Origin of the sequence: Cellulomonas sp. KH9 (genome assembly GCF_900114185.1) — a bacterium.
GTDB lineage: Bacteria > Actinomycetota > Actinomycetes > Actinomycetales > Cellulomonadaceae > Cellulomonas.
In genome coordinates this window covers 335,749-449,750 of sequence record NZ_FOSE01000001.1, presented here as the reverse complement: position 1 = coordinate 449,750, position 114,002 = coordinate 335,749, and the positions used below count along the sequence as shown (strand labels likewise).

The following is a 114,002-nucleotide window of genomic DNA, read 5'->3' as shown; positions in this document are numbered from 1 at the left end:
CGGTCGCGCCGTAGGGACGGAAGGGGTGCGCCGGGGTCGCGGCGTTGTACTCCAGGTCCGGCGTCCACGACGCGTCGAAGTGCTCGGGGATCCGCCACCGGTTGCCGCGTGCGAAGCCGTGGACGACCCGCTCGACCATGCGCAGCGCCCGGTCCAGCCACCGTCGGTCCCCCGTGACGTCGGCCGCCGCGAGGTACGCCTCGACGGTGTGCATCGTCGCGTTGACACCCCGGTACGGGTCGAGGCGCGTGAACGTGCGGTCCCACTCCTCGACGACCATGCCCGCCTGCTCGTCCCAGAACCAGCGGTCCTGCGCCGCGAGCGCGTCGGCGAGCAGGGCGTCCGCCCCGGGCCGGCCGGCGGCGCTCGCACTGGCGGCGGCGAGCACGACGAACGCGTGCGGGTAGGCCGCCTTCGTCGTCACCCGTGGGGCCCCGTCGGGCTCCACCTCGGCGAACCAGCCGCCGTGCGCGTCGTCGTGGAAGACCCCCGTCAGGGCGGCCAGCCCGTGGTCGACGAGGGCCGCGGCACCCGGGCGCCCCATGAGGTGGGCCAGCGCGTACACGTGCGTCGTGCGGCACGTGATCCACAGCTCGAGCGGGCCGGGCAGCGGGCGTCCGGCGTCGTCGAGCCGGACGAAGCCGCCGTGGGCGGCACGCGACGCGCGGCCGAACTCCCACAGCCGGTCGGTCTCGGCCTCGAGCCAACGGTGGTGCGCCGGGGAGCTGAGCCACGCCATGGGGGCAGCCTAGCCAGGGCGCCCGTCCCCACGGCTGCGTACCGGACCGGACGGGGCGATGATGGCGAAATGGACACCGGTGAGCACCGCGAGGACCAGACGCCCGCCCAGCAGCGCACCGACGCGGCGGGGGACCGCCCGCACGTCGTGGTGGTGCCGCCCCAGGACCGGGACCGCCCGGACGGCCGGAGCGAGGAGGATCCCGACGGCCGGCGGGACGAGGACCTGGCCGGCATGGTCGAGCAGCCCGCCAAGGTCATGCGGATCGGGACCATGATCAAGCAGCTGCTCGACGAGGTGCGCTCGGCGCCGCTCGACGACGCGGCCCGCGCCCGCCTGGCCGAGATCCACGACCGGTCGGTGCACGAGCTCGAGGAGGGCCTGTCCCCCGAGCTGCTGGACGAGCTGCACCGCATCACGCTGCCGTTCACGGAGGACCAGGCGCCCTCGGACGCCGAGCTGCGGATCGCGCAGGCGCAGCTGGTCGGGTGGCTCGAGGGCCTGTTCCACGGGATCCAGACCGCCCTGGTCGCGCAGCAGATGGCCGCGCAGGCGCAGCTCACGCAGATCCGGCGCGGGCTGCCCCCGGGCCAGGTGCCCGGACCGGGTGGACTGATCGTCCCCGTCGCCCGGGACGAGCGCCCCGACGACCTGCGCCCGCCGACGGGGCAGTACCTCTAGCTGTACTGACCAAGACCGTTGTTGACGTAGCGAGTCGGGCCCGCCGGGTCAGGCCTCGCCCGCCGTACCGTCTGGCACGGTCCTGTCGGGCATGGTCCTGTCGGGTGCGGTCCTGTCGGGCATGGTCCTGTCGGGTGCGGTCCTCTCCGGCGTGGTCCTGTCCGGCGCACCGTCGTCGCGCGCCGTGAGCGCGATGGCTCCCGAGACGAGCACGAGGCCGACGAGCTCGAGACCGTGCGGCCACTGGCGCAGGACGACCGCGCCCACGACGGCCGCCGTCGCCGGCAGCAGGGACAGCAGGATGGCGAACGTCGCCGCGCTGACGCGCCGCAGCACGACCTGCTCCATCACGTACGGCACGAGCGACGAGCACACGGCGATGGCGACGACGACCAGTGCGAGGCGGGCGTCGTGCAGGACCGGGCCGGACCCGCCCGCGAGGAACGGCGCCAGGACGAGCGCACCGGCGGCCATCGCGATCGCGAGCCCGCTCGGACCGGGCCCGCTGGATCGCGCCACGCGTCGTCCCAGCACGATGTAGGCACCCCAGCACGCGGCCGCCACGCCGATCGCGACCAGCCCGGTCACGGCGGTCGGCCCGGCCTCGAGGCTCACGCCGGCCAGCAGCACGACGCCCACCGCGGCCACCGCGATCGCGGCGCGGTCGCGCCAGCCGGACCCCGTGACCGCGGCCACCACCACGGGCCCCAGGAACTCCAGGGACACCGCGGTCCCCAGCGGCAGGTGCTCGATCGCGATGTAGAAGGTGACGTTCATCGTCGCCAGCACCACCCCGAACAGGGCGGTGACGCCCAGCCGGCGCGGCTCCCACAGCTCCCGTATCCGCCACGGCCTGCGCCAGGCCGCGAGCAGCACCGCCGCGACCGCGACCCGCAGCCAGGCGACCGTGCCCGCGGGCACCACGGCGAAGAGCCCGACGGCCAGCGCCGCGCCCAGGTACTGCGTCAGGCCCGAGACGACGAACAGCAGGGGCGCGGGCACGGCGCCAGGCTACGACGTGCGTGCGGACGTCGTCGCCCGGCGGTCAGCCCTTGACGGACCCGGCCAGCAGGCCGCGCACGAAGTACCGCTGCAGCGCGAGGAACACGATCGCGGGAACGATGATCGACACGAACGCACCGGCGGACAGCAGGAACCACTGCGAGCCGCGCGTGCCGGTCAGGTTGAACAGCGCCACCGTCATCGGTGCGACCTGGTTGGACGACCCGGCGAAGGTCAGCGCGACCAGCAGGTCGTTCCACACCCACAGGAACTGGTAGATGCCGAATGCCGCGAGCGCGGGCTTGAGCAGCGGCAGCATGAGCCGGAAGAACACCGTGACGTGGGCCGCGCCGTCGACGCGCGCCGCCTCGACCAGCTCCCCGGGGATCTCCCGCATGAAGTTGTGCAGCAGGAACACCGCGAGCGGCAGGCCGAACATGGTGTGCGAGATCCACACCGCCCAGAACGTGCCGGCCACGCCGATGTCGGCGTACAGCGACAGCAGCGGGATGAGCGTGACCTGGATGGGCACGACCTGCAGCGCGAACACCGCGACGAACAGCGCGTCGCGACCCCGGAACTGCATCCACGCGAACGAGTACGCCGCCAGCGTCGCCAGGAAGATCGGCAGCACCACCGACGGGACGGCGATGACGACCGAGTTGATGACGAACGGCAGCAGCGACTGCGAGGAGTCGGTCGCCAGGACGGTCCGGTAGTTCTCGAGCGTGAAGTTCGGGTTGGTCAGGACCGTCCACCAGCCGGTGGAGTTGATGTCGGCCGCGGGTCGGAAGGACGTGACGAGCAGGCCGAACGTCGGGATCGTCCACACGGTCGCCAGCACGATGGCGGCGACGGTGGCCCAGGGCGACGTCAGCCGGCGCTTGGTGGCGCGCACCGTGGCCGCGACGTCGCCCTCGGAACGCCCGGCGGGCAGCACGACCTGGACGGGGGGCGGGGTGGTGGTCATCGTGCCTCCGCCTGTCGCAGCTGCCGGACGTTGTAGACGATGATCGGGATCACCAGGACGAAGAGCAGGACCGCGAGCGCGGCGCCCAGCCCCTGGTTCCCGGCCGTGAAGCTCTGCGTGTAGAACTCGTTGGCCACGACGCTGGTGCCGTACAGGCCGCCGGTCATGGTCCGGACGATGTCGAAGACCTTGAGGCAGCCGATGGCGATCGTGGTGAGCACCACGACGAGCGTCGGGCGGATGGCCGGCACCGTGACGAAGCGGAACAGCTGCGAGGCGGACACGCCGTCGAGCCGCGCGGCCTCGGTGATCTCCGCCGGGATGGCCTTGATGGCCGCCGACAGGATCGTCATGGCGAACCCGGCCTGGATCCAGATCATCACGACGATGAGGAACAGGTTGTTCCACGGCTGGTTGAGCAGGAACTGCTGGGGCTGCATCCCCAGCCACACCAGCACCTGGTTGAGCAGCCCGATCTGCTCGGGGTTGACCCGCACGTCGGGGTCGTAGAAGCGGTACTCGTAGACGAACTTCCAGATGATCGAGGCACCGACGAACGAGATCGCCATCGGCAGGAAGATCAGCGCCTTGGCGGCGGACTCCCCGCGGGCCCCGTTGACCCAGATCGCGTACAGCAGACCGACCAGCGTCGCGACGAACGGCGTCACCAGGACCCACAGCACGGTGTTGCGCAGCACGACCAGCTGGTCGGGGGAGCTGAAGATCGCCGTGTAGTTGGCGATGCCGATGAAGGACGAGCCGGCCGCGTCGAACAGCGAGCGCACGACCGTGCGGCCCGCCGGGTACAGCAGGCCGACGATCAGCAGCAGCACCGTCGGGCCGACGAAGAACCACGCGACGCGGCGCGCGCCGCGACGCTCCAGCAACGAGACGACGAACAGGATCAGACCGATCACGACGGCGAACGCCGCCAGCGCCAGCACCATCGCGACCAGCTTGTCCGCGACGTTCATCGCACCTCCCGGGCACCTACGAGGGTCAGGACGGGCCGAGCCCGGCAACGCGGACCGGACCGCTCCCCCGCCCCGCGTGCGGGGTCGCCCGGAGGCGGGGGAGCAGCCCGGTCAGGTCACCGATCAGGGCCAGGCGGCCTCGATCTTCGACAGGGTGTCCGCGGTCGACTGCCCGGTGATCCAGTTGGTCGACTCCTTCCAGAAGGCACCGGAGCCGACGGCCGCGGGCATCTGGTCGGAGCCGTCGAACCGGAACTCGGACGCCGGGTCCAGCAGGATCTCGGCCGAGAGCAGGTCGATCGGGTTCACCAGGTTGTCGGTGTCCAGACCGCTGTTCGCGGTGATCCAGCCGCCGCCGGTCTCCTCGGACGACGCGGCCGCCTTGAGGTTGGCCCACGTGTCGGTCGACCAGAACTCGAGCAGCGCCTGCACCTCGGGGCGGTCGGAGAACGCGGTGACGAACTCACCGGCGCCGAGCACCGGCTTGGTGGAGCTGTCCTCCGACGGCAGGTAGAACGCGAAGACGTCGCCGTCGTCCGCGACGTCGGTGCCCTCGGGGAAGTTCGCCGCGTAGAACGACGCCATCCGGTGCAGCGAGCACTGCCCGTCGAGGATCGGCAGGCCGGCGTCCTGGAAGGCGGTCGTGGCGATCGTCGACACGTCGCCGATGCCGCCGTTCACGTAGTCCGGGTTCTTCAGGTACTCGCCCACGGCGTCGAGCGCCTGGGTCGGGACCTCGGAGTCGAACGCGATCTCGTGCGAGACCCACTGGTCGTAGACGTCGGGGCCACCGACGCGCAGGACCATGTCCTCCATCCAGTCGGTCAGCGGCCACCCGGTCGCCTCGCCCGACGCGATGCCGGCGCACCACGGCTTGTTGTTGCCGTCGGCCGCGATCTGCTCGGTGAGCGCCATCAGGTCGTCGAGCGTCTCGGGAACCTCGTACCCGTTCTCCTCGAACTGCGTCGGCGAGTACCAGACGAGCGACTTGACGCTCGCGCCCGACGGGGCGGCGTAGAACGTGCCGTCGACCGTGCCGAGGTCCTTCCACGACTCGCCCCAGAACTCGTCCACGTTGGCCGCGACGCCCTCGGGGGCCGGGACGACCGTGCCGGTCGCCACGAGCTGGGCCAGCAGGCCCGGCTGCGGGACGATCGCGATGTCCGGCGTGTTGCCCGCCTGGGCACGCACGAGGATCTGCTGCTCGAACTGCTTGTCGGCCTGGTAGTCGACGGTCGCGCCCGTGCACTCCTCGAAGGGCTCGAACGACGTCATGTAGGGCGTGTCCTCCGGCGCGACGATCCCCGCGTAGATGGTGACCGTCTTGCCGCTCAGGTCCCCGTACTGCTCGAAGTCGGCGCAGTCCACCTCGACCGCGTCGACCGTGGCGTCCGTGCTGTCCCCGGGCGTCTCACCGTCGCCCGTGCTGCAGGCTGTCAGCGCGAGCGCTGCCACGGCGCCTGCCGCCAGCACGCCAGCGCTCTTGCGCATGTGCCTCATCAATCCCCCAACGTCCTCGTCTCGGATAAACCGGCTCAACGACCCAACGCCGTCCTGGACGGCGTTGCAAGACGAATCACCCGACGAAACGGTCACGATTGGGTCACATCGAGAAGGTTGGGCGGGTTTTCTCACCCGTCCGGGCGGGACGGCCGCCGGGGCGCGTCTAGACGAGCACACGACGCAGGACCGCGACGGCCCCGTCGTCGTCGATCGTGCCCGTGACCTCGTCGGCCGCCGCGCGCACCGCGTCCTCGGCGTGGCCCATCGCCACCCCGCAGGCCGCCCAGCGCAGCATCTCGACGTCGTTGTCGCCGTCCCCGATCGCCAGCGTCTCGTGCGGCTCGACACCGAGCGCGCGCCGCACCTCCTCGAGCGCCGACGCCTTCGAGACGCCGCCGGGCGTCAGGTCCAGCCAGGCGGACCAGCCCACCGCGTAGGTGACCTGGTGCAGGCCGACGCGCTCGACCAGCGCCCGGAACTCCTCGGGCGTGCTGCGCGGCGCGCGGATGACGACGCGCGTGGCGGGCGCGGCCGCCAGCTCCTCCAGCGTCACGACCCGGTGCTCGCCCGACAGCTCCCCGGGCGGGAACGGCGCCGACACCAGGAAGCCCACGCCGAGGTCCTCGACCGCGTACAGCGCGTCGGGCAGCTCGAGGGCGATCGCCCGCAGCGCCGGCCCGGGGTCGAAGGTCACCGACCGCACGACCGTCCACCCGGCGGGCTCGTCGGGCTCCAGCCGCGCGGTGACCGCCCCGTTGGAGCACACCACCCAGCCGTCGGTCAGGCCGAGGTCGCGCGCGACCTCCGTCGCCGAGTGCGCCGCGCGCCCGGTGGACAGCACCACGTGCACGCCGTGCTCGACGAGTGCGGTCACGGCCGCCCGCACGTCCTCGCTGATGACCCCGTCGTAGGACATCAGGGTGCCGTCGACGTCCAGGGCGACGAGCCGGGTGCGGCTCACCGGACCGGCTCCAGGACCTCGAGGCCGCCCAGGTAGGGGCGCAGGCCCTCCGGGACGCGGACCGAGCCGTCGGCCTGCTGGTGGTTCTCCAGCAGCGCGACGATCCAGCGCGTCGTGGCCAGCGTGCCGTTGAGGGTGGCGACGGTCCGCATGCCGTCGGCCGTGCGCTCGCGCACCCCCAGGCGACGGGCCTGGAACGTCGTGCAGTTGGAGGTCGACGTCAGCTCCAGCCAGCGCTGCTGGCTCGGCAGCCACGCCTCGCAGTCGAACTTGCGCGCGGCGCTCGAGCCCAGGTCGCCCGCGGCGGTGTCGATGACGCGGTACGGCAGCTCGGCCAGCGCCAGCATCTCCTTCTCCCACGCCAGGATCCGGCGGTGCTCGGCGGCCGCGTCCTCGGGTCGCGTCCAGACGAACGCCTCGACCTTGTGGAACTGGTGCACCCGGATGATGCCGCGGGTGTCCTTGCCGTACGAGCCGGCCTCGCGGCGGTAGCACGCGCTCCAGCCGGCGTACCGCAGCGGACCGTCCGACAGGTCGAGGATCTCGCCCTTGTGGAACCCCGCGAGCGCGACCTCGCTGGTCCCCACGAGGTACAGGTCGTCGGCCTCGAGCCGGTAGATCTCGTCGGCGTGCGCGCCGAGGAACCCGGTCCCCGCCATGATCTCCGGCTTGACCAGGGTCGGGGTGATCGTGGGCACGAAGCCGTTGCGGAGCGCCAGGTCCATCGCGGCGTTGAGCAGCGCGAGCTCGAGGCGGGCGCCGACGCCGGTGAGGAAGTAGAAGCGCGCCCCGGAGACCTTGGCGCCGCGCTCGGTGTCGATCGCGCGCAGCCCCTCCCCCAGGTCCAGGTGGTCCCTGACGACGAAGTCCGGCCCGTACTCGGCCGCCAGGTCGCGCGGCGTCCCCACGTGCTCGAGCACGACGTAGTCGTCCTCGCCGCCGGTGGGCACGCCGTCCTCGACGACGTTGCCGATGCGGCGCGCGAGCTCGGTGGCGTGCGCCTCGGCGGCCTCCGCGTCGGCCTGCAGGGCCTTGACGCGCGCCGCGAGCTCCTTGGTGTGCGCGAGCAGCGCCTGCTTCTCGTCGCCCGCCGCCTGCGCCACCTTCTTGCCGAGGGACTTCTGCTCGGCACGCAGCGACTCGTACTCCGTCAGCGCGGAGCGACGGCGGGCGTCGGCGTCGAGCACCTCGTCGACGAGGTGCGGGTCCTCGCCGCGCGCCACCTGGCTGGCTCGCACGACGTCGGGGTCCTGGCGCAGGAGCTGCAGATCGATCACCCCCCGACACTACCGACCCCGCACACCGCATTCCCCCCGGGCGGTCCGCCGGGCGCACCTCCCCGCCCCGGGACCGCCCCGGGGCCGCCCCGACCTGCGGTGCGGCCCGCGCACCCGTAGATTGCCCGCCATGTCATGGGTCGCGTGGGTCGCGGTGGTCGCCGGTGCGCTGGCGCTCGTCGCCGTCGGGCTGGGTCTGTGGGTCTGGCGGCAGCAGAAGCGGCTGCGCACCCAGCTCGGGGTGGCACCCGCCGCGGAGTCGTCGGCCACGACGCCCACCACCCCCGGACAGCTCGTGGCGTTCGTCGCCAACCCGTCCAAGCCGGACGTGGCGGACCTGCGGGCCGCGGTCCGCAAGGCCGCCTCCGAGCAGTACCTGCCCGAGCCGCTGTGGCTGGAGACGACCGTCGAGGACCCGGGGGTCGGGCAGGCGCGCGAGGCCGTGGCCGCGGGCGCGGACCTCGTGGTCGCCGTCGGCGGCGACGGCACCGTGCGCGCGGTCGCCGAGGCACTGGTCGGCACGGGCGTGCCGATGGGGCTCATGCCCCTGGGCACCGGCAACCTGCTGGCCCGCAACCTCGACGTGCCGCTGAACGACCCGCTCGCGGCGATGCAGCTGGCGCTCGACGGTGTCGACAAGCCCATCGACGTCGGGTGGCTGCGCGTGCAGGCGTGGGAGTCGCAGATGGACGACGACATCGCCGAGGCCGCCGACGACCTGCCCGACGACACCGACGTGCCGCGCGACCACATCTTCCTCGTCATCGCCGGTCTCGGGTTCGACGCCGCGATGGTCGCCGACACGGACGACGACCTCAAGGCCAAGGTCGGCTGGATCGCCTACTTCATGGCCGGGGTGCGCCACCTGCACGGCCGGCGGCTGCGGATCCGCCTCACGCTGGACGAGAACCCGGCCCGCCAGCTGCGCGCCCGCAGCGTCCTCATCGGCAACTGCGGCAAGCTGCCCGGCGGCATCACGCTGCTGCCCGACGCGGTCCTCGACGACGGCGTGCTCGACATCGCGTCGATCGACACCCGCGCGGGCGTGGCGGGTTGGGCGCAGCTCTTCGGCGAGGTCGTGTTGCAGGGCGTCGGGGTGCGCAACGAGCTGCCCGCCAAGATGGGCCGCATCGACCACGAGCGGGCCCGGACCGTGCGGATCGACGTGACCGGCGGGGAGCACGTGCAGGTCGACGGCGACATCGTGGGCCGCGCGAGCCGGATCACCGCGCGCGTCGACCCGGGTGCGCTCGTCGTGCGGGTGGCCGGCTGACGCGAGCCGGCGGGGCTCGGCAGCCCGCGGCCCCGTCGGCCCGGGTCGCCCCGTCAGCCCGGGTCGCCCCCGCGCAGCCGCTCGAGCCACGCGCGCGCCTCGACGAAGTCCGCGTCCGCGGTACCGACCTGCACCTGCGGCGCGACGGCGTCCGCCCGCGGGTACGACCCGAGGAACCGCACGTAGGGGCACCGCCGGTGCAGCCCCATGAGCACCTCCCCCATCCGCTCGTCCGTGACGTGCCCCTCGGCGTCGATCGAGAAGGAGTACCGGCCCAGCGCGTCCCCGATCGGCCGCGACTCGATGCGTGACAGGTTGACCCCGCGCACCGCGAACTGCTCGAGCATGGCGAGCAGCGCACCCGCCTCGTTGTCCGGCAGGTGCACGACGAGCGTCGTCTTGTCGGCACCCGTGGGGGGCGGCACGGGGCCGGGCGGCCCGACCACGACGAACCGGGTCAGCGCCGACGGGTTGTCCGCGACACGCTCGGCCAGCGGCACCAGCGCGTACGTGCCCACCGCGGCGGGCGGCACGAGCGCCGCGTCGAACGTCGAGGACCGCAGGGCGGCCGGGTCGGCGGCGGCCTCCGCGAGCAGCGCGGCGGGCGCGGTGTTGCTCGTCGCCGGCACGTGCACCGCCCCCGGCAGGTGCGCCGCGAGCCAGCGCCGGCACTGCACCCAGGCGTGCGGGTGCGCCGCGACGCGCCGCACGTCGGCCAGCCGCGTCCCGGGTGGCCCCACCAGCGTGAACTGCACCGGCACCAGCACCTCGCGCAGCAGCACCAGCGGGGAGCCCGTCGCCAGGGAGTCCAGGGTCGCGGTGACGCCGCCCTCGGCGGTCGACTCGATCGCGACGACCGCACGGTCGGCCCCGCCGGCACGCACCGCGGCGATCGCGGACCCGACGTCCGTCTGCGGCAGGTACACGGCCTCGTCCGGCGACGCGACCTGGCGCAGTGCCTCCTCCGTGAACGTGCCCGCAGGCCCGAGGTACGCGTAGCGCAGCACGGCGATGACCCTCCCCACCCGATGGGCCCGGCGGCCCGGCGGCTCGAGCGCGCCGGCACCGGGTGCCGCGCGCGGCCGCACCCGCGGCCCCGCCGAGCCTAGTGGGCGCCCGTACGCTGGGACCGTGCCCCGGTCCCTGCGCGCGCTCGCTGCTGCCCTCCTCGCCGCGTTCGCGGTGCTGCTCGGTGCGCCCGCGCAGGCGGCCCCCGCGCCGGAGCCCGTGCCCGGACCGGTCGTGCTGGTCGGCGTCACCGGCCTGCGCTGGGACGACCTGGGCTCGCTGACCACGCCGGCGCTGTGGGGGCTGTCCCACGAGGGCTCGATCGGCCTGGTCGCGACCCGGTCCGTGCACAAGCGCGGGTGCCCCGTCGACGGGTGGCTCGCCGTGTCCGCGGGCAACCGCGCCGCCGACCTGCCCTCCGAGGACGGCACGTGCCGCACGCTGCGGGACCCCGGCGAGTCCGGCGAGGTGCCCGGGTGGGACGACTACGTGGCCGCCGCCCGCGGCGAGTCGTACGGCGCACGGCCCGGCATGCTCGGGGACCTGCTGACGCGCACCGGCACCCCCGCGACCGGCATCGGCGCCGGCGCCGCGGTGGCCCTGGCCACGTCCGACGGCGTGCCCGCCGGCACCCACCAGCGGCTGCCGGCCCAGCCGCGGGCGCTCACGCAGGCGGTGGCCTCCGCCGCGGCGGACTCGCAGCTCGTCGTCGTCGACGCGGGCGTGATCCGCGACCCCGGCTACGGGACCGTGCCGCGCACGCCGTCCGCGACCCCGGGCACGGCACCCGAGACCGACGAGCTGCCCGGCCTGGAGCAGGGCGAGGCGGACCTGCCGGGATCGGGGTCCATCACCGAGCCCACCCGCGCGCAGCAGGCCGTCGACGTGGACGAACGTGTCGCGGCCGTGCTCGACGGCCTGGCGGACCACGACGCGACGGTGCTGCTCGTCTCGCTCGCCGACTCCGGGCGCGCCGCGCTCCAGGTCGCGGTGGCGCAGGGCCCGCGCCCGGTCGGCGACCCGTACGAGGCGAGCCTGCTCACCTCCGGGTCCACCCGCCAGCCGGGCGTCGTCCAGGTCACCGACGTGACGCCGACCCTGCTCTCGCTGCTGCAGCTGGACGACGACGCCCCCGCGCTGCCCGGCGCGCAGATGGTCCCGACACCCGGGCCCGCCACCGGCAGCGCGCGCGTCGCCCGGCTGATCGACGTCCAGCTGGAGGCGTCCGCGATCACCAAGGTGTCCGGCCTGTTCTCGGCGCGCCTCGTGATGGGTCAGGCGGTGCTGTTCGTCGCCGCGGCGATCCTGCTGGTGCTGCGGGTCCGCACGGACCGCGGACCGCTGCGCCCGGCGCTGCGCGTCCTGCTGGTCGGTGCGCTGGCGCTCGGCTCGGCACCGGTCGCCTCGTTCCTCACGGGACTCGTGCCGTGGTGGCGCGCCGACCGGCAGGGACCGGCCTTCTGGACCGTCCTGCTGGGCTGGATCGCCGTCATCACGGTCACCGCCCTGGTCGGACCCTGGCGCCGGCACGTGCTCGGCCCGGCGGGCGTCGTCGCCGCGGTGACGGTGGTGACCCTCGCGGTCGACGCCGTCACGGGGTCGACCCTCGTCGTCGACTCCCCCATGGGCGCCCACCGCATCCTCGCCGCGCGGTTCTACGGCATGAGCAACCAGGCCTTCGCCCTCATCACCGCGGGGGGTGTGCTGGTCGCGCTGGTGGTCGCCGACCGGCTGGTGCGCCAGGGGCGGCGCACCGCGGCCGTCGCCGCCGTCGTCGTCATCGGCGTGGTCCTCATGGTCGTCGACGGCGCTCCCGCGTGGGGCGCCGACTTCGGCGGCCCGCCCGCCCTGATCCTCGCGTTCGCGATGTTCGCGGTCGCGGTCAGCGGGCGACGGGTCTCGTGGCGGCTCGTGCTGGGGGTCGCGGCCGTCGGTGCCGTGGTCGTGATCGGTTTCGCGGCGCTCGACTGGATGCGGCCGGCCACCGAGCGCACCCACCTGGGCCGGTTCCTCGACACCGTCCTCGACGGCGGGCTGTGGGACGTCGTGTGGCGCAAGGTGTCCGCCAACCTGCGGGTCCTCGGCTCGTGGCGCTACCTGGTGCCCGCCGTGGGCGGCGTCGCCCTGACGTGGCTGGTGCTGGCCGGGCCCCGCGCACGGCGCGGCGGTCTGCTCGGCGCCGGCTCACCGCTGGCCGGTCTGCAGCGCGAGGTGCCGCTGCTGCGGCCCGCCGTCGCCGCCACCGGCGCCGCGCTCGCCCTGGGGTTCCTCATGAACGACTCGGGGATCGTGGTGCCCGCCACGGGCATCGCGCTGGCCGTGCCGTGCCTGGTCGCCGCAGCCGCGCAGTGGCGGCTCGACGCCCGCCCGGAGGACGTGGACGAGGTCCACGGCACCCGGACGGTCAACGACCCGGGCGCTGCTCCCGCGGGGACAGCGTCCGCCTGACGCCGGACGCCGCCGCCCGTGCGCGGCGGGTGCTGACGGCGAGCTGCACGTCGCGGTACTGCGCCGCCCGGTGCAGCTGCCCCTTGAGGTCGGTGCCCGACGGGCGGTGCCGCAGCTCGCACGGCACCTCGAGGACGCGGAAGCCCAGGCGCAGCAGGTCGATCGTCATGCCCGCCTCGACGCCCCACCCGCGCGCCAGCGGCGTCGCCGCCTCGAACGCCTCACGCGTCAGGCAGCGCATGCCGGACAGCGGCTGCGTCGGCGTCCACCCGGTCATCGACGCGATGGCGCGCCGCGCCGCGCCGACGACCAGGCCGCGACCACCGGCGCCGGGCTGCGGCGGCAGCAGCGCGATGGTCAGGTCGGCGATCCCCTCGAGCACGGGCGGCACGAGGGGGGCGGTGTTCACGGCCGTGTCGGCCAGGTCGCCGTCGATGAACAGCAGGTGGCGCGGCGGACGGTCCGGCGCGTCGCGCATGGCGACGACGGCGGCACCCGTCTCCATCGCCGCGGCCTTGCCGCGGTTGTGCGAGTGCCGCACCACCACGGCACCGGCCTCACGCGCCACGTGCTGGGTGTTGTCCTCCGAGCCGTCGTCGACGACGAGCACGAGGTCGACGTACGGGATCGCCCGGGCGGACCGGACGGTCGCGGCGATCCGCCGCGACTCGTCCTTGGCCGGGATCACCACCGCGACGCGCTGGCGCTGCTTGTGGCCGCGCGACGCACGGGCCACCCTGTCCGCGGTCGCGGCGGACGGGGTGCCAGGCGTCACGTCGGCCTCCGGTCGGACGGCCTCGCTCCCCGTGCGTGTCACGGTGCCCACCCTATCGACCACGGGGGGCAGGTCGCCTCACGGGCGCGGTGTGGGACGGCCGCGTCCGTGCTGCGGGACGACCCGTCCGCGGTGCGGGCTCAGCGCAGCGTGACCTGGCGGGCGACCAGGCCGGCGCGGGCACGGCGGGCGTTCGCGTCGAGCGGCGTGGTGTCGGCCATCGCCGCCTCCAGGCGCGGGGCGAAGTCCGCGACGGGCTTCTCGACGTCCTCGGCCTCCGAGCCGCGCGCGAGCTCCCACACCGGCACGACGATGCCGGCGGCGCGGAAGTAGCCGATGAACTTGCCGTCGTCGAAGCCCGACTCACGGCGGGCGTGCAGGCGCGCCAGGCCGTCGAGGACGACCTGCTCGTCCGCCGGCTGCGCCCAGCGCAGGTACTCGCGGGCGCCCATGCGGCACCAGTACGCGGACTCCACGGACGTCAGGCGGCGGGTGTCGACGATGCCGGCGTCCGCCTCCTCCATCGCGGCCTGCAGGTCGGGCGTCACCTCGGTGCTCGGGTCCAGCCAGTAGGAGAAGCTCTCCTGCACCGTGACCTCGAACGGCACGGACAGGTCCAGCACGTCCTGCAGGCGGGGGCCGGCGGTGGGCAGGCCGATGTTCTCGATCGCGCTGCCGGGCTCGGCGTCGAGCGCCAGGAGCAGCGCGGTGGCGACGTCGCGGCTCGCGTCACCGGAGCTGGTGCCGGTCTGCAGCGCGACGAGCACGACGCCGTCGGCGCGGTGCAGCGCGGCCCAGCTGTTGGGCAGGACCGTGGTGACCACGACGTCGCGGGCGCCGTGCTCGGCGGTGGTGCGGGCGGTCGCGGTCGCGGCGGGCACGAGCTCGCGCAGCGCGACCCAGTCCGGCTCGCCGGGCAGCCCCTCGAACGGACGCAGCACGAAGGAGGGCGTGTTCTTGGCCATGCCCGCACCCTACCGACCGGGACGGTGCACGGCCGGACGGGCGGCTCGCCGGGTGCGCGGGCCGGCGCGGGGTACGCGGGGGTGTGAGAAGGATCCGGACGGACCGGGTGCGCGCGGGGGGCCCGCTGCGGGAGGATCACCCGTATGGATCCGCGCGCCGGCAGCCTCGCCCAGCCCTCCGACCTCATCGACGTCGACGCCCTGCTCACGGCGTACCACGACCGCGAGCCCGACCTGGACGACCCGTCGCAGCGCGTCGCGTTCGGCACCTCCGGCCACCGGGGGTCGTCCCTCGACGGCGCGTTCAACGAGGCGCACATCGTCGCCATCACCGCCGCGATCGTGGAGTACCGCCGCGGGCAGGGCACCGACGGCCCGCTGTTCATCGGCCGCGACACCCACGGCCTGTCCGGGCCCGCCTGGACCACCGCGCTGGAGGTGCTCGCGGCGGCCGGCGTCGAGGTGCACGTGGACGCCCGCGACTCGTGGACGCCGACGCCCGCCGTGTCGCTCGCGATCCTGCGGCACAACGGTGCGGGCACCGGCGAGGGCGTGCGGACGCGTGGCCCGGGCCTGGCGGACGGCATCGTCGTCACGCCGTCGCACAACCCGCCGCGGGACGGCGGCTTCAAGTACAACCCGCCGCACGGCGGCCCCGCCGGGTCCGACGCCACCGGGTGGATCGCCGACCGCGCCAACGAGATCCTGCGCAGCGGCTGGCGCTCCGTGCCGCGGGTGAGCGTCCAGCAGGCCCTGGCGGCCGACACCACACGCAAGCACGACTACCTGTCCTCGTACGTCGACGACCTCGCGAACGTCGTCGACCTGGAGGCGATCCGCACCGCGGGCGTGCGCATCGGGGCCGACCCGCTGGGCGGCGCGTCCGTCGAGTACTGGGGCGCCATCGGCGAGCGCTACGGGCTGGACCTCACGGTGGTGAACCCCGAGGTCGACCCGCGCTGGTCCTTCATGACGCTCGACTGGGACGGCAAGATCCGCATGGACTGCTCGTCGCCGTACGCGATGGCCTCGCTGCTGGAGCGCATGCAGCCCGGACCGGACGGGCGCGCGCCGTTCGACATCGCGACGGGGAACGACGCCGACGCGGACCGCCACGGCATCGTCACGCCCGACGCGGGCCTGATGAACCCCAACCACTACCTGGCCGTCGCCATCGCCTACCTGTACGGCGGGGCGCGCCCCGGCTGGCCGGCCGGCACCGCGATCGGCAAGACGCTGGTGTCGTCCTCGCTGATCGACCGCGTGGCCGCGTCGCTGGACCGGCGCCTGCTCGAGGTGCCGGTCGGCTTCAAGTGGTTCGTGCCCGGTCTCATCGACGGGTCGGTGGGCTTCGGCGGCGAGGAGTCGGCGGGCGCGTCGTTCCTGCGCACCGACGGCACCGTGTGGACGACCGACAAGGACGGCATCCTGCCGGCCCTGCTGGCCTCGGAGATCCTCGCGACCACCGGCAAGAGCCCGTCGCAGCACCACGCCGACCTGGTCGACCGGTTCGGCGGGTCCTGGTACGCGCGCGTCGACGCCGCCGCGACCCGGGAGCAGAAGGCCACGCTCGCCGCGCTGTCGCCCGAGCAGGTCGCCGCGACCGAGCTGGCGGGCGAGCCGATCACCGCGAAGCTCACCCGCGCACCCGGCAACGACGCGGCGGTCGGCGGGCTGAAGGTCACCACGCAGAACGCGTGGTTCGCGGCACGCCCGTCCGGCACCGAGGACGTCTACAAGATCTACGCCGAGTCGTTCGTCTCCCCCGAGCACCTGGCGCAGGTGCAGGAGGCGGCCAAGGACGTGGTCGCCCAGGCGCTGGGCGCCTGAGCCCGGGCAGCACGAAGCCGGGCCGGCCTCCCTGCGGGGGGTGGGAGGCCGACCCGGCGACCGGGGGTGCGGGCGTCAGGCCGCGAGACGACCCAGGCCCGCGAACTCCCAGCCGGCGGCACGCCACTGCGCGGCCGGGAGCTTGCCGCGCGCGTCGATGACGCGCGGGGTGGCGGTCAGGGCGGCCAGGCGCTGCGGGTCGGCGGCGACGAAGTCGTCCCACTCCGTCAGCACCAGCAGCACGTCGGACGCCTCGACGGCCTCCTCCACGCTGGTGCCGTAGCCCAGCGTCGGGAAGGCGCGGCGGGCGGTGTCGCCCGCCTCGGGGTCGTACACGGTGACCTGCGCGCCGCGCAGGTGCAGCGCCGCCGCCACGTTGAGCGCCGGGGAGTCGCGCACGTCGTCCGTCAGCGGCTTGAACGCCGCCCCCAGGACGCCGACGCGCTTGTTGAGCACGGACCCGCCGCACGCGGCGAGGGCCATGTCGATGACCCGCTCGCGCTGGCCCATGTTGATCTCGTCGACGTGCTGCAGCAGGCCCGCGGCGCGGTGCGCACCGAGCTCGTTGGCGCGGTGCATCAGCGCCCGGATGTCCTTGGGCAGGCACCCCCCGCCGAAGCCGAGACCGGCGTCGAGGAACTGCCGCCCGATCCGCACGTCGTGGCCGAGCGCGTCGGCCAGCACCGTGACGTCCGCACCCGCGGCCTCGCAGACGCCGGCGATCGCGTTGATGAACGAGATCTTGGTCGCGAGGAACGCGTTCGCGCCGACCTTCACCAGCTCGGCCGTCGGCAGGTCCGTCACGACGACGGGCGAGCCCTCGGCGATGGGCGTGGCGTAGACCGTGCGCATGACCGCCTCGGACCGCGCGGAGACCCCGCCCAGGACGATGCGGTCCGGGTGCAGCGTGTCGTGCACGGCCTTGCCCTCGCGCAGGAACTCGGGGTTCCACAGCAGCTCGACGTCGACGCCGGCCGGCGCCTCGCGGGCCACCAGCTCGCGCAGGCTCGCCGCCGTGCCCACGGGCACGGTGGACTTGCCGACGATGACGGCGTCCTTGGTCAGGTGCCGGGCGATCGCTGTCGTCGCGGCCTCGACGTACGCCAGGTTGGCCGCGTGCGACGTGCGCTGCTGCGGGGTGCCGACGCACACGAAGTGCACGTCACCCTGCGACACCGCCGACGCCACGTCCGTCGTGAACCGCAGCCGGCCCGTGGCCAGGTTCTTCTCCAGCAGCTCGGGCAGCCCGGGCTCGTAGAACGGCACCTTGCCCGCCTGCAGGGCGTCGACCTTGGCCTGGTCGGTGTCGACGCCGGTGACGTCGAAGCCGAGCTCGGCCATCGCGACGGCGTGGGTGGCCCCGAGGTAGCCGGTGCCGAGGACGGTGAGACGGGGGGCGTCGGCGACGGTGCTCGCCGGCTGCGTCTTCGATGTGGTGCTGCGGGTCATGTCGGTGCTCCGGGGGCTCATCGGGCGGGGGTGGGGGTCGGCGACGGCGTCGGCTGCGGCAGGGTCCTGCCCGCCGGGACGGGTGCCGTCGGCTGCGGCGCGGGGGCCGGCGTGGGTGCCGGGCTCGGTGCCGGGCTCGGTGCCGGGGTGGGCACCGGCTGCGGTGCGGGGGTCGGGCCGGGCTGCGGGCCGGGCGCCGGCTCGTCCGCCGGGGCCGCGGTGCGTGCCGTGGCGGCCCCGGTCGTCCCGGCGTCGGGCGTCCCGGCGGCGAACGGCGCGTCGGCCGGCGCGTCGAACGGTGAGGACGCCGCGCCGAAGGCCGCCGCCCCGCCGGGCACGAAGCCCGCTGCCGGGTCGTGGATGCCCTCGCGGAACGCCGCCAGGGCGTCCGGACGTGACGTGATCCGCCAGTCGTTGGTGGTGCGCTCACCCTCGACGTACGTGGTCACGGCGTGGTGGAACCACGCCAGCCCGATGACGTCGGCGTTGTGCGGCTCGGCCAGCGCGTCGAACAGGTCGGTGATCCACGCGGCCTTGCGGCCACCCGTCTCCGACGCGCCGATCTCGGCCAGCATGATCGGCTTGCCGGTGATCGCGCGCAGCTGGTCGAGCGAGCGGTCGAACGTGTAGGAGAACGTCGCGGTCTGGTCCGGGTCGTACGGCGGCCGGAAGTAGCCCGACAGGCCGACCCAGTCGACGTACTCGTCGCCCGGGTACAGGCTGCGCGTGTACTCCAGCGTCCGGTTGGTCGCGGGCAGCCGGTTGACGATGTTCGGCGACCAGACCCAGATCACGTTCGCGTTGGCACCCTCGGCCTCGAAGATCGCGTGGACGTGGTGCCACATCCGCACGAAGTCGCCCGGGCGGTTGCCGTTCACCGGTGCGGCGTTGCTGGTCTGCTCGGACCACGGGTACCAGCCGCTGTTCATCTCGTGGTTGAGACGGATCGCGACGGGCAGGTCGAGCTCGGCCACCGCGCGGGCGTACTCGCGCAGGTAGTCGTCGTGCGCGCCCTCGATGATCCGCGGCAGCGAGTACTCGGGCTCGTCCACCTGGTCGTTGGCGGCCGCGAGCGGCCGCGACTCCCACGTGATCATCGGGAGCATCCCCTTGCGCCACGACCGGACGACCGCGTCGGGGCGGAAGGCCGTGTCCCAGCCCTGGAAGTAGCCGGCCACGCCCGGCGTGACGCCCACCTGGTCGGCGACCTGGTCGAGCTCGGACCAGCTGAACGGCGACTGCGGCGTGTACAGGCCGAGGTAGCGCTGGTCGGGGACCATGAGGCTCGCCAGCGAGGGCGCCGTCGGCTTGGCCGCGGCCGCCGCTGCGGCGGCGGCACGGGCGGCCGCGGCCGCGGCTGCGGCGTCGGCCTGCTGCCGGGCGACCTGCTCGCGGATCGTCGAGCCCTGCAGCGCGCCGCGGGCCTGGGCCAGCTGACGCTCGAGGGCCGCCTTCTGCTGCGCGCGGGCAGCGGCTGCCGCCCGCTCGCTCGCGGCCTTCTGCTTGCCGCGCTGCGCGGCGGCGGCACGCTCGGACTCCGCCTTCTGCTGCGCGGCAGCCTTCTGCTCGGCCGAGTCCTGCTCGCCCGCGGCCGCGGCCGCCGCCTTCTCGGCGGCCGCCTTCTGCTTGCCGCGCTCGACGCCGGCGGCACGCTCGGCGGCCGCCTTGTCCTGCGACCGCCGCAGGTTCGCGATCTCCTCGTCGCGGTCCGCCAGGATCGCCGCGAGGTCGGCGTTCTCCTGGGCGAGCTCGCGCTCGGTCGCGGTCCGCAGCGGACCCGGCACGGTGCCGGACGGCGAGAGCCAGACGACGCCGGTGACGGCACCCAGCGCGAGGGCGAGGGTGACGGCACAGATCCTGCCGACGATCCCGAGGCGACCCGAGAGGGTCCACCAGTGCTGACCGGTGCGCTCAGACATACACCACCGCCATGAGGCCGAACATGAGGAACCCGATCAGGTAGGGGACGAGGACGAGAGGGTTGCGTCGGCGGCGCGACGCGGCGGCCGGGGCGGCCTGGGTCGTGGCGACCCGCGCCTCGGCAGGGGCAGCCTGGGCCTGCGTGCGGGCCTGGGCCCGTGTCGCGAGCCGACCGGCGGTCGCCACGTGCGGCAGCGTCGAGGTGTGCGGGCCCGACGGCCCGGACTGCGTCGGCACGGCCGGGCGGTCGACGACGTCGACGGGCGCGTCGACGTCCTGCGCCTGCTCGAGCTCGGCGATCAGGTCGTCGCCGGCGTCCCGCTGGCCCGCCGTGTACGCCCCGGCCCGGGTGCCCCAGCCGGCGACGTGCGCCATGCGGAAGAACCCGATGAGGCGGATCGGCATGAGGAACAGCGTCGAGACGATGATGAAGACCGGGAGCCGGAAGAAGTCCGACGGCTTCTCCTGCAGGTGGCGGATCTGGCGGATCGCCATCGACAGCACCGAGGAGACCACCATGAGGCCGACCACCCAGGCCACGCCCTGCACACCGGTCGTGGTCTGCAGGATCGCCTCGTACAGGTTGATGCCCGTGCCCGAGACCGCGCGGTAGACCCAGCCGGCGATCGTCCCGAAGAGCAGGAACGGCAGGATGATGTCGACCAGGAAGAAGATGGCCAGGACCGGGGCGTGCCCGAGCATCCAGGGCAGCATCCGCAGGGTGTTGTACTGGCTGCCGCGCGACCAGCGCAGCTGCTGCTTGTAGAGCTTGCGCAGCTCCAGCGGGGCGTCGGTGTAGACCAGGCTGGTGTGCTGGTAGACCGTGCGGTACCCGGCCTTGAGCGTGAGGTTGGTCAGGGTCCGGTCGTCGGACACCTCGAGGAACACGCCGAGGAACTTCTCGGTCATGAACTTGTCCATGACCTGCATGAGGATGTGCCGCCGGAACGCGATGGTGCGCCCGGGCAGGCAGCCCACCTGCCCGAGGACCGACTGCGCCGGCATGGAGTACAGGGCGCGCGTGTTCTCGAGCCAGTCCGCCCAGCGGGTGATCCACGAGCGCGTGGGCTCGAGGATCCGCTGACGGGTGGTGACGCCGCCGACCTTCGGGTCGGCGAAGGGCTTGACGAGCTCCGCGAGGGTGCCGTCGGTCCACACGGTGTCGGAGTCGACGAGGACGGTGACGTCCCCGTGCGACATCTGCGTGCCGATCTTCACGGCGTTGCGCTTGCCGGGGATGGGCGTGTGGACGCGCTGCACCAGGGGGGCGAACTCGTCGCACACGGCCTCGAGGCCGGGGTTGGGCGCGCCGTTGATGACGACGATGACCTCGTCGGGCTGCTGCTCGACGATGCGGCGCAGCACGTCGCGGAAGAGGTCGAGCGGCTCGTCGACGACGGGGACGACGACGCTGGTGCTGATCTGGTGCGGAGCGGCGACGGGACGGTAGCGCCGCGAGAGCACGACCTTGAGGATCCAGAGAGCCCAGACGATGGTCGAGAAGACCGCGAACAGGTAGATCTCGTTCTGGCCCTCGAACATGTGCCGCAGCTGCAGGATGAAGATGAACATGGGTCTCCTGTGCAACCTGACGTGGGGACGAGCTGACCGACGCCATCGGCGATGCAGCAGGGACGTCCGGGCATGGCCCGGAAGGGACGGCGGGGGCCGCGGGAGCCGAGGGGAGCGGTGGCGCGGGGACGGTCGCGAACCGTCCTCGTCGTGCGCCGGTGCTGAGCGCCGCCGGTCTGCGGCGCGTCATCGGTGGAACAACTGTGCAGGTCGGAAGGGTGAAAGAAAAGATGCTTCGGATGAACAGGACTGAAACGACTCATCGGACATTCGTCCAGGTCGCGCGCGACAAATCGGGTCAACGCCCAGGTCAGCCGACCGAGGCGGAGCAGCAGGTCAGCGCGTCGCCACAGTCGCGAATGTGACGAGCGTCTCACCCGTGCGGAGCAATGTGCACCTCACCCGGCGCGCCCCATTTCCGCGGTATTGATCGCAATGGTGACGACCTTCCCGTCGCACCACCTGCTGCACCGTTTCGACACGCCTCGTCCCCCACCTGCACGCGTGGGCGCCCCGGGCGGCGCCGACGACGGACCCCGCCCGCGGGCGCAGGCCGCACCACGGTCGGAGCGTGTCGGCCGCGGGTGCGACAGTGGGGGCATGCTCCAGACCTACCGGGACGTCCTCGCGCGCCCCGGCGCGTTCGCGTTCTCGGCCACCGGCATCGTCGCGCGCCTGCCCATGTCCATGGTCGGCATCGGCATCGTCCTCATGGTGTCCGCGCTGTACGGCTCCTACGGGCTCGCCGGGCGGGTCTCCGCCGCCGTCGTCATCGCCCAGGCGATCGGCGGGCCGCAGCTGGCACGGCTCGTCGACCGGCACGGTCAGGCCCGGGTCATGCGCCCGGCGATCCTGGTGTCGGCGACCAGCATCGTGGCGCTCGTCGTCGCCGCGTCGATGCGCGCGCCGTCCGCCTGGCTGTACGTCACCGCCGTGCTCGCCGGCGCCACCATCGGGTCGTTCGGCTCGCTGGTCCGCGCCCGCTGGAACCACCTGCTCGGCGACGACCCGCGCCGCGTGCACACCGCGTACTCGCTGGAGTCGGCCCTCGACGAGCTCGTCTTCGTCGTCGGCCCCGTCGCCGCGACGGCCCTGGCCACCAGCGTCTCCCCCGTCGCGGGCCTCGTGGTGCCGGTCGTCGCGATGGTCGTCGGAGGCCTGGCGTTCCTGTCCCTGCGCGGCACCGAGCCGCCCACCGCCCCCGCGCACGAGCCGCGGGTGCGCGGCAGCGTGCTGCAGCGCCCCGGTGTGGTCGTCATCGTGCTCGTGTTCGTCGCGATCGGGTCGATCTTCGGGGCCACCGACGTGGCCACGGTCGCGTTCGCCGAGGAGTCGGGCCGCAAGAGTCTCGCGGGCGTGATCCTCGCGGTGTTCGCGCTCGGTTCGCTCATCTCCGGGCTGCTGTACGGCGCGCGCCACTGGGTGTCCCCGCTGTACCGCCGGTTCGCCATCGGGGTCGTCGCGCTCGCCGTGGGCGTGTGCGCCTTCTTCCTCGCCGAGTCGCTGTGGGTGCTCGCCGCGGTCATGTTCGTCACCGGGTTCGCCATCGCGCCGTCGATCATCAACGGCAACGCGCTGGTCGCGGCGCTCGTCCCCCCGGGCCGGCTCACCGAGGGCCTGACCTGGGTCGGCACCGGCCTGAGCATCGGCGTGTCCGTGGGGTCGTCCGTCGCGGGCAGCCGCATCGACGCCGGCGGGTCGCACGCCGGGTTCCTGGTCGTCGTGGTGTCGGGCGCCGCGGCGCTGGTCGCCACGCTCGTCGCGCTGCCGTCGCTGCGCCGGCACGCGGCCGCCACCCGGCAGCGTGACGCCGACCCGGAGGGGGCCGCGCACGCCCGGCAGACGGCCGCCGCCGAGAGCGAGCCGGCCAGCGCCACCGCCGGCGCGACCATCGCGGCCTGCGACCTCGCCGCCGAGCACCGGGAGGACGCCGAGGACCGGGAGGACGCCGAGCACGACCTCGACGCCGGCGGCGGGCGCCCACCCGGCGCACCGGCCTGAGGGCGCCCCGACCCCGGCCGGGCGTCGCGGCAGGCGTCAGGGCGTCGGGTGGCGGGCGTCGTAGTCCCAGAACGTGCGCTGCGCGCGCACCAGCACCCACAGCAGCACCACGCACGCGACGCCGCCGACCACGGGTGCCCACGCCTCACCCACGCGCGTCGACAACGCACCCAGGGCGAGCTCGCCCAGGCGCGGACCGCCTGCCACCACGACCACGAACACGCCCTGCAGGCGACCGCGCATGTGGTCCGGCGTCGCGGTCTGCAGGATCGTCTGCCGGAACACCGACGACACGGCGTCGGACGCTCCCGCCAGCGCGAGCGTCACCACCGCGAGGGCCAGCGCGACGGGCAGCACGCCCTCGGGTGACGTCGGCCCGGCCGCGACCAGCACCAGACCGAACGCGACGATCGACAGACCCCACGCCGTGATGGCCACCGCGATGATGCGACCCTGCCAGCGCACGCGCGCCAGCCCGCCGGAGAAGAGCCCGGCGAGGATCCCGCCGGCGGCGATCGCCGCCGTGAGCACGCCGGTGGTCGTCTCGCCCCCGCCCAGGTAGAGCACCCCGACCGCGGGGAACAGGACCCGCGGCATCGCCGTGACCATCGCGACGAGGTCCACCAGGAACGTCATGCGGACGTTCGGCTGCGTCCCGAGGTACCGCAGGCCGTCGACGACCGAGCCGAGGCCGAGCCGCGCACGACCCTCCGCCGACGGCTCCGGGGGCACCGGCGGCAGCCGCACCAGCGCGGTCAGCGCGAACGTGAACAGCACCGCGTCGACCGCGTACGCCCACACGTACCCGATGCCCGCCACCAGCACCGCCCCGGTCAGCGGCCCCAGCGTGAGGGCGACGTTCCACCCCATCGTCTGCAGCGCGTTGGCCGCGGGCATCAGCCGGGGCTCCAGGAGCCGCGGGACGATCGCCGAGCGCGCCGGCGAGTTCACCGCACCGGCGGCCGACTGCACGGCGACCAGCCCGTACAGCAGCCCGACGTGCTCGTTGCCCAGCGCCGCCTGCGCGACGAGCACCAGCACCGCCACCCACGAGACGACCGACGCGACCACGGCGACCGTGCGCCGGTCGTAGTGGTCGACGAGCGCGCCGCCGTACAGCCCGAAGACGACGAGCGGCACGAGCGCGCAGATGCCGAGCACGCCGACCGCGAGCGTCGAGCCGGTGAGCGCGTAGACCTGGAGCCCGACCGCCACGACCGTGAGCTGGGAACCGAGGTTCGCGACCGACAGCCCCAGCCAGAGACGCCGGAACGCCGGGCTCGTCCGCACCGGGGTCAGGTCGACGAGCAGCGAACGCACCGGAGCACCCTATGTGCCGCACGCGGCGCGGCCGGCGCGGCGGACCGCTCCCCCGCCGCGCGGGTCAGGCGTGGGGCGTCAGGGCCCTGATCGCGGCGTCGACGACGCCCTCCGGCGGGCCCTCGACCGGCAGGACCACACCGTCCTCGTCCGGCTGCAGCGGCTCCAGCGTGGCGAGCTGCGACTCCAGCAGGCTCGGGGGCATCCAGTGCCCGGTGCGGTGCACGATGCGGTCGCGCAGCACACCCGCCGGGACGTCGAGCAGCACGAACCGCACGTCACCCTGCGCCTCGCGCAGCAGGTCGCGGTACACGCGCCGCAGGGCCGAGCACGCGACGACCGTCGACGTCCCGGCTGCCGTGCGCTCCGTCATCTCGTCGCGCACGATGCGCAGCCACGGCCACCGGTCGTCGTCGTCCAGCGGCTCGCCCGCGCTCATCTTGGCGACGTTCGCCGCCGGGTGCAGCGCGTCGCCCTCGAGGAACGGCCGCCCCAGCCGGTCGGCCAGCGCCTGACCCACCGTCGACTTCCCCGTGCCGGAGACCCCCATGACCACCAGATGCTCGACTCCCACGCCCCCACCCTGCCATCCCTCGGCGGGGACCCGGCCCACCGTCCGACGCCACGCGGGGCGCATCCGTCGGATGCGCCCCGCGTGCGCGGCGTCGGGCACCGCCCCGGCCGGGGACGTGCGACCCGGGATCAGTGGCGCGGGCCGTCCGGGTTGGCGTCGTCGGCGTCCACGAGCGGACCGTCCGACGGCCCCCAGGTGCTGGTCTCGTCGGTCGACGTGGCGTCGTCCTTCTCGCTGGAGAACGTGCCCTTGGCCTTGTCCTTCAGCGCACCGCCCTGCGTCTTGGCGAACTCGGTGGCGGCCTGCTCCGCGTCGTGCACGTAGCCCTGGACGCGGGGGTCGTTCCAGGTGTCCGACGCCCAGCCCTTGATCTTCTCGAACTGCTGACGACCCGCCCGGGTCCCCAGCAGGTAGCCGACCCCGGCGCCGACGACGAACGCGAGCTTGCCCTTCATGGGTGTCCTCCTTCGCGCCGGCCGCGAGAGACCGGCGGTCGTGTGGTCGTGTGGTCGTGCGGGAGCGTGCGTGGCGGCCGGTGCGACCCGCGGCGAGCGACGCGCACCGGGCCACGTCGCCGGAGTCACCGAGCGTAGGTCCGCGGCGCCCCACCCGCCCGTCGAGCAGCACGCCGCCGGCTCGACGGGCGGTCGCCCACGTGCGGCGCGACACTGGCGGCAGTCCCGGCCGACCGGCCGGCGGACCCCGGAGGTCGCCATGGTCGCCACCTCGTCCGGCACGACGTCCACGCCGCAGCTCAAGCGCAGCGTCGGTCGGCGGATGCTGCTGGTCTTCGTCGTCGGGGACATCCTCGGCGCGGGGATCTACGCCCTCACGGGCAAGGTCGCGGCCGAGGTGGGTGGGGCGGTCTGGGTCCCGTTCCTGCTCGCGTTCGGCCTGGCCGCGCTCACCGCGACGGCGTACGCCGAGCTGGTCACCCGGTACCCGCGCGCGGCGGGCGCGGCCGTGTACGCGCAGCGCGCGTTCGGGCGGCCGTTCGTGACGTTCCTCGTGGCGTTCGCCGTGCTCATGAGCGGCATCACGAGCGCGAGCGCGGCGGCACGGGCGTTCGGCGGCGACTACCTGGCCGAGCTCGTCACCGTCCCCACGCTCGTCGCCGCGTGGGCGTTCGTGCTGCTCATCGCCGTCGTCAACGCGGTCGGCGTCTCGGAGTCGGTGCGGGTCAACCTCGTGCTCACGGCCGTGGAGGTCACCGGGCTGCTCGTGATCCTGGTGATCGGTGCCCGCGCGTTCCTCGCGGGCGAGGGCGACCCCGGCCGGGCGATGACGCTGAGCACCGACGGCCCGGTGTGGATGGCGGTGCTCGGCGGCACGGCGCTCGCCTTCTACGCCCTGCTCGGGTTCGAGGACTCCGTCAACCTCGCCGAGGAGTGCCGCCACCCCCGCAGCGACTTCCCCCGCGCGCTGTTCGGCGGCATCGTCATCGCGGGCGTCATCTACCTCGCGGTCGCGTTCACCACCTCGATGCTCGTGGACACCGCGACGCTCGCGGAGTCCACCGGCCCGCTGCTGGAGGTGGTCCGCGTCGCGGGCCTCGTCTTCCCGCCGTGGCTGTTCGCGCTCATCGCGCTCGTCGCGGTCTCCAACACGGCGCTCATCAACATGATCATGGCGTCGCGGGTGGTCTACGGGATGTCGCGCGAGGGCATCGTGCCCCGGTGGCTGGGGCTGGTGGACCGGCGCCGGCAGACGCCCTGGGTGGCGATCGCCTTCACGACCGCCATCGCGCTGACCCTGGTCAGCACGGGCGACCTCTCCGGTCTGGCCGACACCACCGTGCTGCTCCTGCTGCTCGTCTTCGCGGTGGTCAACGTGTCGGTGCTGGTGCTCCGCCGGCGGCCGGACGACCGCGACGGAACGGTCGAGGGCGACGCGCACCGCGGCTTCCGCGCCCCCACGTGGGCGCCGGTGCTCGGCGCCGTCGTGTCGCTCGTCCTCGCCTCCCCGCTGACCGGTCGGTCCGCCGACGTGTACGCGCGGGCCGGCCTGCTGCTCGGCATCGGCGTCGTGCTCTACGTGCTGAACCGCGTGCTGGGCGGCACCCACCGCCCCGCCCCCGCGAGCACCGACCCGGTCGGCGGCTGAGCCCGGCCCGAACCGGCCGTCGCGGGCGGGCAGGAGCCGTACGGTGGCCGGGTCGTCGTCCGCCGCCGCAGCCACTCCCCGTCGACCCGAGGTGATGCGTGGACCTGCTCGCCGCCCTCGTCCTGGCCGTCCTCGTCATCGTCACGATCACGACCGTCGCGCCGCGTGCCGGGGTCGCCGCGCCGCTGCTGCTCGTGCTCGTCGGGGCGGGCGTGAGCTTCCTGCCGTTCGTGCCCGAGATCGAGGTGCCGCCCGAGTGGATCCTCGGGATCGTGCTGCCGCCGCTGCTGTACTCGTCGGCCACGACCGTGCCGACCATGGACTTCCGCCGCGACCTGCGCACCATCTCCGCGCTCTCGGTGGTGCTCGTCCTCGTGTCCGCGGTGGCCGTCGGGTTCACGCTGTCGGCGCTGGTACCGGACATCGGCCTGGCCACGGGCATCGCGCTGGGCGCCGTGGTCAGCCCGACGGACGCCGTCGCCACCTCGATCGTCCGGCGGGCCGGGGTGTCGCCGCGCGTCGTCACCGTGCTCGAGGGCGAGTCGATGCTCAACGACGCGTCCGCCCTGGTGCTGCTGCGCTCGGCGATCGTCGCCGCGGCCGGCACCGTCTCGCTGCTGGAGGTCGCGGGCGACTTCGTGTTCGCGGTCGCCGTCGCCGTGGTCGTCGGCTACGTCGTCGGCCGGCTGCACGTGTGGGCGCGCGGGCACATCACGCTGACGACGTCGAACGTCGCGATCTCGTTCGTCGTCCCGTTCGTCGCGTACCTGCCGGCGGAGCGCCTCGGGGCGTCGGGGCTGGTCGCCGCCGTGGTGGCGGGCCTGGTGACGGGGCACGCCGCACCGGGCGCGCTGCGGGCGCGCGACCGGGTCACCGAGATCGCGGTGTGGCGGACGCTGGAGCTGCTGCTCGAGGGATCGGTGTTCCTGCTCATGGGCCTCGAGGTGTTCGGGCTCGTGGAGGACGTCCTCGACGTGCACGGCAGCCTGTGGGTCGCGCTCGGCCTGGGTGCCCTCACCGGCACGCTCGTGCTCACCGTGCGGTCCCTCTTCGTCGCCTGGTCGGTGTGGGAGCTCGCGCGGCGCACCGACCGCACCCCACCCGTGCGCGACTGGCTCACGCACGCCCAGGCCCGGCTCGACGACGGTGAGCTGCCGCCGCCGCCCGCCGGACGCGGCCGGGAGCGCCGCCGGGCACGGCGGAGCACGGCCGCGGCACGGGACGGTCGGGCCGAGGCGGTCGGGCGCCGCGTGCGACGCAGGATCGCCGACATCGACTACCTGGTCGCCGAGCGCTTCGGACCGCGCGAGGGCGTGGTGCTCGTGTGGGCGGGCCTGCGCGGAGCGGTCACCCTGGCGGCGGCCCAGTCGCTGCCGTCCGGCACGCCGCAGCGGTCGCTGCTCGTCCTCGTCGCGTTCGTGGTCGCCGCCGGGACCCTCCTCGTCCAGGGCGCGACGCTGCCCTGGGTGGTGCGACGGCTCGGCACGGCGGGGCGGGAGGAGCGCGACGAGGCGGCCCTGGTCGCGCTGCGGGACGACCTGCGGCGGGCGGCGCTGCGCCGGCTGGAGGACCCCGACCTCACCCAGCCGGACGGCACGCCCTACCCGGCGCCGGTCGTCGAGCGCACCCGCCAGCGGTTCGCGGTGATGGACGCGCAGGTCGCGGCCGACGACGGCCAGCGCGAGCTGGACCGCGCGGCCGGGCAGCACCTGCTCATCGCGCTGCTGACCGCACAGCGCACCGAGCTGCTGCACGTGCGCGACCTGGGCACGTACCCGTCGGCGGTGCTGACCCAGGCGCTGGCGGAGCTGGACGCGCTGCAGATCGGCGTCGAGCTGCGGTCGTGACGGCGTGGCGCGTCAGGCCCCGACGTACGCCGCCAGGTGCTGCCCCGTGAGCGTCGAGCGGTCCGCGACGAGGTCGGCCGGCGTCCCCTCGAACACCACCCGCCCGCCGTCGTGCCCGGCCCCCGGCCCGAGGTCGACGACCCAGTCCGCGTGGGCCATCACGGCCTGGTGGTGCTCGATGACGACCACGGACTTGCCCGCGTCGACCAGCCGGTCGAGCAGGCCGAGCAGGTTCTCCACGTCGGCCAGGTGCAGGCCGGTCGTGGGCTCGTCCAGGACGAGCACCCCGCCCTTGTCGCCCAGGTGCGTCGCGAGCTTGAGGCGCTGGCGCTCACCGCCGGAGAGCGTCGTCAGCGGCTGCCCCAGGGTCACGTACCCCAGGCCCACGTCGACGAGCCGCTGCAGGACGGCGTGGGCGGCGGGGATGCGCGCCTCGCCCGCGGCGAAGAACTGCTCGGCCTGCGTGGCCGGCATCGCGAGCACCTCGCTGATGTCCTTGCCGCCGAGCGTGTACTCGAGCACCGCGGCCTGGAACCGGCGGCCCTCGCACACCTCGCAGGTGGTGGCGACCCCGGCCATCAGCCCCAGGTCGGTGTAGACGACGCCCGCGCCGTTGCAGACCGGGCACGCGCCCTCGGAGTTGGCGCTGAAGAGTGCGGGCTTGACGCCGTTGGCCTTGGCGAACGCCTTGCGGATCGGCTCGAGCAGGCCGGTGTAGGTCGCGGGGTTGGACCGGCGCGAGCCCTTGATGGCGCCCTGGTCGACCGTGACCACACCGTCGAGCGGCGCGAGCGAGCCGTGGATCAGGGAGCTCTTGCCGGACCCGGCGACGCCCGTGACCACGACGAGCACACCGAGGGGCACGTCGACGTCGACGTGGCGCAGGTTGTGCGCGGTCGCGCCGCGGATCTCGATCGCGCCGGTCGGCGTGCGGACCTCGGGCTTGAGCGTGGCTCGGTCGTCGAGGTGGCGGCCCGTCAGGGTGCCGCTGGTCCGCAGCGCCTCGACCGTGCCCTCGAACACGACCTGGCCGCCTGCCGTGCCGGCCCCGGGGCCGAGGTCGACGACGTGGTCCGCGATCGCGATGGCCTCCGGCTTGTGCTCGACCACGAGCACGGTGTTGCCCTTGTCCCGCAGTCGCAGCAGCAGGTCGTTCATGCGTGCGATGTCGTGCGGGTGCAGGCCGACCGTCGGCTCGTCGAAGACGTAGGTGACGTCCGTGAGGGACGACCCGAGGTGCCGGATCATCTTGGTGCGCTGCGCCTCGCCGCCCGACAGGGTGCCCGACGGCCGGTCGAGCGACAGGTAGCCCAGCCCGATCTCGACGAACGAGTCGAGCGTGTCGCGCAGCGCCGCGAGCAGTGGTGCCACCGAGGGCTCGTCGAGCCCGCGCACCCAGTCGGCCAGGTCGGTGATCTGCATCGCGCAGACGTCGGCGATGTTCAGCCCGCCGATCCGCGACGCCCGCGCCCCCTCGTTGAGGCGCGTGCCGCCGCACTCGGGGCACGTCTGGAAGGTGATCGCCCGCTCGACGAACGCCCGGATGTGGGGCTGCATCGCGTCGACGTCCTTGGCCAGGAACGACTTCTGGATCTTGGGGATCAGCCCCTCGTACGTGACGTTGATGCCCTCGACCTTGATCTTCATCGGGTCCTGGTAGAGCAGGCCGTGCAGCTGCTTCTGGGTGAACTCCCGGATCGGGCGGTCGGGCGGGAACAGGCCGCTGGAGCGGAAGATGCGGCCGTACCAGCCGTCCATCGTGTAGCCGGGGACGGTGAGCGCGCCCTCCTCGAGCGACTTGCTGTCGTCGTAGAGCGCGGTGAGGTCGAAGTCGGTGACCTTGCCCATGCCCTCGCAGCGCGGGCACATGCCGCCGATCTGCTCGAACGACACCGTCTGCGCGCGCTTGTGCCCCTGCTCCACCGCGATCGCGCCGCTGGCGCGCACGGTCGGCACGTTGAACGAGTAGGCCTGCGGCGAGCCGATGTGCGGCTCACCCCGCCGGCTGAACAGGATCCGCAGCATCGCGTTGGCGTCGGTGGCGGTGCCGACCGTCGAGCGCGAGTTGGCGCCCATCCGCTCCTGGTCGACGATGATCGCGGTGGTCAGGCCCTCGAGGACGTCGACGTCCGGGCGCGCGAGCGTGGGCATGAAGCCCTGCACGAAGGCGCTGTACGTCTCGTTGATGAGGCGCTGGGACTCCGCGGCGATCGTGCCGAACACCAGCGAGCTCTTGCCCGAGCCGGAGACGCCCGTGAACACCGTCAGCCGCCGCTTGGGCAGCTCGATGCTCACGTCCTGCAGGTTGTTCTCGCGCGCGCCGTGCACGCGGATGCGGTCGTGGGTGTCGGCACGGGCGGCGGGCGCGGGCGTGGCCATCGGTCCTCCAGGCGCGAGCGGGGTGCCCAGACTAGGGCGAGGCGCCGACAACGACGCCGGCTCGCCTCGCCGCGACGCGACGCGCGTGGCACGCTCCGGGGACGGATGTCGGCGGCGAGGAGCGCACGTGCACGGATCGACGGACGGGACGGACGTGCGCCCGGGCGCCGACGCGCAGGCCGCGCACCGCTCGCTGCTCGACTCCGCCGCGCAGGCGGCGCGCCTCTCGCTGCTCGACTCCGCGGCGCAGGCGGCCGGCCTGGGGACGTTCGAGTGGGACCTGGCGACGGGTGCGCTGCACTGGGACCCGTCCCTGCTGGAGGTCTTCGGGTACGACGCCGGGACGTTCAGCGGCCTGATCGAGGCGTTCGACGCCCGGCTGCACCCGGCCGACGCGAGCAGCGTCGCGGCCGCGATCGACAGTGCCGTCACCTCGTGCGGGGTGTACGAGGCCGAGTTCCGCGTGCTGCGTCCCGACGGGACAGTGCGCTGGCTGAACGCCCGCGGCCGGGCGCTGGCCGGCCCGTCGGGTCGCGCCGAGCGCCTCATCGGCGTCGCCACGGACACCACCGCGCTGCGGGAGCGGGACCTGCAGGTCCAGCAGATCCTCGAGGACATGTCGACCGGCTACTTCTGGCTCGACGAGCAGTGGCGGTTCGGCTACGTCAACGCCGAGGCCGAGGTCGTCCTGGAACGCACCCGTGCCGAGCTGCTGGGCGCGGTGATCTGGGACCTCTTCCCCGCGGCCGTGGGCACCCCGTTCGAGCAGCACTACCGCGCGGCGCCCCGCACGGGTGCGCCGCAGGTGTTCGACGCGTACTACCCGGCGCCGCTGGACGCCTGGTACGAGGTCCGCGCCATCCCCGAGCGCGGCGGCGTCGCCGTGTACTTCACGGACGTGACGGAGCGCCGGCAGGCGCTGGAGCTCGCCGAGCAGGGCCGCGCCCGCTCGGACCTGCTCGCCCGGGTCGCGGGGGTCCTCGCGGATGCCGTCGACCCCGTGCAGGCCCTGACGGCGGTGCTGCCCCACCTGGTGCCGGACGTCGCCGACTTCGCCATCGCGAGCCTGCTGGACGACGGCACGGGCCCGTGGCGCAGCCGCCTGCGCGACGTCGCGGCACGGCACGCCGACCCCACCCTGCAGCCGCTGCTGGAGGAGTACCGGTCGCTGCGCGTCCCGGCGCTGTCGAGCACCTCCCTGGTGGCCGAGGCGCTCACGACCTCACGGCCCGTGATGCGCTACGGCGCGCCGTCGCTCGAGGACATCGTCGCGGCGGGCCCCGTGCGGGAGCTGCTGCGGCGGCTGGCACCCGAGACGCTCATGGTCCTGCCGCTGCGGGGTCGGGGCCGCACCCGGGGCATCGTGACGCTCGCGCGGCGCGCCGCCCGGGACGGGTTCACGGCGAGCGACGTCACGGCCCTGCGGGACGTGACCGCGCAGACGGGCCTCGCGCTGGACAACGCCCACCTGCACGCCGCGCGTCGTGACCTGACCGAGGAGCTGCAGCGCAGCCTGCTGACCGACCTGCCGGAGGCGGAGGACCTGCAGCTCGCCGCCCGGTACGTACCGGCGTCGACGGGCGCGCAGATCGGCGGGGACTGGTACGACGCGTTCGTGCTGCGCGACGGGTGCACGTGCCTGGTGATCGGTGACGTCACGGGCCACGACCTGCAGGCGGCCGTGCGGATGGCGCAGATCCGCAACGTGCTGCGCGGTGGCGCGCACGCGGTGGTCCGGCCGCCCGCGGCGATCCTCTCCGCGTTCGACTGGGCGGCGCAGGACCTGGGGATCGGCGCCCTGAGCACCGCGGTCCTCGCACGCGTCGAGGACCCGCCCGACGCGACGGGGCGCGGCGTGCGGCTGCTGCGCTGGTCGAACGCCGGCCACCTGCCCCCGCTGCTGCTGCACCCCGACGGGCGCGGCGAGCTGCTCACGCGCCCCAACGACCTGCTGCTGGGCCTGCAGCGGCACACGGTCCGGCGGGACCACACGCAGGAGATCGCACCCGGCGCGACGGTGCTGCTGTACACGGACGGGCTCGTCGAGCGCCGCGGGGAGCGGCTGCAGGCCGGTCTGGAGCGGCTCCGCGCGCATGCGGAGCGGATGGCGCACCTGGGTCTGGAGGACCTGTGCGACGCGCTCGTCGAGGAGATCGCGCCGGCCGGTGACGACGACGTGGCCCTGCTGGCCGTGCGGGCCCTCCCGCACGGCACGCCGCCGCCACGGCGGGTGGACCCGGAGCCCCGCGCGCAGCGCCGGTCGGCCTGACGCCGCGCCGCGGGGTCGTCGCGTCGGTGAGGTGGACGGGCGCCGCCGCGCGGTCGCACGCCCGCCACTCGGTTGACGGTTGAACTTTGCGGGCCTAGCATCAGTTGTCCCCACAACTGTTGCACCGGAGCTGACGATGCCGACCACCACACCGCAGGACCCCACCGACGAGCGCGTCCTCGCGCCCGCCACGTCGATGGACGCGGTGACGCTGCACGTCGGCGACCTCGAGACCATGTCCACGTACTACGCCGACGCGATCGCGCTGGAACCCCTCGAGGAGCGCAGCCGCGGCCGCCAGGTGCACCGCGTGCTGGGCCGGGGCACCACGCCGATGCTGCGCCTCGTCCACACCCCCGACCTGCCCGCCGTCGACCCGCGGCAGGCCGGCCTGTTCCACACCGCCTTCCTCTTCGACGACGCGACGAGCCTGGCCGCGACCGTGTACCGCGCCGCGCAGGACCACCGCAGCCGGTTCGTCGGCTCCAGCGACCACCTCGTCTCGGAGGCCTTCTACTTCACGGACCCCGAGGGCAACGGCATCGAGCTGTACACCGACCGCGACCGCGACCTGTGGCTCCACCGCGACGGCAACCTCGTCATGGGCACCGAGCACCTCGACCCGAACGCGTACCTGCGCACCCACCTCACGCAGGAGGCCGTCGACGCCGGGCCCGCACTGGCGGGCCGCGTGGGCCACGTGCACCTGCAGGTCGGGGACATCCCCGCCGCCGAGACCTTCTACCTCGACGCCCTCGGCTTCGAGGCGACCGTGCGCGGCTACCCCGGCGCGCTGTTCGCGTCCGCGGGCGGGTACCACCACCACGTCGCGATGAACACGTGGAACAGCCGCGGCGCCGGGCCGCGCGCCTCGACGCTCGGGCTGGGCGACGTCGCCGTGACGGTGCCGGGGCGTGCGGACCTCGACGCGCTGACCGCCCGGCTGCGGGCGCGCGACCTGCCGTTCGCCGACGACGGCCGGTCCGTCGCGGTGCGCGACCCGTGGGGCACCCTCGTGACCGTCAGCGTGCCGGGCACCACGACCGAGGACCTGCTCGCACGCTGAGGCGCGGGCGGCAGCGGGCGACGGGTCAGCGCACCCGCACGAGCTCGTCGACGGCGTCGCGCAGCGTCGCACGGGCGACCTGCGGGTCGTCGAGGTAGCCGGCCACCATGGCGCCGTCGCGCAGCGCCATCCAGCGCCGGCCGCCCTCCTGCGGGTCGGGGTGGCCGGCGCGGCGCAGCGCCTGCGTCGCCACACCCTGGAGCCAGTCGCGGTGCGCGCGGACCGCGCGCCGCACGGGGCTGGCCGGGTCGGGGAACTCGGCCGCGGCGTTGATGAACGGGCAGCCGCGGAAGCCGGGGCGGCACAGCTGGTCGGCCACGTGCAGCGTCATGCCGGTGAGCCAGCCGCCGGCCGCGCCGGGGTCCGGCGGGACGTCGCCCACGGCGGCGCGCACGGCCCGGTCGGCGGCCTCGAGGTAGGCGACGACGAGCGCCTCCTTGCCGGGGAAGTGCCGGTAGAACGTGGCGCGCGTGATCCCGGCCTCGGTGATGACGCGGTCGACGCCGACCGCGTGGACGCCGTCGGCGTAGAAGAGGTCGGAGGCGGTGCGCAGCAGCCGGGCGCGCGCCGCGGACGGCCCGCGCGGGCCGGTCGGACTCTCGTCCCGGACCTGGGCCGGGAGCTGGGCCGGGAGCCCGGGCGGGACCTCGACCGCCCCCCGGGGCGCGTCGGCTGCGGTTGACATCCGTGCCTCCAGGGGGTGAGGTGGGCCACGTTGGTAGAACGAACGTTCTTTCTAGGAGGCTACCCCATGGCTGTCATCTACACCGCGGTCGCCACGGCCACCGGCGAGGGCCGGGAGGGCCACACCCGCAGCTCCGACGGTCTCGTCGACGTCGACCTGGCCGTCCCGCGCGAGATGGGCGGCCCGGGCGGGGCGACCAACCCCGAGCAGCTGTTCGCCGCCGGGTACGCCGCCTGCTTCCACAGCGCGCTCAAGGCCGTGGCCCGCCGCGGCACCGTGACCTTCACCGACTCCGCCGTCACGGCCGAGGTCGGCATCGGCCCCGACGACGCCGGCGGGTTCGGGCTCGAGATCACGCTGCACGTCGAGCTGGGCGGCGTCGACCAGGCCACCGCGGAGCAGCTCGTCGAGGCCGCGCACCAGGTCTGCCCGTACTCGAACGCGACCCGCGGCAACGTCCCCGTCACGCTCGAGGTCGTCACCGCCTGACACGGGACGCCCCGGCACGGGTGCGCCCGGGTGCTCAGCGCCCGGGTGCTCCCCCGCCCGGCTCCCCCGGCCCGCCCGCGGGCGCGGCGCACGCCGCGCACAGCCCCGAGAGCGCGACGTGCGTGGGCTCGACCGTGAACCCGGCGCGGTGCCCGACGGCCTCGACGACGTCGTCGAGCAGGTCGGCCGGCAGGTCCTGCACGGCACCGCAGCCGCGGCACTCCGCGTGCAGGTGCTCCCGCCCGCCGTGCGCGAGGTGGTAGGCGGTCCCGGTGCGCCGCACGTGCACGTGCTGCACGACACCGAGGTCCGCGAGCGCGTCGAGCGTCCGGTAGACGGTCGCCCGGTGGACGCTCGGGTCCAGCACGGTGGCGCGCCCCAGGATCTCCTCCGCACCGAGGTGCCCGCCGTCGCGCGCGAGGACGGTCAGGACGGCGCGCCGGGCCCGCGTCATGCGCGCACCGCGCGACCGCAGCAGGGTGCCGACCTCCTCGATGGTGGCCTCGCTCGTCATCGCCCAGACCCCTCACGACCGCCGTCACGACCCGGGCGGCCGCCGTCCGGTTCGTGGTGGTCCCACTCTAGGACGCCCGGTACGCCCGCTGCGGCCCCTTCTGGTGCAGTCACGACCATGTCGCAGTAGCGTGAACGACGGCGCGAGCACCCGATGCCCTCGGGTGCCACGTATCCGGGGGGAGCGCCATGGCAACCACGTCGAGCACGCGTGCAGAGGTCGGCCGGGGCCGGGGTCGCGGCCGCCTGAGTCGCGGCGAGTGGGTGTCGATCTCCGTGATGGCGTCGGTCGTGCTCGCGCTGACCGCCGTCGGCTGGGGCGTCCTCGTGCTCGTCGTCGCACCGGCGCGCTTCCAGGTGGACTCGACGACCGTGTTCGGCGTCGGCCTGGGGCTCACCGCGTACACGCTGGGCATGCGCCACGCCTTCGACGCCGACCACATCGCCGCCATCGACAACACCACGCGCAAGCTCATGACGGACGGACAACGTCCCGTGTCCGTGGGGTTCTGGTTCTCGCTCGGCCACTCCACGGTGGTGTTCGTGCTGTGCGTGCTGCTCGCGTTCGGGGTCCGGGCGCTGGCCGGGCAGGTCGAGGACGAGTCGTCGACGCTGCAGCAGACCACCGGGATGATCGGCATCTCCGTGTCCGCGGTGTTCCTGCTGATCATCGGCATCCTCAACCTCGTCGTGCTGCGCCAGATCCTGCGCGTCTTCAAGGACATGCGCAGCGGGCGGTACGACGAGGCGACGCTCGAGCACCACCTGAACAACCGCGGGCTGCTCAACCGCGTCCTCGGGCCCGCGACGCGGGCGGTGCGCAAGCCGTGGCACATGTACCCCGTGGGGCTGCTCTTCGGCCTGGGCTTCGACACCGCGACCGAGGTGTCGCTGCTCGTGCTGGCGGGCGGCGCCGCGGCGTTCCAGCTGCCCTGGTACGCGATCCTCACGCTGCCCGTGCTCTTCGCGGCCGGTATGACGCTGCTCGACTCCATCGACGGCTGCTTCATGAACTTCGCCTACGGCTGGGCGTTCTCCAAGCCGGTCCGCAAGGTCTACTACAACATCACCATCACGGGGCTGTCGGTGGCCGTCGCGCTGCTCATCGGCGGCATCGAGGTGCTGTCGATCGTCTCCGAGCGGCTGGGCCTGGAGTCGGGACCGATCGCGTGGGTCGGCGGGCTCGACCTCGGGCACGTCGGGTTCGTCATCGTCGGGCTGTTCGTCGTCACGTGGGTCGTGGCGCTCGCGGTGTGGCGCTTCGGCCGCGTCGAGGAGCGGTGGACCGCCGACCTGACCCGCGCTCAGGCGCCCGACGTGGACGGTGCCACGGCGCCGCCGTCGGGGTCGAACCGGTAGCCCATGCCCGCCTCCGTCAGCAGGTGCCGGGGCCGCGCCGGCTCGGGCTCGAGCTTCTTGCGCAGCTGGGCGACGTACAGCCGCAGGTAGCCGGTGTCGGTGACGTGCTGCGAGCCCCAGATCTCGGTGAGCAGGGTCTGGCGCGTCACGAGCCGGCCGGGGTTGCGCACCAGCCGCTCCAGCACCTGCCACTCCGTGGGCGTCAGCCGCACGGGCGCCTCGACGCCGGCCGCGCCGCGCAGCACCGTGCGGGCCGACAGGTCGACCGTCACGTCGCCGAACCGCACCACCGGGGCGGCGTCGACGCCCGGCACGACGCGCCGCGTCAGCGCCCGGATGCGCGCCAGCAGCTCCTCGATCGAGAACGGCTTGGTGACGTAGTCGTCGGCGCCCGCGTCGAGCGCGTCGACCTTGTCGGCGGCGCCGGTGCGCCCGGACACGACGAGGATCGGCGACTGCGACCAGCCGCGCACCGCGTGGATGACGTCGACACCGTCCAGGCCGGGCATGCCGAGGTCGAGCATGAGGACGTCCGGCCGGTGGTCGATCGCCTGCGTGATCGCCTGCGGGCCGGACGTCGCGGTGACGATGTCGTAGCCCTGCGCGGTGAGCGTGATGCGCAGCGCCCGCAGGATCTGCGGGTCGTCGTCCGCGATGAGGATCCTCATGCCGTGGCCTCCCTCGTCGCGGCGGCACGGTCGTCCGCGGCACGGTCGTCGTCGGTACGGTCGTCCGCGGGACGGTCGTCGTCGGCACGGTCGTCCGCGGCACGGTCGTCGTCGGTACGGTCGTCCGTGCCGGCCGCCGGCAGCGCCACCACCATCGTCAGCCCGCCGCCGGGGGTGTCCTCGGGGGTGAGCGCGCCGCCCATCCCGGTGACGAACCCCTTGGACAGCGCCAGGCCCAGGCCGAGGCCGGTGGAGTTGTCGGTGTCCCCGAGCCGCTGGAACGGCACGAAGACGTCGTCGCGGCGCTCGCGCGGGATGCCCGGTCCGTGGTCGACGACCCGGATCTGCACGGCCCCCGCGAAGGTGCTCGTCGCCACGCGGACCCGCGTGCCGGGCGGGGCGTGCCGCGTGGCGTTGGCCAGCAGGTTCACCACCACGCGCTGCAGCAGCACGGGGTCGGCCAGGACCGGCGGCACAGCCAGGTCGAGGTCGAGCTCGACCTGGTCGGGGCCCAGACCCAGCTCGTCGAGTGCGGGGAGCACGACGTCGGCGGTGTCGACGTGGGTGCGGGCGAACGCCAGCACGCCCGCGTCGAGCCGGCTGACGTCCAGCAGGTCGGTCATGAGCGTCGCCAGGGCGCGCAGGCTCTCGTCGGCGGTGTCGAGCAGCTCGGCGCGGTCGGCCGGGCTGAGGCGCGCACCGGCCGTCCGCAGGCCGCCGACGGCCGCCGTCGCGGCACTCAGGGGCCGGCGCAGGTCGTGGCTGAGGGCCGACAGCAGCGCGCTGCGCACACGGTCCGACGCGGTGAGGTGGTCGACCTCGCTGGCCACCGACGCGAGGTCGCTGCGCTCGAGGGCCGCGCGCAGCTGCACGGCGATGACGTTGAGCAGCCGCCGCTCGGACGCCGCGACGTCCGGCCCGTAGAGCTCGAGCACGGCGCGTTCGTCGACGGGCACGGTCGTGCCGGGCTCGCCGGGCGGCACCTCACCGTCCGACGCCATCACCGTGCCACCCGGGTCGCCGCCGGCCGCGCCGTGCGGGGGCACACCCACCACGAGCCGCGCCGCCGTCATGCCGAACGCCTCGCGCGCCCGGCCGACGAGCGCCGCGACGGCGTCCTGCCCCCGCAGCACGCTGCCGGCGACCGTGGCCAGCAGCTCGGCCTCCGCGGCCGCGCGGTGGGCGGCGCGCGTGGTACGGGCGGCACGGTCGACCACCACGCTGACCAGCACGGCGATGACGACGTACAGCGCGAGCGCGAGGGCGTGCGACGGCTCGGAGACCGTGACCGTGTGCAGCGGGTCGACGAACAGGAAGTCGATGGTGAGCCCCGACAGCACCGCCGCGTACACGGCCGGCCACAGCCCGCCCACGAGCGCCGTCACCACCACCAGCAGCTGGTACGCCAGGACGTCGGCGACGAACGCGTCGGTGCTGCGCGTCGCCACCAGCAGCCACGTCAGCAGCGGCCCGCCGACGAGCGCGAGCAGGAAGCCGGCGGCGCGCCGCCGCCGGGTGAGCGCGCCGCCGACGCGCGGCAGCCGCGCCCGTCCGCCTGCCGCGGCGTGGTTGACGACGTGCACGTCGATCTTCCCGGCCTCGCGGGTCACGGTCGCGCCGATGCCGGGACCGCTGAGCGCCGTGGCGAGCCACCCGCGCCGCGACACCCCGATGACGAGCTGCGTCGCGTCCACCGCGGTGGCGAAGTCGACGAGCGCGCGCGGCACGTCGTCACCGACGACCTGGTGGTAGGTGCCGCCGAGCTGCTCGACGAGCGCCCGCTGGTGGGCCAGCGCCCCGGGCGCGGCCCCGCGCAGCCCGTCCTGGCGGGTGACGTGCACGGCCAGCAGCTGCCCGCCGGCCGAGCGCGCGGCGATGCGCGCGCCGCGCCGGATCAGCGTCTCCCCCTCCGGGCCGCCGGTGAGCGTGACGACGACCCGCTCGCGCGCCTCCCACGGGCTGTCGATGCCGTGCTCGGTGCGGTACAGGCGCAGCGCGGCGTCGACCTCGTCGGCCAGCCACAGCAGGGCGAGCTCGCGCAGCGCCGTGAGGTTGCCCAGCCGGAAGTAGTTCGACAGCGCGGCGTCGACACGCTCGGCCGGGTACACGTACCCACCGGCGAGGCGGTCGCGCAGCGCCTGCGGTGCGAGGTCCACGACCTCGACCTGGTCGGCGGCGCGCAGCACCGCGTCCGGGACGGTCTCGCGCTGGACGACACCGGTGATCTTCTCCACCACGTCGTTGAGGGACTCGATGTGCTGGATGTTCACCGTCGAGAGCACGTCGATCCCGGCGTCGAGCAGCGCGTCGACGTCCTGCCAGCGCTTGGTGTGCGCCAGGCCGGGCGCGTTGGTGTGCGCGAGCTCGTCGACCAGCGCGACGTCCGGGCGGCGGGCCAGCACGGCGTCGAGGTCGAGCTCGGCGAGCGCGACGTCCCGGTGCCGCACCGTGCGGCGCGGCACCACCTCGAGGCCCTCGACCATCGCGGCCGTGTGCGGGCGCCCGTGGGTCTCGACGACCGCGACCACGACGTCACGCCCCTCGTCGCGCAGGCGGTGGCCCTCCTCGAGCATCGCGGAGGTCTTGCCCACGCCCGGTGCCGCCCCGAGGAGGACGCGGAGCCGCCCACGCGCCATGCTCAGCCCTCCGAGTCGTCGAGGGCGAGGTTGAGCCGCAGCACGTTCACGGTCGGCTCGCCCACGAACCCCAGGCCGCGTCCCCCAGTGTGCCGCGCCACGAGGTCCGCGACGTCCCGCTCCGACATCCCGCGCGCCGCGGCGACGCGCGGCACCTGCAGCGCGGCGTACGCGGGGCTGACGTGCGGGTCCAGGCCGGACGCGGACGCGGTGACGGCGTCGGGCGGCACGTCGGCCGGCTCGACCCCCTCGAGCGCCGCGACCTGCGCCCGGCGCTCCTCGATCGCGGCGACCAGGTCCGGGTTCTCCGGCCCCAGGTTGGAGCCGGACGACGCCCCCGCGTCGTACCCGTCGCCCGCGGCCGACGGCCGGGGCTGGAAGTACGCCACGAGCGGCTCACCGCCGGCGTCGGTGAACGACTGCCCGATCAGCGCGGACCCGACCACGGTGCCGTCGGGGCCGGTGAGGAGCGAGCCGCGCGCCTGCGCGGGGGCGACCAGCTGCGCGACGCCCGTGACGACGGCGGTGTAGCCGACGCCGAGCAGGAGGGTGAGGACGACCATGGCGCGCAGGGCGACACCCAGGGTGCGGGCGGCGGTGCGGGTCGACTGGGGCATGCGGGTTCTCCTCGTGCGGGACGGGACGGGACGGGACGGGTCGGGCGGAGGGGCGTCAGTAGCCGGGCAGGAGGCGGACGACGAGGTCGATGAGCCAGATGCCCACGAACGGTGCGACGACGCCCCCGAGCCCGTAGACCAGGAGGTTGCGGCCGAGGACCGCCGAGGCGTCGAGGGGCCGGTAGCGCACGCCGCGCAGCGCGAGCGGGATGAGCGCGACGATGACCAGGGCGTTGAACACGACCGCGGACAGCACCGCCGAGGACGGCGAGTGCAGGCCCATGACGTTCAGCGCGGCGAGCCCCGGGAACACGCCCATGAACATGGCCGGGATGATCGCGAAGTACTTGGCGACGTCGTTGGCGACGGAGAACGTCGTCAGGGCACCGCGCGTGATGAGCAGCTGCTTGCCGATGCGCACGACGTCGATGAGCTTGGTCGGGTCCGAGTCGAGGTCGACCATGTTGCCGGCCTCCTTCGCGGCCGACGTGCCCGTGTTCATCGCCATCCCGACGTCCGCCTGCGCGAGGGCCGGGGCGTCGTTCGTGCCGTCGCCCGTCATCGCGACGAGGTGGCCGCCGGCCTGCTCCGCGCGGATCAGCGCGAGCTTGTCCTCCGGCGTGGCCTCGGCGAGGACGTCGTCGACACCCGCCTCGGCCGCGATGGCGTGGGCGGTCACGGGGTTGTCGCCCGTGACCATGACGGTGCGGATGCCCATGGCGCGCAGCTCGGCGAACCGCTGGGCCAGGCCCTCCTTGACGACGTCCTTGAGGTGCACGACGCCGAGCACGCGGCCCGCGCGGCCGGGTGCCGCGACCGCGACGACCAGCGGCGTGCCGCCGGACCGCGCGACCTCCTCGACGGCCGCGTCCAGCTCCGCCCGGACGTCGGGCGCCACCGGCGTCCCCTCCGCCTGGAGCCACGCGACGACCGCGGAGCCGGCGCCCTTGCGGATCCGCGTGCCGTCGGGCTCGTCGAGCCCGGACATGCGGGTCTGCGCGGTGAACGGCACGACGTCCCCGGGCACGTCCGTGCCCACGTCGGCGCCGCTGCGGCGGGCCAGGTCGACGACCGACGTGCCCTCGGGCGTCGGGTCCGCGAGCGACGCGAGGGCCGCGGCCCGCACCAGCTCGGCCTGCCGGACGCCGCCCAGCGCGACGAACGCGACCGCCTGCCGGTTGCCGTAGGTGATCGTGCCGGTCTTGTCGAGCAGCAGCGTCGTCACGTCGCCCGCGGCCTCGACGGCGCGCCCCGACATGGCGAGCACGTTGCGCTGCACCAAGCGGTCCATACCGGCGATGCCGATGGCGGACAGCAGCGCGCCGATCGTCGTCGGGATGAGGCAGACGAGCAGCGCGACGAGGACGGCGACGCTCACCGGCTCGGCCGCGTACGACGCGATCGGGTTCAGCGTGAGGGCCACGACGACGAACACGACCGACAACGCCGCCAGCAGGATCGACAGCGCGATCTCGTTGGGGGTCTTCTGCCGGCTCGCGCCCTCGACCAGCGCGATCATCCGGTCGACGAACGTCTCCCCCGGCTTCGAGGTGATCCGCACGACGACCCGGTCGGACAGCACGCGCGTCCCGCCCGTGACGGCCGAGCGGTCGCCGCCGGACTCGCGGACGACCGGCGCGGACTCCCCGGTGATCGCCGACTCGTCGACCGACGCGATGCCGTGGACGATCTCGCCGTCCCCGGGCACGAGCTCCCCCGCGCTGACGACGACCACGTCACCGAGCCGCAGGTCCGCCGACGACACCTCGACCACCCGGGCGCGCGTCGCGCCCGGGTCGCCGCCCTCGTCGTAGGCGACGACCCGGTGGGCCGCCGTCGCGGTGCGGGTGCGCCGCAGCGAGTCCGCCTGCGCCTTGCCGCGCCCCTCGGCCACGGACTCCGCGAGGTTGGCGAACAGGGCCGTGACCCACAGGACCACCGCGACGACGGCCGTGAACGACGCGGGCACGGGGGTGCCGCCGGACTCCGCGGGCCCGCCGAGGGCGGGCTCGGCGACGGCCAGCACGGTGGTGAGCGCCGCACCGACCCAGACCACGAGCATCACGGGGTTGCGCCACATGTGCCGCGGGTCGAGCTTGCGGACGGCACCGGGCAGGGCGTCGCGGACCTGCGCCCACGTGAAGGCGCCGGCGGGGGTGGGTGCCGGGGCGGGCGCGGGCCGGGCCTCGGTGCGTTCGAGCGTGGTGGACATCAGATCAGCCCTTCCGCCAGGGGACCCAGCGCGAGAACGGGGAAGTACGTGAGGGCGGTGAGGACGACGACCACACCGGCGAGCAGCCCGGCGAACTGCGGGCGGTGGGTCGGCAGGGTGCCGACCGTCGCGGGGACCGCGCCCTGCGCGGCCAGGGACCCGGCCAGCGCCAGGACCAGCACGATCGGCACGAACCGGCCGAGCAGGATCGCGACGCCGAGGGCCGTGTTCAGCCACGGCGTGTTGGCGGTGAGGCCCGCGAACGCCGAGCCGTTGTTGTTGGCGGCCGACGTGAACGCGTACAGCACCTCGGACATGCCGTGCACGCCGGGGTTCCAGATGGACGTCCCGGCGACGCTGTCGCGCAGCGCCGGCACCCCGAGGCTCAGGGCCGTGCCCGCGAGCACGAGGGTCGGCGTCACGAGGATGTACAGGCTCGCGAGCTTGATCTCGCGCGGGCCGATCTTCTTGCCCAGGTACTCCGGCGTGCGGCCCACCAGCAGGCCGGCGACGAACACCGCGACGACCGCGAGCACGAGCATCCCGTACAGGCCGGACCCGACGCCGCCGGGCGCGACCTCGCCGAGCATCATGTTGAGCATCGGCAGCATGCCGCCGAGCGCGGTGTACGAGTCGTGCATCGAGCTCACGGCGCCCGTCGAGGTGCCCGTGCTCGTCGTCGCGAACAGCGCCGACCAGACGATCCCGAAGCGCACCTCCTTGCCCTCGGTCGCGGCGCCCGCGAGCGCCGGGGCGGTGCCGCGGGCGGCGGACTCCAGCGCGACGAGCACGAGGAACGACGCCGAGAACAGCGTCGCCATGACCCCGGCGATCGCGTACCCCTGCCGGTGGTCGCCGACCATGCGGCCGAAGGTGCGCGGCAGGCTGAACGGGATGACGAGCATGAGGAGGACCTCGAGCAGGGTGGTCCACTGCGTGGGGTTCTCGAAGGGGTGCGCCGAGTTCGCGTTGTAGAACCCGCCGCCGTTGGTGCCGAGCAGCTTGATCGCCTCCTGCGAGGCGACGGGCCCGCCGGGGACCGACTGCGTCGCGCCGGCCAGCGTCGTGACGTCGGTGAACCCGGCGAGGTTCTGCACGACCCCGCCGAGGACCAGCAGCACGGCCGCGACCAGTGCGCCGGGCAGCAGGATGCGCAGGCAGCCGCGCAGCAGGTCCACCCAGAAGTTGCCGATCGTCGCCGAGCGGCGCGCCGCGAACCCCCGCACGAGTGCGACGGCGACCGCCATGCCGACGGCCGCGGACACGAAGTTCTGCACCACCAGACCGGTGGCCTGCACGGTGTGCCCGAGCGTGAGCTCCGGGGAGTACGACTGCCAGTTGGTGTTGCCGACGAAGGACGCCGCGGTGTTGAACGCCAGGTGCTCCGACGGCGCGCCGAGCCCCAGCGACAGCGGCAGCCACTGCTGCGTGCGCTGCAGCGCGTAGACGAGGACCAGGCCGACGACCGAGAAGGCCAGCACGCTGCGCAGGTAGACGGGCCACGTCTGCTGCGAACGCGGGTCGACGCCCAGCACGCGGTACACGGCACGCTCGACGCGCCAGTCCGTGCCGGTGGTGTAGACGTGCGCCATGTAGTCGCCGAGCGGGCGGTACGCGGCCGCGAGGAGCAGCAGGACCGCGACGAGGGTGAGGACGGCCAGCAGGCCGGTCATCAGAAGCGCTCCGGTCGGACGAGCGCCACGAGCAGGTAGACGACCGCGGCGACGCCGAGCACCGCGGCGAGCAGCTCGAGGACGATCACAGCCGCTCCACCGCCTTGCCGAGGCAGGCGGTCAGCGCGAGCACGGCGGCCGCGGTGAGCAGGTAGACGATGTCGAGCACGTGGGTCTCCACGGTCCGGGGGACGGCCCCGTCGTGGCGGGTGCCGGGCGCCCGTCGGGGGCACCGGCGACGATGCAACACCCGTGGCGGGCGCCGGGAGCCGGTCCTCACGGAACCCATACGGCCCGCCGCCACCCCCTGACGGGTCCCTGACGCCCGGGGCGGGCGGGGGCCGCGGAGGGCACGCCACCGCTCCCGCTGCGCGGACGTGCCGGGGTCAGGCGGGCTCGGGCTCCGCCGCCGCCAGCCGGCGCGCGAGGATCGCGCACACCACGATCTGCAGCTGGTGGAACGCGATCACCGGCAGCGCGACGCTCGCCGCGACGGCGGGCGCGAACAGCACCGCCGCCATCGGCAGCCCGGTCGCCGCCGACTTCTTCGAGCCGCACATCAGCAGCGCGATCCGGTCGCCGCGGTCCAGCCCCAGCGCGCGTCCGCCGAACCACGTCGCCGAGAGCATGACGGCCAGCACGACCGCGCACACCACCAGCAGCACCAGCAGCGCCCACACCGTCAGGTCGTCCCACGCGCCGGACGTCTGCGCCTCGCTGACGGACGTGAACACCACCAGCAGGATCGTCGAGCGGTCGGTCACCCTCAGCAGGCCGCCGTGCCGGCGCAGCCACGCCCCGATCCACGGCTGCACCAGCTGCCCCACGACGAACGGCAGCAGCAGCTGCAGCAGGATCCCGCTCACCGCACCGCCGTCGAGGCCGGCGCCCGTGGCGCCGAGCAGCGCCGCCACCAGCAGCGGGGTCAGCAGGACGCCCAGGACGTTCGAGATCGTCGCGCCCGTGATCGCACCCGCGACGTTGCCGCGGGCGATCGACGTCATCACCACCGACGACTGCACGGTCGAGGGCAGCACCGCCAGGTAGAGCAGGCCCCGGCGCAGGTCCGGGTCCAGCACGGAGTCGGGCAGCAGCTGGACGGCCAGGCCCACCAGCGGGAACAGCACGTACGTCGCCGCCAGCATCGAGCCCTGCAGCCGGAAGCGCTTGAGGCCGTCCAGGACCTCGCCGGTGGGCATCCGCGCGCCGTACAGGAAGAACAGCAGCACGATCGCGCCCGTGCGGACCGTGTCGAGCGCCGCACCGACCGCCTCGGGCACCGGCACCAGCAGCCCCAGCACGAGGACGGCCAGGATCATCGCGGTCAGCGGGTCGAGCCACCGCAGCCAGGCGGGTCGCGTCATGCCGTGCGGGTGCGAGCGTCGGGGATCACGGGGACATCCTGACCCATGGCGGGGTCCGTCCGCCGATGCGCCCGGGCTGGACGACGGCCGGTCCCGCTGCGGGGGCCGGCCGTCGCGCAAGGACCTCAGCGGCGGTGCAGCGCCCGCCCCAGGCGTCGGCGGAGGCCGCCCGTCGGGAGGGTCCCGGAGGCGCGGGCCGCGTGGGCCCGGCGGCGCTCCGCGGCGATCTCGATGGCGCGTTCACGGTTGCGGTAGTCGATGAGGCAGAGCTCGGGATGCATCGTGGGTTCTCCACTTCCTGGTGGTACGGGGGTTGCCGGGGTCGCCGGCGTCCCTCGCGGTGTGTCGCGCCGGGTTCCGGCGCTGTCACCAGCATCGACACCCCGCAGCAGGAAGGGAAGGGTGAGTCCGGGCACACCGTCCGTTCGGGTGACGAGGGCGGCGCGGACGAGCGAGGCGCAGCGGGTCGCCGGGCGCCTACCCTGGGAGCGCGCACGCGAGAAAGGACCCGGGCGGCACCGCCCCGCCCGACCCCCATGACGAAGACCCTCCTGGCCGTCGACGGCAACTCCCTGCTCCACCGCTCGTTCCACGCGCTGGCGGGCTCGCAGCTGCGCACCCGTGACGGGCAGGCCACGTGGGCGGTCAAGGGCGCGCTCTCGCAGATCCTCGGGGCCGTGGACCGGGTCGCGGCCGACGCGGTCGTCATCGGGTTCGACGACGCCGCCGGGAACGCCCGCAAGGCGGCGCACCCGCACTACAAGGCGCACCGTACCGAGAAGCCCGCGGACCTGGTCACCCAGCTGTCGCTCGCGGTCGACGTGTTCTGGTCCGCCGGCCTGCACGTCGTCATCCCGGACGGGCTGGAGGCCGACGACGTCCTGGCGTCGGCCGCCGCGACCGCGACGGCGGCCGGCTGGCACACCGTGGTCTGCACGTCCGACCGGGACGCGTTCGCCCTGGTGAACGAGACGACGTCGGTGCTGCGGATCATCAACGGCGGCGTCGAGGCGTCCCCCGTGCTGACGCCCGAGCGGCTGCGGATCCTGCTCGGCATCGACGCCGGGCAGTACCGCCAGTACGCCGCCATGCGGGGGGACGCGTCGGACAACCTCACGGGCATCCGCGGGATCGGCGAGAAGACCGGTGTGGCCCTGCTCAACGCCTTCGGGACCGTCGAGGCCGCGTTCCAGGACGTCGACACGAACGGCGGCGCGCGGGTCGCCGAGGTGCTGGGCAAGGCGTGCGTGAAGAAGCTGGCGGACCCCGACGGGCGCGCGGCGTTCTGGGAGAACGTCGAGCTGATGACGATGCGCACCGACCTGGACCTGGAGATGGACCTCGTCGCGGGGTCCGGACCCGGCGTGCTGCCGGTCGACCCGCAGGGGCTGCACGACGCGCTGGCCCGCGTCGAGCTCCACTCGCTGCAGTGGCTCGCCGCCCGCGTGCTGGCCGGCGCGGCGCAGGCGCCGGCCGAGGCACCCGGCGCGGTCGTGGCACGTGCCCCGGAACCGGCGCGCGCACCGGTTCCGGTCACGGCCGCCACGGTGGACGTCGAGGACGAGGCCGCGGACGACCTGACGCTCTTCTGACGTCCCGGTCTGACGTCCCGGCCGGTCAGGGGGCCCGTGGCGGGAGCTGCTGCACCGCCCACCGGTTGCCGTCGGGGTCGGTGAACCCCGTGAACCGCCCCCACGCGAGGTCCTCGACGGGTGGGGCGTCCACCCCCTGCAGCCGTGCCGCCGACCCGACGCCGGCGACGGTCCGGCCATCGTCCCGCCGCCCACCGACACCGACGGGCGGCGGGGACGTGCAGGCCGCGCCGCGACCCGCGTCGCGCAGCCCCGGGGGGAGAGCATCGGACGCGAGGACCCGGCCGCGACGTGGCGGTGCCCGGGTCGTGGCCGACGACGACCTCGATGGAGGATGCAGCATGAAGACCTTCACCCTGCCGGGGACCGACGTCCTCGCCCCCAACGTCGTGCTCGGGCTCATGCGGATCGCCGAGAAGTCGGACGACGAGATCCGTGAGCTCGTGCGCACCGCCCGCGACGCGGGCATCGACTTCCTCGACCACGCGGACGTGTACGGCCGCGAGATGCACGAGTGCGAGCGCCGGTTCGCCGAGGCGATGGCGCTCACGCCGTCGCAGCGCGACGAGATCACCATCCAGACCAAGTGCGGGATCGTGCGCGAGGGGCCGTACTTCGACTTCTCGTACGAGCACATCATGACGTCGGTCGAGGCCTCCCTGCAGGCCCTGGGCACGGACCGCATCGACGTCCTGCTGCTGCACCGCCCCGACGCGCTCGTCGAGCCGGACGAGGTCGCGCGGGCCTTCGACGAGCTCGAGGCCGCGGGCAAGGTGCGGGCGTTCGGCGTCTCCAACCACACGCCGCGGCAGATCGACCTGCTCAAGCGGTCCGTGCGCCAGCCGCTGGTCGCCAACCAGGTGCAGCTGTCGATCACCCACGCGGCACTGGTCGCCCAGGGCGTCGCCGGGAACATGGTGGCCGAGGACCAGTCCGTCACCCGCGACGGCGGCGGGCTGCTCGACTACTGCCGGCTGAACGACATCACCGTGCAGGCGTGGTCGCCGTTCCAGGCCGGGTTCTTCACCGGCACCTTCCTCGGCTCCCCCGACCACGCCGAGCTCAACGCCGTGATCGACCGGCTCGCCGCGCAGTACGACGTGCCCCCGATCGCGATCGCCACGGCGTGGATCACGCGGCACCCCGCGCAGATGCAGGTCGTCCTCGGCACCACGACGCCCGAGCGCGTCGCGGGGGCCGCGCTCGGGTCGGACCTGCCGCTCACCCGGGCCGAGTGGTACGAGCTGTTCCGCGCCGCGGGGCACATCGTCCCCTGACCCACAGGCGTTCCGGAGCCCGGTCCGCATGCGTGCGGGCCGGGCTCCGTCGTGCTCAGCCGGGCACCGACCGTGCGGATGATGCGGTGATACCGTGATGCGCATGAGGACGACGCTGGAGATCGACGACCGGGTGCTGGCCGCCGCGCGTGCGATCGCCGAGCAGCAGAACGTGTCGATCGGGCGCGCGATCTCCGACCTCGCCGAGCGAGCGCTCGAGGGCACCGCGCCCGCGTCGACCGTCCGTGGGTTCCCGGTGTTCCACGGCCCGGGGGGCCACGTGATCACCGACGAGATGGTCGCCGAGCACCGTGACGGCTGAGCCCTGCTACCTGCTCGACGTGAACGTCCTGTTGGCGCTCGCCGCCGACGCGCACGTGCACCACCGCGCCGCGCACCGGTGGTTCGCCGACGTCACGGCGTGGGCGACGACGCCGACGACCGAGTCGGCGTTCGTGCGCCTGCTGTCCACGCCTGCCGTCGCCGGGCGGGCGGTCCTCCCGGTCGAGGCCGTCGCGGCGCTGCGCCAGATGCGGACGGTCCCCGGCCACCGCTTCCTCCCGGACGACGCCTCGTTCGCGGACGCCGCGATCGACCTGACGCGCATGGTCGGCCCGCGTCAGGTCACGGACTTCCACCTCGTCGAGCTCGCGAGGCGCACCGGCAGCACGCTCGCGACGCTCGATGCCAAGCTCCTCCGCTCGCTCCACCCGGCGGACTCCCACCTGGTGAGCGTCGTCCCGGCCGCCTGAGAGCGACCGCGCGCCTCGCTCGACCGGCCGGCTCGGCACGGTCCTACCCGTCGGCAGCGCCCGTGAAGTGGTCGACCAGCCCGGACCGCACCTGCAGGTAGAGCGACCGGACCGGCACGGTCTCGCCCCGCTCGGCGCGGCGTGCCCACTCGTCGTACGCCAGGCGCACGGCGGTGCCGATCGCGGTGACGACGGTGCGGGCGCGCAGCTCGTCGACGTCGGGGTGGTCGCTGGCGTGCAGCACGATCGTGGTGAGCACCTGCACCTGCTCGGCGTCGCGGGCCAGGGCGCGGGCCAGCAGGTCCGCGTCGGCGAGGACGAGCCGGCGGACGCGCAGGACGCGCGCGTGGCTCGCCGCGGGCTCGGCGTCGAAGGCGTCGACCTGCGTCAGGAACGCCTGCTCGATCGCGCGGACCACGGTGGGACCGCGCTGGTCGACGCCGCGCACGCACGTGATGAGCCGTTCCATCGAGTCGTCGTCGACGAACAGCGCGTTCTCCTTCGTCCCCGCGTGGCGGTAGAAGGTGCGCGGGGCGATGCCCGCGGCCTCGGCGATCGCCTCGACGCTCGTGGCCGCCACCCCCTGACGCTCGAAGAGGTCGAGCGCGGCGTCGGTGATGGCGCGGCGCGTCTCGCGACGGCGGTGCTCGCGCAGGCCGCAGTCGACGTCCGGGCCGTCGTCGACGACGTGCGGGCCGCGCTGCCGGTCGTCCGCGTCGAGCATCCGCCCATCCTCCCACCCCGCGGCGATTGTGGCAGTCACTGCCATAGACTCGTCGACCGGACGTCGCTGTTCCCCAGGAACGCCGTCCGCCCCCACCCGCTGACAGAGAGACCTCATGACGCTCGAGAACGACCTCCGGCCCGTCCCGTCCGGCGCCCCGGACGGGTCCCCCGCGATCCGCACCGGCCCCGTGATCGCGCTGCTCGTGGCCTCGGCGTTCGTCGTCATCCTCAACGAGACGATCATGGGCGTCGCCCTGCCCCGGCTCATGGTCGACCTCGACGTCACCGCCGCGACCGCGCAGTGGCTGACCACCGGCTTCCTGCTGACCATGGCGATCGTCATCCCGTGCACCGGCTACCTGCTGGCCCGGTTCCCGGTGCGGGGCCTGTTCTTCACGGCGATGTCGCTGTTCTCCGCCGGCACCCTCCTCGCGGCGCTCGCCCCCGGGTTCGAGGTGCTGCTCGCCGGGCGCGTCGTCCAGGCGTCGGGCACCGCGATCATGCTGCCGCTGCTGTTCACCACCGTGCTCAACGTCGTCCCCGCCACCCACCGCGGCCGCATGATGGGCGTCATCTCCATCGTCATCGCCGTCGCCCCGGCGATCGGCCCGACGGCGTCCGGCGCCATCCTGTCCTCGCTGGACTGGCGCTGGATGTTCTGGATCGTGCTGCCCATCGCGCTGCTCGCCCTCGCGCTCGGCGCCGTGTGGGTCCGCAACGTCACCGAGACGTCGCACGCGACGTTCGACCCGCCCTCCGCGCTGCTCGCCGCGGTCGGGTTCGGCGGCCTGATCTACGGCCTCAGCCTCGTCGGGGAGTCGGCGTCGGGGCACGCGCCCGTGGCGCCCGGGATCCCGGTCGCGGTCGGCGCAGTCGCGCTCATCGTGTTCGTGCTGCGTCAGCTGACCCTGCAGCGGACGGACTCCGCCTTCCTCGACCTGCGGACGTTCACCTCGCGGTCCTTCAGCCTCGCCGTCGTGCTCGTCGTCGTCGTGATGTCCGCACTGTTCGGCTCGCTCATCCTGCTGCCGCTGTTCCTGCAGCAGGCGCTCGCGCTCGACACCCTGACCGTCGGGCTGATGATGCTGCCCGGCGGCGTCCTCATGGGCGTCATCGCACCCGTGGTCGGGGCGCTGTTCGACCGCCACGGGCCGCGGCCGCTGGTCCTGCCCGGCATGGTCGTCGCCGCAGCCGCGCTCTGGGGCATGACGACGTTCGGCATGGACACGCAGATCGGGTGGATCGTGGCGGTGCACATGACCCTCAACCTGGGGCTCGGCTTCGTCTTCACCCCGCTGCTGACCTCGGCGCTCGGGTCGCTGCCGCGCTCCCTGTACTCCCACGGCAGCGCGATCACCAGCACGCTGCAGCAGGTCGCCGGGGCTGCCGGCACGGCCCTGTTCGTCACGCTGATGTCGGTCGGGGCTGCCGGTGCGGCCGCCACGGGCGCCGCACCCGCCGAGGCGATGGCGGCGGGCGTGCACCGCGCGTTCGTCGTCGGGGCCGTCATCGCCAGCGTGGCCGTCGTGCTCACGCTGTTCGTGCGCAAGCCTGCGGAGGTGGAGGCGGAGTCACCGGTGCTCGTCGGGCACTAGCCGACCGGTCGGCAACCGCCGGGTCAGGCAGCCGCACGCGCCCACCTGTGCGGGCGGTGCCCGCCGGCCGCGTCAGCCGAGCGCGTCAGCCGACCGCGTCAGCCGAACGTCTCGGTGAGCTGTGCACTCTCCGCGGGGGTCAGATTGGTGGACACGAGCGTCCAGTGCAGGCCGTGGAAGCGTTCGCCCAGCCGGTCCAGGTCGGCACCCTCGGTGACGGCGAAGAGCGCCGAGGTCCCCGGCGTGACCTCCCGCCCGATGGTCTCGAGCTGCTCCTTCGTGATGCCGACGGCGGCGACGGCGCGGGCGATCGCCCCGAGCGCGGCCCCGGCGGCAGCCCCCAGCAGGGGGAGGAAGAACAGGCCGCCCACGATCAGCCCCCACAGCGCGCCCCACGCCGTGCCCCGCCGCTCGTCGTTGCGCGCGTGGTGCATCGTCGGCCGTGCCGCGCCCTCGGGCCACGACAGGACGGCACGGTCGACCACGTGCACGAGGCCGTCACCCTCGGCCTCCGCGAGGATCCGCGCCGCGTCCTGGGCGCGCTCCGGGCCGTCGAACTTCCACACGCTGAACGTCGTCATCGTCCCGCCCTCTCGTCGTCGCCCGCGCGGCCGGCACCCAGGAGGCCGACCGCGCTCCACGCTGGCGCGGGCAGCGGCGTGTGCGCCTCCCCCGGTGCGGGCGAGTCGGGCCATGGCGGGTGCACCCCGGGGCGCCGACAGGGCGCCGACAGGGCGCGCAGGATCGCGTCCCCCGTGAGGAGCCGTCGACGCGATCAGAAGAACCGGTGCCGGCAGGAGACCGTCAGTTGGTCTCGGACTTCCCCTGCCGCCAGTACCCCATGAACGCCACGGCCTTGCGGTCGACGCCGCACTCGCGCACCAGGTGGCGGCGCAGGGTCTTGATGACGCCGGCCTCGCCCGCGAGCCACGCGTACAGGTGGGCCTCGGCGGTCAGCGGGGCGCCGGTCGCATAGTCGATCGGCACCTCCCACAGCATGTCGTGGTCGACGTCGACGTCCTCCAGGACGGTGTCCGGGGTCGGCGCCTGGCCGGGCAGCAGACGCGCGCACGCGGCCTGGACGGCCGGGACGAGCAGGTCGCCGTGGGCGCGGCCGTCGCGGCCGAGCCAGTGGATGCGCACACCCGCCGGGGCGTCGAGCGCGAGGCGGTCGTCGGACCACGGCATCTCGACGAGCACCTCGCCGCGGGCGTCGCGCGGCAGCCGCTCGACGATGCCGGCGATGGCGGGCAGCGCGGTCTCGTCGCCCGCGATGAGCAGCCGGTCGGTGCGCGCGGGCGGGACGAAGTCGACGCCGCCGTGCGGGCCGACGTGGTCGGCGTTGGGGCCCATGACGACCAGCTCGTCGCCGACGCGGGCGGTCGTCGCCCAGCGCGACGCGGGCCCGGTGTCGCCGTGCAGCACGATGTCGACGTCCAGCTCACGCGGGTGCGGACGCACACCGCGGGCCGTGTAGGTGCGCATGGGGTGACGGCGGTCCTCGGGCAGGGCGCGCCACGTGCCGTACCAGTCGCCCGTGCGGCCGAGGTCCATGAGGTCCGCGTACGGAGCGCCGGCGACCGGCAGGAAGAACTTGATCCGCTGGTCGAACCCGTTGTCCGCGAAGCGGTCGAGGTCGTCGCCCGTGAACGTCACGCGCAGCAGGCTGGGGCACAGCCGCTGCATCGCGGCGACGCGCACGTGGAACATCCGGAAAGGGGACGCCGGGGGTGCGGTCGTCTCGACAGTCGTCACTGCGGCCTCGGTCACACGAGCAGCATAAGGTGAGGCTTACCTGAAAAGGCAAGAGCGTCCGCCGCCAGATCGTCCGGGGCCGCGTGTGCCGGGCGTCACACCGCCGACGTGCCGAACAGCAGACCCAGCGCGTACGTGACGGCGGCGGCGCCGTACCCGATGGCCAGCTGGCGCAGCGCGCGCCGCACCGGGGACGCCCCGGACAGCAGCCCCACCACCGAGCCGGTCCCCAGCAGCGCGACGCCCACGAGCCCGGCCGACCACAGCACGGCCGTCGTCCCCGACGCCCCCAGCAGGTACGGCACGACCGGGATCAGCGCACCGGACGCGAAGAAGCAGAAGCTCGCCATGGCGGCACCCCAGGCGGTGCCGACGGACTCGTGCTCGTCCCGCTCGGGCGTCGCCGGACGCGCCGGAGCCCCGCCGGGTGCGACCGGGACACCGGCCCCGGACGTCGGCAGCGTCGTCGACGTCCGCAGCAGGGACGCGTCGACGGCCTGCTGCGCGTCGTACTGGGCCAGCGACGCCAGCACGACGTCCGCACGGGCCTGCGCGTCCGAGGCGCTCATGCCGCGCGCCCGGTAGACCAGCGCGAGCTCGTTGGCCGCGACGTCGAGGTGCGCGAGGGCATCCGCCGCGCCCGCGGCAGGCCGGGACGCCTCCAGCAGCTCACGCTGCGAGCGCACCGACACGTACTCCCCCGCGGCCATCGACAGGGCCCCCGCGAGCAGGCCCGCCAGGCCCGTGAGCAGCACGGTGCCGGTCGCGACGCCGCTGGCACCGATGCCCAGGACCAGCGCGAGGTTCGACACCAGCCCGTCGTTCGCGCCGAACACGGCCGCGCGGAAGGTCCCGGAGATCTGCTGCCGCCCCCGCATCGCCAGCCCGCGCACGACCTCCTCGTGGATCTGCTCGTCGGCGGCCATGCGGGCGGTCGCCTCGGAGTCCTGCCCGTACGTCGAGCGGGCCTCGGCGCGCTGCGCCAGCGCGTACACCCACACCGACCCGAACCGCCGGGCCAGCACGCTGAGGACGCGGGTACGCCAGTCGCCACGGACCGGACGCCCGACGTCGCCACCGAGCAGGTCGAGCCAGTGGGCCTCGTGCCGGCGCTCCGCCTCGGCGAGCGCGAGCAGGATCTCGCGCTCCTCGCCCGTGCGTCGCGACGCGAGGTCGCGGTAGACGGCCGCCTCGGCGCGCTCGTCGGCGAGGTTGCGCCGCCACCGGCGCAGCTGGGCGGGCGTGGGCCGGTGCTCGCCCGGCGGGGCAGGGGTGGTCATCGGTCTCCGGGCGTCGTCGCAACAAGGTGCCGACTGCACCGTAGGCCGCGCCGCGGGGTTGCGATAACGGGCGGCGCCGGAGTGCCGAGGCCCCGCGCGACGGGTTTCGGTGCGCCGAACGACGCGTGTCTGCAGGCGCGCGTCGGACGCGAGCCGGATACTGAGGAGGATGACGACCGAAGGGGGTCCGTCCGGCGGGACCGGGCGGGGCAGGGGGACGGTCGGGACGCCGGCGTGGGCGTCGCGGCAGCTGCCCGTGAGCGCAGTGGCTCGATCGCGCCTGCTCGACCGCCTCGACCGCCTGGATCCCGTCGCCGTGGTGCGTGCGGTGCACGGGTTCGGCCGGACCGTCCTGGCGGAGCAGTGGGCCGCCCGGCAGCGGTCCACCGGCCGGCCGGTCGCCTGGACGTCGGGACCGTGGCCGTCGGACGGGCACCGGGGCCCGTGGACGGCGGTGCGCGACGCGCTGACGGCTGCGCTGCGCGCGGCGGGCAGCGACGTCCCTGACGCGCCGGACCCGGCGCAGCTGGCGGCTGCCGTGGACGCGGCCGGGTCGCCCGTGGTGCTCGTGATCGACGACGCCGACCAGCTCGACGCCCCCGCCGACCTGCAGGCCGTCGCGGACCTGCTCACCGCGTCCCACGGGCTGCGCCTGCTGCTGGTGACCGGCGCGCGGTACCCGCTGCGGCCGAGCGGGGCGTGGCACCCGGTCCTCGAAGCGACACGTCGGCCGCTGTCGGTCGTCACGCTCACCGCGCGGGACCTGGCGTTCACCCCGGACGAGCTGCGCGCCGCCGCGGCCACCTGGGGCCACGTCGTCGACGACACCCGGCTGCGGCAGGTCGTCGACCTGGTGCAGGGGTGGCCCACGCTGGCCCGCGCCGTGCTGGACGACACCGGCCCGGGCGACGCCCGGCCGGCGACGTCGGCGGCGTTCGCGTACGCCCGCGACGTCATGCTCCCCGACGTCGGGGACACCGTGCTGCTGCGCGCCGCCATGCTCGTGGCCGCCGCGGGGGACCCGACGCCCGCGACCACCCGTCTCGTGCTCGACGCCGCGGGCCGGAGCCGGTCCGCCGACGACGAGCTGGACGTCCTGCTGCGGCTGGAGGCCGTCGGGATGGTCGTCCGGCGCCGCACGGACGCGGGCCCCAGCCGGTGGCACGTGCCCGGCCTGCTGCGCGAGGTGCTCGTGCGCGAGCTGGAGCGCCGCGACCCCGAGCTGTCCGCCCGGGTGCACCGCGTCCTGGCCGTCGCGGCGCTCACCACGCACCCGCCGGACCCGGGCGCGGCCGTCGAGCACGCCGCGCGGGCGCACGACTGGACGCTGCTCGAGACCTGCTGGGTCGACTTCGGCACCTACCTGGTGGCCACGGCGGGCGCGGCCGTCGACGCGGCGTACGCCCCGCTGCCCGACGCGGTCACGGAGACCTCGACGGTCCTCGCCCTGGCGCGGGCGGTCGCCCGCCGCGGCGAGGACGAGCGCGACGACCCGCGGGCCCTCGTCCTGCGGCTGATGACCGAGCTCGGGACGCTGGCGCTCGACGGCTCGTGGCGCAGCCGCACACCCGCCGGCCGCTGGACCGGGGCCGCGTCCGCGCTGGTCGCCGCCCGGTCCCGCGGGGACATCCCGCGCGCCATGGTCGTGGTGCGGGACACGGAGATCGCCGCGGCGCGCGCCGGCGTCGCGGGCGGCACGTCCACCCGCGCGTACTGGTGGTTCCTGCTGCAGGGCGGCCGCACGGCGCTGCTGGACGGCGACCTGGGCACCGCGCTGGAGCTGCCGATGCGGGCCTACGAGCTCGCGGACCCGTCGCGGGCGCCCGACGTGCGCGCCGCGGCTGCCGGCCACGTGGCGCTGGTCCACGCGCTCGACGGGGTGCTGAGCGACGCCGAACGCTGGCTCGTCCGGCACGCCGAGGCGCTCGACCCCGCCTGGGAGATCCGGTTGCGGGACAGCGCCGGCGACGTCGCCGAGGCCATGGTCGCCACCGACCACCTCGACCTGCCGGCTGCCGACGCCGCCCTGTCCCGGCTCACGCTCGCCGTGCACGCACCGGACGTGACCTGGCCGTTCGTCATGCGCGCCCGGGTGCGCCGCGCCGTGCTGTTCGGCGAGCCGGAGACCGGTCTGGCGGAGCTGGAGCAGATCGAGCGCACCCACCACGTGTGGCTGGCGCAGGCGGGCCTGGTGCACCGGATCGTGGCGCGGCTGCGCGCCGAGCTGCTGCTGGCCCTCGGGGAGTACCACCGGGTCGGGGACCTGCTGGTCGGGCAGGACCCCACCGGGCTGTGGAGCGACGTGCCGCGCGCCCGGTGGCACCTGCTGACCGGCGACCCGCACGCCGCGCTGCGGTCCGCCGTGCTGGGCGGCCGGCGCCGCCGGGTGAACCTGGCGGACCGCACCGACCTGCTGGTCCTGGAGTCGTGGGCGGCGCTCGAGTCGGGGCAGACGTCGCTGGCGGTGCGGGCGTTCCGCGCGGCCCGCCGGGTGGCCGGCGAGCAGGGCGCCCTGCGCAGCTTCGCGCACCTGCCCGGGGCCGTGCGCGACGCCCTGGTGCTGGAGTCCGGCGTGCCGTTCGACGACCATGAGCTGGCGCGCCTGGCCACCACGGGCCAGGTCGTCCCCGCCGCGGGTCGCCTGGTGCCCCTGACGCCGCGGGAGCGCACCGTCCTCACGCTGCTCGACGAGCACGGCACCACGCGCGAGGTCGCCGACGCCCTGACGGTGTCGGTGAACACCGTGCGCAAGCAGGTGCTGAGCATCTACGCCAAGCTCGGCGTGCACGACCGGGAGGCCGCGCTGCGCCGCGCGCACGAGCTGGGCGTGCTGGGGCCGCAGGGTCCCGGGCACTGAGCCCGGCGTCCCCGGGACCCCGGGTCGGCTCAGTCCTCCCAGGGCGGGGTCTCGTCGAGCCTCGCGTAGTACGTGGCCAGGTGGGAACGGACCCGGTCCCGGTCCTCGGCGGGCAGGTCGACGCCCCCGCGCGACCCCTGCATGACGGCGGCGGCGGCGAACACCCCGCGCGGCACCGCCACCAGCGTCCCGTCGACGACGTCCGCCACCAGCAGCTTGTACGCGGTGAAGTTGTCCTTCTTCTCCGCGTCGTACCAGACGTGCGCGTCGCGGTACCGCGCGGTGGGCCCGTCCTGCGCCCCGGCCCACTCGCGGACCCGGCGCTCGGCGGCGGCGCCGTCCCACTCGCGGTCCCGGTCGGCCAGCGGCAGGTCCTGGAAAGCGGTCACGGCCATCGGTGGTCCTCCGTCCTCCTCGGTCGTTCGTGGCGGTCCGGGTCGTGCCCCGCGTCCCGGCGGCGCGGACGGCCGCCGGGCGCGGGCGCGTCAGTGGGCCGGTGCCGCGGCACGCAGCCGCTCGAGCAGCGGCCCGGCCGCCTCGTCGAGGAACCGCTGCTGCAGCGCGTCGCCTACCTGCACCAGGGCGACGTCGGTGAAGCCGGCCTCCCAGTAGGCGCTCACGGCCTCGACGATCGCGTCGAGGTCGGGCCCGCACGGGATCGACTCCGCGACGTCCTCGGGGCGGACGAACTGGCTCGCGGCCTCGAACGCCTCGGTGGTCGGCAGGTCGGCGTTGACCTTCCACCCGCCGCCGAACCAGCGGAACTGGTCGTGCGCCCGGGCGACGGCCTCGTCGCGGTCCGGCCCCCACGAGATCGGGATCTGCCCGATCTTGCGCGACGGACCGAGCCCGGCACGGGCCTCCTCCCAGCGGGTCACGAGGTCGGCGTCCGGCTCGACGGCCACCAGGTGGTCCGCGAGCGCGGAGAACCGCGACACCGACTGGGCGCCCGACACCGCGACACCGATCGGCACCCGCTGCTCGGGCAGGTCCCACAGCCGGGCGGAGTCGACGCGGAAGTGCGCGCCCTCGTACGTGACGCGCTCGCCGTCCAGCAGGTCGCCGATGATGACGAGCGCCTCCTCGAGCATGTCGTGCCGCTCCCCCACGGCCGGCCACCGCTGGCCGACGACGTGCTCGTTGAGGTTCTCGCCCGCGCCGACGTTGAGCGTGAAGCGCCCGCCGGACAGCACCCCGAGGGTCGCCGCCTTCTGCGCGACGACCGCCGGGTGGTACCGGACGATCGGACAGGTCACGTACGTCATGAGCTCGAGGCGCTCGGTGGCCTGCGCGACTGCGCCGAGCACGGTCCAGGCGTACGGCGCGTGTCCCTGGGAGTCGAGCCAGGGGAAGGAGTGGTCGGACGACACGGCGAAGTCGAAGCCCAGCCGGTCGGCGTCCTGGGCGTACCGCACGAGCTCGCGCGGGCCGGACTGCTCGGTCATGAGGGTGTACCCGAAGCGTGTCACGGCACGAGGATGTCGCGGTCCCGGCCGGTCGGCATCCGGAACGCACGACCCCGGGGGGAGGTCCCGGTCCGGCGCGGCTAGGGTCGGGCGCGAGGACGAGGAGGTCCGTGTGACGCAGCAGCAGCCGATCCGGTTCGGGGTCGTGGGGTCCGGGTGGCGGGCCGAGTTCTTCGTGCGCGTGGCGCGCCTGGTGCCGGACCGGTTCCGGTGCGTCGGGGTCGTCACCCGCACCGCCGAGCGCGGTGCGCAGGTCGAGGCCGGGTGGGGCGTGCCGACGGTCCGCACCATCGAGGAGCTGGTCACGGGCGCTGTGCCGGGTGCGGGCCCCGCACCCGACCGTCCCGAGCTGATCGTGACCGCGACGCCCTGGCCGGTCACGCCGGACGCGGTGCGCGAGATCGTCGACGCCTCCGTCCCCGTGCTCGCCGAGACCCCGCCCGCGCCCGACGTCGCGGGTCTGCGCGCGCTGTGGGCGGACGTCGGCACGACCGGGCTCGTGCAGGTCGCCGAGCACTCGCCGGCCATGCCCGCCCACCAGGCACGACGCGCCGTCGTGGCGTCCGGGGCCATCGGCACGCCGACGAGCGTGCAGATCTCCTCGACGCACCTGTACCACGCGGTCGGGCTGGCCCGGCACCTGCTGGGCGCCGGGCGCGGCCCGGTCACGGTCCGCGCGCAGACGGCCACGGCACCGCTGCTGGACCCCGTCGGGCGGCACGGCTGGACGGACGCCACCGAGGCCGCACCGACCCGCTCGATCCTCGCGACGCTCGACCTGGGCGACGGTCGCACCGTGCTCTACGACTTCACCGACAACCAGTGGTACAACCCGCTGCGCGCCAACCGGGTCGTCGTGCGGGGGTCCCACGGCGAGATCGTCGACGACACCGTGACCCGGTGGGTGGACGGCCGGACCGTCGTCACGTCGCGCATCGAACGCCGGCAGTCCGGCGTCGAGCAGAACCTCGAGGGCTTCGACCTGCAGCACCTGTCGATGGACGGCCGGGTGCTGTACCGCAACCCGTTCGAGGGTGCCCGGCTCGCCGACGACGACCTCGCGGTCGCCCACCTGCTGGCGGACACCGGCGCGTGGGTGCGCGGTGACGGCCCCGCGCCGTACCCGCTGGCCGACGGCTGCCAGGACCACCTGCTGGGCCTGGCGATCGAGGAGGCGGCGCGCACGGGCGAGCCGGTGACGACGGCGGCGGAGCCCTGGGCCGACGCCCTGTGAGGGCCTGCCCCGCCACTCCGCCGCTCTCCTGACCAGCACCCCTGACCGCGCCCGCGTCCCGTCGGCCTCCCCGTCCCGTCGGCCTCCCCGCCGTCCGCGTCCCGGGACGCCCGGCGCGGGCGTCAGGGAGTGGTGCCGGTGGGGTGGTCGGCCGGCGTGGCCGGTGCGTCGTCCGGGGCCGGGTCGTCGCCCTCGGCGGAGTCGGCGAACACCTGCCACACCGGCCCGGCGACGAACCAGATGCCCATCACGAGCGTCGCGCGCCCGGCCCACCCGAGCAGGACCTCCCGCTGGGTGGCGTCGTCGGCGATGAGCAGCAGGACGCCGAGGATCGCGACGGAGACGACCCACGCCAGCAGCACCCGCAGCCACAGCCGCCACTCGTGGACGACCTTGGCCCGTCCGCCCGACGGCACGCGCGGCGGGCGGGGCCCGTCGAAGAACCGCCACGCCACCCAGCCGTCGACCTTGCGCACCGTGTAGCGGCCGAACGCCACGGTGAACCCGAGGTAGAGCGCCGCGAGCCCGTGCGTCCACGTCGCCTCGGCGCCGCGCAGCAGGTCGGTGACCGTGGCGACCAGCAGGACGACCTCGATGAGCGGCTCGCACAGCAGCAGCACGGTCGACAGCCGCCGGCGGCGGAACAGGTAGCGCGCGACGACGGCCGCGGCGAGGAACACCCAGAACGCGACCTCGCACGCGATGACCAGCGCGGCGACGGGGTGGTCGCGGACCCACTCGACGATCTCCATGCCTCGACGGTGCCGCGCGGACCCGCACGGGCGCGTCCGGCGTTCGGACCGACCCGCGGGCGCCGTCTCGTCCGTTCGGACGAGAACCCCAGATCACGGACGTGCTGGGATGGGTGCATGACCTCCCGCCTCGCCGCCCTCGCGCGGTGGGTGCGCACGCCGCCGCGCGGGCCGGCTGCCGACCGCGCCTACGCGGTGGCGCTGCTCGTCGTGGGGCTGGTGCTGCTCGTGCTCGACGTGCGCATGATCGGCGTGGACGAGCCGGTCGCCGACCTGCCCGGCGGCACGCTCCCGTGGCAGGTGGGCGTGCTGCTGCTGGCGACGACCGCGCTGCTGCACAAGCGGCGGCACCCGGTGCCGGTCCTCGCGGTGGTCACGGTGCTGCTCGCCGTGGACGTGGCGCTGGGCGGCAGCCTGGGTATGTACCTGGTGCTGTTCGACGCGCTGTTCACGGTCGCCCGGGACGCGGCCCCGCGCGCTCGGGCGGTCGTGCTCGGGGTGCTGGTCACGCTCGTGCTCGGGGTGCTCGTGGCGACCGTCGTCGTGGGGGCGTCCGCGCGGGACGTCGTGCAGCTGACGCTCGTCGCCGGGTCGCTGCTGCTGCCGCCGTGGTGGTGGGGCTCCGACGTGCGTCGCTCGCAGGAGCTGACGGCCGAGCAGTCGCGTCGCGCCGACGCCGAGCGCGCCCGCGCCGACCTGGCCCGCGCCCACGCCGAGGACGTCGCGCGCATCGCCGCGCTCGACCGCGACCGCGCCGTGCAGGACGAGCGCGCGCGCATGGCACGGGACCTGCACGACGTGGTCGCCGGGCACCTGTCGGCCGTGGCGATCCACGCCGAGGCGGCCCTCGCCGCCCCGCCCGACGAGGCGCGGGACCGCGCGGCGCTGGCAGCCGCACGGGCCGGGTCGCTCGACGCGCTGGCGGAGATGCGGTCGATGATCCTGGTGCTGCGCGCGGGTGCGGACGCCGACGCGGCCACCGCACCGGCCGGTCTGGCGCGCGTCGCGGACCTCGACGTGGACGTCGTCGGCGGCGTGCCGGCGCACCTGCCCGCCGCCGTCGACCACGCGGCGTTCCGCATCCTGCAGGAGGCGGCGACCAACGCCCGCAAGCACGGGACCGGGCGCGCGACGGTGCGGTTCACGGCCGGCGGCGACGACCTGGAGATGGTCGTCGAGAACGCGCTGCGGACCGACGCCCTGCCCGTCGACCCGGCGCTGACGTCGTCCACGGGCCTGCAGACCATGCGCGAGCGCGCGACCGCCCTGGGCGGGACCCTGACGGCGGCACCCACCGGGACGGTGTGGCGTGTGCACGCCCGCCTCCCCCGGCGACCGGGAGACGAGCGGTGAGCGACCCGACGACGACCACGACCCCCCGGGCCCCGGTCACCGTGCTGCTGGCCGACGACCACGCGGCGATCCGCGCCGGGCTCCGGATCATGCTCGAGCAGTCCGGGCGGGTGCAGGTCGTGGGCGAGGCCACCGACGGGGACGTCGCGGTGCGCCAGACGCGCGCGCTGCGCCCCGACGTCGTGCTCATGGACGTGCGGATGCCGGGCACCGACGGGATCACCGCGACGGCCGCGATCGTCGGCGAGCGGCTGGCCGAGGTCGTGGCGCTGACGACGTTCGACCTCGACGAGTACGTGCTCGGCATGGTCCGGGCGGGGGCGGCCGGGTTCCTGCTGAAGACCGTGGGTGCGGGCGAGCTGGTCGACGCGGTGTGCCGGGTGGCCGCCGGGGAGGGCGTCCTCGCGCCTGAGGTCACGCGCCGGCTGCTCGACGCGGTCGCGTCCCACGTCCGCGCCGCCGCGCCCGCCGCGACCCCCGCCGACGACCGCGTCGCGAGCCTCACCGCCCGCGAGCGCGACGTCCTCGACGCCCTGGGCGACGGGCTGTCGAACGCGGACATCGCCGCACGGCTCGTGGTCTCGGAGACGACCGTGAAGTCCCACGTCAGCCACGTGCTGGCCAAGCTGGGCGTGCGCACGCGGCTGCAGGCGGGCGTGCTGGCGCGGGACCTGCGCGGCTCCGGGTGACGGGTGGCCGGTGACCGCAGGGCGTCAGCGGTCCGGCACGGACGGCCGTGCCGGCCACCCGCAGGGGGACGGCGGCCCGCGGTCGTCGCCGGACCGCGCTCGGCCGGCGCCGGCGCCGGCTCAGGCGCCGAGCACGAACGTGCGGATCGCGATGACCGCCGCGCCGCGCGCCCACTGCGTGAACGACGGGGACTGCAGGGCGAGGCGAGGTGGGACCGCCGCGGGGTCGCGGTCGACCGCCATGCCCCGCGCGACCGCGTCGCGCGCCACCTCCGCCAGACGCACCCCCTCGCCGCCGAGCACGACGAGCGGCGCGGACGTGAACCCTGCCGCGGCCGTGACGAGCCGCCCGAGCCCGACACCCGCGTCGTCGACGACGCGGTGCGCGGCGGGGTCGCCGGCCTGCGCGAGGTCGAGCACCTCGTCGTAGGACACCTCCCGCCGGTGCGCGACCGACACCTGCGCGGTGAGGGAGCCGATCGTCAGCAGGGACGTCGCGCAGCCGCGGTGCCCCCGGTCGCAGACCGGGCCGGTCGCGGACAGCGGGTGGTGCCCGATGCGCCCGGTCCCCGTGCCGTCGCCCGCGACGAGCCGGTCGTGCGCGACCAGACCGAACCCCACACCCGCCCCGACGGTGACGAGGGCGAAGGTCGGGGCTCCGCGTCCCTCGCCGAACCAGTGCGTCGAGGCGGTGAGCGCGGTGACGTCGTTCGCGACCACGACCGGCAGCCCGGTGCGCTCGTGCACGAGCCCGCCCAGCGGCACCGGCGCGTCGTGCCAGTGCAGGAACGGCGCGCGGACGACGTCCGTGGCGCGCGCGACGTCGCCGCCGAGGCTCACGCCGACCGCCGTCACCGGCCGCCCACCGGTGCCCACGAGCTCGGCGACCACCTCGGCCACGACGTCCGCGACGGCGTCCGGCGCGTGGTCGGTCAGCGGACGCCCCGCGGTGGCGACCACCTCGGCGCGCAGCGTGGCGAGGACCCCGTGGGCGTGGTCGCCGGTGAGCTTGACGCCGACGAAGTGGTGCGCGGCCGCGACGACGTCGAGGGGCTGCGAGGGCCGTCCGAGGCGGGAGCCGGTGGGCGCGACCTCGGTCGCCACCAGGAGCCCGTGGTCGACCAGGGGCTTGGTGAGGCGGGTCAGGCTGCCGGCCGACAGGTCGACGCGACGCGCGAGCTCGGCGCGGGACAGCGGTCCGTGCAGCAGCACCTCGACGGCGATCCGGTGCGCGGCACCGGCCAACGGCACCCAGGTGGTGGCGGACACTGCGCCAGTCTGCCCGAGGGAGGGTGCCGTCACCGCGCCTCGATCCTTCCTTGCCGAAAGGAAATGACCCTAAGCGTGCAGCGAGCACCGCGGGCCGATTCGACCGGTCCGGGTGTTGCGTCCGAAATAGGTTCTGTCATAGAACTTATGGCCTCCGACGAAGAGGTCCTCTCCGATGACGCAGACGTCCCCTGTCGCCGCCCCCCTGGCGGACCGTCCCGTGCCCTCCCCGCTGCACCTGAGCGCCGCCGGCGTCAGCCTCGTGCTCGACGTCTCCGAGGGGATGCTCCCGCGGGTCCTGCACTGGGGCGCCCACCTCGGCGACCCCGGTCCCGCCGAGCTCGAGCAGCTGCGCGCCACGGCCGTGCCGCCCGTCAGCTCGGCCACGGTCGACCACCCGGTCCCCCTCGCGCTCCTGCCGGAGCAGTCGGCGGGGTGGCTGGGCACGCCGGGCGTCACCGGTCACCGCGACGGCGCCGACTTCTCCACGGCGTTCGCCGTCGACGACGTCACGGTCACCCACGACGTCGAGCGCGACGGGGCCCCCGTCGCGCACCGCGTCGTCGTCACCGCGTCCGACGAGGTGGCCCGCCTCGCCCTGCGGCTCGAGCTCGAGCTGCTGCCGGACGGTGCGCTGCGCACGCGCGCCGGGCTGACGAGCACCGGCGACGGCGTGTTCACCCTCGGCGGGATCGACCTCGCCCTGCCGGTGCCGCGCGAGGCCGACGAGATCCTCGACTTCACGGGGCGGCACCTGCGCGAGCGCAGCCCGCAGCGGCACCCCTTCGTCGCGGGCACGCACCTGCGCGAGTCCCGGCGGGCCCGAGCCCACGACGGCACGCTCCTGCTGCTCGCCGGCCGGCACGGCTTCGGCCACCGCAGCGGCGAGGTCTGGGGCGTGCACGTCGCCTGGTCCGGCAACACCCGTGCGTTCGCCGAGCAGGTCATGCCGTCCGGGACACGCGTGCTGGGCGGCGGCGAGCTGCTGCTCGCCGGGGAGGTGCGGCTCGCGGAGGGCGAGACCTACACCAGCCCCTGGCTGTACGGGTCGTACGGGGACGGGCTCGACGCGCTCTCGCACCGGTTCCACGCGTACCTGCGCTCGCGCCCGCGGCACCCGCGCACCCCCCGCAAGGCGCTGATCAACGTGTGGGAGGCCGTCTACTTCGACCACGACCTGACGCGGCTGACGGCACTGGCCGACGCCGCCGCGGCGGCCGGGATCGAGCGCTACGTGCTCGACGACGGCTGGTTCCGCGGCCGGCGCGACGACACCGCCGGGCTCGGCGACTGGGTCGTCGACCCCGACGTCTGGCCGGACGGTCTGCACCCCCTGGTCGACCACGTCACCGCCGCCGGCATGGAGTTCGGCCTGTGGTTCGAGCCGGAGATGGTCAACCCCGACTCCGACCTGGCCCGCCGGCACCCCGAGTGGATCCTGCAGACGGGCGGGCGCATGCCGCCGCCCTCCCGTCACCAGCAGGTCCTCGACCTCGCGCACCCGGGGGCGTGGGACCACGTCTTCGGCCAGATGGACGCGATCCTCACCGAGTACGCGATCGGCTACGTCAAGTGGGACCACAACCGCGACCTCGTCGACGCGGGCCACACGCCCACCGGCGCTGCCGGGGTGCACGCGCAGACGCTCGCGGCGTACCGGCTGCTGGACGCGCTCCGCGCCCGGCACCCGCAGGTCGAGTTCGAGTCGTGCTCCGGGGGCGGCGGGCGCGTCGACCTGGGGATCCTCGAGCGCACCGACCGGGTCTGGACGTCGGACACGATCGACGCGCTCGAACGGCAGACCATCGAGGCCGGCACGGGCCTGCTGGTGCCGCCGGAGATGCTGGGCTCGCACATCGGCTCCCCCGCGTCGCACACCACGGGCCGCCACCACGACCTGTCCTTCCGGGGTGCGACGGCGCTGTTCGGCCACCTGGGGGTGGAGTGGGACCTCACGGCCGCCACCCCCGCCGAACGTGCGGAGGTCGCCCGCTGGGTGGCGACCTACCAGGAGCACCGGGACCTGCTGCACCACGGGCGCACCCTGCGCACGGACGACCCGGACCCGGCCCTGCGGGTGCACGGCGTCGTCGCCCTCGACGGCCGGGAGGCGGTCGTCGCGGTCGTGCAGGTCGCCGCCGGGGTGTGGGCGCCGCCCGGCCGGCTGCGCATCCCGGGCCTGGACCCGGGCACGACGTACGACGTGCGCCCGCTGGCCCCGGCGGACCACATCGCGCCCCACCACCGGGGCGGGCTGCCCCGCTGGTGGGGGCACGGCACGCGCCTGAGCGGACGCTCGCTGGCGACCGTGGGCGTGCAGCTGCCGCAGCAGCACCCCGAGCGCACCGTCCTGCTGCACCTGACCGCCGCCTGACGCGACACCCCACCGCACCGCCCGCCCCCCCACCCTCGCAACGGCGCGAGAGGAGCACCGAGATGACTGTCGCGACCCCACCCGCACCGCCCGGCACCGACCGGCGGCGCCCGCCCCCGCGGCCCCGCCGGCGCGGGGACCTCGGCGCCGCCGTGCTGTTCCTCGTCCCCGCGACGATCGGCTTCGTCGTCTTCTACCTCGTGCCGGCGGTGCGGGGGGCGTGGTTCAGCCTCACCGACTACGCGGTGCTCGCGCCGGGCTCGTTCGTCGGGCTCGAGAACTACCGGCGCCTGGCGGCCGACCCGCAGTTCTGGAACGCGATGGGCGTCACCGCGTACTACGTGGTGATCAACATCGTCGTGCAGACGCTGCTGGCCATCGCGCTGGCGGTGCTGCTGCAGCGCATGACCCGCTCGATCCTCGTGCGCGGCATCGCGCTGCTGCCCTACTTCGTCGCGAACGTGGTCGTCGCGCTCGTCTGGTACTTCATGCTCGACTACCAGATCGGCGTGGTGAACGTGCTGCTCGGGTACGTCGGCGTGGACGCGCAGGCCTTCTTCGGCGACCCCGCCCTGGCGATCCCGACCATCGCCCTGATCAACGTGTGGCGGCACCTGGGCTACACCGCGCTGCTGCTGTTCGCCGGCCTGCAGACGATCTCGCCGCAGGTGTACGAGGCCGCGGCGATCGACGGGGCGTCGGCGTGGCGCCAGTTCCGCTCGATCACGCTGCCGCTGCTGCGGCCCGTGCTCGCCCTCGTGCTGGTCGTGACGGTCACGGGCTCGTTCCAGGTCTTCGACACGGTCGCCGTGACCACCGGCGGCGGTCCGGTGGACGCCACCCGCGTCGTCTACCTCTACATCTACGACCTCGCGTTCGCCCAGCTCGACTTCGGGTACGCGTCCGCGATCTCGGTCGTCCTGTTCGTCGTCCTGCTCGTCGTCGCGATCGTGCAGCTGCGGCTGCTGCGCGCGAACGAGTCGGACAACGCCTGAGGAGGCACCGTGTCGACGACGACCCCCCGCACCCTCGCCGAGCCGGCACCACCCGAGGCCTCGGAGCACCGCCCCCCGCGCCGACGCCCGCCCGTGCGGTGGCAGCGCGTGCTCGGCTGGGCCGCCCTGGTGGTGATCCTGCTGATCACGCTGTTCCCGTTCTACTGGATGCTGCGCACCGCGTTCTCCGACAACCGCGCGCTGGCCGCGCAGGCGGACAACCTGCTGCCGGCCGACTTCACCCTCGACGCCTTCCGCCGCGTGTTCGGGCTGACCACGCTCGAGGAGTCGCTCGCGCAGGGCGGTGCCGGTGGCCGGATCGACTTCTGGCTGTACCTGCGCAACTCCGTCGTGGTCGCCACGTCGATCACGGTCGGGCAGGTGTTCTTCTCCGCGATGGCGGCCTTCGCCTTCGCGCGGCTGCACTGGCGCGGCCGGGACACCGTCTTCGCCGTCTTCCTCTCGGCGCTGATGGTCCCGGGCATCTTCACGGCGATCCCCAACTTCGTGCTGATGAAGGAGCTGGGGCTGCTCAACACGTTCCCGGCGCTCGTGCTGCCGACGTTCTTCATGACGCCGTTCGCCGTCTTCTTCGTCCGGCAGTTCCTGCTGGGCGTGCCGCGCGAGCTGGAGGAGGCCGCGATGCTCGACGGCGCCGGGCACGCCCGGGTGTTCCTGCGGATCATGCTGCCGATGGCGAGCGCGCCGATCACGACGCTGGCGGTCCTCACCTACATCGCCGCGTGGAACGAGTACTTCTGGCCCCTGCTGGTGGGGCAGAGCGAGGACGTGCGCGTCCTGACCGTGGCACTGGGGATCTTCCGCTCCCAGACGCCGCAGGGCAGTCCCGACTGGTCCGGGCTCATGGCCGCGACGCTCGTGGCGGCCCTGCCCATCGTCCTGCTGTTCGTCGCGCTCGGGAAGCGCATCGTCAGCTCCATCGGCTTCACCGGGATCAAGTGAGGTGCGCGCCATGACGCAGACGGACGACCGCCGCAGGCACCGTCCCACCCGTGCCGCAGCGCTCGTCGCGGCCGCGGCGCTCGCGCTGGGCGGGTGCGCCGCCGCCGGCGAGGGCGACGGGCCGGTGACGCTGACCTACTGGATGTGGGACGCCAACCAGCTGCCGGCCTACCAGGAGTGCGCGAGCGCGTTCGAGGCCGCGAACCCCGACGTCCGGGTCAACATCGAGCAGTACGGCTGGGAGGACTACTGGACCCAGCTGACCGCGCGGATGGTCGCCGAGAGCGCCCCCGACGTCTTCGTCGACCACACCCAGCAGTTCGGCAAGTACGCGGGCTTCGGGCAGATCCTCGACCTGGAGGACCGCGTCGAGGAGTCGGGGATCGACCTCGACCAGTACCAGCCCGGGCTCGTCGACCTGTGGCGCGGGGCGGACGGCGGCCTGTACGGCATGCCGAAGGACTGGGACACGGTCGGGCTCTACTACAACGCCGACCTGCTCGCCGAGGCCGGCATCGACCCCGCGGAGATGTGGCGGCTGGAGTGGAACCCGCAGGACGGCGGGTCGTTCGAGCGGCTGCTCGCCCGCCTGACCGTGGACCGCAACGGCGTGCGCGGGGACGAGCCCGGCTTCGACAGCGAGCGGGTCGCGGTCTACGGCATGGGCTACGGCGAGGCGGGCGGCGGCTTCGGGCAGGCCCAGTGGGCGTCGTTCGCGCTGAGCACCGGCTGGACCTACGCCGACCGGAACCCCTGGCCCACCCGGCTGGCGTACGACGACCCGGCGTTCATCGAGACCATCGGCTGGTACCGCTCACTCATCGAGAAGGGCTACATGCCCCCGCTGGCGGCGGCGACCTCCGGCATCGGGGTGATCGAGTCCATGGGGTCGGGTGCGTACGCCACGCTCGTGGAGGGCGCCTGGAACGCGCGCGCCATGTCGGAGCTGCAGGGCGTGGACATCCGGGTCGCCCCGACCCCCGTCGGGCCCAGCGGGCAGCGCGCGAGCGTGTTCAACGGGGTGTCCGACGCCGTCTACGCCGGCACGCCCCACCCGGACGAGGCGTGGCGCTGGGTCGAGTACCTCGCCGGCCGGGACTGCCAGGACGCGGTCGCCACGCACGCCCGCGTGTTCCCGGCGATCGCGGAGTCGTCGACGATCGCCGTCGCCGCCTTCGAGGAGCTCGGTGTCGACGCCCAGGCGTTCGCCGTCCACGTCGAGGACGGCACCGGCGTGCAGGCACCCGTCACGGGCAGCTGGGCGCGCATCCAGTCCGTGATGGCACCGGCGATGGACGCCGTCCTCGCGCTGCAGCGGGACCCGTCGTCCCTGGCGGCGGCGAACGACCGGGTGAACGCCGTGCTGGCCGACGACTCCTGAGCCGGTCCGCCGGCCAGGACGAGCAGGCCACCCGGCCACCGCTCGTCGAACGGTGCGCGCCGGCGCCCCGTTCGACGGACGGAGGTCAGGCGGGCGCGTACGCCGCGCGCGTCCACCACGCGGGCGCCGGGGCGGATGCGCCGTCGCCGCTCGCGTACATCCCCAGGTAGACGCCCGTGAACCCGCCGGCGACCTCCGTGCTGACGTACCGGCTGGAGGTCGTGCCGAGCTCGAGGACGCCGTCGGCGTGCCGGACGCTGAACCGGTAGGACTCCGGCTCGGCGTCCACGCGCAGCTCCAGCACACCGTCCGGCACCTCGCCCGACGCGAGCACCGCACGGACGGGCCCGACGCGCTGCCGCAGCTCCACGACGCGCCCCCCGCCCGCGGCGCGGACGGCCAGGTCCACGTGGTGCGCCTCGTCGGCGCGGACCACGAGCCCGGCCTCGTCCCCGTCACCGGGTGCGAACTCGAGCGTCGCCGCGAAGGTGCAGGCGTGGTGCTGCTGGCGGCGCAGCAGCGCCACGAGCAGCGGGTCGTCGGTGGTGTGCGGGCCGCCCACCAGGCGCAGCGCACCCGGCCGGGCGGTCAGGTCCGCGGCCTCGGGGGGCAGCGGGCGCCGCAGCGTGTTCCAGTACGGCGCGAGCGCGGGTCCGTCGAAGACGTCGAGCGTGACGGGGTCGTCCGCCGGCGACGGCGGCAGCGCGGGCGCCTGCGCCACGTCGGGCATGCGCCCGTCCGCGCCGACCACCGGCCAGCCGTCCTCGTCCCACACCACCGGCGCGAGGAACGTCTCGCGTCCGAGCGTGTGGTACCCGCCGCCCACGGTCCGGACGCCCAGCGCGACCAGCCACCACGTCCCGTCCGCGAGCTCCACGAGGTCCGCGTGCCCGACCGACTGCACACGCGACGGCGCCGACCGGTGGGTGAGCACGGGGTTGCGCGGGCACGGCTCCCACGGGCCCCAGGGCGACGACGAGCGCGCCACGGTCACCATGTGCCCGTGCGCGGTGCCGCCTTCCGCGAGGACGAGGTAGTACAGGTCACCGCGGCGGAACAGGTGCGGCGCCTCGGGGTACTGGCCGCCGGTGCCCGCCCACAGGAACCGCGTGGCGGTGAGCCGCTCACCGCTCACGGGGTCGATCTCGCACTGCTGCGCGCCGCGCACGAAGTCGACCTCGAGCGGGTGCGGCGGGGCCGGGTCGGGCTCCACCGTGGACGTGAAGTAGCAGCGGCCCTCGTCGAAGAACAACGACGGGTCGATGCCGTCCTGGTCGACGACCACCGGGTCGGACCACGGACCTTGCGGGTCGTCCGCCCACACGAGGAGGTGCCCGCCGGCGTCCACGTTGGTCACCGTGACGTAGAAGCGTCCGTCGTGGTGCCGGATCGTCGGGGCGAACAGCCCGCCCGACGCGGGTGCTCCCAGCAGGTCGAGCTGGGACGGGCGCGTGAGCACGTGACCGAGCTGCCGCCAGTGCACGAGGTCCGTCGAGTGGAACAGCGGCACCCCGGGGAAGTACTCGAAGCTGCTGGTCACCAGGTAGAAGTCGCCCCCCACGCGGCAGATGCTCGGGTCGGGGTGGAACCCGGTGAGGACCGGGTTGGTGTAGGTCGGCATGATGGCTCTCCGGGCAGGGTCGGACCGCCCGGCGTGCGGGCGGGAGGGCGGGAGGCGGCGGGTCCGGGCGCTCAGCGCGCGGTCGACGCGCGCCGGACGAGCTCGACGGGCAGCGTGGACGTGGAGACGTGCGTCGGGTCCTCGATGAGGTCGACGAGCATGTCGAGCGCCGCGACCGCGATGCCCTCGATGGGCTGCCGGACCGTCGTCAGCGGCGGGTCGTGCTCGGCAGCCAGCGGCAGGTCGTCGTAGCCCACGACCGCCACGTCCTGCGGGACGCGCAGCCCGCGGGCGCGCAGCCCGCGGACGGCACCGACGGCCATGGCGTCGGACGCGACGAACAGGCCGTCCACGTCGTCGAGCTCGGCGACGAGCGCCTCACCGCTGGCCTCGGTGAAGTCCCCGTGCCGCACCCGGCCGTCCGGCAGCGCGACGCCCGCCTCGGCGAGCACCTCACGGAAGCCCTGGGTGCGCTCGGCACCCGACTGCGTGTCCTGGGGCCCGCCGACGAGCCCGGGGCGCGTGCAGCCGATCTCGAGGAGGTGCCGGGCCGCGATGCGCCCGCCCTCGACGTTGTCGACCATGACCGAGCCGAACACGTCGGGCCACGCGGTGGGGCCCATCGTGACGGTGGGCACGTCGTACGTCGCCAGCCGGTCCAGCAGCTCGTCCTGCGTGTGGTACGCGCTCATGACGAGGCCGTCGATGCGGCGCGGGCCGATGACCCGGTCGACCAGTCCGTCCTGGTCGCTCTCGTCGTCGAACAGGAAGAGCGCGACGGCCAGCCCGCGACGTGTCGCGCCTCGGCTGAGCCCCTGCAGCAGGGCGACGAAGTACGGGTCCTGCACGAGCGCGGCCGTGCGCAGCGGCACGACGAACCCGACGAGCCCCGTGCGGTTGGAGACCAACGACCTGGCCGACGCCAGCGGGGTGTAGCCCGTGTCCGCGATGACGGCCTCGACGCGGGCCCGGACCTCGGGACGCACCTCGCCGCGGCCGTTGAGGACGCGTGACGCGGTGGTGCGCGACACCCCGGCCATGCGGGCGATGTCCTTGAGGGTGAGCCGGCCGCGCACCTCGGGGTCCCGGGCGCGGACCACCGTGTCGGGCTGCGTGCCCGAGCGGTCGTTCCGGTCCATGCCGCTCACCCCTTGACCGCGCCGGCCGCGAGGCCCTGGACGATCCGTCGCTCGGCCACCGCGTAGACGAGGATCGTCGGCAGCATCGCCAGGATCGTATAGGCAAGGATCTTCGCGGTGTCGAAGAGGTAGGACCCGGCGAACTGGCTGAGCCCGAGCGGCAGCGTCCAGCTCTCCTGCGACGGCAGGATCAGCAGCGGCAGCAGGAAGCTGTTCCAGCTGGTCACGAGCGCGAGGATCGACACGGTGATGAGCGGCGGCACCGACATCGGCAGCACGATCCGCACGAAGAACCGCAGGTGGCCGGCGCCGTCGAGCTGCGCTGCCTCCTCCATCTCCCGGGGGATGGCCGCGAAGAACGGGCGGAGCACGACGATCGTCACGGGCAGGGCGAACGCGGCCTGCGGCAGCGCGACCCCGAGCGGGGTGTTCATGAGCCCGAGCTGCCGGACCATGAGGTAGAGCGGCAGGATCGCGACGGCGGCCGGGAACAGCAGGCCGAGCGTGAAGAACGAGTAGACGGACTCGCGACCGCGGAACCGCAGGCGTGACACGGCGTAGGCGGCGGTGGTGCCGGCGACGAGCACCAGCACGAGCGTGAGCGCGGCGATGACGACCGAGTTCAGCAGCGTCTGCCAGAACAGCCCACCACCGAGGACGTCGGTGTAGTTGCTCCACACCGGGTCGGTGGGCAGGCCCCAGGGGTCCGCGCCGATCTCGCCCGACGTGCGCAGCGAGTTGACGACGCCGGACAGGAACGGGAAGAGCGTGAGCAGGCCCGCCACGACGAGGACGGCGTAGCCGAGGGGCCCTCGACCGTCACCCGCCAACCGGGCCGAGCGGCGGCGCGCGGGGACGTGGGCCGCGTGCCGCGCGGCGGAACGGGCCGGGGTGTCGGTGGCGCTCATCGGTTCCCCTCGGAGGAGTCGGCGTTGTCACGGGCGAGGACGAAGCGCTGGTAGAGCATCGCGACGACGAACGACAGGCCGGCGACCACGACGGCCACGGCGCTGGCGTAGCCGAACTCGTAGCTGCGCATGCCGCTGGCGACCATGTAGGTGACCATCGTCGACGACGCGCCGACGGGGCCGCCGGCGGTCATGACCCACACGAGGTCGAAGAGCTGCAGCGAGCCGACGATCGACAGGAACCCGGCGATGCGCGCGGTCGGCCCGATCGCGGGGAACGTGATGTAGCGGAAGATCTGCGCGCGGCTGGCGCCGTCCATGCGCCCTGCCTCGAGGTGCTCGCCCGGGACGGACTGCAGCGCGGTGAGGAACAGCAGCGTGTAGAAGCCGAAGAACTTCCACGTCACCACGACGAGCACGGCGCCCATGACGAGCGACGGCTCGGCGAGCCACGACCGGGTCCACGACTCCAGGCCGACGGCGTCGAGCGCCCCGTTGAGCTGGCCCGCCGGGGCGAGGATCAGCTTCCACAGGATGGCCGCGACGACCTCGGCGATGACGTAGGGCACGAAGAACACGACGCGGAACACCCCGCGCCCCCGGAACTGCCCGTTGAGCAGGGTGGCGATCCACAGCGCCATCGGCAGCTGGACCGCCAGGGAGACGCCGATCACCGACACGTTGTTGAGCAGCGCACGGTGGAACGACGCGTCCCCGAGGAGGCGGCGGTAGTTGTCGGCCCCGACGAGGTCGGTCAGCGGCTCCATGCCGTTCCACCGGAACAGCGAGTAGACGATCGCCTGGGCGAGCGGTGCGATGACGAACAGGGCGTACAGCGCGAGGCCGGGCGCCAGGAACAGCAGGACGGTACGCAGCGGGCGTCGGCGGCGTGGGGCGGGCGGGGCGTCGACGGCGGCGGGCCGCTCGCCGGCGGTGGTCGTGGTCGTGGCAGTCATGGGCAGGTCCTCGGTCCGGGGGCGGGGACCGGCGCCGGGTGGGGGTGACCCGGCGCCGGCCGGTCGGGGTCGGTGCCGCGTCAGCGGCGCGCGACCTCGGCGATCGCCTCGGCGGCCTGCTGGGGCGTCGACGTCTTGGCGAAGATCGCCTGGACGTTGTCGTTGATCGCCGTCGCCACGGCGGGCGCGTACGCCTGGTCGAGGTAGATCTGCACGCCGGACAGCGTGCGGAACGTGTCGAGGATGGCGCGCTGGTGGGGGTTCTCGACCGAGTCCTCGGCGCCGTCGGCGACGGGCAGCAGCTGGCCGCCGGCACCCATCTTCGACTGCACCTCGACGCTCGTGAGGTGCTCGAGGAGGTCGACCGTCTCCGCGGGGGCGTCCTTGCCGACGGCGAACGCGTTGACGCCACCGAAGGCGACGTCCTTGGCGCCGCCGTCACCGCCGAGCGTCGGGAACGGGAACCACGAGAGCTTGTCGCCCAGGCCCTCGCCGTTGGTGGCGACGGACGCCTGGGTGCCGGGGCCCCAGGAGCCCTGCAGCTCCATGGCGGCCTGGCCGTTGGCGACCATGCTGGCCGCGCCGGCGGCGTCGGCGTAGTTCATGCCGAGGAAGCCCTCCTGGAAGGCGCCCATGTCGACGAGCTCGACGATGCGCTCGCCGGCCTCGACGAACGGCTCGGCGTCGAACGCCCCGGTCGCCCCGGCCTCGTCGAGCGGGTCCGTGCCGCCCGCGGCGAGCGCGAGCTCGGCCCACCAGAACATCGCCGGCCACTTGTCGCCCGCACCGACGGCGGCGGGCGTGATGCCGGCGGCCTTCAGCTTGGCAACGACGTCGACGTAGTCGTCCCAGGTCTCGGGGGCCTCGGTGACGCCGACCTCCGCGAAGAGCTCGGTGTTGTACCAGAAGCCGACGAGCCCGGCGTCGAACGGCACCGCGTACTGCTTGTCGTCGATCTTCATGGCGTCGACGGCTGCGGGCGCGAGGTTGTCGATCCACCCGGAGACGTCGGACGAGAGGTCCTTGACCATGCCGGCGTCGACCTGGGCCTGCAGCACGCCGCCGCCCCAGCTCTGGAACAGGTCCGGCGGGTCGTTGGCCTGCAGGCGGGCGTCGAGCGCGGTCTTGAAGTCGGGGTCGTTGGCGACCGTGATCTCGACCCGGACCCCCGGGTTCGCCTCCTCGAAGGCGGCGGCGGCGTCGGCCCAGACACTGCGCGTGGGCTCCTGCGTCTGGATGTGCCACCACTCGATGACGACCTCGTCGGCCCCGGCCGTCTCGCCGGCGCCGCTGCTGCAGGCGGCGAGCGTCAGCGCGAGCGCGGCGGCAGCCGCAGCTCCCTTGATGCGCATGGGTTCACTCCTTTGTGACGGAATCGCTTCCGGTACCGATTCCGGAACCGGTCCCGGAAGCGTCTCGGGACGTCGCGACGGTGTCAACGGGGCAGGCGTGCCGGCTCGGGCGAAGCCCGTGAAACCGCCACAGGACGCACGTCACGGGGTTGCGCATCGCAGGACCCACGCGTCCCCGCAGGACGGTGCCGCAGGCCCGTGCGGCCCGCGGACCGCGCTGCGAGCCGGGGTCCTGGCGCGGGCCCCTGCGGGGGTCGGACCGCCCCTGAGGCTCCACCCTTCGTCGTCGCCGTCCAGGGGCGGGACGACGACGACGCCCGCACCGACGTCTCCCGAGCAGGCCCACGACAGACCGCGATCCCGTCCGTCGAACGCCTGCGGAGCGCACCGCCCGACTGGCAGGCTGTCACCACTCCACGGCTGCCGACCCTGGGGTGCCGTGCGCCCACCGGCGATCCATCCGACCCCCGGCCCGCCACCAGCGAGGACCTCCGTGAACCGTCGCCCTCTCGTGCTCAGCACCGTCGTCGCGCTGACGGCTGCCGTCGTGGTCCCCGCCGCGGGAGCGGCAGCGGTGCCGCAGCCGGCCGACCGCGTGTCCGCCCTCACCGCCACGTACCGCTCCTACGGGCGGCCGGCGTCCCACACGCCGCCGACCGCCCCGATCGTGGGGACGCTGCTGCCCGGGCCGGCGGACGCCCTGCGCCTGACGACCACGGCGATCGGCGGCACGGTGAGGAGCCTCGACGTCCAGGCGCCCGAGGCCGCACCCCGGCTCGCGGTGGGCAGCCACGCGGTCGGGACCACCGCGTCCACCGTGCAGCTGTCGCTCACCGCCGACGACGGCTGCACGGCGACGAGCGGCGAGCTGGACGTCCTGGACGTCGAGCACGACGCGGACCGGCTGACCTCCCTGGCCGCGGACTACGTCGTCGGGTGCGGGGACGGCAGGGAGCGTTCGGGCTCGGTGCGGTGGAACAGCGCCGTGCCGTACGCGTTCACCTCGACCCCCGGCAAGGTCGCCCCCACCCCGCTGCCCCCGGGGCGGACGGTGCGCGCCTCGGTCGTGCTCACGAACGCGGGGACGGCACCGCAGACCTACGGCCCGTCGTCGTTCCCGCGCGTCGAGGAGCTCGACGCGCCCCACGGCATCGCGCAGGACGGCTGCGACGGCGTGACCGTCGCACCCGGCGGGACCTGCCGCATCGACCTCACGTTCGACCCGGAGCCGCTGCGCGGCGGGTTCATCGCCCACCTCGAGACGCCCGACGGGTCACCCGGCGGCACGGCCTACACCTGGGTCCAGCTCGACTGGTGGGAGCTGCCGCAGCCGACCTTCACGGCGACCCCCGTGCGTGGCGGGGTACGGCTGACCACCACCTCGGAGGCCGCGACCTTCGACGTGATGCGCGACAGCACCCTGGTCGCCGCCGACGTGACGATGCCCTGGACGGACCCCTCGGCCGTGGCGGGCGCGGACCATGCGTACCGCATCGGCGCCCACTGGGACGGCGCGACGTTCTGGTCCGCGCGGACGGTGACCCGGGGGGCGCTCCCGGTGCCCCGGGGGTCCGAGGGCGAGTTCGTGGCGCTGCCGCCCACGCGCGTGCTCGACACGCGCACCGGGACCGGCGTCCGGGCCGGGGCGGTCGGACCGAGCACCTCGGTGAGGTTCGACCCGCTCGCCGGCACCGAGGTCCCGCGCGACGCCGTGCTCGCGGTGCTGCTCAACGTGACCGGCACGGAGGCGAGCACCGCGACGCACGTGCGTGCCTGGCCCTCGGGCTCGGAGCTGCCGACGACCTCGTCGCTCAACCTGGTGCCCGGCCGCAGCCGCCCGAACCAGGTCATCCTCCCGCTGGGCGAGCACGACCAGGTCGCCCTGTTCAACGACAGCGGGACCACCCACCTCCTCGCGGACGTCCAGGGCTACTTCCTCTCGTCGAGCAGCACGAGCACCGACGGCGGCGGGTACCACCCGATCGACCCCGTGCGGGCCCTGGACACCCGCACCGCCCGGGGCACCGGCCCGGCCGCGGCCCTGCGCGCCGACGAGGTCGTCTGGGTCCCGGTGACCCTGCCGGACGGCACCGGCACCGTCAGCGCCGTCGACGTCAACCTCACCGTGACCGAGCCCGGCACCGAGGGGCACCTCATCGCCTGGTCGGGCGCGGGTGCCGCCCCGGGGGTCTCCAACGCGAACTTCGTCGCGGGGCAGACCATCGCCAACCACTCCACGGTCCCGGTCTCCTACCGCGCGGGACGCCCCGGGATCGCGGTGCGCAACGTCGCCCGCGGCACCACGCACGTCATCGTCGACGTCCAGGGCTGGTACGACGACGGCAGCCGCACCGACGGTCTGCGCTTCCGGCCCGTCACGACCACGCGGATCCACGACACCCGTGAGGGCGTGGGCCGACCGCCCGTGGGCTGGGAGATCCCGGTGACCGCCCGGCCGGACGCGGTCGCCCACGTCGTCAACATCACCGCGACGCAGGGCGTGGGCTTCGGCCACGTCATCGCCTGGGGCGGCGGTGACCCCCGGCCGAGCACGTCGGTCCTCAACTACGCGCCCGGCGAGGACGCACCGAACCTGGCCGTCGTCACCAGCCCGCTCTCGCGGCAGCTCGCGGTGACGACGATGACCTCGCACGCGCACGTCGTCGTCGACCACCTCGGCTACTACTACTGATCGGGCACCGCTACTGATCGGGCACCGCTGCTGATCGGGCACCGCTGCTGACCGGGTACCGCTGAGCCGGACCGGGCCGGGCGCCGCTGCCGGGAGCGTCCGGCGTGCGCGGGTACGCCCCTTCACCGAGCGGGACAAGCGTCCAGCCGGTAGGAAGGTGGCCCATGGTGCGCGTCGGATTCCACAACTCACACGAGCAGGTCCACCCGTCCGCCCTGCTGGCGGCCACGCAGCTGGCGGAGCAGCGGGGCTTCGACGCCGCGATGTGCTCCGACCACTGGGCACCGTGGCAGTCCACGCAGGGGCACTCCGGGTTCGCGTGGACGTGGCTGGGCTCGGCCCTGGCGACGACCCGGCTGCCGTTCGGCGTCGTCAACGCCCCCGGGCAGCGGTACCACCCGGCGATCATCGCGCAGGCGGCGGCCACGCTCGCCGCCATGTACCCCGGCCGGTTCTGGGTGGCGCTCGGCTCGGGCGAGAACATGAACGAGCACATCACCGGCGACCCCTGGCCCTCCAAGGACGTGCGGGACGCCCGCCTCGTCGAGTGCGTGGAGGTCATCCGCGCGCTGCTCGACGGCGAGGAGGTCACCCACGACGGCCTGGTGACGGTCGACCGCGCCAAGCTGTGGACCCTGCCCGACGTGAAGCCGCTGCTCATCGGCCCCGCGGTCACGCCGGCCACGGCCCGCAACCACGCGCGCTGGGCGGACGGCCTGGTCACCGTGAACCAGCCCGAGGAGCGGCTGCGCGAGGTCGTCCGGGAGTACCGGGACGCCGGCGGCCGCGGCGAGATCTCCCTGCAGGTGCACGTGTCGTTCGCCCCCACGCAGGCGCAGGCGCTGCGGCTGGCGCGCGAGCAGTGGGCCGGCAACGCGGTCGGCCCGCCCCAGGCGTGGGACCTCGACACGCCGGAGGCCTTCGACGCGATCGCCGACAGCGTCGGGGACGACGTGCTGCGCGGCGCCGTGGTGGTCGAGGACGACCCGCACCGCCTCGCCGACCGGCTCGTCGCGCTGGCCGAGATCGGCTTCGACGCGCTCTACCTGCACCAGATCGCGACCGACGTCGTCCCGTCGGACGACAAGCACCCGGACGCCGACGACACGGCCACGCAGCCCGCGTCGTCCCTCGAGGCGTTCGTCGACATGGCCGCCGAGCACCTGCTGCCCGTCCTGAAGGAGGTCGGCGCGTGAGGATCCGCGACACCGGTGACCTGTGGTGGAAGTCCGCCGTCATCTACTGCCTCGACGTCGAGACGTACATGGACTGGAACGACGACGGCGTCGGTGACCTGCCCGGGCTCGTCCAGCGCATCGACCACCTGGCCGAGCTGGGCGTGACCTGCCTGTGGCTCATGCCGTTCTACCCGACCGCCGACCGCGACGACGGCTACGACATCACCGACTACTACGGCATCGACCCGCGCCTGGGCGACGCCGGCGACCTCGTCGAGCTGGTCCGCACCGCGAACGACCGCGGCATCCGGGTCATCGCCGACCTCGTCGTCAACCACACCTCGGACCGCCACCCGTGGTTCCGGTCCGCGCGGCGCTCGAAGGACAGCCCGTACCGCGACTGGTACGTGTGGCGCGAGGACGCCCCGCCGGACACGTCGAAGGAGGTCGTCTTCCCCGACAAGGAGGACGGCATCTGGACGTACGACGAGCAGGCGGAGGCCTGGTACCGGCACCGGTTCTACCGTCACCAGCCGGACCTGAACACGGCGAACCCGCAGGTCCGCGACGCGATCGCGAAGGTCGTCGGGTACTGGGCGCAGATGGGCCTGGACGGGTTCCGCGTCGACGCGGTGCCGTTCTTCCTGGCCGACGCCGCCAACGGCACGGGCGACGACGTGGACCACCCGCACGAGTTCCTGCAGCAGCTGCGCGCCTTCCTGTCGCGGCGCACGGGCGACTCGATCCTCATGGGTGAGGTCAACCTGCCGTACGAGGAGCAGCGCCTGTTCTTCGGGGACCACGACTCCGACGGCGACCACGAGGGCGCCGAGCTGAACCTGCAGTTCGACTTCGTCCTCATGCAGCAGATGTACCTGGCGCTGGCCCGCCAGGACGCGACGCCGGTCGCGGACACCCTGCGCTCGCGCCCGACCATCCCGTCGGACGCCCAGTGGGCGACGTTCGTGCGCAACCACGACGAGCTGACGCTCGACAAGCTCTCCGACGACGAGCGGCAGGAGGTGTTCGACGCCTTCGGCCCCGAGCCGGAGCACCAGCTCTACGACCGTGGCCTGCGCCGCCGCCTGCCCCCGATGCTCGACGGCGACCCACGCCGGGTGCGGATGGTCTACTCCCTGCTGTTCAGCCTGCCGGGCACCCCGGTGCTGTTCTACGGCGAGGAGATCGGCATGGGCGAGAACCTCGAGGCCGAGGGCCGGCTCGCGGTGCGCACGCCGATGCAGTGGACCTCGGGCCGCAACGGGGGGTTCTCGGACGCGCCGCCGTCGCGGCTGTCGGGCCCGGTGCCGGAGGGCGCCTACGCGCCGGAGCACGTCAACGTGTCCGACCAGCGGCGCGACCCGGACTCGCTGCTCAACTTCGTCCAGCAGCTGGCCCGGCGGTACCGCGAGTGCCCCGAGCTGGGGTGGACGGAGCAGGCGGAGGTCCTCGACCAGCCGCACGCAGCCGTGCTCGCACACCGCTCGACCTGGCAGGACGCGTCGATGGTCGCCCTGCACAACCTGGGCTCCGAGGCCGTCCGCGTGCCCCTGCACCTCCCCGACACCGACGAGGACTCCCGCCTCATCGACCTGCTGCGCGACGACGAGCTGGTGCCGGACGAGAAGGGCCGCGTGGAGGTCGAGCTCGAGGGGTACGGGTACCGGTGGCTGCGGGTGGCGCAGCCGGGCTCGCGGCGTCTGCTGTGACGGCCGACCACCCCCCTGAGGCGATCCCTGAAGCGTTTCGGCAGCCGACCCGCCCAGGCAACCCCCAGGAACGTCGCGTACGGTGCCGGAGGCCGTCCACCGATCCGGGGCGGTCTCCCGACACCCGGAGGACCTCCGTGCGACGTCCCACCCCCCGCACCGCGCTGCGCGCCGCAGCCGCAGCCCTGGCGCTCAGCCTGACCCTCGCCGCCTGCGCCGGCGACGGCGGGAGCGACGACCCCACCACCCCCGCACCCCAGCAGACCGACGCGTCGACGGAGGCCCCCACGGCCACCGCCGAGGACGTCGCCGCGCTCGAGGCCGTGACGGTCGAGGGCGACGCCGGGGCCGAGCCGACGGTGACGCTGCCCAGCACCCCGTTCACCGTCTCCGCCGCCGTGGCCCGCGTCATCGACGAGGGCACCGGCGATGAGATCGCCGACGGCGACCTCATCGACCTGCACTCGGTGTGGCTCAACGGCGCCGACGCGTCGTCGCTCTCGTCGTCGTGGGCCTCCGGCGCCCCCGAGCAGATCGTCGTCAGCGAGGCGTCGCTGGCGCCCGTGCTCACCGACATCCTCATCGGCGCCAAGGTCGGCACCCGCTTCACCTTCGCCCTGCCGCAGGGCGAGGACGCCGCGGCCGTCGCGGTCGCCGAGGTCGTCTCCAAGCGTCCGGGCCGCGCCGACGGCACGGCCGTCGCACCCGTCGACGGCCTGCCCACCGTCACGCTGGCCGACAACGGTGCGCCGTCGCTCGAGCCCGCGTCGGGCGAGGCGCCGACCACGCTCGTGGCGCAGCCGCTCATCGAGGGCACCGGCCCCGAGGTCACCGCCGGCCAGACCGTGCTCGTGCACTACACGGGCTGGCTCTGGGACGGCACGCAGTTCGACTCCTCGTGGGAGCGCAACGTGCCGTTCCCGGTCGAGAACATCGGCCAGGCCACCGTCATCGCCGGCTGGAACGAGGGCCTCGTCGGCCAGAAGGTCGGCAGCCAGGTCATGCTGGTCGTCCCGCCGGACAAGGGCTACGGCGCCGAGGGCCAGGGCGAGACGATCCCCGGCGACTCGACGCTCGTCTTCGTGGTCGACATCCTCGCCGCGAGCTGACGACACCGCCTGACGCACGCCCGACGGGCCGGGCCCCCTCTCCTGCGGGAGAGCGGGGCCCGGCCCGTCGTCGTCCCCGCGACCGCACCGCGGCGCGGACCCCGTGGCGGCGGCGGACCAGGGACCCTCGTCCTGCCGTCCGGGGCCCGTCCGCCCTACGCTGACGGGAAGTTCACCTCCAGCGTGGGAGGGTCCAGATGGACCAGGCACCGTCGGCCGCCGTCCGCACCGTCGCGCTGATCGGCGCATCGGGTTCCGGCAAGACCACCCTGACCGAGGCGCTGCTGCACCGCGCCGGCGCCGTCCCGCGGGCCGGCCGCGTCGAGGACGGCAGCACGGTCAGCGACCACGAGCCGGAGGAGATCGCCCGCGGCATCTCCCTGGCCCTGGGCATCGCGCCGTTCCGATGGCAGACCGACGACGGCACGCCGTACGACGTCACGCTGCTGGACACCCCCGGGTTCCTGGACTTCGCCGGCGCCGTCGACACGGCCCTGGCCGTGGCCGACCTCGCCGTGATCGTCGTGTCCGCGGTCGACGGCGTGCAGGCCGGCACCCACCTGGCGTGGCGGGCCGCGGCGGAGGCGGGCGTCCCGCGCGTCGTCGTCGTCACCAAGGAGGACAGGGCCCGCGCCGACTTCCACCAGGTCCTCGCGCAGCTGCGCGAGGCGTTCGGCAGCGTCGTCGTGCCGCTGGAGCTGCCGTTCGGTGACGAGACCGCGTTCACCGGCATCGCCGACGTGCTCTCCGAGGAGGGCTACGGGTACGACGCCGACGGCCGCCACCACGACGAGCCGCCGCCCTCCGGCGTGGCCGAGGAGGAGCACCGCCTGCACGAGCAGGTGACCGAGGAGATCGTCGCGCACGACGACGACCAGCTCGAGCGCTACCTCGCGGGGGACGAGCCGTCGGCCGCGGACCTGGGGCGGACCCTCGCCCAGGAGGTCTGCGCCGGTGAGGCCGTCCCGGTCATGGTGGTCTCCGGCACCACGGGCGTCGGCGTCGACCGGCTCGCGGACCTGCTGTGCCTGCTGTGCCCCGGCGGTACGGGACGGGCACGCACCGTGCTCGCGGGCGACGTCGAGGTGCAGGTGGAGCCCGACCCCACCGGCCCCACGCTGCTGCACGCCTTCCGGACCGTCGCCGACCCGTTCGTCGGGCAGGTCACCGTGTTCCGTGTGCTGTCCGGCACGGTCCGCGCGGGTGACCGGCTGCTCAACACCACCACCCGGACCGAGGAGCGCCTGCCTGGCCTGTTCCGCCTGCGCGGCAAGGAGCACCTGCCGGTCGACGAGGTCGTCGCCGGGCAGGTCGGCGCGGTCGCCAAGCTGACGGGGACGCCCACGGGGTCGCTGCTCGCGGCCAAGGGCTCCCCCGGCGTGCAGCTGACGGCGCCACCGCCGCGGGAGCGCCCCGGGGTGTACGCGCTCGCGCTGGACCCGGTGACGCAGTCCGACGACGACCGCCTGTCGGCCGCGCTGGCGCGGCTGGCCGCCGAGGACCCGACGCTCACCGTGGACCGCACCGGCGACCGGACGGTGCTGCGCGGGCTGGGCGACACCCACCTGGCCGTGGCGCTGGAGCGTCTCGCGCGGGTGTTCGGCGTCCACGTGACCACGTCCCCGGTGCCGGTCGGCTACCGCGAGACCATCGCCCGGCCGGTCGAGGCCGAGGGCAAGGTCAAGAAGCAGTCCGGCGGCCACGGCCAGTACGCCGTGGTGCGGCTGCGCGTCTCGCCGCTGCCGGCGGGGTCCGGCCTCGAGTTCGTCGACTCCGTCGTGGGCGGTGCGATCCCCCGGACCTACCTGCCGGCCGTCGAGCGCGGGGTGCGCGAGGCGATGGCCGCCGGCGGCCCGCACGGCTTCCCCGTGGTCGACCTCCGCGTCGAGGCGGTCGACGGCAAGGCGCACTCCGTGGACTCGTCCGACATGGCGTTCCGCACCGCGGCGGCCGCCGGGCTGCGCGAGGCGCTGACCACGGCGGGCACGGTCGTGCTCGAGCCGGTGTGCCGCGTGCACATCACCGTCCCGCAGTCCGCGCAGGGCGACGTCATGAGCGACCTGGCGGCCCGGCGCGGGCGGATCACGGACACCGTGTCGCTCGACGGCGGCGAGGTCGTCGTCGAGGCCACCGTCCCGGAGGCCGAGCTCGGCCGCTACGTGCTGGACCTGCGCTCGCTGACCGGCGGGCGCGGCGAGCTGACCGTCGCGCCCGACCACTACGCGCCGTGCCCGGACCACCTGGTGCCCGCCTGACCTGACCTGACCTGACCTGCGCCCGGCCCGCGCCCGTCGGCGCGGGCCGGGCGCCCCGTCAGTCCGGCGTCGCGATGGCGTCCAGCACCCGCAGGCGGGCGGCCCGCGCGCCGGGCCACACCGCGGCCAGCACGCCCACGACCAGTGCGAGCACCATCATGAGCGCCAGCCCGTCCCACGGGACGGCGAGCCGGTCGAGCCCCTCCTCGGCGTACACCCGCGGCAGGACGGACGCCAGGCCCACCCCGACCACCAGCCCGACGACCGTGCCGAACACGGCCGTCAGCACCGACTCCACGGCCACCACGCCGGCCAGCTGCAGCCGTCCCAGGCCCACGGCCCGCAGGAGCCCGATCTCCCGGGTCCGCTCGATCACCGACAGCGCGAGCGTGTTGACGATGCCGAGCACCGCGATCACCAGGGACAGCCCCAGCAGCGCGTAGAGGATCACGAGCAGCTGGTCGACCTGCGCGGCCGTCTGGTCGACGAACTCGTCGCGGTCCTGCACGGACACCACGACGTAGGGCGAGACGGCGTCCGTGACCGCGGACCGCAGCGCGTCGGGCGTCACCCCGGACGCCGCGTCGACGAACACCGTGTCCGTCACCTGCGCCCCGCCGGGTGCGAGCTCGTCGAGCACCGCCTGCGGGACGATCACGGCACCCCCCAGGACCGGGGAGTCGACCACCGCGGCGACGTCGAACGTCCGCTCGCCGGCCTCGGTCACGACCGTGACCTCGTCGCCGACCGACCAGCCCTCGCCGGCGGCCATGCGCTCGTTGACGACCGCGTGGGTCGCGTCCAGGTCGTCGACGTCACCCTCGAGGACCTCGACGACGAGCGACGCGCCCAGGACGTCGTCCCCGACGCCGATGACGCCGGCGCCGTCGTCCTCACCCGGTGCCGCGCCGGGCTCCGGCGACACGGCACCGAGGGTGAACGCGAGCGCGTCGGCCCGCCCCACCTCCGGCAGCGCCGCGACGTCCGTGATGGCACCCGCGGGGATCACGGACGTGGCGGCCCGCAGCACGAGGTCGGCGTTCGTCGCGCTCTCCACGACGCGCACGAGCGACGCCTGCCCGGTGGCCGCGATGACCGAGACCGCGCCGACGAGCGCCATGCCGATGACCAGCGCACCCGCCGTGGACGCGGTGCGCCGCGGGTTGCGCACGACGTTGCCCCGGGCCAGGCGGCCCATCGGGGGCAGCAGCCGCACGAACGGGACGGCCAGGACGCGCAGCACGGCACGCGCCATCGCGGGGGACGCGACGAGGACGCCGACGAGGACGACGACCGCGCCGACGCCGAGCAGGAGCTCCGCGGCGTCCGCCGCTGGGCGCAGCGCCGCGAACGCGACGGCCGCGACCCCCACGGCGACGAGCGCCCCGCCGGTCAGCCCGCGCCGGTGCAGCGAGCGCTCCGGCACCGTGACCTCGCCCCGCATCGCCTCGACGGGCGCGATGAGCGCGGCCCGACGCCCGGGCACCGCCGCGGCGACGGCCGACACGACGGTGCCGAGCGCCAGGCAGGTGACGACCGTGGTGGTGTCCAGCGGGATCTCTCCCACCAGGTCCATGCCCAGCCCCTCGAACACCACGCGCAGCAGGCTCACGAGGCCCAGCCCGCCGACGACGCCCAGCGCGGCACCGACCAGGCCCACGACGGCGGCCTGGCCGACGACCACGCCGAACACCTGCGCGGGCGACGCCCCGACGGCCCGCAGCAGCGCGAACTCGCGCACCCGCTGGCGCACCGACATCGCGAAGGTGTTGGAGATGAGGAACCCGCCGACGAACAGCGACATGACCGCGAAGACGAGCAGGAACGACGTGACGAACCCGAGGGTCTCGTCGACACCGGCCTGCAGGTCGTCGCGCTGCGACTGACCGGTGAGGACCTCGGCGCCGGTGACGCCCGCGTCGTCGAGCGCGGCGCTGACACGGTCGGCGAGCGTCCGCTCGTCCACACCGTCCTCGGCGTACACCGACACGGTCGCGACGGTCCCGTCGGCGGCGTACACGGCCGTGGCGACGTCGACGGGCAGGTAGACCAGCGTCGCGCCCGCCAACGGCCCGCCGGCGTCGACCTCGCCGACGACGGTGACGTCCCGCACCTCGCCCGCCAGGACCACGCGGGTGGTGTCCCCCACGGCCAGGCCCGCGGAGTCGAGCGACGCGGACTCGACCGCGACCTCGCCGGCCGCCGTCGGGGCCCGCCCCTCGACGAGCCGCAGCTCGGGGTCGTCCCCGTGGAACGCGAGCCCGAACGACGGCGCCTGCGTGGACTGCACCGCCGTCCCGTCGGCACCGACCAGGACGATCGGACCCGCCAGGTCGGGCAGCGCCGCGCGCACGCCGTCGACGTCCGCGATCTCGTCGGCCAGCGCGGCCGGCACCGGCACGCGCTGCTCGCCCAGCGAGAACCCCGCCCCGGCCGCCCCGCCCCCGGGCAGGGGGGCGTCGCCCCGCACGTACGCGTCGGCCGGCGCCTGCGCGTCGACGATGCCGTTGAAGGTGTCCGACAGCATGGTGCGCAGCGCGAACGTGCCGGCGACGAACGCGACCCCGAGCGCCACGGCGAGCACCGACAGCGCGAACCGGACGGCGTGCGCGCGCACGCCCCGCAGGGTGACGCGCAGCATCAGCGCACCTCGGCGGGGGTGGCGGTGCCGTCGGTCGTCCCGGCACCGGACGGGCGGCGCGACAGGGCGCCGAGCCGCTCGAGCACGGTGTCCGGCGTCGGGTCGGAGATCTCGTCGACGATGCGCCCGTCGGCGAGGAACAGGACGCGGTCGGCGTACGACGCGGCTGTGGGGTCGTGCGTCACCATGACCACCGACTGCCCGAGCTCGTCGACGCTGCGGCGCAGGAACGAGAGCACCTCGTGCGCGGACGACGAGTCGAGGTTGCCCGTCGGCTCGTCCGCGAAGACGACGGCGGGGCGCGTGACGAGCGCGCGGGCGCACGCGACACGCTGCTGCTGCCCGCCGGACAGCTCGCCCGGCTTGTGGCTCAGCCGGTCGGACAGGCCGACGGCCTGCACGACGGCGTCCAGGTGCTCCCGGTCGACGGGGCGACGCGCGATGTCGAAGGGCAGCGTGATGTTCTCCAGCGCCGTGAGCGTCGGCACCAGGTTGAACGCCTGGAAGACGAAGCCGATGCGGTCGCGGCGCAGCCGGGTCAGGCGCCTCTCGGACATCGAGGACACCTCCTCGCCGTCGACGACGACGGTCCCGGACGTGGGCCGGTCGAGGCCGGCGAGGCAGTGCATGAGGGTGGACTTGCCGGACCCCGAGGGGCCCATCGTCGCGGTGAGACGGCCGCGCTGGACGTCGAGGTCGACGCCCGCGAGCGCGTGCACGGCGGTGGGGCCGGAGCCGTAGGTGCGCACGAGGCCGCGCGCGGTGGCGATGGGCGTCTCGGCCCGGGTGCTGTCGGTGGTGGTCACACCGACGATCGTCCACCCGTGGGCGTCCGCTCGGCACCAGGGACCGCCCCGGACGCGACCCTGAGCGTGCGGGGCCCGGGACTCAGGGTCGACGTCGGGACGTCGGTCCTGGTCAGAGGGCGGTGCGCCCGCCCGACGCCGCGTGGTGCGCGGCACCGGACCCCGACCCGACCGGGGGTGTGCCCCCGGGGACGAACGGGGGCCGGCCCGGATGTTCGGGCCCCGCACCGGGCGGCAGGGTGGCACCACGCCACCACGGGGGTGGCACGCGGACGGAGGTCGAGGTCATGGCGGCAGCGCTGCAGAGGGTCGTGTCGGTCGTGGGTGCCGTCACCGCCGGGGCGGCGCTCGCCGTGGCCTCCCAGCCCGCGCTGCTCACGCAGATCGTCGCGCAGCTGACCGACCGGCTGCCGTGACGAGCCGGGGCCACGCGCGCGCGGCGGGCAGGAGCCTCCTACGCTGACGGCATGGCCCGGTACTTCGACGTCCACCCCACCGACCCGCAGCCGCGGTCGATCGCCCAGGTGGTGGCGATGCTCCGGGACGACGCGGTGATCGCCTACCCCACGGACGTGATGTACGCGCTGGGCACGCGCATGGACAACCACGACGGGGCCGAGCGCATCCGCCGCATCCGGCACCTCGACGACCGGCACCACTTCACGCTGGTGTGCTGCGACTTCGCGCAGCTCGGGCAGCTCGTGCACCTCGACAACAGCGCGTTCCGCGCCATCAAGGCCGCCACCCCCGGCCCGTACACGTTCATCCTGCCCGCGACGCCGGAGGTGCCGCGGCGCCTCGCGCACGACAAGAAGCGCTCGGTCGGTGTCCGCATCCCCGACGACCCGGTGACGCACGCCCTGCTGCGCGAGCTGGGTGAGCCCCTGCTCTCGTCGTCCCTGCTGATGCCCGGCCACGACTGGCCGATGACCGAGGGATGGCAGATCAAGGAGGAGCTCGACGACGTGCTCGACGCCGTGGTCGACGCCGGCGACCGCGGCACCGAGCCCACCACGGTCGTCGACTGGACGTCGGGGGCCCCGGAGGTCGTCCGGGTGGGCGCGGGCGACCCGGACCGGTTCTGAGCCGTGGCGGGCACGGACGACCCCGCCGACGTCGTGCGCGCCGCTGCCGCGGCCACCACGGTGGGTGAGCTCGACCGCGTCGTCACGGCCTGCCGGGCGTGCCCGCGGCTCGTCGCCTGGCGGGAGGCCGCCGCGGCGGACCCACCCGCCCGGTTCCGCGGGCAGACGTACTGGGCCCGGCCCGTGCCCGGCTTCGGCGACGCGGACGCCGGGATCGCGCTGGTCGGGCTCGCCCCGGCCGCGGACGGCGGCAACCGCACCGGCCGGATGTTCACCGGGGACCGGTCCGGCGACTTCCTCGTGGCCGCGCTGCACCGCGTCGGCCTGGCGTCGCAGCCGACCTCGGTGTCCCGCGACGACGGGCTCGTGCTCACCGGGCTGCGGATGACCGCCCCCGTGCGGTGCGCGCCACCCGCGAACGCGCCGACGCCGGCCGAGCGCCGCACGTGCGGGCCGTGGCTGGCCCGTGAGCTGGAGCTCGTCGCGCCGCGCGCCGCGGTGGTGCTGGGCGGGTTCGGCTGGAAGGCGCTGCTCACGACGCTGGCCGAGCAGGGCTGGGACGTCCCGCGTCCCCGCCCCGCCTTCGGGCACGGGGCCGAGCTCACGCTGCGGCGGGGTGACGCCGAGCTGGTCCTGCTCGGGTGCTTCCACGTGAGCCCGCACAACACGTTCACCGGGCGGCTCACCCCCGCGATGCTCGACGCGGTGCTCCTGCGGGCCCGCGAGCTCGCCGGCTGACGCGACGCGAGGTTCGTCCCGGGAGAGGACGGCTGTCCCCCTCCGGGTGGACACGCGACGTTCGTCCCGGCTCGTACGCTCACCCCGTGAGCGTGCTGGTGACCGGCGGGGCGGGGTACATCGGCGGGCACGTCGTGGACGCGCTGCGGCGTTCCGGGCGTCGCCCGGTCGTCGTGGACGACCTGTCGACGGGCCGCGTCGACCGGGTGCCCGGGGTGCCGCTGGTGCGCCTCGACCTCGCGGAGCCGGCCGCGGTCGCGGCGCTGACGGACGTCTGCACCCGGTGGGAGGTCACCGCCGTGGTGCACCTGGCCGCCCGCAAGAAGGTCGAGGAGTCGGTGGCCCGGCCGCGGTGGTACCACGAGCAGAACGTGGGCGGTACGGCGCACGTCCTGGCGGCCATGGCGGCGGCGGGGGTGCCGCACCTGGTGTTCTCCTCGTCGGCCGCGGTGTACGGGTGGCCGGACACCGCGGTGGTCGACGAGGACAGCCCGGCGGCGCCCATGAGCCCCTACGGGGACACCAAGCTGCAGGGCGAGCGGCTCGTGGCCGCCGCCACCACCGCGGGCGTCCGGTCCTTCTGCCTGCGCTACTTCAACGTGGCGGGTGCCGGCTCGCCGGTGCTGCGCGACGACGAGGAGGCCAACCTCGTCACCACCGTGCTGGGCACGCTGGCGCGCGGCGCGACGCCGCAGGTCAACGGGATGGACTACCCCACGCCCGACGGCACCTGCGTGCGGGACCTGGTCGACGTGCGGGACGTCGCGGACGCCCACGTGGCCGCGCTGCGCGCGCTCGGTGCGGCGACGGGGCCGCCCCGCGCCGAGGTGCTCAACGTGGGCACCGGCACCGGGGCCTCCGTGCTGGAGGTGGTGCGCCGGCTGTGCACCCTCGACGGGCGCGACCTCGCGGTGCAGGCCGGGCCGCGCCGCCCGGGCGACCCCGCCGCGGTGGTCGCGGCCGTCGACCGGGCACGCGCCCGGCTGGGCTGGTCCGCCCGGCACGACCTGGACGCCGTGCTGCGCAGCGCGTGGGCGGCGGCGCGCACCGGGCAGGTCAGCCCTGTGCGGTGACGCGCTCGGGCTCGGTGAGCGCGTCGGGCGAGCCGAACCGCGCGACCGCCAGGGCACCGGCGAGCACCAGGGCGAACGCGGCGGTGGCGAGCAGCCCCCGGCCCGGCAGCGCCTCGTCCCCCACCAGCACGAGCCCGAGCAGGGCGCCCAGGCAGGTCTCGGTGGCGACCGTCACCGCCGTCACGGGCACCACGGGCGCACGTCGCAGCGCGAGCGCGGTCAGCGCCAGGGCGAGGACACCCCCCGCCCCGCCCACCCACAGCGCGGGGTCGAGCAGGACGCGGAGCGGCTGGGACAGGTCGACGACGTGCGCCGCGAGCGCCAGCAGCGCGTACCCGCAGCCCGCGGCGGCCGCGAGCACCAGCCCCGTGCGCGTGGACGGCGGCCGGGCGGCGACCCGCCACGCCACGACCGCCAGCGCCACGGCCGCCACCAGCAGGCCGACGGGGACACCGGCCGGCGCGCCCGTCACGGGCGCCGGTGCCACGCTCAGCGCCAGGCCCACGAGGCCGACGCCCAGCGCCGCCAGGCCCCCGGCGTCGCGCGGCCCCAGCCGGGCCCCGAGCACCACCACCGCCAGGACGGCGGCCACCGCCAGCCCCGACGCACGGCCCGCCTGCACGAGGAACAGCGGGAGCGTGCGCAGCGCGAGGAACGACAGGCCGAACCCGAGGGCCACCAGCGCGAGCGCCGCGACGTAGGCGGGGGACGTCACGAGGCGACGCACCAGCGTCGTGCCGAGGCCCGCGTCGTCGGGCAGCCGGCGCACCGCGACCGCCTGCAGCACGACGGCGGCGCCGGAGCACAGGGCGGCACCCGCGACGGCCACCAGACCGATCACGCGGTACCACCGCGGCGAACCGTCACCCGATCGTCACCCGTCTGCGACCCAACCCCGTCCGCCCGTCGGACGTCTCACCCTATGCTCGCGACGTCCGTCGCCGGGCTCACCGGACGGGAAGGGCAGGGGGGCACGTGGCACCGACCTCGATGACGGCGGACCCGCCCCGCACGGGCCGCGGCGCGGGGTGGCGGTACGGCCTGGCGGTGGCCGGCGCCTTCGCGGGTCTCGTGGTGGCGCTGTCGGTGGTGGTCGCGCTCGCGACGCGCTCGCAGCCGCGCCAGGACCCCGACCTGGCGGGCCCCACCTGGCTCGACGGCTGGTTCCAGTACGACGCGGGCTGGTACCTCGACATCGTGCGGGAGGGCTACGCGTACGTGCCGGGGCAGCAGTCGTCGGTCGCGTTCTTCCCGGCGTACCCGCTGGGCGTCCGCGGGCTGTCGGAGGTCCTGGGCGACCACCAGGTCGCCGGTCAGCTGCTGAGCGTGCTGTGCGGCCTCGTCGCGGTCGTGCTGTTCGCGTCCTGGGCGCGGCAGCGGCTGCCGCGCCGGTCGGCCGTGCCGGCGGTCGCCGTGCTGCTGCTCTACCCGTACGCCTTCTTCCTCTACGGCCCCATGTACGCCGACGCGCTGTTCCTGCTCAGCGCCGTGGGAGCGTTCCTGCTGCTCGAGCGCCGGTGGTACCTCGCCGCGGGCCTGGTCGGCGCGGTCGCCACCGCGGGCCGGCCGGTGGGCGTCGCCGTGGCCGTCGGGCTGGTGGTGCGGACGCTGGAGATCCTCGCGGAGGACCGGCGCGCGGCACGGGGGCTCGAGGCCCTGCCCCCCGCGGCGGCCGACCCGGCGACCGGACGCGCGCCGGGCACGCCACCCCGCCCGGGGTGGCGTGACGTGCTCGCGGCCGTCCGCGACGTGCGACCGCGGCACGTGGCCGTGCTCGCGTCGGGCCTCGGCCTGGCGGGCTGGTGCCTGTACCTGTGGCTGGAGTTCGGCAACCCCCTCGCGTTCGTCGAGGTGGAGTCGGCACCGGGCTGGAACCAGGGCGTCGGGCCGCGCACCTGGTTCAAGGTGGTGTTCCTGGGCACGCTCCTGCGGGGCCCGTACGACATCGCGGTGCTGCTGACGCTGCAGGCCGTGGCCTGCGCGTGCGCGGTGCTGCTGCTGCGCCGCGTGCAGCGGCTGTTCGGCTGGGGCTACGCCGCGTTCGCCGCCGTGGTGCTGCTCATCCCGATCGTCGGGACCAAGGACTTCATGGGGACCGGCCGGTACGTGCTGGTGGCGTTCCCCGTGCTGGCCGCGGCGGGTGACCTGCTCGCGACCCGCACCCGCCGGTGGGTGGCACCGCTCACGCTGACCGTGTGCGGGGTGCTGCTCGTGGTGCTCACGTTCCTGTTCGGCAGAGGGGTGGCAGTGTCATGACGTCCACGCAGGGGCCCGAGCCGCTGTCGCTCGTCTCCGTGTTCTTCCCGATGTGGAACGAGGAGGAGTACATCGAGCGCGCCGTGGCGGCCGCGTCCGTGACGTGCCGCGAGCTGGTCGAGACCGGGCGGACGCGCGACTACGAGATCATCGTCGTCGACGACGCGTCGACCGACCGCACCCCGCAGCTCGCCGACGCGCTGGCCGCCGACGACCCGCACGTGCGCGTGGTCCACCACCCGGTCAACCGCAAGCTCGGGGGGTCGATGCGCTCGGGCTTCGACGCCGCGAAGGGCGACGTCGTGCTGTACACCGACGCGGACCTCCCGTTCGAGATGCGCGAGCTCGAACGGGCGCTGCGCGTCCTGCAGACCTACGAGGTCGACATCGTCAGCGCGTACCGGCTGGACCGCACGGGCGAGGGCCCGCGCCGGGCCGTGTACTCGTTCCTCTACAACGGCCTGGTCCGGCTCATGTTCGGCACCCGCGTGCGGGACGTGAACTTCGCGTTCAAGCTGGTCCGCCGCGAGGTGCTGGACCACGTGGCCCTGCGCAGCGAGGGGTCGTTCATCGACGCCGAGCTGCTGGTGCGGGCGCAGAAGGCCGGCTTCGAGGTGCTGCAGATCGGTGTCGACTACTTCCCGCGCACGCGCGGGGTCTCGACGCTCTCGTCCCTCGGGGTGATCCGCACGATGCTCGACGAGATGCGGACGCTGCGGCGCGAGCTGCGCAGCCTGCCCGCGCGGCCCGCGCGGGCCCGCACGTGACCCGGTCGCTCGTCGTCACGGCGGACGACCTGGGGCTCACCGCCGGGGTGAACGAGGCGGTGCGGCGCGCGCACGTCGACGGCGTGGTGACGGCGACGTCGCTGCTCGCGGTGGGCACCGCCTTCGACGACGCGGCCCGGGTGCTGCGGGACCACCCGACGCTCGAGCTCGGTGCGCACCTCGCGCTCGTCGGGGAGGACCCGCCGCTGCTGTCCGCCCGCGAGGTCCCCACCCTCGTCGAGCACCGGACGGGCCGCTTCCCGCTCGGCTACCGCACGGTCGTGGCCCGCGGGCTCGCCGGCCGCATCGACCCGGACGACGTGCGCCGCGAGCTGGCCGCCCAGCTGGAGCGCGTGCAGGGGGTGGGCGTGCCGGTCACGCACCTGGACACCCACCAGCACACGCACCTGTGGCCGGTCGTGGGACGGGTGGTCACCGAGCTCGCCGTCGGCGCCGGCATCGGTGCGGTCCGGCTCCCCCGCAGCCACGCGCGGGGCGTCACCGGTGCGGGCGTCGGCGTCCTGGGGCGCGGGCTGCACCGGCGGCTGCGGCGGGCGGGCCTGACGACCACCGACGACCACGCGGGCCTCGACGAGGCGGGCGCGATGGACGAGGACCGCTGGGTCGCGACGCTCACGGCCGCCGCCGCGCGCGGCGCGCGCACGCTCGAGGTCAACGCCCACCCGGGCGTCGCGCACGACCCCGACGCCGGGCGGTTCGCCTGGGGCTACCGGTGGGCCGACGAGCTCGCGGCGCTGACGTCGCCCCGCACCCGCGCGCACGTCGACGCGTGCGGGTACGTCCTCACCGGGTTCACCGGCCTGGCCGCGACGGCCGCGCCCGACGCGGGGGGACGCCCGTGACGCGCGCGCCCGACGCCGCGGGGCGCCGCGCGCTCGCGCTGTACCGCGACGCGCCGTGGCAGGAGCGGGCGCACGTGCACGTGCGCTGGTGGAGCGCACCGTTCCGCCGGCTGGCCACCCTGCTGCCCGACGCCGGGCCCGTGCTGGAGATCGGCTGCGGCCACGGCCTGTTCAGCGCCTACGCCGCGCTCGCCGGCCCGGGGCGCCGCGTGGTCGGGGTCGACATCGACGCGGACAAGGTCGCGGTCGGTGCGGGTGCCGCGGGACGCGTGGCCAACCTGGAGCTGGCGGTCGCACCCGACGGCGCCGTGCCCCCCGGGCCGTGGGCGGCGGTCGTGGTGGTGGACGTGCTGTACCTGCTGCCCGCCGACGCCCAGCGCCGCCTGCTGCTGGCCGCGGCCGAGCAGGTGGCGCCGGGCGGGCGGCTCGTCGTCAAGGAGATGGGTACCGCACCGCGCTGGAAGGTGCGCTGGAACCGGTGGCAGGAGACCGTGTCCGTGCGGGTCCTGCGGATCACCGAGGGGTCGGCGACGTTCACCTTCGTCCCGCCCGACGTCGTCGCGGGGTGGCTGCGCGACGCGGGCCTGACCGTCACCGCCACCCGGCTGGACGCCGGACGGGTGCACCCCCACCACGTGCTGGTGGGGGAACGCCCGTCCGCCTGACGCTCAGGACCCCGCGGCCGCCGCGAGCGCGTCCGCGATCGGGGTGTCCCCGCCGACCAGCTCCCACTGGTGCCCGACGCTCGCGGGGTCGGCCAGCACGGCGGCCACCACGGCGGCGACGTCGGCGCGCGGGACCTCCCCGCGCGGCACGCTGTCGGCCAGCCGCACCCGGCCGGTGCCGGGGTCGTCGGTCAGGCCGCCGGGCCGCAGGATCGTCCAGTCGAGGCCCGAGTCGCGCAGCGCCTCGTCGGCGTCGCGCTTGGCCACCACGTACGCCGCCCAGACGGCCTGCATGTCGTCGGTGATGGGCTCGTCGACACCGATCGCGGAGACCTGCACGAACCGCCGGACGCCCGCGCGGCGGGCGCCCTCCTGCGACTTCAGCGACCCCTCGAGGTCGACGGTGCGCTTGCGGTCCGCGCGCCCGTCGGCGCCGGCACCGGCCGCGAACACCACGGCGTCCGCGCCGGCCAGCACGGCGGCGAAGTCGTCCGCGTCGGCCGCCTCGATGTCCAGCAGCGCGGGCTGCGCACCCACCGCGGCCAGCTCGTCCGCGTGCTCCGGACGGCGCACCAGCGGGACGACGTCGTCGCCGCGGGCGACCAGCAGCGGGGCCAGCAGACGCGCCACCTTGCCGTGGCCGCCCACGACGACGACGCGCATCAGGACCGCCCGCCGGTCACCAGGATGCGGTCGCCGGTGACGTACGACGACTCCTGCGACGCGAGGAACACGTAGGCGGGCGCCAGCTCGGCCGGCTGCCCGGCCCGGCCCAGCGGGGTGTCGGCGCCGAAGCTCTCCACCTTCTCCGCGTTCATCGTCGCGGGGATCAGCGGGGTCCAGATGGGGCCGGGGCACACGGCGTTGACGCGGATGCCGTCCTCCGCGAGCTGCTGCGCCAGGCCCATCGTGAAGTTGTAGATCGCGGCCTTGGTGGACGCGTAGTCCAGCAGGCCGGGGCTGGGGTCGAACGCCTGGATCGACGAGGTGTTGATGATCGAGGCCCCGCTGCTCAGGTGCGGCAGCGCGGCCTGCGTGATCCAGAACATCGCGTAGACGTTGGTCTTCAGCACGCGGTCCAGCTGCTCGGTCGTGATGTCCGCCAGCCCGGACTGCGCCATCTGGTACGCGGCGTTGTTGACGAGCACGTCGAGCCCGCCGAGCTCCTGCGCGGCGCGGTCCGGCAGGGACCGCGCGAGCGCCTCGTCACGGATGTCGCCGGGCAGCAGCAGGCCCTTGCGGCCGGCCTTCTCGATCCAGGCGAGCGTGACGCGGGCGTCCTCCTCCTCCTCGGGGAGGTAGGAGATCGCGACGTCGGCGCCCTCACGGGCGAAGGCGATGGCCACGGCGCGGCCGATGCCGGAGTCACCGCCGGTGATGAGCGCACGACGCCCCTCCAGGCGCCCGGAGCCGCGGTACGACTCCTCGCCGTGGTCGGGCTCCTTGCGCATGTCCTCGGTCCGCCCCGGGTGCTCGATCTGCTCGGCCGTCTGCGTGTCCGGGTCGGGGTGCTGGGTGGTCGGGTCCTGGGGTGTGGTCTGGTCAGCCATGCGTCCATGGTGGTAGTGACGACGCGGACCGGCATCCGGAGCGGGGCCGTCCCACCCGCTCGTGGGAGCCGACCCGCGGGCCGTACGGGGCGGGCCGTGGGCAGCGCGGCGGCGGCCGCCCCGGGTGGGGTGGCCGCCGGGCCGCGCGGGCCGCGTCTCAGTCGTTGGCCGGTGCCTCGGAGATGTCCGCGAGCGCCGACGTGGGGTCGAGCTCGGCGGCCAGGTCCCCGATGCTGAGGACCCCGACGGCCTGCCCGCCCTCGACGACCGGGACGCGCCGGACCGCCTGCTCGCGCATGATGCGCACGACGTCGCGCAGGTCGTCGTCCGGGGCCACGGTCAGCGGGTCGCCCGTCGCGATCCGGCCGACGGGGACGTCCAGGCCGAGGCCCTCCGCCAGGCCGCGGACGACGAGGTCGCGGTCGGTGACGATGCCGACGACCGTGCCGTCCTGCGCCACCACGAGCGACCCGACGTCCTGCGTCGCCATGGTCTGCGCGACCGCGTGCAGCGTGTCGGTGACCTCGACGACCGTCGGGTGGGGCGTCATGAGCTCGGAGACCGTGCGGGTCATGTGCGTCCTCCTGTGCTGGGGGTGCGGCGACGCGGGGGCGCCGCCGGGACACCACCGTCGGGGACGGTGCGCCGGTCCGCATCCCGAGGGAGCCGCCGCCGCACCGCGGGCACGGGTCGGCCGAGGTGTCGGGGGTCGGCCGTAGCCTGCCGGTGTGATCCTGCTCGACGACGGCACCCTGACGTACTCCGCGAGCGACCTGACCGCCGCCGCGGCCTGCGAGTACGCGGTGCTCCGGGCGCTCGACGCCCACCTGGGCCGCGCCGCCGCGGTCACCCCCGACGCGGACGTCGTGCTCGCGCGCGTCGCGCACCTGGGCGACGAGCACGAGCAGCGGGTGCTGCGCTCGCTGGTGCACCGGTACGGGGTGTGGCGGCCCGGGGCACGGGGTGGTCTGGCCCAGGTGCCGGGCACGGGCGACCCCCGGTCGCGGGCGCACCTCGAGGCGGCGCAGGCCGCGACCCTGGACCTGCTGGGCACCGCGGACGTGGTGCACCAGGCCGCGTTCTTCGACGGCAGGTTCGTGGGCCGCGCGGACTTCGTCGTGCGGGACGAGGACGGCGCCTGGTCCGTGCGCGACGCCAAGCTGGCCCGCAACGCGCAGCCGACCGCGCTGCTGCAGGTCGCGGCGTACGCGGACCAGCTGACCCGGGCGGGCCTGCCGGTGGCGCGCGAGGTCCAGCTGGCGCTCGGCGACGGCGCCGTCACGCGGCACGCCGTGGCCGACCTGGTGCCCGTGTACCTGGACCGGCGCGCCCGGCTGCAGGACGTGCTGGACGCGCACCGCGCCGAGCAGGGTCCGGTGGTGTGGGGCGACGGGCGCTGGGCCGCGTGCGGGCGGTGCTCGCTGTGCACCCACGAGCTCGAGGTGCGGCGGGACGTCGCCCTGGTGGCCGGGGTGTACGAGCGGCAGCGGGCGGCGCTGGCCACGGTCGGCATCGCGACCGTCGAGGCGCTGGCCACGGCGCCCGACGGCCTGGAGGTCGAGGGGCTCAGCCCGGCCGCCGTCGCGCGGGCCCGGCTGCAGGCGCGCCTGCAGCTCGAGCTCGAGGCGCGCAACCCCGACCCGGCGCACCCCACAGACGTGCCGTACCAGGTCACCGACCCGCAGGCAGTGGCGGCGCTGCTGCCGCCGCCGGACCCGGGCGACATCTTCTTCGACTTCGAGGGCGACCCGCTCTGGTACGACGCGGCGATGGCCGGTGAGCCCGACGCGTGGGGGCTGGAGTACCTGTTCGGCGTGGTGGAGAACCCGCCGGAGCCGGGCGCGGAGGCGCCCTTCGTCGCGTTCTGGGCGCACGACCGCGCAGCCGAGCGCGTCGCGCTGCGCGACTTCCTGGCGTACCTCGCGGAGCGCCGCACCCGGTTCCCCGGCATGCACGTCTACCACTACGCGGCGTACGAGAAGTCGACGCTGCGGCGCCTGGCCGCGCGCCACGGCGAGGGCGAGGCGCAGGTCGACGCGCTGCTGCGCGAGGGCCTGCTGGTCGACCTGTACGCCGCGGTGAAGGCGGGCGTGCGGACGGGGCAGCGCTCGTACTCGCTGAAGAAGCTCGAGCCGCTGTACATGGCGACGGGCCGCGGGGACGGCGTCACGAACGCGGCGGACTCGATCGTCGAGTACGCCGAGGCGGTCGCCGCGCGCGACGCCGGCCGCCTGGACGACTGGACCGACCGCATCAAGGCCATCGAGGTCTACAACCACTACGACTGCGACTCCACGCTGGGGCTGCGGGACTGGCTGCTGGCGCGGCTGGCCGAGCAGGGGGTCGCGCCGTCGCGGCCCGTCGTCCTCGACCCGACGGCCGAGGCCCGCGCGGCCGAGCTCGCCGCGCCCGACCCGCTGGAGGACGCGCTGCTCGCGGTCGCCGGCCCGGGGCCGGCCGAGGGTGTCGTCCGCTCCCCCGCGCGCCAGGCCGTCGCGCTCGTCGGCGCGGCCCTGCGGTACCACCAGCGTGAGGACAAGCCCTACTGGTGGGGGCACTTCGACCGGCTCGGCGCGCACCCCTCGGACTGGACGGAGCGGCGCAACGTGCTGCTCGCGGACCGCCCCGGCGCCGTCGAGGTCGTCACCGACTGGCACCTGCCGGCGGGCAAGCAGGTCGAGCGTCGCGTGCTGCGCATGACCGGGCGGCTCGAGCCGGGCAGCGACCTGCGGCCCGGTGCACAGGCCGTCGGCCTGTACGAGCCGCCGCTGCCCGAGTGCGTCAGGCGGACCGTGGACGCGCCGCGCGGCTGGTGCGAGCGCATGACCGTGCTGGACGTGACGGCACGCCCCGAGGGCTCGGCCGTGCGGGACGTGCTGCTGGTCGAGGAGACGCGCCCGCGGGGATCCGCCGCGTTCGCGGAGCTGCCCATGGCCCTGGCGCCGTCCGGGCCGATCGGGACCGGACCGCTGCGCGAGGCGATCCGTGGGCTCGCGCAGCAGGTGCTCGACACCGTGCAGGGGGTGCCGCAGGACGCCACCGACCTGCCGCTCCCCCGCGCCGCCGTGCTGGACCTGGCCCGGCGCACGCCGCCGCGGACCCGCTCGGGCCGCCCGCTGCCCCCGGTCGCGCAGGTCGACGGCGACCTGGTCGACGTGCTGACGCGCGCCGTGACGGACCTCGACGACTCGTACCTCGCGGTCCAGGGCCCGCCCGGGACCGGCAAGACGTACACCGGTGCGCGGGTGGTCGCGGCGCTGGTCGCCCGGGGGTGGCGGATCGGTGTCGTCGCGCAGTCGCACGCGGTGGTCGAGAACATGCTGCGCGGCGTCGCCGCGGCCGGCGTCCCGCGCGACGCGATCGCCAAGAAGGCGCCGGGCTCGTCCGACGCCCGCACCGCCGACCCGGACGCACCGTGGACGTGGGTGCCCGACGCGGGGTTCCGCGCGTTCTGGGCCGCGCACCCCGGTGGCCGCGGGGGTGCCGGTGCGGTGCTCGGCGGCACGGCCTGGGACCTGGTCAGCGCCAAGCGGCTCCCCGCCGAGCCGCTCGACCTGCTGGTGGTCGACGAGGCGGGGCAGTTCGCGCTGGCGACCACGTTCGCCGTCGCCGGTGCCGCCCGCAACCTGCTGCTGCTGGGCGACCCGCAGCAGCTGCCGCAGGTCAGCCAGGGCACCCACCCCGAGCCGGTGGACCGCAGCGCGCTGGGCTGGCTCACCGACGGGCACGACACGCTGCCGGCCGACCTCGGGTACTTCCTGCCCGTGACGTACCGGATGCACCCCGAGCTGTGCGCGGCGGTCTCGACGCTCGCGTACGAGGGGCGCCTCGTGTCGGCGCCGCGCGCGGCACGACGGTCGCTCGACGGGGTACCGGCCGGGGTCCACGGGGTGCTGGTCGAGCACGAGGGCAACGCCGTCGCGTCCCCGCAGGAGGCCGACGTGGTGGTGCGGTTCGTCGCCGACCTCGTGGGGCGCACGTGGCGCGACCCCGACGCCGCCGAGCCCGCCCGTCCGCTGACGCCCGCCGACGTCCTGGTGGTCGCCGCGTACAACGCGCAGGTGTGGACGGTGCGGCAGCGGCTCGACGCGGCCGGCTTCACGGACACCCGCGTCGGCACGGTCGACCGGTTCCAGGGGCAGGAGGCGCCCGTCGTGATCGTGACGACCGCCGCGTCGTCACCCGCGCAGGTGCCGCGCGGCCTGGACTTCCTGCTCGACCGGAACCGGCTCAACGTCGCCGTCTCCCGCGGTCAGTGGGCGGCGTTCGTGGTCCGCTCGACGCACCTCACGCGCACCCTGCCGCGGCAGCCCGAGTCGCTCGAACGGCTGGGCGCGTTCGTGGGGCTCACCACCCGATCGGTCGTGCAGCCGCCGCCGGGCACGTAGCGTCGGCACCGGGACGGGCGCGACGCCCGGGTGCGGCGGCGCCGCACGTCAGGACCGACGAGCCGGAGGCAGCCATGGGCGTGGACGAGGAGTTCGAGCGGGTGCGCACGGCGCTGCGCACCGAGGAGCAGGCGCTCGCGCAGGAGTTCGAGCGGATCGACGCGGAGGCGCGGGCCACGATCGACGCGAGCGTCGAGCACGTGCGCACCGAGCTCGCCACGCAGGCCGACCGCATCCGCGAGGCGATCGCGCAGCAGCGCGCCGAGGTCGAGGCCCGCACGGAGGAGCTGAGCGAGGAGCTCACCGAGGCCGCAGCGCAGTCCGCGCCCGACGGTGGGGCCGTGCCGCACGACGAGGACGTGGCCGACGACGAGGGCGTCGACGACGACGAGGGCGCGGCCGTGGTCGCCGACGGGACCGTGGTCGAGGAGACCGCAGTCACGGCCGGCGAGGACGTCACGGACGACATCCCGGCCGACTACCCCGACGACATCGAGTGGGACGAGGAGCCGGTGACCGACGCGACCCGCGTCGAGCAGGCCGACGGCACGGACGTCGACCGCATGACGACCGGGGGCGACGACCTGCCGCCCGCCGGCACGGTCGACGGGGTCGAGCGCGGCGACTGACCGCCGCGGCGGTACCGCCGCCGGGGCGGGGCCACCCGCCCGCTCGAGGGGCCGCCCGCCGCGCGCGGACGCACACTGGAACCAGGGTGCCGACCCGTCGGCGCCGGGACGCACGGACGGAGACCACCCATGGGCATCGACGACCTGGTGAACAAGGCGCGCGGGGCGGTGTCGGGCCGCGAGGAGCAGGCCAAGCAGGCGCTCGACAAGGCGGCCGACGCGCTCAAGTCGCGCACGGACGACGGCACGGACGCGAAGATCGACAAGGTCGTCGACGCGGCCAAGGACCAGCTGGACGAGCAGAAGCACCGCCCCTGAGGGGTGCCCCAGCCACCCGGGGCGTCGGCGGAGGGGCGCCGGCGACGGCGTGCCGACGCCCCGGGCGCGACGGTCCCCCGCTACGTCAGGCTCTCGCCGGTGCGCTCCGGCAGTGCCAGCGCCCCGAGGGCGGCGACGACGAACACGGCCGCGAAGACCGCGAACAGCAGCCCCGTGCCGCCGAGCTCGCGCAGCTGCGGGACGGCGAGCGGTGCGAGCACGGACGCGGTGCGCCCGATGCCCGCGGCCCAGCCGGCGCCGGTGCTGCGCACCCGGGTCGGGTACAGCTCGGGGGTCACGGCGTACAGCGCGCCCCACGCGCCGAGGTTGAAGAACGACAGCAGCAGCCCCGCGCCGACGATCTGCACGTCGCCCGACGCGACCGCGAACAGCCCCGCGGCGAGGGCGGATCCCGCCAGGAACGCGGCCAGGGTCCGGCGCCGGCCCCACGTCTCGACCAGCACCGCGGCGGCCGCGTACCCGGGCAGCTGGCCCAGCGTGATGATCAGCGTGTACTCGAACGACCGCACCAGGGTGTGCCCGTCGGCCGCGAGCAGGGACGGCAGCCAGATGAACGCGCCGTAGTAGGAGAAGTTGACGGCGAACCACACCACCCACAGCGCCGTGGTGCGGCGCCGCAGGCCGGGCGCCCACAGCGCCGCGAGCCGGGGCGGTGCCTCGGGTGTGACGGGCTGGCCGGCGGGCGCGACGGGCTCGCCGGCAGGTGCGACGGGCTCGCGGGCGGGTGCGACGGCGGGTGCGACGGCGGGTGCGACGGCGGGTCCGGGGGCGGCCCCGGCGGGCGACGCACCGTCGGCCGCGGCCCGGTCGCGCACCTGGGCGCCCGTCAGCCCGCCGTGGCCCACGGCGGGCGACGCCTCCATGCCGGCGACCACCCGGTCGGCCTCGTCGTGCCGGCCGCGTGCCAGCAGGAACCGCACGGACTCCGGCAGGCCGCGGCGCACCACCACGGCGTACACCGCCGGCAGCGCGCCGAGTGCGAGCGCCCACCGCCACCCGTCGTCGCCCGACGGCACCACGAGGTACCCGACGACGGCCGCGAGCATCCAGCCCACCGCCCAGAACGACTCCAGGACGACGACGGCCCGGCCGCGGATGCGGGGCGGCGCGAACTCGCTGACCAGCGTGGACGCGACGGGCAGCTCCGCGCCCAGCCCGAGCCCGACGACGAACCGCAGCGCCATGAGCACGGCGACCCCGCCCGCGAGCGCGGACGCGCCCGTGGCCAGGCCGTAGACGAGGAGCGTCAGCGCGAAGACCTGCCGTCGTCCGATGCGGTCGGCGAGCAGCCCGCCCAGGGCGGCGCCCACGGCCATCCCGACGAACCCGGCCGACGCGATCCAGCCGAGCGTGGTCGCGTCGGTGCCCCACACCACGGCGAGCTGGGCGATGACGAAGGAGATGAGCCCGACGTCCATCGCGTCGAACGTCCACCCGACGCCGGAGCCCAGCAGGAGCCGCACGTGCCGGCGGGTGACGGGCAGCCCGTCGAGGCGCGCCGCCGGGTCGCCGGCGGGGGGTGCGACCGCGCCCGGGGCGGGGTCGGTCGGTCGCACGCGCGCCCCCGCGGACGCGTCGCCGTCGCCGGGCATGTCGAGCGGGACGTCCTGTCCGGTCACGGGGCCTCCTGGCGGCTACCGCCACGGGGGCGGTCGGGCGCGACCGGTCGGCCGCGCGGTGGCGTCGTCGGCACCGCTGCGCATCGTCACCCAGGACGCGGTCGGACGCCAGTGCCCTCGGACCCGTGTCCGTGGCGGGACGCGGCCGCGGCTCGGGTGGTGACGCGCCGCTACCCCGCGGCGGCGGGCTCCACACGGAAGACGGGGTGGTCGGCGGCGATCGCCTCGAAGGCGGCGACCGGCTCGCGGCGGTCGACGCCCACGTGCGGGCGTCCGCCGGGCGCCACCTGGACGAACCGGCGGATGACCGCCGCGCGCTCCTCGACGGGGATCTCGACGAGGTGCACGGCCCGGCGCCGGCCGTGGTGCAGGACGGCGTGGCCGTCGGCGGCGCGGACGTTCCACACCCAGGCGCACTCCCCCAGCATCGAGACGAGGTGCCAGCGCCCGTCGACGTCGGCCATCGCCAGGGGGAACCGGGTGGTCTGCCCGGTGCGTCGCCCGGGCACCTCGAGGGTGACCCACCGCCGGGGCGTCAGCCCCGTGCGCGCGAGTGCCGCGTAGGCCCGTGACGAACGGCGGGCGAACGCGTCGCCCCGCCCGCCGCGGTAGTGGCCGCGCAGCCACGCCGCCCACCGCCGCTCGAACCAGCCCCCTGCCGTGTCCGTCATCCGGCGAGCGTGGCAGCCGGGGCGGCGCGGCGTCCAGGGGCCGGGGCGTGGGGCCCGGGTCAGCCCAGCAGGCGGGCGATCACGCGCGCCCCGGCGGCGGGCGTGACGTGCTCCGGCCCGAGCAGCCGGGCGCCCAGCGGTGCGACGTTGAGCAGGGCGACGATGCCGAGGGCCGTGTCCCGGTCGTCCTGCGTGGTGCCGGGGTCGAAGGGCCGGCCGTCGCGGGCGTCGCGGGCGCGCCGCAGGTCGGCGACGTGCTCGACGAGCGCGTCGAAGGCGTGGGCGTAGGAGTCCGCCAGATCGTCGGCGTCCTCGGGGTGACGCAGGGCGTAGGCGAGGATCTCGACGGTCAGCAGCAGGCGCGGGTCGTCGGAGCTGCGCGCGAGCCCGTCCGCGAGCGCGTCGACGTCCACGCCGTCGGGTGCGACGCCGGGCAGGGTGTGCTGCGACGGGTCCCCCGCCTCACCGAGCCGTGCGCGCGCGACCGCGAGGAAGAGCTCGCGCTTGGAGCCGAAGTGCGCGTAGACCGCGCCCTTGGTGTACCCCGCCTCGGCGGCGACGTCGTCGACGGACGCCCCCTCGAACCCGCGGGCGGCGAAGACGCGGGCCGCCGCGTCGAGCAGGTCCGCGCGGGTGCGGTCGACCTTGCGGCGACGACGCTGGTCCCGGGTGCGCACGTCGTCCGCGAGGGAGCCCGTGACGTCGGCGAGCTCGCGGGCCGCCTCGCGCAGCCCCTCCGCCACGGCGTCCGTGACGTCGGGGACCACGCGTTCCGCCTGGGCACCGAGGGCCCGGGTCAGCTGGGCGGCAGCGTCGGCGAGGGCACGGCTGGCGGCGGAGAGGCGGTCGCGGTCGTCGGCCATGCACCCCAGCGTACGACTGATTCATACCGAGGGGTTGATACCGCGCGGTATCTAGCCGTACCGTCTGCCACATACCAACTGGTATCCGAGAGTGGAGAGACCATGGGTGAGGACGTGCTGACCGTCCGGGGGCTGCGCAAGCGGTACCGCGGACGACGCGGCGTGCAGGCGAACGACGGGATCGACCTCGACGTGGCGGCCGGCCAGGTCGTCGGGCTGCTGGGACACAACGGCGCGGGGAAGACCACGCTCGTGCACCAGGTGGTGGGGATCGTCCGCCCCGACGCGGGCACCATCACCGTGGCCGGCGCCGACGCCGTCGCGCACCCCGAGCAGGCCCGTCGCCTGGTGTCCATCCAGGCGCAGGCCAACGTGCCCATCAGCGGGCTGACGCCGCGGCGGGCCATCGAGCTCGTCGGGCGCATCCGCGGCGCGTCGCCCGCCGACGTGCGCCGCCGCGCGGACCACCTGCTCGACGCCCTGGACCTCGGCCCGTGGGCCGACACCCCCGCCGAGAAGGTGTCCGGTGGCGTCGCACGGCTCACCGCGTTCGCCATGACCACGGTCGCGCCCGGCAGGCTCGTGGTGCTCGACGAGCCCACCAACGACGTCGACCCGGTGCGCCGCCGCCTGCTCTGGCAGCAGATCCGCGGGCTGGCCGACGCCGGGCACGGCGTCCTGCTGGTGACGCACAACGTCCGCGAGGCCGAGCGCGTCGTGGACCACCTCGCGGTGCTCGACCGCGGCGTCGTGCTCGCCGCCGACACCCCCGCGGGCCTCACCGCCCACCTGCGCGGCAGCCTCACGCTCGAGGTCGACACCGCGCCCCGCGTCGACGTGCGGTGGCACCCCGCCGCCCGCGACCGGGTCGTCGGGCACCTGCGCGCGACGGCCACCGTGCCGTCCGACGCCGCCGCCGACGTCGTGCGCTGGGCGCAGGGCGAGGTCGACGCCGGGCGGCTCGAGCGCTACGCCCTGACGCCCGCGTCGCTCGAGGACGTGTACGTGCAGCTCGTCGGCGAGCCCGCCGACACCACCGAGGAGGTCCCGGCAGCATGACGACGCTCACCGCCCCCGCGCCCACCGTCACCGCGCCGACGCGCACGGACGGTGTGCGCCAGACCCTGCTGCTCGCGCAGTGGCAGCTGCGCCGCCAGTCGCAGTTCCTGCCGCTCATGGTGGTCGTGCAGGTCTTCATGGCCGTGGCCACCGTCGTCGGCTACGGGCTGCTCGTCGGGGACCCCGACCCCGTCACCGCGTTGTTCCTGGCCACGGGTGCGCCGACCATCACGCTCGTCACCGTGGGCCTCGTGATGGTCCCGCAGATGGTCGGCCAGTCACGCATGGAGGGCTCGCTCGACTGGATGCGCACGCTGCCCGTGCCGCGCATCGCGTTCCTGCTGTCCGACCTGCTGGTGTGGACGCTGATCGCGCTGCCCGGCATGGCCCTGGGCGTCGTCGCCGGGGTGCTGCGCTTCGACGTGGACCTGTCGCTCGCGCCGTGGCTGCTGCCCGCCACCGTGCTGGTCTCCCTGACGGCCGCCGCCGTCGGCTACGCCATGGCGACGCTGCTGCCGCCACAGCTCGCCATGCTCATCACGCAGGCGCTGGTGTTCGTCGTCCTGCTGTTCTCCCCCGTGTCCTACCCCGCCGAGCGCATGCCGGCCTGGCTGCAGACCGCGCACGAGTGGCTGCCCGTCGAGCCGATGGCCCAGCTGGTGCGCGCCGGGCTGGCGCAGGACACGTTCACGATGCCGGGGCGCTCGCTCGTCGTGCTGCTCGCGTGGGCCGCGGCCTCGCTGGTGGGGGCGGCGCTGGCGCTGCGGCGCCGCGCCTGAGGGCAGCGGGTCCCGACACGACGGTGGCGCCCCGACCCGGGGGCGCCACCGTCGTCGTACCAGGGCCTGCTACGCCACGCCGTTGCCCATCCGGTTGCCCGGGACGGGCAGGATCGTGCCCTCCTCGTCGGGCTGCCCGGCCTCGTCCTCGTCCGGGGGCGGGTCGGCGCGCGGGGCGGTCGCCTCCACGGGGTCGGGGACCTCGTCGGGCGTCGGGGTGACGGCGTCGTCGGGGACGGACATGGTGGCCTCCCTCTCGTCGGTGAGCACACGATCGTGACACGCGGACCCGCCCCTGTCGCGCGCAACGAACCCGCCTCTCTCTCCTCCCCCGCCCCCCGCCCCCCCGCCGGCGGCCACTGGTCACTTGGGGGCACTCCGATCGACCGCAGGTGCCCCCAACTGACCAGTGGTCACCCGGCGCGCGGACCAACGAGCGCCCGCGCGTCGCCCGGGGGGACGGGCGTCATCCTTCCGGCGTATGCCCGGCACCTGCGCAGATGGTCCTCGCGGGCGTCCCGCCGGCGGCACCCGCGTCCGTACGTTCGAGTCACACCCGAACGAGGAGGACGCATGATCGAGGCCCACGGTCTGACGAAGAGGTACGGCGACAAGACCGTCGTCGACGGCATGACCTTCACGGTCCAGCCGGGCAAGGTGACGGGGTTCCTGGGACCCAACGGCGCCGGCAAGTCCACGACGATGCGCATGATCGTGGGCCTCGACCGGCCCACCGCCGGCAGCGTCACGGTCAACGGCCGCCCGTACGCCCAGCACCGCGCACCGCTCGGCGAGGTGGGGGTGCTGCTGGAGGCCAAGGCCGTGCACGGCGGCCGGTCCGCCCGCGACCACCTGCTGGCGCAGGCCGCCACCCACGGCATCGGCGCGCGACGCGTCGACGAGGTCATCGACCTCACCGGCCTCGGCCCCGTCGCCCGTCGCCGCGCCGGCACGTTCTCGCTCGGCATGGGCCAGCGCCTCGGCATCGCGGCGGCCCTGCTGGGCGACCCGCAGACGCTGATCCTCGACGAGCCGGTCAACGGCCTGGACCCCGAGGGCGTGCTGTGGGTGCGCACGCTGCTGCGCAGGCTCGCCGCCGAGGGCCGTGCCGTCTTCCTGTCGTCGCACCTCATGTCGGAGATGGCGCTGACGGCGGACCACCTCGTGGTCATCGGCCGCGGGCGGGTCGTCGCCGACGCGCCCGTCGCGGACGTCATCGCGCTCGCCGGGCCCCCGACCGTGCGGGTCCGCACGCCCGACGTGCGCGCCCTGGCCGCGCTGCTGTCCCGCGAGCCCGGCGTCGAGCTCATGTCCACCGGGTCCGACGTCCTCGAGGTCACCGGCAGCACCACGGCGCAGGTCGCGGCGGTCGCCGCCACCGCCGCGATCCCGCTGCACGAGCTCGCGAGCGTCCAGGTGTCCCTCGAGGAGGCCTACCTGCAGCTCACCGGCGGCGAGGTGGAGTACCGCTCCTCCACCTCCGGCACCGCCCCCACCACGACCCGTCCCACCGCTGGAGCCCACCGATGACCACGTCCGCCCGTCACGCCGTGCCCACCCCGGCCACGTCGGCACCCGCCGGCCGCGCCCAGGGCCGCACCCCGGTGCACCCCGTCACCTTCCCCCGCCTCGTCGCCGCCGAATGGGTGAAGATCCGCTCGCTGCGCTCGACGTGGTGGGCCCTCGCCCTGGCCTTCGTGCTGTTCCCGCTGCTCGCCGCGATGCGCAGCGCGAGCGTCGCGACCATCGCGGACGACGCCCCGCCCGGGTTCTTCGTCGGGCCGGCGTACGTCACGTCCGGCGTCACCCTCGCGCTGCTCGTCCTGTGCGGCCTGGGCGTGGTCGCCGTGACCGGCGAGTACCGCACCGGGCAGATCCGCTCCACGCTCGCCGCCGCCCCCACCCGGCTGCCGGCGCTCTGGGCCAAGCTCACCGTCGTCGTCGGGCTGGCGTTCGCCACCGCGTTCGTCGGGACGCTCGCCGGCTGGGCGGCCGCCGCCCCCTGGTTCGACGAGATCGGCATGGGCGTCGACCTCACCGACGCCGAGCACGTGCGCCTGATGATCGGTGTGCCGCTGTACCTCGCCGCGATGACGGCGCTGGCGTACGCGATCGGTGCCGTGATCCGCAGCTCCGCCGCCGGCATCACCGCCGTGCTGGGCCTGGTGTTCGTCGTCGAGCCCGCGTTCGCGTACATCCCCTGGGAGCCGCTGCAGCAGCTCGCGGGGTACCTGCCGACCGCCGCCGGCGCACGGCTGGTCACGTCCGACTCGATCGGCTCGATCGTCACCGGCTCCGGCGCCACCGCGCTCGGTCCGTGGGAGGGGTACCTGGTGCTGCTCGGCTGGGTCGCCGCCGCGCTGGTCACGGCCGCCGTGCTGCTGCGCCGTCGGGACGCCTGACCCGTGACCTGGGAGGATGCAGCGATGACCGAGACGACGCACCGCGAGGGTCAGGCCACCGGGCCTGGCCCTCACGGGCCGACCGGAAGCCCGGACGGGCAGGCCACGAGCCTGCGGGACCCGGCGGTCGCCGGGCCCGGGCCCACCCCGGCGGGACGCGACGGGTCGTCACCCCGCATCCTCCGCGGCGCACGCGCCCGCCTGCGGACGCTCACCGGCGCACCCGCCCGCACGTGGCTGCGCGCGCTCGCGACGATCGCACTGGTCCTGGCGTTCATCGCGTGGGGCGTGACGATGGCCGTCGGCGCGGAGTCGATGTACCTCGTCAGCCGGTACGTCGGGCAGGAGCAGGCCGACACCATGGCGGTCGCGTCGGCGCTGCTGACGCTCGTCGGCGCGGGTGTGCTGCTCGCGCGGCACCGCCGACCTCTGCTGGTGACCGCCGCCGTCGGGGCGCTGGCCGTCACGACGCTGGCCGTCGCCGGCGCCACCAACGGGTACGAGCTCGCGATCGCCGCCGCGCTGTTCACCGTCGCGGCCGCCCGGCCGCCGCGCACCGCGTGGACGGCGGCCGCCGCCGTCGTGGTGCCCGTGCTGCTCGTCGCGCGGTTCGCACCGCGCGTGGCGCTCGTCGGGTCCCTCGCCGCGGGCGACGCACCCGACGCGGCCGGGCAGGTCTCCCGGTTCCGGCTGCCCGGTGTCCTCGCCGAGCTGCTGCCCCCGTCGTGGGTCATCACCGCACTGCCCGTCGTCGTGCTCGCGCTGTTCGGCATCGCGTTCGGGACGCTGGTCCGCACCGCCCGCCTGCGGGCGGCGGCCCTCGCGGAGGCCGCGGCCGCGCGCGCCGCGGAGGAGGAGCACCGCGCCCGCGTCACGCAGGCGGACGAGCGTGCCCGGGTCGCCCGGGAGATGCACGACGTCATCGCGCACTCCATCACCGTGATGATCGCGCTGGGCGGCGGTGCCGCCGCCGCGATCGACCGGTCCCCCGACCAGGCACGACGTGCGCTCGACGAGCTCGTGGACACCGGGCGCGGCGCACTGGAGGACGTGCGGCGGATCCTCGGGGTGCTGCACGCACCGGCGGCGGACGCCGGGACGGCGGGCGTCGGCGGGAACCCGGGCGGGGCGTCGACGTCGGCCACGGGCGGCACGCCCGGCACCGGGAACGCGGGGACCCCGGACCGCAGCCGCGGCGAGGCCGACCCCGACCGGTCGACGGGTGCCGCCCCGATGGCGCCCCAGCCGGGCGTCGAGGACCTGGGCCGGCTGGTGGAGCGGTTCCGGACCGCGGGCCTGCCGGTGCGCACCGCGGGCCTGGCCGTCGCGGGCCTGGAGGACCTGGACGCGACCGTGCAGCTCGCGGTCTACCGGATCGTCCAGGAGTCCCTGACCAACACCCTGCGGCACGCACCCGGGACGTCCGCCGTGGACGTCGCCGTGCGCCGCGTGCCGGACGGGACCGAGGTCGTCGTCACCGACCGCGGGCCCGGCACCGAGGTCGCACCGACCCCCGGGTCGGGCCGCGGCGTGGCCGGCATGACGGGCCGTGCCGCCGCGTTCGGCGGCACCCTCGAGGCCGGGCCGCACGGCGCCGGGTGGCGCGTGCGCGCCCTGCTGCCCGGGACGCCGCGTGACGCGTCGACCACCGCTGCACCCACCGAAGGAGAGGCATGATCCGCGTCCTGCTGGTCGACGACCAGGCGCTCATCCGCATGGGGTTCCGCATGCTCATCGACAGCACCGACGACCTCGAGGTCGTCGGGGAGGCCCAGGACGGGCAGTCGGCGATCGAGCAGGTGGCCGCGCTGCGCCCCGACGTCGTGCTGATGGACGTGCGCATGCCCGGGATCGACGGCATCGCCGCCACCGAGCGGATCGTCGCCGCGCACCCGGACACCCGCGTGCTGGTGCTCACCACGTTCGACCTGGACGAGTACGCGTTCGCGGCCCTGCGCGCCGGCGCCAGCGGGTTCCTGCTGAAGGACGCCGCACCCGCCGAGCTCGCCACCGCCGTGCGGACCGTCGCGTCCGGGGAGGCCGTCGTGTCGCCCCGCATCACGCGCCGGATGCTCGAGCTGTTCGCCGGCCACCTGCCCGCCGACGCAGCCGTCGCCGACCCCGACGCACCCCACCCGCGCCTCGCCGACCTCACCCCCCGCGAGGTCGAGGTGCTGCGCGAGGTCGCCGACGGGCTGTCGAACGCGGAGATCGCCGAGCGGCTGTTCCTGTCCGAGGCGACCGTCAAGACGCACGTCGGGCGCATCCTCGCCAAGCTCGGGGTGCGGGACCGCGTGCAGGCCGTCGTCGTGGCGTACGAGACGGGGCTGGTGCGCGCCGGCCGGTAGCGGCCGGGCGGACGTGCGGACGGCGCCCGACCCCGGAGGGGTGGGCGCCGTCGTGGTGCGCACGCAGCCGGGCAGGCGTAGCCGTCAGGCGTAGCCGTCAGGCGTAGCCG

The 114,002-nt window shown here is 74.9% G+C and carries 95 protein-coding genes and 1 pseudogene (1 of these 96 running past the window's edge); 46 read left to right on the top strand and 50 right to left on the bottom strand.

Translation table 11 applies throughout. The features are described 5' to 3' along the window. Positions 1-739, bottom strand: partial view of an AGE family epimerase/isomerase gene (locus BMZ16_RS02030; RefSeq protein WP_089797934.1) — the 5' portion only. It extends 518 nt beyond the left edge of the window; 739 of the gene's 1,257 nt are visible here — the first part of the coding sequence; it begins with the start codon at positions 737-739; its stop codon lies beyond the left edge, outside the window. A gap of 69 nt (positions 740-808) precedes the next feature. On the opposite strand from BMZ16_RS02030, the gene BMZ16_RS02025 reads away from it, so the two are divergent. Then, positions 809-1,420, top strand: coding sequence for a bacterial proteasome activator family protein (locus BMZ16_RS02025; RefSeq protein WP_089797933.1), 612 nt, complete (start codon positions 809-811; stop codon positions 1,418-1,420). A gap of 147 nt (positions 1,421-1,567) precedes the next feature. Here BMZ16_RS02025 and BMZ16_RS02020 read toward each other — a convergent pair. The 6 genes and pseudogenes from BMZ16_RS02020 to serS form a co-directional block, all read right to left on the bottom strand. Further along, a pseudogene (locus BMZ16_RS02020) lies at positions 1,568-2,422 on the bottom strand (DMT family transporter); the annotation flags it as partial. A gap of 43 nt (positions 2,423-2,465) precedes the next feature. Further along, positions 2,466-3,392, bottom strand: a complete 927-nt coding sequence (locus BMZ16_RS02015) for a carbohydrate ABC transporter permease (protein WP_089797931.1) — start codon at positions 3,390-3,392, stop codon at positions 2,466-2,468. Beyond that, a complete protein-coding gene (locus BMZ16_RS02010; protein ID WP_089797930.1) occupies positions 3,389-4,366 on the bottom strand; it encodes a carbohydrate ABC transporter permease in 978 nt (325 codons plus the stop codon). Before BMZ16_RS02010 ends, BMZ16_RS02015 begins: the two co-directional genes overlap by 4 nt. A gap of 123 nt (positions 4,367-4,489) precedes the next feature. After that, complete coding sequence (locus tag BMZ16_RS02005) at positions 4,490-5,857, bottom strand: ABC transporter substrate-binding protein (protein WP_369822480.1); 1,368 nt, start codon at positions 5,855-5,857, stop codon at positions 4,490-4,492. A 175-nt stretch (positions 5,858-6,032) separates the two neighbouring features. Next, positions 6,033-6,830: an HAD family hydrolase gene (locus BMZ16_RS02000; RefSeq protein ID WP_089797928.1), complete on the bottom strand. Its 798-nt coding sequence runs from the start codon at positions 6,828-6,830 to the stop codon at positions 6,033-6,035. Further along, a complete protein-coding gene (gene serS / locus BMZ16_RS01995) occupies positions 6,827-8,107 on the bottom strand; it encodes a serine--tRNA ligase (RefSeq protein WP_089797927.1) in 1,281 nt (426 codons plus the stop codon). The genes BMZ16_RS02000 and serS overlap by 4 nt, the downstream gene beginning before the upstream one ends. 130 nt (positions 8,108-8,237) lie before the next feature. Between serS and BMZ16_RS01990 the strand changes: the two genes are divergently transcribed. Continuing rightward, positions 8,238-9,380, top strand: a complete 1,143-nt coding sequence (locus BMZ16_RS01990; RefSeq protein WP_089797926.1) for a diacylglycerol/lipid kinase family protein — start codon at positions 8,238-8,240, stop codon at positions 9,378-9,380. Positions 9,381-9,433: 53 nt separating this feature from the next. Here the strand turns inward: BMZ16_RS01990 and pheA are convergent, their stop codons facing one another. Beyond that, on the bottom strand, positions 9,434-10,384 hold the full coding sequence (gene pheA / locus BMZ16_RS01985) for a prephenate dehydratase (protein WP_089798657.1): 951 nt from the start codon (positions 10,382-10,384) through the stop codon (positions 9,434-9,436). Positions 10,385-10,511: 127 nt separating this feature from the next. Here pheA and BMZ16_RS01980 point away from each other — a divergent pair, with 127 nt between their 5' ends. After that, complete coding sequence (locus BMZ16_RS01980) at positions 10,512-12,836, top strand: hypothetical protein (RefSeq protein ID WP_177199561.1); 2,325 nt, start codon at positions 10,512-10,514, stop codon at positions 12,834-12,836. Here BMZ16_RS01980 and BMZ16_RS01975 read toward each other — a convergent pair. Together BMZ16_RS01975 and BMZ16_RS01970 are read right to left on the bottom strand one after the other, a co-directional pair. Then, positions 12,793-13,653: a glycosyltransferase family 2 protein gene (locus tag BMZ16_RS01975; protein ID WP_369822479.1), complete on the bottom strand. Its 861-nt coding sequence runs from the start codon at positions 13,651-13,653 to the stop codon at positions 12,793-12,795. The genes BMZ16_RS01980 and BMZ16_RS01975 overlap by 44 nt on opposite strands. Before the next feature lie 98 nt (positions 13,654-13,751). Continuing rightward, positions 13,752-14,576, bottom strand: coding sequence for a DUF5926 family protein (locus BMZ16_RS01970; RefSeq protein WP_089797925.1), 825 nt, complete (start codon positions 14,574-14,576; stop codon positions 13,752-13,754). Between the two features lie 144 nt (positions 14,577-14,720). Between BMZ16_RS01970 and pgm the strand changes: the two genes are divergently transcribed. Beyond that, positions 14,721-16,406 carry a phosphoglucomutase (alpha-D-glucose-1,6-bisphosphate-dependent) gene (gene pgm, locus BMZ16_RS01965; RefSeq protein WP_089797924.1) on the top strand — a complete coding sequence of 562 codons (1,686 nt, stop codon included), beginning with the start codon at positions 14,721-14,723 and terminating at the stop codon, positions 16,404-16,406. Between the two features lie 75 nt (positions 16,407-16,481). Here the strand turns inward: pgm and BMZ16_RS01960 are convergent, their stop codons facing one another. Genes BMZ16_RS01960 through BMZ16_RS01950 form a run of 3 tightly spaced genes read right to left on the bottom strand, consistent with a single transcriptional unit; the run spans position 16,482 to position 21,347 of the window. Next, the gene (locus BMZ16_RS01960) at positions 16,482-17,855 is read right to left on the bottom strand and encodes a UDP-glucose dehydrogenase family protein (RefSeq protein WP_089797923.1); all 1,374 of its coding nucleotides are present in this window, start codon (positions 17,853-17,855) and stop codon (positions 16,482-16,484) included. Between the two features lie 17 nt (positions 17,856-17,872). After that, positions 17,873-19,774, bottom strand: coding sequence for a glycoside hydrolase family 26 protein (locus tag BMZ16_RS01955; protein WP_255366299.1), 1,902 nt, complete (start codon positions 19,772-19,774; stop codon positions 17,873-17,875). Beyond that, entirely contained in the window at positions 19,767-21,347 is a 1,581-nt protein-coding gene (locus tag BMZ16_RS01950; protein ID WP_089797922.1) for a glycosyltransferase family 2 protein, read from the bottom strand. Before BMZ16_RS01950 ends, BMZ16_RS01955 begins: the two co-directional genes overlap by 8 nt. Positions 21,348-21,947: 600 nt before the next feature. Between BMZ16_RS01950 and BMZ16_RS01945 the strand changes: the two genes are divergently transcribed. Further along, complete coding sequence (locus BMZ16_RS01945; RefSeq protein ID WP_089797921.1) at positions 21,948-23,348, top strand: MFS transporter; 1,401 nt, start codon at positions 21,948-21,950, stop codon at positions 23,346-23,348. A gap of 36 nt (positions 23,349-23,384) precedes the next feature. Here the strand turns inward: BMZ16_RS01945 and BMZ16_RS01940 are convergent, their stop codons facing one another. The 3 genes from BMZ16_RS01940 to BMZ16_RS01930 form a co-directional block, all read right to left on the bottom strand. Continuing rightward, the gene (locus BMZ16_RS01940) at positions 23,385-24,668 is read right to left on the bottom strand and encodes an MFS transporter (RefSeq protein ID WP_089797920.1); all 1,284 of its coding nucleotides are present in this window, start codon (positions 24,666-24,668) and stop codon (positions 23,385-23,387) included. Between the two features lie 64 nt (positions 24,669-24,732). Further along, positions 24,733-25,242 (bottom strand): gluconokinase, encoded by a 510-nt coding sequence (locus BMZ16_RS01935; protein WP_255366298.1) that lies wholly within the window; start codon positions 25,240-25,242, stop codon positions 24,733-24,735. Between the two features lie 128 nt (positions 25,243-25,370). After that, complete coding sequence (locus tag BMZ16_RS01930; RefSeq protein ID WP_089797919.1) at positions 25,371-25,697, bottom strand: YtxH domain-containing protein; 327 nt, start codon at positions 25,695-25,697, stop codon at positions 25,371-25,373. Positions 25,698-25,956: 259 nt separating this feature from the next. Here BMZ16_RS01930 and BMZ16_RS01925 point away from each other — a divergent pair, with 259 nt between their 5' ends. Next, positions 25,957-27,345, top strand: a complete 1,389-nt coding sequence (locus BMZ16_RS01925; protein WP_089798654.1) for an APC family permease — start codon at positions 25,957-25,959, stop codon at positions 27,343-27,345. A gap of 98 nt (positions 27,346-27,443) precedes the next feature. Then, positions 27,444-29,192: a cation:proton antiporter gene (locus BMZ16_RS01920; protein ID WP_089797918.1), complete on the top strand. Its 1,749-nt coding sequence runs from the start codon at positions 27,444-27,446 to the stop codon at positions 29,190-29,192. A gap of 12 nt (positions 29,193-29,204) precedes the next feature. Here the strand turns inward: BMZ16_RS01920 and BMZ16_RS01915 are convergent, their stop codons facing one another. After that, positions 29,205-31,571 carry an ATP-binding cassette domain-containing protein gene (locus BMZ16_RS01915; protein WP_089797917.1) on the bottom strand — a complete coding sequence of 789 codons (2,367 nt, stop codon included), beginning with the start codon at positions 31,569-31,571 and terminating at the stop codon, positions 29,205-29,207. A gap of 127 nt (positions 31,572-31,698) precedes the next feature. Here BMZ16_RS01915 and BMZ16_RS18840 point away from each other — a divergent pair, with 127 nt between their 5' ends. Then, positions 31,699-33,840: a SpoIIE family protein phosphatase gene (locus tag BMZ16_RS18840; protein WP_177199560.1), complete on the top strand. Its 2,142-nt coding sequence runs from the start codon at positions 31,699-31,701 to the stop codon at positions 33,838-33,840. A 136-nt stretch (positions 33,841-33,976) separates the two neighbouring features. Continuing rightward, positions 33,977-34,906 carry a VOC family protein gene (locus tag BMZ16_RS01890; protein WP_089797915.1) on the top strand — a complete coding sequence of 310 codons (930 nt, stop codon included), beginning with the start codon at positions 33,977-33,979 and terminating at the stop codon, positions 34,904-34,906. 25 nt (positions 34,907-34,931) lie between these two features. On the opposite strand, the gene BMZ16_RS01885 is transcribed toward BMZ16_RS01890, so the two are convergent. Beyond that, entirely contained in the window at positions 34,932-35,591 is a 660-nt protein-coding gene (locus BMZ16_RS01885; protein WP_089797914.1) for a TetR/AcrR family transcriptional regulator, read from the bottom strand. A gap of 66 nt (positions 35,592-35,657) precedes the next feature. On the opposite strand from BMZ16_RS01885, the gene BMZ16_RS01880 reads away from it, so the two are divergent. Then, complete coding sequence (locus tag BMZ16_RS01880) at positions 35,658-36,080, top strand: organic hydroperoxide resistance protein (protein WP_089797913.1); 423 nt, start codon at positions 35,658-35,660, stop codon at positions 36,078-36,080. 34 nt (positions 36,081-36,114) lie between these two features. On the opposite strand, the gene BMZ16_RS01875 is transcribed toward BMZ16_RS01880, so the two are convergent. Further along, on the bottom strand, positions 36,115-36,594 hold the full coding sequence (locus BMZ16_RS01875; protein ID WP_089797912.1) for a Fur family transcriptional regulator: 480 nt from the start codon (positions 36,592-36,594) through the stop codon (positions 36,115-36,117). A 188-nt stretch (positions 36,595-36,782) separates the two neighbouring features. Between BMZ16_RS01875 and BMZ16_RS01870 the strand changes: the two genes are divergently transcribed. After that, the gene (locus BMZ16_RS01870) at positions 36,783-37,952 is read left to right on the top strand and encodes a Nickel transporter NicT (protein ID WP_255366297.1); all 1,170 of its coding nucleotides are present in this window, start codon (positions 36,783-36,785) and stop codon (positions 37,950-37,952) included. Here BMZ16_RS01870 and BMZ16_RS01865 read toward each other — a convergent pair. The 8 genes from BMZ16_RS01865 to BMZ16_RS19130 form a co-directional block, all read right to left on the bottom strand. Continuing rightward, positions 37,898-38,620 (bottom strand): response regulator, encoded by a 723-nt coding sequence (locus tag BMZ16_RS01865; RefSeq protein ID WP_089797911.1) that lies wholly within the window; start codon positions 38,618-38,620, stop codon positions 37,898-37,900. The two genes, BMZ16_RS01870 and BMZ16_RS01865, sit on opposite strands and share 55 nt — an antisense overlap. After that, positions 38,617-41,256, bottom strand: coding sequence for an ATP-binding protein (locus tag BMZ16_RS01860; protein WP_089797910.1), 2,640 nt, complete (start codon positions 41,254-41,256; stop codon positions 38,617-38,619). Before BMZ16_RS01860 ends, BMZ16_RS01865 begins: the two co-directional genes overlap by 4 nt. 2 nt (positions 41,257-41,258) lie before the next feature. Continuing rightward, complete coding sequence (kdpC, locus tag BMZ16_RS01855) at positions 41,259-41,873, bottom strand: K(+)-transporting ATPase subunit C (protein ID WP_089797909.1); 615 nt, start codon at positions 41,871-41,873, stop codon at positions 41,259-41,261. Positions 41,874-41,928: 55 nt separating this feature from the next. Beyond that, positions 41,929-44,085 carry a potassium-transporting ATPase subunit KdpB gene (gene kdpB / locus BMZ16_RS01850; RefSeq protein WP_089797908.1) on the bottom strand — a complete coding sequence of 719 codons (2,157 nt, stop codon included), beginning with the start codon at positions 44,083-44,085 and terminating at the stop codon, positions 41,929-41,931. Further along, positions 44,085-45,758, bottom strand: a complete 1,674-nt coding sequence (kdpA, locus tag BMZ16_RS01845) for a potassium-transporting ATPase subunit KdpA (RefSeq protein WP_089797907.1) — start codon at positions 45,756-45,758, stop codon at positions 44,085-44,087. The genes kdpB and kdpA overlap by 1 nt, the downstream gene beginning before the upstream one ends. Next, on the bottom strand, positions 45,758-45,847 hold the full coding sequence (locus BMZ16_RS18835) for a potassium-transporting ATPase subunit F (protein ID WP_143082725.1): 90 nt from the start codon (positions 45,845-45,847) through the stop codon (positions 45,758-45,760). Before BMZ16_RS18835 ends, kdpA begins: the two co-directional genes overlap by 1 nt. A 297-nt stretch (positions 45,848-46,144) precedes the next feature. Then, complete coding sequence (locus tag BMZ16_RS01835; protein ID WP_089797905.1) at positions 46,145-47,122, bottom strand: bile acid:sodium symporter family protein; 978 nt, start codon at positions 47,120-47,122, stop codon at positions 46,145-46,147. A gap of 125 nt (positions 47,123-47,247) precedes the next feature. Then, positions 47,248-47,403: a hypothetical protein gene (locus BMZ16_RS19130; RefSeq protein ID WP_177199559.1), complete on the bottom strand. Its 156-nt coding sequence runs from the start codon at positions 47,401-47,403 to the stop codon at positions 47,248-47,250. A gap of 255 nt (positions 47,404-47,658) precedes the next feature. Between BMZ16_RS19130 and BMZ16_RS01830 the strand changes: the two genes are divergently transcribed. From BMZ16_RS01830 to BMZ16_RS01810, 4 genes are all read left to right on the top strand, one after another. Beyond that, positions 47,659-48,714: a 5'-3' exonuclease gene (locus BMZ16_RS01830; protein WP_177199558.1), complete on the top strand. Its 1,056-nt coding sequence runs from the start codon at positions 47,659-47,661 to the stop codon at positions 48,712-48,714. Positions 48,715-49,055: 341 nt separating this feature from the next. Continuing rightward, on the top strand, positions 49,056-49,991 hold the full coding sequence (locus BMZ16_RS01820) for an aldo/keto reductase (RefSeq protein ID WP_089797903.1): 936 nt from the start codon (positions 49,056-49,058) through the stop codon (positions 49,989-49,991). Between the two features lie 103 nt (positions 49,992-50,094). After that, the gene (locus BMZ16_RS01815) at positions 50,095-50,313 is read left to right on the top strand and encodes a hypothetical protein (RefSeq protein WP_089798651.1); all 219 of its coding nucleotides are present in this window, start codon (positions 50,095-50,097) and stop codon (positions 50,311-50,313) included. Next, on the top strand, positions 50,303-50,743 hold the full coding sequence (locus BMZ16_RS01810) for a TA system VapC family ribonuclease toxin (RefSeq protein WP_218143297.1): 441 nt from the start codon (positions 50,303-50,305) through the stop codon (positions 50,741-50,743). The genes BMZ16_RS01815 and BMZ16_RS01810 overlap by 11 nt, the downstream gene beginning before the upstream one ends. Positions 50,744-50,786: 43 nt before the next feature. Here the strand turns inward: BMZ16_RS01810 and BMZ16_RS01805 are convergent, their stop codons facing one another. Continuing rightward, positions 50,787-51,467: a TetR/AcrR family transcriptional regulator gene (locus BMZ16_RS01805; protein ID WP_089797902.1), complete on the bottom strand. Its 681-nt coding sequence runs from the start codon at positions 51,465-51,467 to the stop codon at positions 50,787-50,789. Positions 51,468-51,582: 115 nt separating this feature from the next. On the opposite strand from BMZ16_RS01805, the gene BMZ16_RS01800 reads away from it, so the two are divergent. Then, a complete protein-coding gene (locus tag BMZ16_RS01800; RefSeq protein ID WP_089797901.1) occupies positions 51,583-53,064 on the top strand; it encodes a DHA2 family efflux MFS transporter permease subunit in 1,482 nt (493 codons plus the stop codon). Positions 53,065-53,162: 98 nt separating this feature from the next. Here BMZ16_RS01800 and BMZ16_RS01795 read toward each other — a convergent pair whose 3' ends face one another. From BMZ16_RS01795 to BMZ16_RS01785, 3 genes are all read right to left on the bottom strand, one after another. Continuing rightward, positions 53,163-53,645, bottom strand: coding sequence for a DUF1269 domain-containing protein (locus BMZ16_RS01795; RefSeq protein ID WP_089797900.1), 483 nt, complete (start codon positions 53,643-53,645; stop codon positions 53,163-53,165). Between the two features lie 223 nt (positions 53,646-53,868). After that, positions 53,869-54,774, bottom strand: coding sequence for a siderophore-interacting protein (locus BMZ16_RS01790; RefSeq protein ID WP_177199603.1), 906 nt, complete (start codon positions 54,772-54,774; stop codon positions 53,869-53,871). A gap of 140 nt (positions 54,775-54,914) precedes the next feature. Next, a complete protein-coding gene (locus BMZ16_RS01785; protein ID WP_089797898.1) occupies positions 54,915-56,099 on the bottom strand; it encodes a VIT1/CCC1 transporter family protein in 1,185 nt (394 codons plus the stop codon). Positions 56,100-56,355: 256 nt separating this feature from the next. On the opposite strand from BMZ16_RS01785, the gene BMZ16_RS01780 reads away from it, so the two are divergent. Then, entirely contained in the window at positions 56,356-58,956 is a 2,601-nt protein-coding gene (locus BMZ16_RS01780) for a helix-turn-helix transcriptional regulator (RefSeq protein ID WP_143082723.1), read from the top strand. Positions 58,957-58,985: 29 nt separating this feature from the next. Here the strand turns inward: BMZ16_RS01780 and BMZ16_RS01775 are convergent, their stop codons facing one another. Then, complete coding sequence (locus tag BMZ16_RS01775) at positions 58,986-59,351, bottom strand: hypothetical protein (RefSeq protein WP_089797896.1); 366 nt, start codon at positions 59,349-59,351, stop codon at positions 58,986-58,988. A 90-nt stretch (positions 59,352-59,441) separates the two neighbouring features. Continuing rightward, the gene (locus BMZ16_RS01770; RefSeq protein WP_089798649.1) at positions 59,442-60,425 is read right to left on the bottom strand and encodes a TIGR03557 family F420-dependent LLM class oxidoreductase; all 984 of its coding nucleotides are present in this window, start codon (positions 60,423-60,425) and stop codon (positions 59,442-59,444) included. Between the two features lie 109 nt (positions 60,426-60,534). On the opposite strand from BMZ16_RS01770, the gene BMZ16_RS01765 reads away from it, so the two are divergent. After that, positions 60,535-61,656 (top strand): Gfo/Idh/MocA family protein, encoded by a 1,122-nt coding sequence (locus BMZ16_RS01765; protein WP_255366296.1) that lies wholly within the window; start codon positions 60,535-60,537, stop codon positions 61,654-61,656. 122 nt (positions 61,657-61,778) lie between these two features. Here the strand turns inward: BMZ16_RS01765 and BMZ16_RS01760 are convergent, their stop codons facing one another. Further along, a complete protein-coding gene (locus tag BMZ16_RS01760; RefSeq protein WP_255366295.1) occupies positions 61,779-62,408 on the bottom strand; it encodes a hypothetical protein in 630 nt (209 codons plus the stop codon). 117 nt (positions 62,409-62,525) lie between these two features. On the opposite strand from BMZ16_RS01760, the gene BMZ16_RS01755 reads away from it, so the two are divergent. Both BMZ16_RS01755 and BMZ16_RS01750 read left to right on the top strand, forming a co-directional pair. Further along, complete coding sequence (locus tag BMZ16_RS01755; protein WP_089797895.1) at positions 62,526-63,761, top strand: sensor histidine kinase; 1,236 nt, start codon at positions 62,526-62,528, stop codon at positions 63,759-63,761. A gap of 89 nt (positions 63,762-63,850) precedes the next feature. After that, entirely contained in the window at positions 63,851-64,450 is a 600-nt protein-coding gene (locus tag BMZ16_RS01750) for a LuxR C-terminal-related transcriptional regulator (protein WP_369822488.1), read from the top strand. Between the two features lie 120 nt (positions 64,451-64,570). Here the strand turns inward: BMZ16_RS01750 and BMZ16_RS01745 are convergent, their stop codons facing one another. Continuing rightward, positions 64,571-65,719 (bottom strand): ROK family transcriptional regulator, encoded by a 1,149-nt coding sequence (locus BMZ16_RS01745; RefSeq protein ID WP_089797894.1) that lies wholly within the window; start codon positions 65,717-65,719, stop codon positions 64,571-64,573. Between the two features lie 175 nt (positions 65,720-65,894). Here BMZ16_RS01745 and BMZ16_RS01740 point away from each other — a divergent pair, with 175 nt between their 5' ends. The 4 genes from BMZ16_RS01740 (at position 65,895) to BMZ16_RS01725 (ending at position 71,432) form a co-directional block, all read left to right on the top strand. Next, entirely contained in the window at positions 65,895-68,093 is a 2,199-nt protein-coding gene (locus tag BMZ16_RS01740) for an alpha-galactosidase (protein WP_089797893.1), read from the top strand. A 62-nt stretch (positions 68,094-68,155) separates the two neighbouring features. Then, positions 68,156-69,088: a carbohydrate ABC transporter permease gene (locus BMZ16_RS01735; protein WP_089797892.1), complete on the top strand. Its 933-nt coding sequence runs from the start codon at positions 68,156-68,158 to the stop codon at positions 69,086-69,088. Positions 69,089-69,097: 9 nt separating this feature from the next. Continuing rightward, a complete protein-coding gene (locus tag BMZ16_RS01730; RefSeq protein WP_218143295.1) occupies positions 69,098-70,051 on the top strand; it encodes a carbohydrate ABC transporter permease in 954 nt (317 codons plus the stop codon). A 10-nt stretch (positions 70,052-70,061) separates the two neighbouring features. After that, positions 70,062-71,432, top strand: coding sequence for an ABC transporter substrate-binding protein (locus tag BMZ16_RS01725; RefSeq protein WP_089797891.1), 1,371 nt, complete (start codon positions 70,062-70,064; stop codon positions 71,430-71,432). Positions 71,433-71,517: 85 nt separating this feature from the next. Here BMZ16_RS01725 and BMZ16_RS01720 read toward each other — a convergent pair whose 3' ends face one another. From BMZ16_RS01720 to BMZ16_RS01700, 5 genes are all read right to left on the bottom strand, one after another. After that, a complete protein-coding gene (locus BMZ16_RS01720; protein ID WP_089797890.1) occupies positions 71,518-73,053 on the bottom strand; it encodes a glycoside hydrolase family 43 protein in 1,536 nt (511 codons plus the stop codon). Positions 73,054-73,124: 71 nt separating this feature from the next. Then, on the bottom strand, positions 73,125-74,192 hold the full coding sequence (locus tag BMZ16_RS01715) for a LacI family DNA-binding transcriptional regulator (protein ID WP_143082722.1): 1,068 nt from the start codon (positions 74,190-74,192) through the stop codon (positions 73,125-73,127). A 5-nt stretch (positions 74,193-74,197) separates the two neighbouring features. After that, on the bottom strand, positions 74,198-75,100 hold the full coding sequence (locus tag BMZ16_RS01710; RefSeq protein ID WP_089797888.1) for a carbohydrate ABC transporter permease: 903 nt from the start codon (positions 75,098-75,100) through the stop codon (positions 74,198-74,200). Then, positions 75,097-76,056 (bottom strand): carbohydrate ABC transporter permease, encoded by a 960-nt coding sequence (locus BMZ16_RS01705; RefSeq protein ID WP_089797887.1) that lies wholly within the window; start codon positions 76,054-76,056, stop codon positions 75,097-75,099. Before BMZ16_RS01705 ends, BMZ16_RS01710 begins: the two co-directional genes overlap by 4 nt. A gap of 80 nt (positions 76,057-76,136) precedes the next feature. After that, positions 76,137-77,408: an extracellular solute-binding protein gene (locus BMZ16_RS01700; protein ID WP_089797886.1), complete on the bottom strand. Its 1,272-nt coding sequence runs from the start codon at positions 77,406-77,408 to the stop codon at positions 76,137-76,139. A gap of 493 nt (positions 77,409-77,901) precedes the next feature. On the opposite strand from BMZ16_RS01700, the gene BMZ16_RS01695 reads away from it, so the two are divergent. The 5 genes from BMZ16_RS01695 to BMZ16_RS01675 all read left to right on the top strand — a co-directional run bounded on the left by BMZ16_RS01695 (position 77,902) and on the right by BMZ16_RS01675 (position 86,351). Next, complete coding sequence (locus tag BMZ16_RS01695; RefSeq protein WP_143082721.1) at positions 77,902-80,100, top strand: hypothetical protein; 2,199 nt, start codon at positions 77,902-77,904, stop codon at positions 80,098-80,100. A gap of 164 nt (positions 80,101-80,264) precedes the next feature. Next, positions 80,265-81,296, top strand: coding sequence for a TIGR03885 family FMN-dependent LLM class oxidoreductase (locus tag BMZ16_RS01690; protein WP_089797884.1), 1,032 nt, complete (start codon positions 80,265-80,267; stop codon positions 81,294-81,296). After that, positions 81,293-82,987, top strand: a complete 1,695-nt coding sequence (locus tag BMZ16_RS01685) for an alpha-amylase family protein (protein WP_089797883.1) — start codon at positions 81,293-81,295, stop codon at positions 82,985-82,987. The genes BMZ16_RS01690 and BMZ16_RS01685 overlap by 4 nt, the downstream gene beginning before the upstream one ends. A gap of 137 nt (positions 82,988-83,124) precedes the next feature. Continuing rightward, positions 83,125-84,096 (top strand): FKBP-type peptidyl-prolyl cis-trans isomerase, encoded by a 972-nt coding sequence (locus tag BMZ16_RS01680; RefSeq protein WP_089797882.1) that lies wholly within the window; start codon positions 83,125-83,127, stop codon positions 84,094-84,096. A gap of 197 nt (positions 84,097-84,293) precedes the next feature. Further along, positions 84,294-86,351: an elongation factor G gene (locus BMZ16_RS01675; RefSeq protein WP_089797881.1), complete on the top strand. Its 2,058-nt coding sequence runs from the start codon at positions 84,294-84,296 to the stop codon at positions 86,349-86,351. A gap of 58 nt (positions 86,352-86,409) precedes the next feature. On the opposite strand, the gene BMZ16_RS01670 is transcribed toward BMZ16_RS01675, so the two are convergent. Both BMZ16_RS01670 and BMZ16_RS01665 read right to left on the bottom strand, forming a co-directional pair. Continuing rightward, positions 86,410-88,992: an ABC transporter permease gene (locus BMZ16_RS01670; RefSeq protein ID WP_089797880.1), complete on the bottom strand. Its 2,583-nt coding sequence runs from the start codon at positions 88,990-88,992 to the stop codon at positions 86,410-86,412. Then, the gene (locus tag BMZ16_RS01665; protein WP_089797879.1) at positions 88,992-89,798 is read right to left on the bottom strand and encodes an ABC transporter ATP-binding protein; all 807 of its coding nucleotides are present in this window, start codon (positions 89,796-89,798) and stop codon (positions 88,992-88,994) included. Before BMZ16_RS01665 ends, BMZ16_RS01670 begins: the two co-directional genes overlap by 1 nt. Before the next feature lie 287 nt (positions 89,799-90,085). On the opposite strand from BMZ16_RS01665, the gene BMZ16_RS19635 reads away from it, so the two are divergent. The 4 genes from BMZ16_RS19635 (at position 90,086) to galE (ending at position 92,694) form a co-directional block, all read left to right on the top strand. Next, positions 90,086-90,214: a hypothetical protein gene (locus BMZ16_RS19635; protein WP_255366293.1), complete on the top strand. Its 129-nt coding sequence runs from the start codon at positions 90,086-90,088 to the stop codon at positions 90,212-90,214. A 51-nt stretch (positions 90,215-90,265) separates the two neighbouring features. Beyond that, complete coding sequence (locus tag BMZ16_RS01660) at positions 90,266-90,883, top strand: L-threonylcarbamoyladenylate synthase (protein ID WP_089797878.1); 618 nt, start codon at positions 90,266-90,268, stop codon at positions 90,881-90,883. Positions 90,884-90,886: 3 nt separating this feature from the next. Next, positions 90,887-91,621: a uracil-DNA glycosylase gene (locus tag BMZ16_RS01655; protein ID WP_177199557.1), complete on the top strand. Its 735-nt coding sequence runs from the start codon at positions 90,887-90,889 to the stop codon at positions 91,619-91,621. Positions 91,622-91,707: 86 nt separating this feature from the next. Then, complete coding sequence (gene galE, locus BMZ16_RS01650; protein ID WP_089797877.1) at positions 91,708-92,694, top strand: UDP-glucose 4-epimerase GalE; 987 nt, start codon at positions 91,708-91,710, stop codon at positions 92,692-92,694. On the opposite strand, the gene BMZ16_RS01645 is transcribed toward galE, so the two are convergent. Continuing rightward, positions 92,678-93,535 carry a hypothetical protein gene (locus BMZ16_RS01645; RefSeq protein WP_089797876.1) on the bottom strand — a complete coding sequence of 286 codons (858 nt, stop codon included), beginning with the start codon at positions 93,533-93,535 and terminating at the stop codon, positions 92,678-92,680. The genes galE and BMZ16_RS01645 overlap by 17 nt on opposite strands. 134 nt (positions 93,536-93,669) lie before the next feature. Here BMZ16_RS01645 and BMZ16_RS01640 point away from each other — a divergent pair, with 134 nt between their 5' ends. Genes BMZ16_RS01640 through BMZ16_RS01625 form a run of 4 tightly spaced genes read left to right on the top strand, consistent with a single transcriptional unit; the run spans position 93,670 to position 97,245 of the window. Next, positions 93,670-94,950, top strand: a complete 1,281-nt coding sequence (locus BMZ16_RS01640) for a glycosyltransferase family 39 protein (RefSeq protein ID WP_143082720.1) — start codon at positions 93,670-93,672, stop codon at positions 94,948-94,950. Then, positions 94,947-95,717: a glycosyltransferase family 2 protein gene (locus tag BMZ16_RS01635; RefSeq protein WP_089797874.1), complete on the top strand. Its 771-nt coding sequence runs from the start codon at positions 94,947-94,949 to the stop codon at positions 95,715-95,717. Before BMZ16_RS01640 ends, BMZ16_RS01635 begins: the two co-directional genes overlap by 4 nt. Beyond that, complete coding sequence (locus BMZ16_RS01630) at positions 95,714-96,580, top strand: ChbG/HpnK family deacetylase (protein WP_089797873.1); 867 nt, start codon at positions 95,714-95,716, stop codon at positions 96,578-96,580. Before BMZ16_RS01635 ends, BMZ16_RS01630 begins: the two co-directional genes overlap by 4 nt. Continuing rightward, positions 96,577-97,245, top strand: a complete 669-nt coding sequence (locus tag BMZ16_RS01625) for a methyltransferase domain-containing protein (protein ID WP_089797872.1) — start codon at positions 96,577-96,579, stop codon at positions 97,243-97,245. Before BMZ16_RS01630 ends, BMZ16_RS01625 begins: the two co-directional genes overlap by 4 nt. Positions 97,246-97,248: 3 nt before the next feature. On the opposite strand, the gene BMZ16_RS01620 is transcribed toward BMZ16_RS01625, so the two are convergent. The 3 genes from BMZ16_RS01620 to BMZ16_RS01610 all read right to left on the bottom strand — a co-directional run bounded on the left by BMZ16_RS01620 (position 97,249) and on the right by BMZ16_RS01610 (position 99,369). Then, complete coding sequence (locus BMZ16_RS01620; RefSeq protein ID WP_089797871.1) at positions 97,249-97,908, bottom strand: NAD(P)-binding oxidoreductase; 660 nt, start codon at positions 97,906-97,908, stop codon at positions 97,249-97,251. Next, a complete protein-coding gene (locus BMZ16_RS01615; RefSeq protein WP_089797870.1) occupies positions 97,908-98,795 on the bottom strand; it encodes an SDR family oxidoreductase in 888 nt (295 codons plus the stop codon). The genes BMZ16_RS01620 and BMZ16_RS01615 overlap by 1 nt, the downstream gene beginning before the upstream one ends. A 157-nt stretch (positions 98,796-98,952) precedes the next feature. Next, positions 98,953-99,369: a CBS domain-containing protein gene (locus BMZ16_RS01610; protein ID WP_089797869.1), complete on the bottom strand. Its 417-nt coding sequence runs from the start codon at positions 99,367-99,369 to the stop codon at positions 98,953-98,955. Positions 99,370-99,523: 154 nt separating this feature from the next. Between BMZ16_RS01610 and BMZ16_RS01605 the strand changes: the two genes are divergently transcribed. The 3 genes from BMZ16_RS01605 to BMZ16_RS01595 all read left to right on the top strand — a co-directional run bounded on the left by BMZ16_RS01605 (position 99,524) and on the right by BMZ16_RS01595 (position 104,130). Further along, complete coding sequence (locus BMZ16_RS01605) at positions 99,524-103,183, top strand: TM0106 family RecB-like putative nuclease (RefSeq protein WP_089797868.1); 3,660 nt, start codon at positions 99,524-99,526, stop codon at positions 103,181-103,183. 74 nt (positions 103,184-103,257) lie between these two features. After that, the gene (locus tag BMZ16_RS01600; protein WP_089797867.1) at positions 103,258-103,812 is read left to right on the top strand and encodes a hypothetical protein; all 555 of its coding nucleotides are present in this window, start codon (positions 103,258-103,260) and stop codon (positions 103,810-103,812) included. 129 nt (positions 103,813-103,941) lie between these two features. Beyond that, positions 103,942-104,130 (top strand): antitoxin, encoded by a 189-nt coding sequence (locus BMZ16_RS01595; protein ID WP_089797866.1) that lies wholly within the window; start codon positions 103,942-103,944, stop codon positions 104,128-104,130. 80 nt (positions 104,131-104,210) lie between these two features. Here BMZ16_RS01595 and BMZ16_RS01590 read toward each other — a convergent pair whose 3' ends face one another. From BMZ16_RS01590 to BMZ16_RS19500, 3 genes are all read right to left on the bottom strand, one after another. Continuing rightward, on the bottom strand, positions 104,211-105,743 hold the full coding sequence (locus BMZ16_RS01590; protein WP_089798645.1) for an MFS transporter: 1,533 nt from the start codon (positions 105,741-105,743) through the stop codon (positions 104,211-104,213). 197 nt (positions 105,744-105,940) lie between these two features. After that, positions 105,941-106,441 carry a nitroreductase/quinone reductase family protein gene (locus BMZ16_RS01585; RefSeq protein WP_089797865.1) on the bottom strand — a complete coding sequence of 167 codons (501 nt, stop codon included), beginning with the start codon at positions 106,439-106,441 and terminating at the stop codon, positions 105,941-105,943. A 59-nt stretch (positions 106,442-106,500) separates the two neighbouring features. Then, positions 106,501-107,304, bottom strand: coding sequence for a TetR/AcrR family transcriptional regulator (locus BMZ16_RS19500; protein ID WP_218143294.1), 804 nt, complete (start codon positions 107,302-107,304; stop codon positions 106,501-106,503). 102 nt (positions 107,305-107,406) lie between these two features. On the opposite strand from BMZ16_RS19500, the gene BMZ16_RS01575 reads away from it, so the two are divergent. Next, positions 107,407-108,363 carry an ABC transporter ATP-binding protein gene (locus tag BMZ16_RS01575; RefSeq protein ID WP_089797864.1) on the top strand — a complete coding sequence of 319 codons (957 nt, stop codon included), beginning with the start codon at positions 107,407-107,409 and terminating at the stop codon, positions 108,361-108,363. After that, entirely contained in the window at positions 108,360-109,142 is a 783-nt protein-coding gene (locus tag BMZ16_RS01570; protein ID WP_089797863.1) for an ABC transporter permease, read from the top strand. The genes BMZ16_RS01575 and BMZ16_RS01570 overlap by 4 nt, the downstream gene beginning before the upstream one ends. Before the next feature lie 69 nt (positions 109,143-109,211). Here BMZ16_RS01570 and BMZ16_RS19125 read toward each other — a convergent pair whose 3' ends face one another. Beyond that, the gene (locus tag BMZ16_RS19125; RefSeq protein ID WP_177199556.1) at positions 109,212-109,385 is read right to left on the bottom strand and encodes a hypothetical protein; all 174 of its coding nucleotides are present in this window, start codon (positions 109,383-109,385) and stop codon (positions 109,212-109,214) included. A 330-nt stretch (positions 109,386-109,715) separates the two neighbouring features. On the opposite strand from BMZ16_RS19125, the gene BMZ16_RS01560 reads away from it, so the two are divergent. Genes BMZ16_RS01560 through BMZ16_RS01545 form a run of 4 tightly spaced genes read left to right on the top strand, consistent with a single transcriptional unit; the run spans position 109,716 to position 113,892 of the window. Further along, entirely contained in the window at positions 109,716-110,672 is a 957-nt protein-coding gene (locus tag BMZ16_RS01560; RefSeq protein ID WP_089797861.1) for an ABC transporter ATP-binding protein, read from the top strand. Continuing rightward, complete coding sequence (locus tag BMZ16_RS01555) at positions 110,669-111,544, top strand: ABC transporter permease (RefSeq protein WP_089797860.1); 876 nt, start codon at positions 110,669-110,671, stop codon at positions 111,542-111,544. Before BMZ16_RS01560 ends, BMZ16_RS01555 begins: the two co-directional genes overlap by 4 nt. Positions 111,545-111,568: 24 nt before the next feature. Then, the gene (locus BMZ16_RS01550) at positions 111,569-113,221 is read left to right on the top strand and encodes a sensor histidine kinase (protein WP_089797859.1); all 1,653 of its coding nucleotides are present in this window, start codon (positions 111,569-111,571) and stop codon (positions 113,219-113,221) included. Continuing rightward, positions 113,218-113,892: a response regulator gene (locus tag BMZ16_RS01545; RefSeq protein WP_089797858.1), complete on the top strand. Its 675-nt coding sequence runs from the start codon at positions 113,218-113,220 to the stop codon at positions 113,890-113,892. Before BMZ16_RS01550 ends, BMZ16_RS01545 begins: the two co-directional genes overlap by 4 nt. The last annotated feature ends 110 nt before the right edge of the window (positions 113,893-114,002 follow it).

What these genes read in the sequence shown, in the direction of transcription:
- BMZ16_RS02025 (WP_089797933.1), top strand. Translation starts at nt 809, where the DNA reads ATGGACACCGGTGAGCACCGCGAGGACCAGACGCCCGCCCAGCAGCGC.
- BMZ16_RS02015 (WP_089797931.1), bottom strand. Translation starts at nt 3,392, where the DNA reads ATGACCACCACCCCGCCCCCCGTCCAGGTCGTGCTGCCCGCCGGGCGT.
- BMZ16_RS02010 (WP_089797930.1), bottom strand. Translation starts at nt 4,366, where the DNA reads ATGAACGTCGCGGACAAGCTGGTCGCGATGGTGCTGGCGCTGGCGGCG.
- BMZ16_RS02005 (WP_369822480.1), bottom strand. Translation starts at nt 5,857, where the DNA reads ATGCGCAAGAGCGCTGGCGTGCTGGCGGCAGGCGCCGTGGCAGCGCTC.
- BMZ16_RS01990 (WP_089797926.1), top strand. Translation starts at nt 8,238, where the DNA reads ATGTCATGGGTCGCGTGGGTCGCGGTGGTCGCCGGTGCGCTGGCGCTC.
- BMZ16_RS01970 (WP_089797925.1), bottom strand. Translation starts at nt 14,576, where the DNA reads ATGGCCAAGAACACGCCCTCCTTCGTGCTGCGTCCGTTCGAGGGGCTG.
- pgm (WP_089797924.1), top strand. Translation starts at nt 14,721, where the DNA reads ATGGATCCGCGCGCCGGCAGCCTCGCCCAGCCCTCCGACCTCATCGAC.
- BMZ16_RS01960 (WP_089797923.1), bottom strand. Translation starts at nt 17,855, where the DNA reads ATGACCCGCAGCACCACATCGAAGACGCAGCCGGCGAGCACCGTCGCC.
- BMZ16_RS01955 (WP_255366299.1), bottom strand. Translation starts at nt 19,774, where the DNA reads ATGTCTGAGCGCACCGGTCAGCACTGGTGGACCCTCTCGGGTCGCCTC.
- BMZ16_RS01950 (WP_089797922.1), bottom strand. Translation starts at nt 21,347, where the DNA reads ATGTTCATCTTCATCCTGCAGCTGCGGCACATGTTCGAGGGCCAGAAC.
- BMZ16_RS01945 (WP_089797921.1), top strand. Translation starts at nt 21,948, where the DNA reads ATGCTCCAGACCTACCGGGACGTCCTCGCGCGCCCCGGCGCGTTCGCG.
- BMZ16_RS01930 (WP_089797919.1), bottom strand. Translation starts at nt 25,697, where the DNA reads ATGAAGGGCAAGCTCGCGTTCGTCGTCGGCGCCGGGGTCGGCTACCTG.
- BMZ16_RS01925 (WP_089798654.1), top strand. Translation starts at nt 25,957, where the DNA reads ATGGTCGCCACCTCGTCCGGCACGACGTCCACGCCGCAGCTCAAGCGC.
- BMZ16_RS01915 (WP_089797917.1), bottom strand. Translation starts at nt 31,571, where the DNA reads ATGGCCACGCCCGCGCCCGCCGCCCGTGCCGACACCCACGACCGCATC.
- BMZ16_RS01890 (WP_089797915.1), top strand. Translation starts at nt 33,977, where the DNA reads ATGCCGACCACCACACCGCAGGACCCCACCGACGAGCGCGTCCTCGCG.
- BMZ16_RS01885 (WP_089797914.1), bottom strand. Translation starts at nt 35,591, where the DNA reads ATGTCAACCGCAGCCGACGCGCCCCGGGGGGCGGTCGAGGTCCCGCCC.
- BMZ16_RS01880 (WP_089797913.1), top strand. Translation starts at nt 35,658, where the DNA reads ATGGCTGTCATCTACACCGCGGTCGCCACGGCCACCGGCGAGGGCCGG.
- BMZ16_RS01875 (WP_089797912.1), bottom strand. Translation starts at nt 36,594, where the DNA reads ATGACGAGCGAGGCCACCATCGAGGAGGTCGGCACCCTGCTGCGGTCG.
- BMZ16_RS01870 (WP_255366297.1), top strand. Translation starts at nt 36,783, where the DNA reads ATGGCAACCACGTCGAGCACGCGTGCAGAGGTCGGCCGGGGCCGGGGT.
- BMZ16_RS01865 (WP_089797911.1), bottom strand. Translation starts at nt 38,620, where the DNA reads ATGAGGATCCTCATCGCGGACGACGACCCGCAGATCCTGCGGGCGCTG.
- BMZ16_RS01860 (WP_089797910.1), bottom strand. Translation starts at nt 41,256, where the DNA reads ATGGCGCGTGGGCGGCTCCGCGTCCTCCTCGGGGCGGCACCGGGCGTG.
- kdpC (WP_089797909.1), bottom strand. Translation starts at nt 41,873, where the DNA reads ATGCCCCAGTCGACCCGCACCGCCGCCCGCACCCTGGGTGTCGCCCTG.
- kdpB (WP_089797908.1), bottom strand. Translation starts at nt 44,085, where the DNA reads ATGTCCACCACGCTCGAACGCACCGAGGCCCGGCCCGCGCCCGCCCCG.
- kdpA (WP_089797907.1), bottom strand. Translation starts at nt 45,758, where the DNA reads ATGACCGGCCTGCTGGCCGTCCTCACCCTCGTCGCGGTCCTGCTGCTC.
- BMZ16_RS01835 (WP_089797905.1), bottom strand. Translation starts at nt 47,122, where the DNA reads ATGACGCGACCCGCCTGGCTGCGGTGGCTCGACCCGCTGACCGCGATG.
- BMZ16_RS19130 (WP_177199559.1), bottom strand. Translation starts at nt 47,403, where the DNA reads ATGCATCCCGAGCTCTGCCTCATCGACTACCGCAACCGTGAACGCGCC.
- BMZ16_RS01830 (WP_177199558.1), top strand. Translation starts at nt 47,659, where the DNA reads ATGACGAAGACCCTCCTGGCCGTCGACGGCAACTCCCTGCTCCACCGC.
- BMZ16_RS01820 (WP_089797903.1), top strand. Translation starts at nt 49,056, where the DNA reads ATGAAGACCTTCACCCTGCCGGGGACCGACGTCCTCGCCCCCAACGTC.
- BMZ16_RS01815 (WP_089798651.1), top strand. Translation starts at nt 50,095, where the DNA reads ATGAGGACGACGCTGGAGATCGACGACCGGGTGCTGGCCGCCGCGCGT.
- BMZ16_RS01805 (WP_089797902.1), bottom strand. Translation starts at nt 51,467, where the DNA reads ATGCTCGACGCGGACGACCGGCAGCGCGGCCCGCACGTCGTCGACGAC.
- BMZ16_RS01800 (WP_089797901.1), top strand. Translation starts at nt 51,583, where the DNA reads ATGACGCTCGAGAACGACCTCCGGCCCGTCCCGTCCGGCGCCCCGGAC.
- BMZ16_RS01795 (WP_089797900.1), bottom strand. Translation starts at nt 53,645, where the DNA reads ATGACGACGTTCAGCGTGTGGAAGTTCGACGGCCCGGAGCGCGCCCAG.
- BMZ16_RS01790 (WP_177199603.1), bottom strand. Translation starts at nt 54,774, where the DNA reads ATGTTCCACGTGCGCGTCGCCGCGATGCAGCGGCTGTGCCCCAGCCTG.
- BMZ16_RS01785 (WP_089797898.1), bottom strand. Translation starts at nt 56,099, where the DNA reads ATGACCACCCCTGCCCCGCCGGGCGAGCACCGGCCCACGCCCGCCCAG.
- BMZ16_RS01775 (WP_089797896.1), bottom strand. Translation starts at nt 59,351, where the DNA reads ATGGCCGTGACCGCTTTCCAGGACCTGCCGCTGGCCGACCGGGACCGC.
- BMZ16_RS01760 (WP_255366295.1), bottom strand. Translation starts at nt 62,408, where the DNA reads ATGGAGATCGTCGAGTGGGTCCGCGACCACCCCGTCGCCGCGCTGGTC.
- BMZ16_RS01755 (WP_089797895.1), top strand. Translation starts at nt 62,526, where the DNA reads ATGACCTCCCGCCTCGCCGCCCTCGCGCGGTGGGTGCGCACGCCGCCG.
- BMZ16_RS01750 (WP_369822488.1), top strand. Translation starts at nt 63,851, where the DNA reads ATGCTCGAGCAGTCCGGGCGGGTGCAGGTCGTGGGCGAGGCCACCGAC.
- BMZ16_RS01740 (WP_089797893.1), top strand. Translation starts at nt 65,895, where the DNA reads ATGACGCAGACGTCCCCTGTCGCCGCCCCCCTGGCGGACCGTCCCGTG.
- BMZ16_RS01735 (WP_089797892.1), top strand. Translation starts at nt 68,156, where the DNA reads ATGACTGTCGCGACCCCACCCGCACCGCCCGGCACCGACCGGCGGCGC.
- BMZ16_RS01725 (WP_089797891.1), top strand. Translation starts at nt 70,062, where the DNA reads ATGACGCAGACGGACGACCGCCGCAGGCACCGTCCCACCCGTGCCGCA.
- BMZ16_RS01720 (WP_089797890.1), bottom strand. Translation starts at nt 73,053, where the DNA reads ATGCCGACCTACACCAACCCGGTCCTCACCGGGTTCCACCCCGACCCG.
- BMZ16_RS01715 (WP_143082722.1), bottom strand. Translation starts at nt 74,192, where the DNA reads ATGGACCGGAACGACCGCTCGGGCACGCAGCCCGACACGGTGGTCCGC.
- BMZ16_RS01710 (WP_089797888.1), bottom strand. Translation starts at nt 75,100, where the DNA reads ATGAGCGCCACCGACACCCCGGCCCGTTCCGCCGCGCGGCACGCGGCC.
- BMZ16_RS01705 (WP_089797887.1), bottom strand. Translation starts at nt 76,056, where the DNA reads ATGACTGCCACGACCACGACCACCGCCGGCGAGCGGCCCGCCGCCGTC.
- BMZ16_RS01700 (WP_089797886.1), bottom strand. Translation starts at nt 77,408, where the DNA reads ATGCGCATCAAGGGAGCTGCGGCTGCCGCCGCGCTCGCGCTGACGCTC.
- BMZ16_RS01690 (WP_089797884.1), top strand. Translation starts at nt 80,265, where the DNA reads ATGGTGCGCGTCGGATTCCACAACTCACACGAGCAGGTCCACCCGTCC.
- BMZ16_RS01675 (WP_089797881.1), top strand. Translation starts at nt 84,294, where the DNA reads ATGGACCAGGCACCGTCGGCCGCCGTCCGCACCGTCGCGCTGATCGGC.
- BMZ16_RS01670 (WP_089797880.1), bottom strand. Translation starts at nt 88,992, where the DNA reads ATGCTGCGCGTCACCCTGCGGGGCGTGCGCGCGCACGCCGTCCGGTTC.
- BMZ16_RS19635 (WP_255366293.1), top strand. Translation starts at nt 90,086, where the DNA reads ATGGCGGCAGCGCTGCAGAGGGTCGTGTCGGTCGTGGGTGCCGTCACC.
- BMZ16_RS01660 (WP_089797878.1), top strand. Translation starts at nt 90,266, where the DNA reads ATGGCCCGGTACTTCGACGTCCACCCCACCGACCCGCAGCCGCGGTCG.
- BMZ16_RS01635 (WP_089797874.1), top strand. Translation starts at nt 94,947, where the DNA reads ATGACGTCCACGCAGGGGCCCGAGCCGCTGTCGCTCGTCTCCGTGTTC.
- BMZ16_RS01620 (WP_089797871.1), bottom strand. Translation starts at nt 97,908, where the DNA reads ATGCGCGTCGTCGTCGTGGGCGGCCACGGCAAGGTGGCGCGTCTGCTG.
- BMZ16_RS01615 (WP_089797870.1), bottom strand. Translation starts at nt 98,795, where the DNA reads ATGGCTGACCAGACCACACCCCAGGACCCGACCACCCAGCACCCCGAC.
- BMZ16_RS01610 (WP_089797869.1), bottom strand. Translation starts at nt 99,369, where the DNA reads ATGACCCGCACGGTCTCCGAGCTCATGACGCCCCACCCGACGGTCGTC.
- BMZ16_RS01600 (WP_089797867.1), top strand. Translation starts at nt 103,258, where the DNA reads ATGGGCGTGGACGAGGAGTTCGAGCGGGTGCGCACGGCGCTGCGCACC.
- BMZ16_RS01595 (WP_089797866.1), top strand. Translation starts at nt 103,942, where the DNA reads ATGGGCATCGACGACCTGGTGAACAAGGCGCGCGGGGCGGTGTCGGGC.
- BMZ16_RS01590 (WP_089798645.1), bottom strand. Translation starts at nt 105,743, where the DNA reads ATGCCCGGCGACGGCGACGCGTCCGCGGGGGCGCGCGTGCGACCGACC.
- BMZ16_RS01585 (WP_089797865.1), bottom strand. Translation starts at nt 106,441, where the DNA reads ATGACGGACACGGCAGGGGGCTGGTTCGAGCGGCGGTGGGCGGCGTGG.
- BMZ16_RS19500 (WP_218143294.1), bottom strand. Translation starts at nt 107,304, where the DNA reads ATGGCCGACGACCGCGACCGCCTCTCCGCCGCCAGCCGTGCCCTCGCC.
- BMZ16_RS01575 (WP_089797864.1), top strand. Translation starts at nt 107,407, where the DNA reads ATGGGTGAGGACGTGCTGACCGTCCGGGGGCTGCGCAAGCGGTACCGC.
- BMZ16_RS01570 (WP_089797863.1), top strand. Translation starts at nt 108,360, where the DNA reads ATGACGACGCTCACCGCCCCCGCGCCCACCGTCACCGCGCCGACGCGC.
- BMZ16_RS19125 (WP_177199556.1), bottom strand. Translation starts at nt 109,385, where the DNA reads ATGTCCGTCCCCGACGACGCCGTCACCCCGACGCCCGACGAGGTCCCC.
- BMZ16_RS01560 (WP_089797861.1), top strand. Translation starts at nt 109,716, where the DNA reads ATGATCGAGGCCCACGGTCTGACGAAGAGGTACGGCGACAAGACCGTC.
- BMZ16_RS01555 (WP_089797860.1), top strand. Translation starts at nt 110,669, where the DNA reads ATGACCACGTCCGCCCGTCACGCCGTGCCCACCCCGGCCACGTCGGCA.
- BMZ16_RS01550 (WP_089797859.1), top strand. Translation starts at nt 111,569, where the DNA reads ATGACCGAGACGACGCACCGCGAGGGTCAGGCCACCGGGCCTGGCCCT.
- BMZ16_RS01545 (WP_089797858.1), top strand. Translation starts at nt 113,218, where the DNA reads ATGATCCGCGTCCTGCTGGTCGACGACCAGGCGCTCATCCGCATGGGG.